Origin of the sequence: Pseudomonas sp. B20 (assembly GCF_020515755.1) — a bacterium.
Classification (GTDB): Bacteria; Pseudomonadota; Gammaproteobacteria; order Pseudomonadales; family Pseudomonadaceae; genus Aquipseudomonas; species Aquipseudomonas syringae.
This window is the reverse complement of record NZ_JAHPJG010000016.1, coordinates 1-115,343: the sequence shown is the minus strand read 5'-3', so window position 1 is coordinate 115,343 and position 115,343 is coordinate 1. Positions and strand designations below refer to the sequence as shown.

The window sequence follows — 115,343 nt, the reverse complement described above, 5'->3', positions numbered from 1 at the left end:
GATTTCGGATAAAAGTGTTACAGCCTTACCGTGTTGGCCCGTCTTTGCCATCAGGATTGTGTAACTTGGCGTTAACGGGGCCTTTATAGCGGCCTCGACGCCACGTCGGATGGAACAAACGCCAGTGCGCATCCTGAGCAGCGGCGAGCAATTCGTGGTCACCCCGGGTGTCGCCCCAGGCGCGAACCCGGAACTGGGTCAATGGCCCGTAGACGCTCTCAAGGCGTGCAACTTTCGAGTCGCAACGGCAGTTGCTGCCTTCGATCAAGCCGGTCAACTTGCCGTCGATCACTTCCAGGTTGGTACCGATCAGCTCTACTTTCAGGCGATCAGCGAACGGTTGCAGGACCATAGCAGGCGATGCTGAACAAAGCGTGACAATGGCGCCCTTCTCGATTTCAGCAGCGATGGACTCCAGCGCAGCAGGACGCATCAGGCGATTCCAGTGCGAATGGCAGAACGCTTCAGCCTTCTGCTGCAGCCATTGCACTTCGACGCCACTGAGGAAGGCCTTGATCAGGCGGCCCTTGAGTTCATCGCGGGTCAAGCGTTTGGCCAGGTAGCCGATGCTGGGCAGCACCAGCCGCGCCATGCGCACCGAAAAGGCACGTTGCCCGAAGGCGAATTTGAGAAACGGGACAAAACTGTCGTGGCGGGTAATGGTCCCGTCGAAATCGAAAACCGCCAGCAGGCGCTGTTCCACTTCGATTTCAAGGTCGGGCCCTACAGGCTCAAGATCAGGTCCTGCGGTTTCAAGGTCAGGTTCTATCATCTAGCTAACTGCCTCAGCGAGTCGAATGCTGGCATCCATGATCGAAGCGGGTGCGGATAACACTCCATGCCATTTGGCGCGCTCCATGATGTGGGTTGCCCATTTGTAGTGGGTAGCCGGTTCACACATCGCGTCGTTGTACTTGAACACTGCGGGGGCCACAGAGTTCAAAATCATCCGGGCGGAGTTCATGTCCTCCAGACTGACGCGTAGCGCATTCTGAATGATATTGACCTGCGAGGGGTGAATTGCCGTTTTACCGACCAACCCATTGGTAATATCCAGCGCCAGTTCATGCTGCAGAATGTCCGGAGTGGCCAGTTGCTCGAACACCGGTGCGGTGAGCGCAAAGCCCTGCGAGCCCATGACACCCGCCAGCATGGGGATGACGTACCCCATCGGCGTCGAATACAGGGTCATGGCCGGATTGCGGCGCAGCCCCAGGCAGCCCATCAGGTCATTACCCCCAATGCGTAGCGCAATGATCCGCTCGTACAGACTGGCCTTCAAGGCTTCCCCCAACTCGACCATCGCGGTCGGATTGAACACCTCGGGGGTTTCCAGTGTAGGCATCAACGCCAGCGCCGGATTGGTGACGGCCTGCTCCCAGCTGGTCAGACTTTTCAGCGAGAGCTTGGGCACAACGAAACCGTCGACGTGCGCCATCAGCGGCCAGTCGTTGAGAATGCGCGCCATCGCTGCGTCCCTAGGACGCACGAACAGCAGCGGACCGTTGGCCGGACGGCCGCCACGATCGCGGATTCGGGTGAGTACCTGACGAAGATTGATCAGCGCCGTGTCGACATCGGTCAGCGCCACCGCGTCTTCCAGACAGACAACCAGCGAACGCAGCTCGGGAATCTTTTCACCGAACACCACATCGACGATGTCGTCCCGGGTCGCGGGCATATACAGCGTTGCCCCCAGCGCATAAGGCGAGAATAAGGCCATTAGCTCAGACTCCGAATGATGGTCACGGCCCGATAGGGCCCCAGGAGATCGCCCACTTCTTCGACGGGAATCCCCGCTTTTTCGGTCAGGTGCAACAGCAATTGCACGTCGCTGTCAGCCAGGCTGCGCACCAGTACATGATCCGGCACGCGGCGCATGACCGCTCTGGTGGCTTCGGCAATGCCCGGCTTGATGCGATTGAAGTTATTGATCCTGAAGCGCTCGGCCAGACGGTCGACCACCTGTGATGCGGCGGCCTTGAGTTCGGTTCGCTGAGACAGCGTCCAGGGTGTCAGTGTGAGCGTAGAACTGTTTTGACGACGCTGGCTGTCGATCTGTTCAATAAAAGACTGCGTGACGTCGTGCTCCAGCAACTGCTCGTACACCACGCAACCGTGCAGCCCGCCGTCCGTCGGCCAGATAGAGCGCGACACCAGACCGGACACCGTGGCACCGAGAATGCCGGACGGAATCACCCAGTCCTCTGCCGACGCTGCCAGCCAGGCGCTGCCGCACGGATCGGCCAGCACCACCAGCCGTGGCTGATCCGGAAAGCGTTTATCGCCCGCCAGACTGCGACGGATCTCCCCCGAAATCGCGCCCTTGCCGGTCCAGCCGTCGACGAACACGATGTTCTGCGCGCCGTGGGCCTCGATGATGGCTTCAAGCGCCACCGTATCAATGCCGCGATCACGGACGATACTGATGCCGTAGTGGTGCGCTTCGCGCCCCAGATCGATCAGCGCCCGACGCAACAACACGCCCAGCGGCAGACCGGCGCGCACGAACGACACCAGAATGATTTCAGCACCTGCGCACTCGCGGGCGAGCGTCTGGGCCAACGCCTGTACATCTTCGGCCATGCGCGCGCCGTTCTGCTCGAGCGCACGCACATAGAGCGCCTTGTGGGCAGCGCTGGGGGCCGATTCTTCGCTGATCATTTCCGAATAGTGCTTCTGTCGCGTCTGAATCAGGCGCTCCTTCTCCTCGACGCTGGTGGTCTGCATCGCCACGCCGCGCAGCAGAAAGTGCACGTCGTCATGCAGGTAACTGCCGCTGCCGACCGTATCGAGCCCGTGAACGGGATCACTCATGCGCTGCTCCGACAAACATTTTCGCCAACTGACTGCGGGCAGGTGTCGCCCACCAGTGGCACTCGTCCATGAAACCCAGATCGGTAATGCTGTCGCCAAAACCGAGCACCGGGCGCTCGCCATTGATCGCCTTGTCGCGCCGCAGCCACTCCTGGACCGCGTAACGCTTGGCCAGCCCTTCGGGCAGGAAAGCCAGATTGTTGCCGTTGCCATGGATATGCATGCCGTCGAGCAAGCCCCGCGCCTGCACTTCGGCCAGTACTTTGCCGAGGATGCTGTCATCGCTCTCGTTGTGCTTGGTCACCACGTAATGGAACAGCTGCGCCTCTTCGACCACCCAGCCGCGCAGTGAAAACCCCAGCTCCTGACCGATCGCCAGTGTCGTCGCCGACAGCTCATGCAGGCGCGACTGGTAGCTGGCCAGGGTCTGTTTCATCTGCTCGTTCCAGTCATGATCCAGTCGCCCCATGACATCGAGCATCACCCCACCATGGGAACAGATCGCGCCTGCGGTGAACGGCAGTTTGACCCGGCTGTAGGCCTCGACACTGCGCGCCGTCACCGGCACCACGTCGGAATGCGCCAGCAACCAGTGCGCGAACGACTTCTGCACGTTGGTCATGTAACCGTTGGCATTACCCGCGATGTCCAGGGTTGCGACGTGCTTTCCAATGTCAGCCGGCGTTTTGCGGGCTGTCTGGAACAGCGTGTCGTCCAGATCGACGAAGATCAGCGGGCGGTCGTTACTCATCGCAGATGACCTCGGCGTTCAGTGCTTCGATCAACTCGGCAGGCACGGCCTGCCTTGGGGTTTCGGTACAGATCAGCACCCGGTCGAACTGCCCCGGCCGCACGTTGTAGAGGAAGTTGGGGATGCCCAGTCCATAGTTGTCGGAGAACGACAGCGCATGGTCAATGGCATGACCGAGTGCAATCGGTGAACGGCTGGTGGAACTGAAATGCACGTCGGCTCCGGCCTTCTCCAGACGCTCGGCAAGCAGGAACGGGCGCCAGACGAATTCGCTGGTGCCAACCACCAGAATGCGTTCGCCCTTTTTGACGGTAATACCCGGTGCCAGCGTATCGGCCACCGACAGCACACCCATGCGCCCCCAATCATTGGCAGTGACCAGCGGCCAGTCCCCCATGGCAACGGTGCCGACTTCCGGCATCTCAGGCAGCGGCGCGCTTAAGTCTTCATCGAAGGAGTAAGAGCCTTGCAGCAGCGAAACCTGCTCTGCCACTGCGCCCATCGAGGTACTGACCGCGCCCGCCGACCAGTCGGTGAGCACGCAGGTCACCACCCGCTCGATCTTGCTCAAGCCGGCATCAACCAACGCCTGATGCAGGTTGATGAAGGTCTTGCCCGTCGACGCCTCGTCATCGACCAGCACCAGCGAACGTGCGCCGAGCATCATCTCGCGTAACGCCGGATCAACGGGCAGGTGGATCAGATGAGCGCTGGCGTGGCTGTGCTCTTCTTCAAAGCGGGCGAACAGCGCGCTGCCGGTCGGATGGCGCGTACTGACCATGTACAGGGCATCCGGGCGCGTTGCGCTGTAGGCACGATGTACGCCGGCGCCGAGTCCGACAGCCGTTTCGGCCATGCCGATGACCAGCACCGGGCCGGGCAGGTCTGCGGGGATCTTGTGCGCCAGGTCCTGAAAGCTTTTCAGCATCACGCTCGGGCGCGCAGGGATGTGGCGTCCCAACACTCGGGACACGAAGAGAAACGCGCGCTTGGGGTTACGCCGCTCGGCAAAGCCGAACAGTGAGTCCGGAGCGATGGTCGACGAATCGACGCTGACATTGAGACGACCACGAAGCAGATCAGCACGAAGCTTTGTAGGGTTGGAAAAAGCTGCGCTGCTGTCCATCGATATATTCCTGATTAGCGGGGCCGCAGCCCCTGACGCCTGCGGATCAGCCAGGCAACACCGACTTCATTGGCGAGAGGCTTCAACGAGCCATAACGACGACTGAGCGGTGCGTGAGATTTCTGTGGTGGTGTAGGACCTTTCCGGGCGGGCATGCGCAGCGTCGATGCGGCACGCCTGCAGAAAGGCCAGCAACAGTGCGGACTTCACGGCGAAGTTCATGTTTTGCCCGTCCGGTACGGTTGAGGTCACCATGCCAATCACCGCGCCCCCGTTGTCGAATAACGGGCTGCCACTGGACCCCGGCTGTATCGGTGCCGTGAACTGAAACAGGCTGGCATCGTTGTGCAGGCCGAACAGACCGGAGATCCCGCCCTGAGTCACCTGCAACCCGCCACCTGAAATGGACGCCAGTGGATAGCCCAAAACCGCTACGGTATCACCCGGCTCACAGCCCTGCCCGTCCCGGAATGTAACCGGAGACAACAGCGGTGCGCCCTGCACGCGCAGCAGCGCGATGTCGTTGCGACGGTCGATGACCACTGGCTCGGCCTTGTAACGGCCCTCCAGTGAAGTGATGTAGAACACGCCCATGTCTTCGATGACATGCGCACAGGTCATGACGTGCGCCGGGCCGACCACGAACGCTGTGCCGGTCGCCGACTCATGCCGTGGCCCGCCACCCGAACCCGCAGACGGGCGGCGCGGATGACGGTCGTCCACGTCCAGACCGATCTTGCGCCCGAACGCCGACAGTCCATACGCCGAGCCTTCGCTCAGCGCGCGGAATTTCCATTGCTCATTGCGCTGGTAGAACTCGCCGATGATGATCGCCGCTTCGCCGTTATCGCGCAGGTCCAGGCGGTGCTCGATATCACCATCCACTTTGAGGTGCAGGCTGGCAATATCGCGGATCGGCCCCATGGCTGCGTAGACGTAGACCATCAGCAGCACGCGATCACTGCCCGTCGGGAGCCTGTCCAGCCTTAACGTGCAGCCAACATCCTGAGGGCCGCCGCTCCACTCCATCCAGCCTTGTTCCTGTTGCAGCAGCGCTGGATCGCCCATCGGCTGGCGCTTGTCGTTGACCGCCAGCAAGGCGACCGCAGCGTACTCACCAAAAACCGAAGACTTACCGCTCTCCAGGTTCCAGGTGCAGTGGGCGTTAGCTAAAGCAGTGTTTGCACCTGGCGCAAGAAGCTTCATGCCCGATCCTCCCTGATAAGAGCGATTATTGATAGCAAAAATCTATTATCACGATCAAACCGAGGCCCGTACAGCGACCGTGATGGCCTTGACGCGGATATCTTCCAGCCAATGTGTTTCCGGTTCTTTCAAGCCGAGACGCCGTGCCGCGAAAATACCCGGCAGGTTGACGCCGGTTTCACGGGTGTAGCCAATGCCGCCTGAATAACGCGGGTTGATCTCCAGCAAGCGCGGCTTGCCATCCGCGTCGTCGCGGGTCTGCACATTGATCAGCCCGTCGCAGGCAAAATGCTCCGCCGCGCGGACTGCCAGTTTTACCGCTTCGCTGTGACGCTCGAAGGTCTGATTGAGCCCAACCTTGCGCCGCCCGACGAAAGCAACCGCCTTGCCGTGCTCGCAGACCATGTCTACCGAACACTCACTGCCCGGCATGTACGGCATGAGCAGCATGGCGGGAACATCATCGGCCTGACGATAAGCATTAAGGTACGCCTGAAAGGTCGTCTCACGCGCGTCGGGGTTGGCGAAACAACGAAAATCGTCAACGTCGGTCTTGAAGCGCCAGAAGCCGCGCCCGTAAATCCCGACCACCGGCTTGATACACACCTCACCAGACACCGCCAACGCATCGTAAGCCGCCTGCAACTCCTCGGCATTGCTGACGGCAATCCCCGGAATACACGCCAGCCCCGCCGCCTCGGCCGTCGCCGTGAAACGACTCTTGTCATCGACATCCATGAAGGTCTGCAGTGACGTTCCGCCGGTAACGAGGTCCAACCCTTCAGCGACAAAACGTGCACGCTGCGCTTCGTAAAAGCTGCCTATCCGCCCGGCGACAATAATCTTGACGCCCAGCGAGCGAGCGGTGTGCAGCACCCAGTCGATACGCTCGTCGTTATCGACCGGCTCTTGCAGCGCCACATCGGCCTGCCCGGTGATTTCGGAACGCTGCTGGCGATGCGAAGCGATGATCTGCACCGACGCAGGCAGCGCATCGCGCGCGCCCATGATCACTTCACGCTGGCTGGATTGCCCTTCAAGGAACCAAATCATGTCAATCTCCGGGAGACAACGCCGTCAGCAACGGCCTTGTCGAATTTTGTAATAACTGTTTTGCTTCGAAATGTTCGGATTAGGGCAAAGTCACGCAATTTTAAACAGAGGACGCTGGTATGAAGTGGCTGAGAAGGTCGATTTGGCTTGTGGTATTCGTTGCACTGGGGATCGGCGCATTAAGCCTCTACTACGTCCTGCCGCGCCATGATGTCGTGATGATCACCGGCGTGGAAGTCAAAAGAATGGACGCCGACGGCGTCATCAACGCCGAAAACCCGGCAGACGGCCCGACCCGCGACGTGTACTTCATCAACACCGAGGATCCGGACAGCAAGAAAGTCGTGGTCTACCGCAACGAAGACACCGGCTGGAGCTTCCCGTGGTACTTCAAATTCGACTCCGCCGACATCCAGGCCAAAGCCCAGGGCTACTCGCGCGATTCCCAGCAACTGGCACTGATTCGTTATTACGGCTGGCGCATAACGATCCTGTCGATGTTCCCCAACGTGACAGAGGTTGAGGCGGTGACGAGTCGTGATCAGCCGTTTCCGATTTTTAATACGATCTTTTTTGTGGTGGTGGGGTTGCTGGTGGTGATGGTTGTGGTTGGGGTGAGGAGGAGGTTTAAGGGGCGGGCTCGGGTTGATGGGGTGGTTAGGTAAAAGCCAATCCCTGACCTAAGCAGTCAACTACTGCATGGCCACGTATCTTAAGCTGCGTGGCTACGCTCATAGTTAACGGCTGCTTTCACTGCGACAGGCGCAATCTCATAGAGTAAAGCCACACGCTTCGCGTTCTGGCCTTCAGCTAGATAAGAATGATAGATCGTTGCTGGTCGATTCCCGTTGTTGCCAACACCGGTTTGCCAAAATTCCTTGCCGGGTCCAAAACAACTGCCTTGCTTCGCTTTACCGGATACCAGCGCTTTGCCGACTCTTCACCTGCGTAATCAATGCCCTCGTACAGAGAGGGCGTAATGACCTGCTTGAACGCGTATTGCCGCTTCACCAGATCCAGCAGAGCCTCATCACCCGTTTCATCCAGGACGGTCGCGAAAATATCCCGACCGTCGGTTTGAAAGCGTCTGCACGTAAACGGGTAGAGCTGACCGAACATTTCTCTGGCTTGTAACGAGGCGCTGCGGATCGCTTGCAAGCTGACGCAGTGCTGGCGAAATGCATGAACAAAACGAATTTCCAGCAGGTCGTGGAAGCCGAGCAGCTTGTCGTTCAGAAATGCGACCTCTGGCGTCCAGAGGCCGGGGTGATCGACGCCTGCCGCGCTATAGCCAAACATCCATCTGCGAATGTCCTTTGCTGGAATGCCAGTGTATGAGGACGCTTCTGCTGGTGTGTATAGGCCCACACCGAGGAGGCGACTGGTAATGCGGTGGTGTTCATAGCCCCTCTCTTCTTATGTGTGGAGTAATCAGGTGGGAAATTCTGGGCTTGATTCGGATATCAATCGACGAACGTTTTGGTAACCGAAGTGGATCAGGAAGTGACCTAATGCAAAAGCTGAAATGTCCTACGATGGCACGCAATAAAACCGCGTACTAAAAACAAAATTTCCCGGCGGATCAATTTGCCAAGGCGTTTTCGTTTGAACAAATCTTTTGTGGAGTGTGAGTGGCGGCCCTAGGCGATTTGGCAAGCTTCGCGTCGACATTCCGGGCATTTCGGCAAATATTCTGTCGTGCGGCCTAATGAGATGGAGGAGAAAGGTGTTGTTGTTCGGGATGTGCTGGCTAAGTCGCTGCCTTGGGTTGCGTACGGTCTTTCGCCATTGGGGTTGGAATTGTTGCAAGCGAGTGAGCGAAACTAAAAGGTCTGAGTTGCGAGGCGAGTGCCACGATATGGCTACCTAAGGTATCAGCACAGATCCGAGGCTGCGATAGATAGCGACTTGGTAATCAATTTAAACAAATGAGGCCCGGTCAAAAAGTTCCGGGCCTCATCGTTTAGAGGAACAAAAGTAGCAATCACACCCGTTTCCAGCGCTTTAGGAGCGTCGAAATCTTAAAGACTTTAACGGTCCAAAAAATCAGCATGGTGCTGGCAAATTTCAAGCGTCATTACCTTTAATTACCTGCAGTTAGCAGGAAGGTGCTTGGCAAGGCCGGCAGTTCTTGTACAAGTCCAAGTGATCTGATCGTTCAATGAAGCTTGTGCCGGGGTGAGCTGAAACGCTGGCTGATCTGTTGCACCGGTAGCTTTGGTCACAACATTGATGACGCCGCCAGCACCGACCACAACGGATGCCACATATGAGTTATTAGTAGCCACTTGGTTAAACACGAAGCCGGAGTTAGCTGTTGTTACGTTTGCAATACCGCCAACGTTAGCGGCCGTCTCAGCAACTGCTAGCTTCGCAGAGCTCGCTTGCGCCAAGCCTTCACTGACCTTGCTTCTGATGGTGTAATCCTGATAGGCAGGCAGCGCAACCGCCGCCAAAATACCGATAATCGCTACAACGATCATCAATTCGATCAATGTGAAACCTTTTTGTGCTTTCATCGCGTACTTCTCCGAGGCGTCAATTAGGTAGTGCCTTGGGAGCGGGGAAGCACAGGTCGTGCCAGAACCCATTTTCAACTGCCGTTATCGCCAATACGTTCTACCTGCAGCGATAGACGTTCTGAAATCCGCAGAAACTGACAATTTTCGTCACATCCCTCACTGTCATTTGGCAGCAAAGCCCGACTGCGCTATAACCCATTCATTGTCCGTGTCTGGTGGTTTTATGACTGATGCTGTCCTCACTGGCTTGGCCAAACAATTGGTCCTCGCCGAGCTACTTACTGAATCTGTTGCGCAACAAGCGTATCAACAGGCGCGCCGCGACAAGATTTCGTTGGTGAGCTATCTGGTTCAGAACAAATTAGTCAAAAGCCTGACGCTGGCAGAAATGGCTTCCGAGCAGTTTGGCGTGCCATTCATGGATCTCGCCAGCCTTGACAAGGAAAGCCAGCCTAAAGGATTGGTCAGTGAAAAACTGGTTCGCCAACATCACGCGCTGCCCCTGTGGCGTCGCGGTAATAAGCTATTTATCGGAATTTCAGATCCGACCAATCATCAGGCGGTAACCGATATTCAGTTCAGTACTGGCCTGAACACCGAAGCGATTCTGGTCGAAGATGACAAGCTGACCTCTGCCATAGATCGTTTTTTTGACAGTGATAGCGGTCTAGGTAATCTGGAAGATGTCGATTTGGGTCTGGATATCGAACCGGCCGATGGCAAGGAAACCTCTCTAGCTACACAGAATGAAGCTGACGATGCTCCAGTAGTGAAATTCGTCAACAAGATGCTGATGGACGCTATCCGGCTAGGGTCATCCGACCTGCACTTCGAGCCCTATGAAAAGATTTTTCGTGTGCGATTGCGTACTGACGGCATCCTGCATGAAGTCGCCAGACCTCCCATTCATCTCGCGAATCGTATTGCCGCGCGTTTGAAGGTCATGGCCAGCCTGGATATCTCGGAACGGCGTAAGCCGCAGGACGGACGTGTCAAGTTACGTGTGTCCAAAACCAAAGCCATCGACTTTCGGATGAATACCTTGCCCACGCTGTGGGGCGAAAAGATCGTGATGCGGATTCTCGACCCGACCAGCGCGCAGATGGGTATTGATGCTCTGGGCTACGAGCCAGAACAGAAGGCACTGTATCTGGAGGCGCTGAAACAGCCGCAGGGCATGATTCTCGTAACTGGTCCCACGGGGTCCGGCAAGACCGTTTCGCTGTATACAGGCCTGAATATCCTCAATACCGTAGACATCAACATTTCTACAGCCGAAGACCCGGTGGAGATCAACCTGGAAGGCATCAATCAGGTCAACGTCAACCCGCGCCAGGGGCTGGACTTTTCCCAAGCCTTGCGCGCTTTTTTGCGTCAAGATCCCGACGTGATAATGGTCGGGGAGATACGAGACTTGGAAACGGCAGAAATTGCCATCAAAGCCTCGCAGACCGGCCATATGGTGCTTTCCACACTGCACACCAACAGCGCAGCGGAAACGTTGACCCGCCTGCATCATATGGGCGTTGCAGCATTCAACATTGCTACAGCAATCAACCTGATTATTGCGCAGCGACTGGCACGTAAGCTGTGTAGCCACTGCAAGAAAGAATTGGATATTCCTCGCGAGACGCTTATTCAGGAAGGCTTTCCAGAAGCCAAAATCGGCACTTTCAAGATATACGGTCCGGTGGGCTGCGAGCATTGCAATGGGGGCTACAGAGGCAGGGTCGGTATTTACGAAGTTGTCAAAAAAACACCGGAGCTTGAGCGCATCATCATGGAAGAAGGCAACTCATTGGAAATATCCAGACAGATGCGCAAGGACGGCTTCAATGACCTTCGCACATCGGGGCTTTCGAAAGCCATGCAAGGCATCACCAGCCTTGAAGAAGTCAACCGCGTGACCAAGGATTAAGCATGGCCAGCAAGGCAGTTAAAGTCAATATCTATACTTGGGAAGGCGTAGATAAAAAAGGCGGAAAACTCAGCGGTGAATTGAGCGGCCATAACCCGGCACTCATCAAGGCACAACTGCGTAAACAGGGTGTAAACCCTACCAAGGTGCGTAAAAAATCTGCCTCTATCTTCGGTAAAGGCAAAAAAATAAAACCATTGGACATCGCCTTTTTTTCTCGGCAAATGGCGACAATGATGAAAGCTGGCGTGCCGCTGCTACAGTCGTTCGACATTATTAGCGAGGGGGCAGAAAACCCAAATATGCGAGCATTGGTAAACTCGCTCAAGCAGGAAGTTTCGGCGGGAAATAGTTTTGCAACAGCCTTACGGCAAAAGCCTGAGTACTTTGACGACCTGTTCTGTAATTTAGTAGATGCGGGAGAGCAGGCGGGAGCACTCGAAAGTCTGTTGGATCGAGTCGCGACCTATAAAGAAAAAACAGAAAAACTCAAAGCCAAAATCAAGAAAGCAATGACCTATCCTGCGGCCGTGTTGATCGTTGCGGTGATCGTATCAGGTATTCTGCTCATAAAAGTTGTACCACAATTTCAATCGGTTTTTGCGGGTTTTGGCGCCGAGTTGCCAATGTTCACATTGATGGTTATCGGGCTTTCCGAGGTCATCCAGCAATGGTGGATCGCTATTGTTGTGGCGTTCTTTGCTAGCTTCTTTTTGTTCAAAAAGGCTTATAAAAAATCACAGAATTTTCGAGATAGTATTGATCGAATATTGTTGAAGATCCCGGTTATCGGACCGTTGATTTTTAAGTCATCCGTTGCACGTTACGCACGAACACTGGCAACTACCTTCGCTGCCGGCGTTCCGCTTGTGGAAGCGCTGGACTCGGTCGCAGGTGCAACAGGTAATGTGGTTTTTAAAAATGCGGTAAATAAAGTTAAACAAGACGTGTCCACAGGGATGCAGTTGAATTTTTCAATGCGTGCAACGGGAGTTTTTCCAAGCCTGGCAATCCAGATGACTGCGATCGGTGAAGAGTCCGGTGCTCTGGACAACATGCTGGATAAGGTCGCGACCTACTATGAGGATGAAGTCGATAACATGGTTGATAGCCTGACCAGCCTAATGGAGCCAATGATCATGGCCATACTCGGCGTCGTTGTCGGCGGCTTAGTGATTGCGATGTATTTGCCAATATTCAAACTAGGGGACGTTGCCTGACATGCCCCTCCTCGACCTCCTGGCCAGCTCCCCCCTGGCCTTCGTCACCACCTGCTGCATACTCGGCCTGATCATCGGAAGCTTCCTCAACGTGGTCGTCTATCGCCTGCCAATAATGATGGAGCGCGACTGGAAAGCCCAATCCAGAGAACTGCTCGGCCTGCCCGCCGAACCCGATCAGCCCGTCTTCAATCTGAATCGCCCCCGTTCCAGCTGCCCGCATTGCGCGCACAAAATCCGCCCGTGGGAAAACCTGCCGGTGATCAGCTATCTGCTGCTGCGTGGCAAATGCTCGCAGTGCAAAGCGCCGATCAGCAAACGCTACCCGCTGGTCGAGCTGACCTGCGCAGTGCTATCAGCCTACGTGGCCTGGCATTTCGGCTTTGGTTGGCAGGCGGCGGCGATGCTGGTACTGAGCTGGGGGCTGTTGGCGATGAGTCTGATCGATGCCGATCACCAACTGTTACCTGATTCTCTGGTGCTGCCACTGCTGTGGCTGGGCCTGATCGTCAACGCCTTCGGGCTGTTCACCTCGCTGAACGATGCGCTGTGGGGAGCGGTGGCCGGCTATCTGGCGCTGTGGTCGGTGTTCTGGCTGTTCAAGCTGGTGACCGGCAAGGAAGGCATGGGTTATGGCGACTTCAAGTTGCTGGCCATGCTGGGCGCGTGGGGCGGTTGGCAGATTTTGCCGTTGACCATCCTGTTATCGTCGCTGGTGGGCGCGGTGCTTGGGGTGATCATGATGCGTGTGCGCAGGGTCGAAAGCGGTACGCCGATCCCCTTTGGTCCTTATCTGGCCATTGCGGGGTGGATCGCTTTGCTCTGGGGTGGTCAAATAACCGACTCTTACATGCAGTTTGCCGGTTTCAGATGACTCACCCTGATGAAAAACCCTGGATTCTTGGCCTGACTGGCGGCATCGGTAGCGGTAAAAGTGCAGCGGCGAAGTGCTTTAGCGACCTTGGCGTCGACACTGTGGATGCCGATCATGCCGCCCGCTGGGTAGTCGAGCCCGGGCGCCCGGCGCTGGAGCAGATAGCGGCGCACTTCGGTACAGGCGTGTTGCAGACCAGCGGCGAGCTGGATCGAGGCGCGCTGCGCAAGCTGATCTTCGAAAACCCCGAGCATCGGCGCTGGCTGGAAGCGCTGCTGCATCCGCTGATCAATCAGGAAATCGTCAGCCATCTGGCCAAGGCCAAATCGCCGTATGCCATTCTGGTCTCGCCATTGCTGGTCGAGTCCGGGCAATACCGCATGGTCCAGAGGCTGCTGGTGATCGATGCTCCGCCGCACCTGCAGATAGAACGCACCATGCTGCGCGACAGCTCCAGCCAGGAGCAGGTCGAAGCCATTCTCAAGGTGCAGTTCCAGCGCGAAGACCGCCTGCGTCATGCCAATGATGTGCTAGTCAACGACCGCGATCACGCCTGGCTAACCAGCGAAGTCGAGCGGCTGCACCACTTTTACCTTACTTTGCGTGGAGGCCAATCATGAGCCAACCAATGACTGTTCAATGCCCAACCTGCGACGCCCCGGTGGAATGGAGCGCAGCCAGTCCGAGCCGCCCGTTCTGCTCCGAGCGCTGCAAACTGATCGACCTGGGAGCCTGGGCTTCTGAAGAGCATGCAATTCCGGTGAGCCCGGATGCCGAGGATGAGTTGTTCTCGGGTGATCTGGAGGCTCCGCACAGGGGGCATTGATAACAAGTCGATGTGAAGCAACTCGCCTTATACGCAACTACGAGGGCTGTCTTTCAGCCGCATCTCAGGACGTCTGTGATGGCCCTTTCGCGAGCAAGCTCGCTCCCACGACGCTCATGTCTCTCGATCATTTACGGTCCAACGCAGCCCTCAACGCATCAGCACTGCCAAACTGCTGCTGACTGACCAACTGCCCGTCGCGCAACTGTAACCACAGCACTTTATCGTCATCGCCTGCGTACTGCGGCACGATGCGCGCCTCTCGATCAAGCATCACGCGATAGCTGTAATCCCGCATTTTGGGGATGGCGAACATTTTGGCGATGATGGTTGGCATTTTCTGGATGTCAGCGACAAACACCGTGTGGCGTGATTCCAGAAAGCCTTTTGGCTTGTCCTGAAGGGCAGCGTTGACTAGTTTCGCGGCGTCCATGCTGCGTGCGACCAGCAGGGTTTGTGTCTGGTTGTTCAGGGTGTAGGGCTGGTCGTATTGATCGAGCAGTGTCCAGGAAGACAAGCGCTCGCCGACTTGCAGGGCGTTGGCAGTGAGGGGCAGCAAGGCCAGTAGCAGGATGGGCAGAAGCTTCACAGGTCGATCCTCGATAAAAGCGGCGCCTGCGACATTTATCGCAAGCGATCAAAAAATGAATTGCCAGTCTACACCCCTGCATTCACTCTTCCAGTCATGGCAACTTGAACGCTAAGCTTGGCCCTATGGATGACTCAGACTACCTGCGCCTGTTGACGATCCAGGCCGAACAAGCCAACGCCTTTCTTTCCAATGCGCGGAAGTGGGAGCGTGAGCGCTGGGTTTGTCAGCGCCTGTTGCAGGGGCTGAACATTACGCATCGTAATGAGGACTTCATGCCTGCCAGTCAGGAGCCGCCGGATGTGCTGTTTCGTGACGGGCGCTTCGAGGTGTTTTTCGTGCTGGATGAGGGGCGGCGTCTCAATGACGAGTGGCGCGAGGAGCTGGCGCGACGACGAAGCGCGTTCTCGTTGAGCCAACTGGTACGTCGGGAGGCCAAGCCCAAGCGCATTCCGGCCTCTGAACTGCTGCACCGACTCGCCCCTACCCTGCGCAAGAAGTCCACCAACTATCGCGAACGCGGCATTGATCTGGGCGGTCTGGATATCATTGCCTTCGCCAGCCTCAAGCGCGAGGTGCTGGACCTCAACAGTCACTTTCCACCACCGACCGAGTACCTGCGTCAGGGCTGGCGCTCGTTGTCGCTGGTGGGGCCGACCTTCGCTCGGGTATTGTTCGCGCATCCCGGCGCTCCGGATTTTCTGCGTACCAATCTGGGGCGCAGTGTCGTTTTCGATGTTGGAATCAGTTTATGAGCCCCCTGCAGGAACTGCTGGCCGATGTGCCGCAACAAGGTCGTGTGCGCTGGATAGGCGTACGTCCGCAATCGCGGGTCGAGATGATCGAGCTGGACGCCGTGGAAGCGCGTCGCGAAGCGGGTCTGACCGGCGATCACTCGCGGCCCGGCCCGCGCAATGCGCGGCAGGTGACGTTGATCCAGTGGGAACATCTGGCGGTGGTTGGCTCGTTGCTGAACCGCGCGGCGGATAACCCTATCGTGCCGCAGGATTTGCGGCGCAATCTGGTGATCAGTGGCATCAACCTGTTCAGCCTGAAGAATCGACGTTTCCGGATCGGTCAGGCGATTTTCGAAACCACCGGCTGGTGTCAGCCTTGTGCGCGACTTGAGCAGCGTCTTGGTCACGGGACGTTCCAGGCGGTGCGCGGGCATGGTGGAATTACCGCGCGAGTGTTACAAAGCGGAATCATCCGCCTGGACGATACGCTGCAGGTCGAGCCGCTGGAAATCACCGATCCGTGGCCCCCTGCCCGACAGCACGCCTGAGACAACGGATAAATTGAGCAGACACCTGAACCCGGAACCGCAAAGGTGTGTCGAAGAGTACCTTCAGACACACCGGCATCCAGTCGAGCGCAGGCCGCTCCTGACCCGGACAGTGTCGTGATGAACCCATTACTGAGCCTTCTGACGCTATGAGCTGCCTTGCGCTCGCGAAGATCGAGCTCCCCCCGAATTCCTTAAACCTTCCGAGTAATCCTTATGACGCATCGTATTGTTATCGTTGGCGGAGGCGCTGGCGGTCTGGAGCTGGCTACCAGTCTGGGCAAGACCCTGGGCAAGAAAGGCACGGCCAGTGTCACGCTGGTCGATGCCAACCTGACGCATATCTGGAAACCGCTGTTGCACGAAGTGGCCGCCGGTTCGCTCAACTCGTATGAGGATGAGCTGAACTACGTGGCTCAGGCCAAGTGGAACAACTTTCAGTTTCAGCTCGGGCGCATGACCGGTCTGGACCGCGCCAGCCGCCAGATTCATCTGGCCGAGACGCTGGATGAAAACGGCGCAGAACTGGTTCCGGCACGCAGCCTGGGTTACGACTCGCTGGTCATCGCGGTGGGCAGCACCACCAACGACTTCGGCACCAAGGGCGCGGCAGAGCACTGCCTGTTTCTCGACAGCCGCAAGCAGGCCGAGCGCTTTCACCAGCAACTGCTCAACCACTACCTGCGCGCCCACGCCGGTCAGGCCGACAGCGCGCAGGAAATCACCGTGGCCATCGTGGGTGCCGGTGCAACCGGTGTCGAGCTGGCGGCAGAGCTGCACAACGCGGCGCATGAGCTGGCGGCTTACGGGCTGGGTCAGATCAAGCCGGAAAACCTGCGCATCACGGTGATCGAAGCCGGGCCACGGGTGTTGCCCGCGCTGCCCGAGCGCATCGGCGCGCCGGTGCACAAGACGCTGGAAAAACTCGGTGTGACAGTGCTGACCAATGCGGCAGTCAGTGAGGTGACGGCTGATGGTTTGATCACTGCTACCGGGCAGGTCATTCCGGCGAGCTTGAAGGTCTGGGCGGCAGGTATTCGTGCCCCGGCCTTCCTGCAGGAACTGGATGGCCTGGAAAGCAACCGGATCAATCAGTTGCAAGTGCTGCCGACGCTGCAAACCACCCGTGACGAAAATATCTTCGCCTTCGGTGACTGCGCGGCCTGCCCGCAAAAAGGCACCGACCGCAACGTCCCGCCACGCGCTCAGGCCGCCCATCAGCAGGCGTCGTTGCTGGTTAAGTCGCTGCGCTTGCGGATCGAAGGCAAGACGTTGCCTGAGTACACCTACAAGGACTACGGCTCGCTGATCTCGTTGTCGAGCTTCTCGGCCGTCGGCAATCTGATGGGTAACCTGATGGGCAGCGTGATGCTCGAAGGCTGGCTGGCGCGGATGTTCTACGTGTCGTTGTATCGCATGCACCAGATGGCGCTGTACGGCACTTTCCGTACCCTAATGCTGATGCTGGGCAGCAAGATCGGCAAAGGCACCGAGCCGCGGATGAAGCTGCACTAAGGCACGCCAGACTCATCGTCTACACCGTCCCCACCGACTCTCATGCCAATGCCCTGCATTGGCATGCAGCCTGAGACGCTTCTGCGTCCCTTCTTGAATTGGCCTGTGCAGCACATAACTTGCGACGCAGAGCGTCGTGAAACGCATGCCCACGCTGGAGCGTGAGGAGCGATCACCCCTCTATCGTGCGGCGCTCTGCGTCGTATGCCGTTCCGGACGCTCCGCATCCTCTTGCGACGCAGAGCCTCGTGAAACGCATGCCCACGCTTAAGCGTGAGGAACGATCCCCCCACTATCGTGCGGCGCTCTGCGTCGCATGCCGTTCCGGACGCTCTGCGTCCTCTCCCAAGTGAATTCGGCTGTTCTGCCAACGCGTTTGCTGCGCCGACTTGCGGTGCCCCGAATACCCGCTATTTTTAACAGGATCGGGTTGTGCGCCAAGCAATCGGACGGAAGGCTCTCGTACTGTTATCAAGTTTGTCTGCGGCGCGCAGATAACCATTGAGTCGTGTACAACGCTGCACTGTTCAGGGATCGAACCCATGATGTCGAATCAATACAGTAGTACTCCTGCACAAAATCATCCGCGTTTCATCTGGTTCTCACTCATTCCCGTCATACCCGCCATTGCCTGGATTCTCACGCAGTTCGGCACGGGTACGGCCAATCTGGTGACGTGCGCTGTACTGCTGGCGATCGGTCTCGGCGCGTGTGCCTGGGCTGCCCGTTCACAGCAGAACGACGTGCGCCGCGCCGTGGCTCAGGCGCTGAATCATCACCAGGCGCATAGCGCACAAAGCAGCGCCATGGCGTCCAACGCCCAGTTCAATGAAATCCTTCTCGGTGCCATGCCGATCTGGGCCAAGCAGGTCGAGAGCTCGCGCCAGCAGACCGAAACCGCGATTGTCGAGCTGAGCACGCGCTTCATGGGCATTTCCGAACGCCTGCAGGAAACCGTACAAGCGTCGCAGCACGCTGCCGGTGAACTGGACGGTCAGAACGCCGATGGTGCGCTGAAAGTGTTGTCGCAGAGTGACAGCGAGCTGAGCCAGGTAATCGACTCGCTCAAATCCACTCAGGCCAGCCGCGACCAGACGCTCTCACAGGTCCGCAGCCTCACCGCCTATACCGGCGAATTGCGCACCATGGCCGCCGACGTTGCAGCGATTGCCGCACAGACCAACCTGCTGGCCCTCAACGCGGCCATCGAAGCGGCGCGTGCCGGTGAAGCGGGCCGTGGCTTTGCCGTGGTGGCCGACGCGGTGCGCAGCCTGTCGAGCAAGTCCAGCGAAACCGGTCAGCAGATGTCCGCCAAGGTCGACATCATCAACAACGCGATTACCCAGCTGGTGCAGGCCGCATCGAGCGGCGCCGATCAGGACAGCCATTCGGTGGCCGCTTCCGAACAAAGCATTCAGAACGTACTGGAGCGCTTCCAGAGCATCACCGGTCGCCTGGCCGAGTCCGCCGACCTGCTCAAGCAGGAGAGCTACGGGATTCGCGACGAAATGACCGAGGTTCTGGTGAACCTGCAGTTTCAGGACCGGGTCAGCCAGATTCTCGCCCACGTACGCGACAACATCGACTCGCTGCACGCGCACCTTCTGCAGGCCAGCCAATCCCCTGATGAGGCGGTCGCCATCGACGCCCGGCAATGGCTGGCGCGCATGGAGTCCACCTACGCGACCGACGAGCAACGTCGCACTCACCGAGGTGAATCGGCAGCACAGCAGGATTCGCAGGAAATCACGTTTTTCTAGGAGTAAATCATGGCTAAGAGTGTATTGGTGGTCGACGATTCAAGCAGCGTCCGGCAAGTCGTCGGTATCGCGCTGAAGAGTGCCGGATACGACGTTATCGAAGCCTGTGACGGGAAGGATGCACTGGGCAAGCTCACCGGGCAGAAAGTGCACCTGATCATCAGCGACGTGAACATGCCGAACATGGACGGCATCACTTTCGTCAAGGAAGTGAAGAAGCTGGCCAGCTACAAGTTCACGCCCATCATCATGCTGACCACCGAATCCCAGGAATCGAAAAAGGCTGAAGGTCAGGCCGCAGGCGCCAAGGCGTGGGTCGTCAAACCGTTTCAGCCGGCACAAATGCTCGCAGCGGTTTCCAAGCTCATCCTGCCCTGAGACCCAGGCCCATGGAGGCCAGCATGCCCACGCCAGACGAAAACGCTACCGACACTGCACGCGTGCAGATAGACGGCGAGTTGACGATCTACACCGTGACCGAACTGGCCGCCAGGCTACTGCCGCAGATCGGCGCTGCGGCACGCCTGGAGGTAGACCTTTCACAGATCACCGAGATGGACGGCGCCGGTCTGCAACTGTTGGCTGTGATTCAGCGCGAAGCCGGCAAGACCGGGACTTCGCTGCATTTGACCGGGCAAAGCAAGGCGGTCAGCGAAACCTTCGAGTTATGTAATCCGGGTGTGGTGCTGTAGCGCGTCCATTTGCAGTACTGCCCAGTGATCGATCAAGGAAGTCATCGTGAGTATTAATCTCGATCAGGCACAGCAGACGTTTATCGTTGAAGCGCGTGAGCTTTTGCAGGCCATGGAGGAATCCCTCCTGCAACTCGAAAGCGAGCCCGGCGACCAGGACGCGATCGGCGCGGTGTTCCGCGCAGCGCACACCATCAAAGGCTCGGCCGGACTGTTCGGGCTGACGCCTATCGTCAGTTTTACTCACATCGTCGAAGACGTACTGGATCGTCTGCGTGAAGGCAGTGTTTCGGTGAACGCCGAGCTGATCGCCGTGCTGCTCAAATCCGGCGATCACATGCTTGAGTTGATCGACGTGGTCGCCAGCCGTGGCGAGCAATTGCAGCAGCCTGCCCTGGAACGCGAGGCGGCGCTGCGTCAGGCATTGCAGGTCTTCCAGGCACCGGCCAGCGCCGGGGCCGCTGACAGCGCGAGCGCGTCGGTCGTCAGTGATGATGAACCGTCAGCCGAAGTGCTCTGGCATATCTCGCTACGTTTTGGCGTGGATGTGTTTCGCAACGGCATGGACCCGCTGTCGTTCCTGCGCTACCTCAATACCCTGGGGCAGATGGTCCAGGTCACGACGGTAACCGACAGTATTCCAGCAGTTGAGGCGTGGGACCCGGAATCCTGCCACTTGGGTTTCGAGATCGATTTCCGCTCTGCTGCCGGGCACGCCGCGATCAACGAAGTCTTCGATTTCGTGCGTGAAGACTGCGCCGTGGAGATCACCCCGGTGAACGAGACGCCAGACCACGTCGAGCCCACCGGCACCGAACTGGTCTCGCAGCCCGAGCACAGCCCTATGGTGGCCAGCGGCGAACTGCTGGGCGATCAGCGCGCAGTGCCACGTACGCCCGCAACCGCAACCGCTGTAGAGCGCCCTTCTTCGGGCAGCGAGCAGAAAAACAAGGACGGCCGCTATGTGCGCGTCAACGCCGACAAGCTCGACGAGCTGATCAATCTGGTCGGCGAGCTGGTCATTGCCAGCGCTGGCGCCAGCCTGCTGGCCAAGTCGTGCGACAACGACCCGCTTCAGGAAGCCAGTTCCACCGTATCGGGGCTGGTCGAGCAGATCCTGGATGGCGCGCTGCACCTGCGCATGATCCCCATCGGCGACACCTTCAATCGCTTCCGCCGTGTGGTGCGCGATGTCAGCCAGGAACTGGGCAAGGACATCGACCTGATCATCAATGGTGCGGAGACCGAACTGGACAAGACCGTCGTCGAAAAGATCGGCGACCCGCTCATGCACCTGCTGCGCAACTCCATGGATCACGGCATCGAGAGCGCCGAAGCACGTCGCGCGGCAGGCAAACCGGCCAAAGGTCATTTGAGCCTCAATGCGTACCACGACTCTGGCAGCATCGTCATTGAAATCGCCGACGACGGGGCCGGACTCAACCGCGAGCGCATCCTCGACAAGGCCCAGCAACGCGGGCTGGTGGCGGTCGGCGCAAGCCTCACCGATCAGGAAATCTACAACCTGATTTTCGAACCCGGCTTTTCCACTGCCGAGGCCGTCACCAACCTTTCGGGGCGCGGTGTCGGCATGGACGTGGTCAAGCGCAACATCACCTTGCTACGCGGCACGGTGGATCTGGACAGTCAGCCCGGTCAGGGCACCATCGTGCGCATCCGCCTGCCGCTGACGCTGGCGATCATCAACGGTTTTCTGGTCGGTATCGATCAGTCGACTTACGTGATCCCGCTGGACATGGTGCAGGAATGCATCGAGCTGGACGAACACAACCGGCAGTTGACCCGCGACAGCGGCTACCTGGACCTGCGTGGCGAAGTGCTGCCGCTGGTCTACCTGCGCGACCACTTCAATCATGAAGGCCCGGCCGCCAGGCGCCAGAACGTGGTGGTGGTGCGTTACGCCGAGCACAAGGCCGGGCTGGTGGTCGACGAGCTGCTTGGCGAGTTCCAAACCGTTATCAAACCTCTGGGCAAGCTGTTCGGCGCGCTGCGCGGCATCAGCGGCTCGACGATCCTGGGCAGTGGCGCGGTGGCGTTGATTCTCGACATACCCGCCCTGCTCAACCAGATCGTACACATGGAGGCCCGCTCGACCCAGGCGCCTCAATCCCTGTTGCCCACTTCTCGCTGACGGATTCGCAATTCCCAAGGAGTTACTTCAATGAAATGGTTCTACGATCTGAAGATTTCCACCAAGCTGATTACCTCGTTTCTGGTGGTTCTGGCGTTGACCGCGGCCATGGGAGTCTTTGCCATCCTCCAGCTCGGCCAGGTCAACCAGGCCGCTCAGGACATCAAGGAAAACTGGATGCCGTCGATGCGTGCGGCAGCGGGCATGCGCTTCTTCGCCGCCAACTATCGTTTGAAGGAAAACCGCCACATTGCAGCCGACACCGCCCAGGAAAAGGCGCAGATGGAGCTTGAAGCAGCGGACGCTCGCAAACAGTTCGAAACCCGCCTGGCCACCTATGACAAGCTGGTGGTCAGTGATGAGGATCGCCAGTTGTTCAATAGCGCTACAGCGACATGGTCTGCGTACCTCAAGAGCAGCGGCGAGTTGTTCGACATGTCCCGTCAGGGCCTCGAAGCCCAGGCACGAGCGATGCTGAAGGGCGAGTCCAAAACGCATTTCGACGAATTGACCGGCCAGTTGCAAAAAATGGTCGAGCTCAACGACGCCGGTGCGACTGTCGCGGGTGACAAGGGCACGAAGCTGTACGAAAACGCACGCATCTCGATCGTCGTTGTGTTGGTTGCAGCCTTGCTGATCGGCCTGGGTCTGGCGCTGTTCATCGCCCGGATCATCTCCCGCCCGCTGAAAGAGGCCGCAACGGCCGCCGAGCAGCTGGCAGAGGGCAACCTCAACGCTCACATCGGCCACGGTTCCAAGGACGAGACCGGCATGGTGCTCAATGCCATGCGCAACATGGTCGGCAAGCTGTCGCACATCATCGGCGAAGTGCGTAACGCCGCCGACAACCTGGCCAGCGCCTCGGAAGAAGTCAGTGCCACTGCACAGTCGATGAGCCAGGCCACCAGCGAGCAGGCCGCCAGCGTCGAAGAGACCAGCGCATCGGTCGAGCAGATGAGCGCCAGCATCAACCAGAACACCGAGAACGCCAAAGTCACCGATGGCATGGCCAGCAAGGCCGCCAAAGAAGCCACCGATGGCGGCGAATCGGTGCAGCAGACCGTCGTGGCGATGAAGAAAATCGCCCAGCGCATCAGCATCATCGACGACATCGCTTACCAGACCAACCTGCTCGCTCTCAACGCCGCCATCGAAGCCGCCCGTGCCGGCGAACATGGCAAGGGTTTCGCGGTAGTGGCCGCCGAGGTGCGCAAGCTGGCCGAACGCAGTCAGGTGGCCGCGCAGGAAATCGGCGAGCTGTCGTCGAGCAGCGTGGACATGGCTGAGAAGGCCGGCAAGTTGCTGGACGAGATGGTGCCTTCGATCAACAAGACCTCCGACCTTGTGCAGGAAATCAGTGCCGCGTCGGAAGAGCAGGCAGCCGGTGTGGCGCAGATCAACACCGCCATGACCCAGCTCAACCAGGTCACCCAGCAAAACGCATCGAGCAGCGAAGAACTGGCGGCCACGGCTGAAGAAATGAGCAGCCAGGCCGAACAACTGCAACAGGCCATGAGTTTCTTCACCCTCGACGCATCGCCAAGGGCCGTCGCACAAAGCGCTACTTTCGACAGCCGCAACAGCCCGAACCGTCAGCCTCCGCGCCCACCGCAGCAGGCTCCGCGCAAGGCATTTGCGCAAAGCATGGCGGGCGCCCCGGACGAATCGGAATTTACCCGTTTCTGATTGCCGGCTTCGATAGAGACTCCAGGGGAGAACGACATGGGCTCATTGGTCACGACTCGGCAGACCGCAGCGACGGTCGAAGAAGAGGCGCAGTACCTGACTTTCATGCTCGGTGGCGAGATGTTCGCCATCGGTATTTTAGGCATCAAGGAAATCATCGAGTACGGCAGCCTGACAGTGGTGCCGATGATGCCCGCCTTCGTGCGCGGGGTGATCAACCTGCGCGGCGCGGTGGTGCCCGTGGTCGATCTGTCGGCGCGCTTCGGGCGGCAGAACTCGGCCATCACCCGGCGCTCGTGCGTGATCATCATCGAGGCCAACAGCGAGGACGGCCAGCCGCAGGACATCGGTCTGCTGGTCGACAATGTCTCGGCGGTGCTGGAGATTCCGGCGTCGCAGATCGAGCCGCCGCCGAACTTCGGTGCGCGAATTCGCGCCGACTTCATCAGCGGCATGGCCAAGGTCGACGGCAAGTTCGTGATCGTTCTTGAGGTCGACCGCGTGTTGTCCATCGATGAAATGTCCAGCCTCGCCGAGGCAAGCCAGTCGCTGCCGACCGACGTCGACGCGACGTGAGGCCTGCGCATGCCTGATACAGCGTCGCTCACCGATCGCGAATTCGGCCAGTTCCAGAACTGGCTGTACAACGCTGCGGGCATCAAACTGACGCTGGCCAAGAAAGCGCTGGTCGCCGGCCGCCTGTTCAAGCGTCTCAAGCATTACGAGCTGGACAACTATGGCGAGTATTTCAAGCTGATCATGAACGATCAGCGCAACGGCGAGCTGCAAGTGGCGCTGGACCTGCTGACCACCAACGAAACGTATTTCTTCCGCGAACCCAAGCACTTCGATTTTCTGCGTCAGCAGGTGCTGCCCAAGGTGACACACGGCAAAATGTTCCGCATCTGGAGCGCCGCCAGTTCGTCTGGCGAAGAGCCCTACAGCCTGGCGATGACACTGGCCGAACAACTGGGCACCACGCCTTGGGAAGTGGTCGGTTCGGACATCAGCACGCGCGTGCTGAGCAAGGCGCGCAGCGGTCACTACCCTCTGGAGCGCACCGAAACGTTGCCGCAACCTTTGCTGTTCAAATACTGTCTGAAAGGCATAGGTCGCCAGGAAGGGACCTTTCTGATCGACAAGTCGTTGCGCAGCCGGGTCAGCTTCGTGCAGGTCAATCTCAATGACACCCTGCCGGATCTGGGCGAGTTCGACGTCATTTTCCTGCGTAACGTGATGATCTATTTCGATCAGGAAACCAAAAGCAAAGTGGTCGCGCGGTTGATTCCGCGTCTCAAGCCAGGAGGCTATTTCATCATCAGCCACTCAGAAAGCCTGAACGGTATAAATGACATGTTGAAAATGGTCTCCCCTTCGATTTACCGCAAACCATGAACACGCCTGTGGGTGTCGCCGAAATAGTACTCGGGCCTGGCGAAGTGGTCTTTCAGACCCGGCCGACTCGCCTGCGCACATTGCTGGGTTCATGCGTGGCGATTACCTTCTGGCACCCGTGGCGGCGTATTGGCGGCATGTGCCACTTCATGTTGCCCGGGCGCATACGCCGGCATCAGCCACTGGACGGCAAGTACGCTGACGAAGCGATGGAAATACTCATCCGTCATGCGCTGGCCAATGGCACCCTGCCGGAGGAATATCAGGTCAAGCTGTTCGGTGGCGGCGAAATGTTTCCTGCTCATCGTCATGACCCGCACATGCAGAACGTCGCTGACAGCAACGTTCACGCGGCGCTTGCGCTGGCCGAACAAAACCGCCTGAAACTGATGGCTCAGGACCTGGGCAGCACCGGCCATCGCAGCATCATCTTCGACCTGTGGGACGGAAACGTATGGGTCAGGCACCAACCAATGGAAGCAATGGAAAAAGATGCCAAACAAAAAAATCAGCGTACTGCTGGTCGATGATTCGGCTGTAGTTCGTCAGGTACTGGTGGCCATTCTCAACGACACCCCCGATATTCATGTGATGGGCGCGGCGTCAGACCCGATATTTGCCATGAGCAAGCTCGCTCAGGAATGGCCGGACGTCATTGTGCTGGACGTGGAGATGCCGCGCATGGACGGCATCACCTTCCTCAAGAAGATCATGAGCGAGCGGCCGACACCGGTGGTGATCTGCTCGTCGCTGACCCAGAAAGGCGCGGAAACCTCATTGCAGGCGCTGTCTGCCGGGGCGGTGGAAATCATCACCAAACCCACCACCGGCTTGAAGAACTTCCTCATCGATTCGGCTGCCGAGCTGGTTGCAGCAGTACGCGCAGCAGCCAACTCCAACGTCAGGAACCTCGGCAAGCGCACCGCCGCCCCGGTGCTGACCCCGGCCAGCAAACTGACCGCCGATGCCATTTTGCCGGCTGCCAGCGGCCATGCCATGGCGCAGACCACTGAACGCATCGTCGCCATCGGCACCTCGACAGGCGGTACACAAGCACTCGAAGCAGTGCTGACCGCCCTGCCCCGCGTCTGTCCCGGCATGGTCATCGTCCAGCACATGCCGGAGAAATTCACCGCATCGTTCGCCGAACGCCTGAACAGCCTGAGTCAGATCGAGGTGCGCGAGGCCAGAAACAACGACCGCATCCTGCCCGGCCTCGCACTGATCGCCCCCGGCGGCAAACACATGATGGTCACGCGCAGCGGCGCCTACTACCACGTCCAGGTCATCGACGGCCCGCTGGTCAACCGCCATCGTCCTTCGGTGGACGTGCTGTTCCGTTCGGTGGCCAAATTCGCCGGCAAGAACGCCACCGGCATCATCATGACCGGCATGGGCGACGACGGCGCACGCGGGCTCAAGGAAATGCTCGACGCCGGCAGCGCGACAGTGGCTCAGGACGAAGCCAGCTGCGTGGTGTTCGGCATGCCCAAGGAAGCGATCAAACTGAACGCGGCGCAGCGGATCATTCCGCTGCAGGAGATTCATCAGGCGATCCTGCACCGGTGAACCCGAAGCTGTCGCCGTGCAGCCAGCGTTTCTTTCGACACCCACGTTTCACGACAGAAACCCCGGTCGCACGGCAATGCTCAGAAAAACAGCCTTACCGGGCCCACGGCGGCGGCAGCAAGGCCTGATGGTCAGCGCTGGACCTGGATGACCCTGAAGCCCCGTCAGAGAATGAGACCAACTGGAAAAAAGGCTCGGCCTCCAGGTTCCTGTGCTGATTGGAAGTCCCTGATCTGTTGCTTTTATGCTCATTGCGATAAGACGCATAGCTCCAGTGCCCCGGGGAGACATCGGAGTCCGGGCGATGGCTGCTCTGCCTTACACCGGCGGCGCTCAACTCCTGTTCGATACTGCTGATCATCCCCCTCATTTTGCCCATGTACTCTGGGCTGTAGGTGTTGTCTGCACGGTCGGGCTTGGCGTAGATCGTGAACTGAGCGCCCAGCGCCACGCGCTGCTTTGCCGCCGGCATCTCTGCTTGCAGGCATTTCATGTCAGTCACTTTCCACGAGTCAACCGGGCTGTCGCTCGCCTGCAGTATTTTGCCTATCGCATTGAATGCATCCGGTACATCCTCAGGTGCAACGCTGAGGTGGATCTTGTCTCCGGCAAACTCCCCCTTGCAGTTCGGCTCCAGGCGATCCATATGGATGAAGACCTCAGACCCCGTCATCTTGAAATGATTGGCGGCAGTCCAGCCACCGTGATTTTCACCCAGCGCGCTTTGCGCGACGTCATAAGTGGGGGCACGGTGATTAACGGCAAAACGTGTCTGTGTGTTGGCACGCACTTCGCTCTGATTCAAACGGCGCAATTCCGCACCGGCATCCTTCTTCACAGTCGGCTGGGCAATGGCCGTATTGAGTTTTAAATTGAAGGCGGGTCTGTTGATAGGCATAGCTTTTATACCTGCTACTTATCGGTCATGAAAAAAGGGGGTTGCGCAGACAGCGCAGCATCTGTGCAACCTCTCCAACTCGCCGCTCTGCACTGGTCGTTGACGACCTCACAGATAGCTGCCCGCTGAGTGGTCAACAGGCAAATCAGGTTCCATGAAACAGGATCAGGAAAACTGATCGCCTTTCGAGAAACCGACATCGTGTTTGATCTTGCCGTTCTCGAACTGGTCCATCCATGGCAGCACATCGGCGCCGGCCGCTTTCAGGGCGCCCATGTTGTCTTTCACGGCCTGGTTGGCGCCGTCGCGCTGTTCGAAGTTACCGCCTCCGGTCCAGTTGGCGTTACCGACTTCACCGATTTGCGGCTTGAAGCCCGCGCTCGTAAGCGCCTTGATCTCCGATGACAAACGCGAGGAGGCATCGGCACCGCTGGCGTACTCATGGATGCTGCCGATCAGGCCAGGGTTGTTGCTGCCGTTGGCGGCTTTCAACTGATCAGCGTATTTTACCAGTCCGCTTTCCCCGCCGGCTGTCAGACCACCACCCCAATTGCTGTCCTCCACCACGATGTCGCCTTTGTAACCTGCGTCGCGGGCTGACTTGATCAACGTGCTCTGCATATCGGCCCAACCTTGAGTGGCACTCTTGCCGCCCTCATTGAACGTATCGAGTACAAAACTCGGATGGTTTCCAAGGGCAGAAACCACGTTTTTGACATCGTCGGCGGCTTGTTTGAGCTTGTCGCCGGACAAGACATTGCCACCACCGCCATTGGCGTTGTCACGAAACGTAAACTGAATCCTGACCCCTTGTTTGTCGCCGGCATCGACCATCGCCTTGAGTTTGGCCATTTGCGCCGGGTCATTGATCTGGTCATGGGTCATCTGGATGCGAAGTGTTTCCCCTCCGGCATTTTTCACGTCTTCGACCATTTTTTGCGCTGCCTCAGGAGACGCAATCCGGTCAGGAACCGTATTCGCGCCGCCATGAGAACCCAAGCCAGTGTTATTGAACGGTTGGGCTTGATTTGACTGCTCAGACAGTCCTGAGTCTGGCGTCGAACTGGCAGCACCGCCGGGAGAAGCAGAAGCCCGACCTGGCCCGGACGAAGCAGGGGACGGGTTCTCGGAAGGGTTATTTGCAGAAGAGTTACTTGCGGAAGAATCACCGAGCAAGCGTTTCAGCAGCGCCTGAATCAGCGTCGTCAACGCCTCGATCAAGTCACTTTGATCGCCCCCTCCTGCTTGTCCATTCCCGGTGGTGGCGGTTGTCGGCGCGCCATTCCCCCAACTCACCGTGTTCGGCGAGCGCTGGGTACTTTCCGGAGGAAGAAAGTGCACGGCATTGCTCGACGATTTACCTGAATAGTCCGGACTCGGAGCCTGGTCGCCCGGTGAGACAGGCGACCACCCCGGGCTGTTGTTGCTTACAGAGGTATTCATGCTCATTTCATTACTCCTTTTTTGTGGAGGTAACGCGTTTGGGTGAACGGTTTTTTGTGAAGGGTTTCAGAAATCCTCTTTATCGTCTTTCCGCGTTCAAGCAGATGAAATTCATTTGAAAGAGCCCTTTAGATAAGCCTGTTCTGCGTCTCGCAAGATGGCAATATCCATGGCGTTGGGTAGCAGTCTTTTGGCCTCGGTAATGTTTGCCAGCTTGACGCTTTGAGATTCAAAGCCCATGTCGGACGGTGTGCCATCTATGCGTTTGGCAAGGTAATAACGAGTACGGGATGTTGTTCGGTCGTAGTCACCGATAAAGCCGTGGAATTCCACCAGAAGCCCCGTCTCTTCGTAGACTTCCTTGAGCGCATTGGTCCTCAAGTTCAGACCGGCTTCCTGCTTTCCCTTGGGAAAAGCATGCGTTGCGCCGAACGGGTGATTGGTCGGTTCGGTGATCCATACCCTGCCGTCGGGCTCAAAAATGATCGCTCCACTGGCGGGAGCAAGGTGCGGAGAACGCTTAAATTCCGGCTCTGTGAAGTTGACCGCCCGGGTTGTAAATCGGCGCCAGCCATCCATCGTGTTCGGGGGTGTAAATGATCTGAACGGCAGGTTGTTCATGCTGCCACGCGCAGCGCTGTGAGGTACAAAAACGGCTGTTGCGTATCGATCACGCCACGTATCCGCCGCGCTGGGTGACGTGGGGTTTTTAACAGTGACAACATTGCCGCGCTCGTTCTTTTGGCGATGAATATAAGGAAGCGTCTGCTTCATATCGACCAGCCACTTCTTCCGACTGATCAGTCTTTTACCGAGCTCAATGCGTTCGCTGTGATTGCCAGGGCCGTGTTCTGCGCACAGTGCGGCAATACGCGCGTCCGGTATTTTTTCTATCGCTGCAATACCCTCGCGGATGTCATTACGCTCGATTTTCCGGAAGGCACGACTGGACGAATTGTCTTCACGAGACAGCATCGTGACCAGCTCCATGGGCGTGGTACCGAACTGATTACCCTTGTGCTCCCCTTGGGCGCGGAAGACCAGCGCACCGCCAAGGTCGATGCGCACAGGTTTGTGACGGTGATTGAAGATGACATTGTCCCCCGCCAGACCGATGACATCCCAGTTCGCCAGCCAGGCATCCACCGCGAAGCCGCACTTCAACTGGCTATTTTTTGCCAGCGTATCGAGGTCTTTCGGGTTCCCTACTATCAGTTTTGAAATCAGTGCGGGCTTGCCTTTGCGGGACGCCAGTTCTATGTCAGGAACATCGATTCCTGCGGCACGGTACAGCCTGGAGGCAAGCACCTCGTTTCGAAGCCTATTGGCAGACGGGTTGGTTTTTACATACCACTTAACACCATTGGGCGCTTGAAACAATCCACCTGGATTAGAGCCCTTGGCGCCAGAGAGTTGTTTCCATTTGTCAGTCTCGAGGAGGGCGAATTCACCTCCCCTCTTGGACCGCCCTAAAACAGTCATGTCGACGACAATGAACTCACCGCTCCGGCGAGCCTGCGTAATTTCGTACCGGTTGGTGATATCCAGAATGACTTCATGTTCACTCTTGCTGGCCACCGATAACGGCAACCGGCTCTCACTGAGTGTCACACCCTTTGCACCACTGTGGTTGAGCGCGGGAACGGCAGGCATCGCTTTCAGTACAAAAAGAACCGGTGTTTCTTTTTTCCTGTTCGCGTTCACCAGCGCAAAGCCTTGCGAAACGGCTGACACTGTCGAGGCGCTGGCCACCCCAGTCGCGGTGTAAACGCCTTTGACCACGCGCAGTCCGTGAATAAGACCATGGGCTATTTCGCGACTGCGGTAACCCTTGGAGGTATTCAGCAACAGCGACGCCGCCTCATCATCCAGAGATATCCCACGATAAAGCACTTTAGGATGATCCGACTTGGCCAACTCAATGGAGTAGCGCGGTATGGAGGCCCTCAGGTCCGCAAATTCTTCTTCAGTTGTTTCAGAGGCCGTGTACTTCTGCAGCAGTCGCATGAACTCTTTGCCGTCTATCGAATCCAGTACGCTGTCCTGCCGACCCGCCAAACGACACTCTTCGGCAGTATTGAATTCCTCCACTGGAACTCCCTTGCCTCGCCCTCGCGAAACAAAGTTGGGCACTTTATTACTGGCAGGCCCCAGTGCCGAGGTACTTTGAGCGTTTGAAAACCCAAGGTGACTGAAATTGTGTTTTACGGGATTTATCATTAAGCCTTCCTGAACGTTCGTCTTGCGGCACGCGATGAACATTCGTCCCTGGAGTGACAGGCATCAGGACTGTTATCAGACTCGAACGCCATCAGCCGATACTCACAAGGCAAATAGCCACTTTTCGAGTTGTTCCAATCATGGATAACGCCTGTTGATAATGAAGAGCCCCAAGAAAGCAGCCAGTTGCTATCACCGAGAGAATATTGAAAATAAGCAGCGCTTATAATTGGCTGAATGGCATTCATCGCAAATACTCATCGCCCGCATTTACTGGAAAATTGAGTAACTGAGTGTCGCAGTGTGCTATGCGGTTCCATTAAGCACACAAGAGGGGCTTCTTTATGGAGAACTATCACTGTAAGTGATCACATTCGTGGCGAATGTCTTAAAGCCAATGCAAGGAATACCTGGGCTACTTGCGTGACCGTAGTATGTGAAGTGATCAGACATAAGTCATACGACAACATATAAATAATGAGCCATATTTAGTTCCGTACCAACAGCTCAAGACGGCACACATTCGCTCCAGCAGAGCGTGTCGCAACCGTGCAAAAAGTCAACGGTAGCTGGCCGACCAACGCCCCACATGGGTTTTTTCGACGTCACCCGCAGAGAAAATCGTCGGGCTGTTCGGGCACGCGTGAGAAGATACCGGCACATCACTTCAATGCTTCGTTTTTCAGGCATCAAAGCCGACCGCCATGACCAGACCCGTAACGCTCAAGGATGTTGCCAACCATGCAGGTCTTTCCAAGGCTGCGGTGTCGCGCTATCTGAACCGAAGCATCAGCCTGCCGCCGGAGACCGCGAAGCGTATCGATACGGCGATCAAGGCGCTGGACTATCGGGGTAACAGTCTGGCCCGGCGTTTGAGCAAAGGCGGCAGTGAAACCATCGGCCTGGTACTGCCGGACATCGCCAACCCGTTTTTTGCCGAGCTGGCAGACGCGGCCGAGGAAGAGGCGTCCGCACATGGTTACAACCTGGTGCTGTGTGTCACCCGCAACCTGCTTGAGCGCGAAAGCACGTTTGTGCGCTGGCTGGATTCACGTAACGTCGATGGCTTGCTACTGGTCAGCAACCGCCCGGATGACGGCACGCTGGCCGGCCAGCTGATGAGCTACCGCAATATCATTCTGCTCGACGAAGATGTTCCCGGCACGTCGCAGCCCAAAGTCTTCGCCGACAACCATCAGGGCGGTCGACTGGCGACGGACTATCTGCTCCGCCATGGACATCGACGCATCGCTCATGTGTCCGGGCCGTCGGCCTTGATGAGTGCCCGCGAACGTTATGCAGGCTACCGGGAGGCGCTGGCGCTGGCGGGCATCGCAGAGGTGCCGGAATACCTGTGCTTCGGGGATTACAGCCGTGAGTTCGGGCGTATCGCAACCGCTCAGCTACTCGCCCTGCCCCATCCTCCGGAGGCGATTTTCGCCGCCAGTGACTTCATCGCCCTGGGCGTGCTCGATGTCCTGCGTGAGCGCAATATCAGCGTGCCCGATGCCATGTCGCTGGTGGGTTTCGACGACGCCGTCTACGCCAGCCTGCTGACCCCGCCGCTGTGTACCATCCGCCAATCGTCCAGAGAGCTTGGCCGTCTCGGCGTGGCGCAACTGCTGCAGAGGATGACGGGCGGCGACTGTGCGCAGGACGTCGTGCGCGTACCCGTAGAGCTGGTCTGCCGGGGTACGGTAGCAACGCGCAGTGACTGATTGCGGGGCAACCAGTAACACCCGGCATTAAATCAGTGCACTGCCGTTTGCCTCCTGAAAAGCCGATGATTGCGGAAAACTGTGGCGCATCAAGGATGTATGGTCACTGGAAGGCGTCACGAAAAAAATGGCACACAATCTGCTTTCTCCAGTTCTCAAACCTGAAGACAAAGCTCATTTGTCTTTTTTTTGAGACAACTGGTAAACCGGTTTACCGATCTGATCTGCCACACCGGCAATCAGGCTAGGAGGATGGCAATGCTGCGTTTGAGCAAGCGTTTCACCCTGACCCTCGGCGTTGTTTTGGCCTTGGCGTTGTCACCCATCATTCAGGCCCAGACCGGCAAACGTCTGGCTCTGGTACAGGTCAACCAACAGGCGCTGTATTTCACCCAGATTACCCAAGGCGCACAGGCTGCGGCGAAAGCTGCCGGAGCAGAGCTGGTGGTGTTCAACGCCAACGACAATCCGTCAGCCCAGAACGACGCCATCGAGGCCTATATCCAGGACAAAGTCGACGCCATTCTGGTCTGCGCCATCGACGTCAACGGTATCAAGCCGGCGGTCACCGCAGCCGCGCAGGCGGGAATCCCGGTGGTGGCAATCGACGCTGTGATCAATGGTGACAATGCCGTGCAGGTCGGCGTGGATAACCGCGAGGCAGCCCGACAGATCGGCCAGTACACCGGCGAATACATCAACCGCGAACTGGCGGGCAAGGCCAGCATCGGCGTGGTCGGAGCCCTCGGCTCTTATGTGCAGAATCTGCGTCTGGACGGCTTCCGCGAGGGTCTGGCGAAGACCGCCAGCCAGGCGAAGATCGTCAATACCGTCGACGGTAACAATGTGCAGGACACCGCCCAGGCGGCGGCGGAAAACCTGCTGACCGCCAACCCTGATCTGCAGATCATTTATGCCACTGGCGAACCCGCCCTGATTGGCTCGGTTGCCGCGAGCGTGTCACAAGGTGCCGGCGAGCGGGTCAGGATTTTCGGGTGGGACCTGTCCTCTCAGGCAGTGCAGGGTCTGGATGACGGCTCTGTCGCGGTGGTGGTGCAACAGAATACCCAAGCCATGGGCAAGACGGCGGTGGAGTCGGCACTGGCGCTGTTGTCCGGAAAGACCGTGGCTCGCGAACAGAGTATTCCCGTCACGCTGGTGACCAAGGACAACCTGGCAGCCTATCGCGCCGAATTCAAATAAGGGGCTCAGCATGCAGACGCCTGGCGAAGTGCCTCGGGTAAAGATGAGTGCCATCACTAAACACTACGGCTCGATAGCCTCGTTACGCGGTGTCGATCTGCTGTTGCAGCCCGGTGAAGTGCTGGGGCTGGTGGGCGACAACGGCGCAGGCAAATCCACGCTGACCAAGATCCTGTCAGGCGCGGAGTTACCGACCAGCGGACGAATCGCCATCGATGGCGAGGAAGTCAGTTTCAGCGGTCCGGCAGATGCGCAGCGCTGCCATATCCAGATGGTGTATCAGGACCTGTCGCTGTGTGACACGGTCGATGTGGCCGGAAACCTCTTCATGGGCCGCGAACCGATGCGCCGCGTGCTCGGCGTGCCGTTGCTCGATGAGACGCGCATGCACCACGAAGCTCGGCAGATTCTCGAAGCATTGGGCATCACCATTCCTGATACCCGCGCGCAGGTACGACACCTTTCCGGCGGCCAGCGCCAGGCCGTTGCGATTGCCCGCGCGGCCGCCTTCGGCCCTAAGGTTCTGATCATGGACGAGCCCACCGCGGCCCTCGCGGTGGCCGAAGTCGAAGCGGTTTTGGAGTTGATTCGTACCATCAGCCGCCAGGGCGTCAGCGTGATTCTGATCACCCACAGGTTGCAGGACCTGTTTCTGGTCTGCGACCGCCTCATGGTGATGTATGACGGCGCCAATCTGGCCGAGCGAAGGATCGCCGACACCGACCTCAACGAGGTCGTCGAACTCATCGTCGGGCACAAATTCACTGCCCGCTCCGCTAGCGCCTGAAAGGATATGACGCCATGAAAACGCTCGATCTCACGCGCCAACGCATTCTGCCGCAGTCGCTGTTCAAGCGCCTGCTGCACGATTTTCCCGGCGTGGTCAGCATCGGCCTGTTTTTCGCCCTGTGCTTTGTGCTGTTCGCGCTGGTGACCGATAACTTTTTAAGCGGCGCCAACCTGCTCAACGTTATCCGGCAAAACGCACCGTTACTGATTGTCGCGGTGGCGATGACGCTGGTGGTCACCACCGGCGGCATCGACCTGTCGGTCGGCTCGACCCTGGCACTGGTCGGTGCGCTGGCGGCCATGGCACTTAATGCCTGGCACCTGCCCTGGCCACTGGTTCTGCTCGGCGGGCTCGCTGTGGGCGCGATGATCGGGGCGCTGAACGGCTATTTCATCGCCTACGCGGGCATCCCGGCCTTTATCGTCACCCTGGCCACCCTGACCATTATTCGTGGCCTGGCGATGCTGCTGACGCAAGGCTATTCGATCCCCGTTCCACGCGAGGAAGCAGCGTTTCTGGCCTTGGGTCGCGGCTGGTTTCTCGGCGTGCCACTGACCGCCTGGCTGGCCTTGCTGGTCACACTGGGCGGGGTGCTGGTGCTTGGCAAAATGCGCTTTGGCCGCTACCTCACGGGTATCGGTGCCAACGCTGAAAGCGTGCGCCGCGCCGGGGTGAATCATCGCGGTGTGCTGCTGCGGGTCTACATGCTCAGTGGCATGGCGGCCGCCCTGGCCGGCATGATCGTCACGGCCAGGCTGGGCAGTGGCTCCTCGAATCAGGGCGAAGGTTTCGAACTGGAAGTGATTGCCGCCGTGGTCCTCGGCAGCACCAGCCTGTTCGGTGGCTTCGGCACGATTGTCGGCACAATGCTAGGGGTACTGACCATGGCCGCGATCAAGAACGGGCTGATTCTGGCCCACGTCTCACCGTTTTACACGCAAATCGCCACGGGCCTGATCGTACTGCTGGCGATCTGGCTGAACACGCGCATTCTACGTACCGGCCGCCCACTCGGGAGGGCTGGAGCATGAGCCTGTTTCGTCATCCTTCACCCCTGCCCCTCGGCGTCGACAGCGGCCATGCCATGACGGTGCTGGGGCCAGTGCCGGTCGAGCGTCTTGGCGTCACCCTGATGCACGAACACATTCTGCTCGACGCTTCGGGCAAATGGGTCGCACCCAGTTGCTGCGGCGAGCGACACCTGGCCGAGCGCCCGGTGAGCATCGAACTGCTCGGCGAGCTGCACATGAACCCGCTGGTCAGCCGCGACAATTGTCAGTTGTTCGATGTCGACCTCGCGTGCGAAGAACTGCTGAAGTACCGGGCGCAGGGCGGGGAAACGGTGGTCGATCCGACCAATCTGGGCATCGGCCGCGACCCGCAGGCCTTGCAGCGGATTTCCCGTCTGACCGGCCTGAATATCATCATGGGTGCCGGTTTCTATCTGGAACCCTCGCACCCGCATTACGTGCACGAGCGCTCGGTGGAACAACTGGCGGAGCAGATCATTCATGACGTGGGCGGCGGTGAAGAGAAGCCCGAGGTGATTGCCGGCCTGATCGGTGAGATTGGTGTTTCTGCCGCGTTCACGGCTGACGAAGAGAAATCACTGCGCGCTGCAGCCCGTGCAAGTGCCGCGACCGGCGTGCCGCTCTCGGTGCACCTGCCTGGCTGGGAGCGCCTAGGCCACCGGGTACTGGACATCGTTGAGGCAGAAGGCGCCGACCTGCGCCATACGGTGCTGTGCCACATGAACCCGAGCCACAGCGACCCTGCGTATCAGCATGCGCTGGCGGCACGCGGCGCGTTTCTGGAATACGACATGATCGGCATGGGTTACTACTTCGCCGACGAGCACGCGCAGTCGCCCAGCGATGAAGAAAACGCGCGGGCCATCGTCGCCCTGATCGAGCACGGTTTCGGCGCGCAAGTGCTGTTGTCTCAGGACGTCTTTCTGAAAACCATGCTGACCCGTTACGGCGGTCATGGTTATGGCTACCTGCTGAAACACTTTGTCCCGCGCCTGGGCCGTCATGGCGTTACCGGTGAACAGCTCGAAAACCTTTTGATCGACAACCCGCGCCGGGTCTTCCAGCGCGGCTTCCAGGCTCCTTTTTCATCGCAGAGGAATGCAACGTCATGAAACAGTCCGTATTGCTGGCTGGCGAATCATGGGTCAGCACGTCAACCCACATCAAAGGCTTCGATCAGTTCGACAGCGTCACTGCGCACAATGGCGCACGGCGTTTGCTCGCGGCGATGGCAGACAGCGACTATCAGATCACTCAAATGTGCGCCGATCAGGCCCAGACCGACTTTCCGGCCACGGTTGAAGCACTCAGTCAGTATCAGGCGGTGATCCTCTCCGACATCGGTGCCAATACCCTGCTGCTGCACCCGGACACCTGGCTGCGCGGCCAGCGTACGCCCAACCGGCTCAAAGCCCTTCGCGAGTACGTCTTGCAGGGCGGTGCATTGATGATGGTCGGCGGCTACTTCAGCTTTCAAGGCATCAACGGCGGCGCGCGCTACCGCGGAACGCCTGTCGAGGAAGTCTTGCCCGTGCGCTGCCTGCCTTACGACGATCGTGTCGAAGTGCCGGAAGGCTTTCTGCCGCAAATCAACAGTGGTCACCCGATACTGCAAGGCCTGGGCGGCGAATGGCCTTACCTGCTTGGCTACAACGAAGTTGAATTGCATCCCGAAGCTCAATTGCTGGCCACCGTCGAAGGCTCTCGGCACCCGCTGCTCGCCGCGCGTGAGGTCGGTGCCGGACGCACGCTGGCGTGGACCAGCGACCTTTCCGAACACTGGCTGCCGGAAGCGTTTCTCGACTGGGGAGGCTATCGCCGCTTCTGGATCAACAGCCTCGACTGGCTGACCCGCCGTACCTGACCGGAGGCTCCAATGCTCGATGACCCGATAGCCCTGACCCGAGCCCTGCTGGCGTTCCAGACCCTCAACCCGCCGGGCGATGAAGAAGCGTGTGCAGCTTTTCTTGCCGAGCAGCTGACCCGCCACGGGTTTGTCTGCGAGCTGCAGCGTTTCGGTGAGCGCCGTTTCAATCTGGTCGCCTGGCTTGAGGGCGACGGCCCCGGCAAACCGCTGGGGTTCACCGGCCACCTGGACACCGTACCGCTCGGCAATGCCACCTGGAGTCACTCGCCGTTTACCGGCGAGATCGTTGACGGCCGGCTGTACGGGCGAGGGTCCAGCGACATGAAAGCGGGCATTGCCGCCTTCATCGTGGCCTGCCAGCGCAGCCGTGATTCCATTCGGCGCGGGCCCGGCGTTCGTCTGATACTCACCGGCGGGGAGGAAACCGGCTGTGACGGCGCCAAGGCCCTGTGCAGTGACGCGCCCCATTTGCTCGGTGAGCTGGGCGCACTGCTGATCGGAGAGCCGACGGCCAACTACCCGATACTCGGACACAAAGGCGCGCTATGGCTGCGCTGCGCCAGCCATGGCCTGACAGCCCACGGCGCCATGCCGGAGGAAGGCGTGAACGCTATCTATCTGGCCGCCGAACATATTGGCCGCGCGCAGACCTTTGAAGTAGGCCCTGCGCATCCGCTCATGCGCAAGCCGACGCTGAACGTCGGCACTATCAGCGGCGGTCTGAACATCAACTCGGTGCCGGACTACGCAGCGTTCACCCTGGACCTGCGCACTGCACCGAATCTGGACCACGATGAAATTCGCGGACGGCTGGCGGCCCATCTGGGCAGCCGCGCGGAGCTGAGCACCCTGATTGATCTGCCTGGTATTTGTGCCAGCCCCGACGAGCCGTGGGTGCAACAGGTTTTTGCACGCTGTCAGGCCTTGCATGACGCCCCTCTGGAGGAAAAGGCGGTGCCCTACTTTACCGATGCCGCGGTGCTGCTCCCCGCAATCGGCTATCCGCCCACCCTTATTCTCGGTCCGGGAGAGCCCAGCATGGCGCACAAGGTCGATGAGTATTGTGAAGTCGACAAACTTCAGCAATGCGTCGCGCTGTATGCCGGATTGATCGAAGACTGGACAGTCATGCACGCGCCGATGAACGACTGACGCAATACTCTCACCAGCCCTTCATAGCCCTCCTCGTCGGCATTCGCTCCGCTCACATTCAAACCGGCTGCGCAAGGCGGCCACTCACCCGGAACGGCCATAGCCATGACAAGGATGGAAACCGTTCTGGACAGCGGGCGGGTTGAACGCGTAATAAGGTGCCTACAAAATTTCCCTAATGGACAGCACGTTAATGGCACTACGCGGTGATGAGGCGGACGACCATGAGTTCCGCAGCCGGTCATATCCCGTCCAGGAAGATATGGCGCAGCAGCGTCGAGTCTGGCGCTTTGAGCGCATCGGTTGGGCTGGCCTGATTGTACTGATAGTGCTGACCCTTGCCGGCTTGTTTTCCAAAGGGCCGTTGAGCCAGGTCGAGCCTCAAACGGCAGACGGCAAACTGCAGGTGAGCTACGAGCGTTTCAGCCGCAACGGCAGTCAGGACGATATGATTGTCACGTCCAAAGGCGCCCCCTCCGAAATGCGTTATCTGGTCGTCGGCAGTGGGCTGCTCGAAGGCGTGTCGATCGAGAAACTTAATCCCCAGCCTGCGCCCCTTCACAGCGAAGGCCGTGATCTGGTCATTCCGATGCAGGCTGACAGGGACGGTTTAGCCACTTTGTACCTGACTGTTCGCAGTAACGGGGTGGGACTGTACCGAGGGCAAATGCATATGCTGGGTGGCGAAACGCTGCCGATGCCCAGGTTTATCTACCCGTAGAGAGAAAGCGATTTATGGATGCAGTGCTCAGAGCAGCAGCGATTTATTTTGTCTTGATGGTCTTGTTTCGTGTTGCCGGACGCCGCTCCCTTACCGACCTCACCACCTTCGATTTCGTCCTGTTGCTGATCATTGGCGAGGCCACTCAGCAAGCGCTGCTGGGCGATGACTTTTCGGTGACTAACGCGATACTGATCATCTCCACCCTTATCGCCATAGACGTCGGTTTTTCCCTGGCCAAACGTCGATCGAAGCGGCTGGCCAAATTTCTGGATGGCGGCCCTACTGTGATCGTGGAAGACGGCAAGCCACTGACCAAACGGATGAGAGAGGCGCGCATCAGTGAATCCGATGTGATGGAGGCAGCACGAACCACGCAAGGGATCGTGGAGATGAAGGACATCAGGTACGCGATCATTGAAAGGAACGGCGAGATATCGGTCATACCGTTCAAGTGAGGAATCAGCGCTAAAGCTTACCTGCGCAGAGTTTAATGGCGACATCCTGAACATCTTTACCGATCAAGTCAGGCTGGGTGCCGATCGGGTTGAGCACCTTTCCCGGACGCTCGACAAACGCGGTGCGACACCCGGCCTGGGCAGCTCCGGCGATGTCCCAAGCGTGCGCAGCGACCATGATCATCTGATCCGTGGCGATGCCCAGGCGCTGTGCGACCATTTGGTAGGTTGCCGCGGCTGGCTTGAATTGACTGATTTCGCTGCCTGCCATGATGTGCTCGAAGCAGTCGGTCAATCCTGCAAATTCGAGCTGTTGCTGCAGCGCCTCCAGCGCGCCATTGCTCAGGGCAATGAGCACAAATCCGTTGTCGTTCAATAACTGCAGTGCCTGATGAACGTCCTTGTGCGCAGGAAGAGACTTGATGCCAGCGGCCAGTGCCTGGCACTGATCGTCGCCCACGTCCACCTGGTGCCGTGCGGCAACCATTCTCAAAGCGCCCTGCGCCAGATCACCAAACGCCTGGTACTGGTCGGTTATGGTGTTGGTCATCCAGCACTCTTGCAGCGTCAGGAACCATTCGGTGCGCAAACGGCTGTCACCGAACAGTCCCTCGAAGAACGCGTCGAGCGCGGCCAGATCCAGCAGCGTCTCGTTTACGTCAAAAATGATGTGTTTGAGCATGCTATAGGCCCCTGTTGCCTGCCTGAAGTGCTGACCTCGAAGGAGTCGCCCAGCGGATGCTGACATCAGCCAGCACCGCCAAAGGTCACGATCAGATCACTGGCTTACGCCTGCTCTTCCTGCTCGTCATCATCATGCTTGAGTGCCGGCTTCATGCCTGGCTGAGGCGCGTGCTCGGCATTCGGCGCGATTTCTTCGCCGTGGTTCTTTTTCTCTTGCTGGACTTTTTTGTCGTGGGCAACGTTACGTGGATCGGTCATGGGAATTCCTTGATTGGCAGAGGATTCGAACACCCATCGACGTGATGCATGGGTTTGAGCGCCGGGGCAAGATTTGGAGTCAGGGCGTAGCAAGGCGTTCAGTGCATTTGAACCGGCACGCGAATAGCGGGTTTGGGCCTGAGCCCAGGTGACGGTGTCATGACTCAGCGGACGCCAGCTTGAACGCCGGCGACTGAACCAGCTCCATGATCACTTCGCGCAAGGACTGCGCACACGGAGACAGCTCGCGATACGCCAGCGCCAGCACATAGGCGACAGGTGTACCCGGGCCGGTCAGCTCGCGACAGGCAAGCCGCCCCGGCTGACGTCGGGCATAGCGCTGCGGCATGAGCGCCACGCCCATTCCGCCAGCCACCAGCGCAGCCGTGGTCTGCATCTGGCGAGGCTGTTGCACGACTCGAGGGGTAAAGCCTGCACTCGCGCAGGCCAGCAGAATGTGCGAGTGCATGCCCGGACCATGATGCGGGGCAAACAGAATCCAGGGTTGGTCTGCCAACGCCGCAAGACCGATGGACGCACGCTCGGCCAAGGGATGATCCTGCGGCAGCACCGCAACCATGCGGTCCTCGAACAACGGCTCGATCTGAATATTGCCGGGGTCGATGACCGGCAACACCAGAATGCCGACGTCCAGCCGGTCATTGCGCAGGCCTTCAAGCTGCTCGGGTGGGGTGGCCTCCTGCAGTTGAATATCGACGTTCGGGTTGGCTGCCTGATAGCGACGCAGCAGCGCCGGCAGTAAACCATCGACCACGCTGTCGACAAAGCCAAGGCGAATCGTGCCGATCATGCCTGCCGCTGAGCGACGTGCCATTTCACAGGCCCGTTCGGCCTGCAGCAGCGTCTGCCGAGCCTCGGCCAGAAACACGACGCCCGCAGTGGTCAATTGCGTGGAGCGCGTACTGCGCAGCAACAACTGCACGCCCAGGCATTCTTCCAGACGACGAATCGCAACGCTCAGGGGCGGCTGTGATATGTTCAAGCGCTGCGCGGCCTTGCGAAAATTCAAGGTTTCAGCGACCACCACGTACTGACGCATCAATTTCAAATCAATCATCTGATATTTTTTTAGTATCAATGAGCTATCAAATTAGTATGTTACAAATAAATGAGCGTTGCACATACTTCATGGTTCAACGGCTAGGGGCGAGATCGCTCACAGCCTGGTCTATCGAAGAAGGGGCGCTGATTTGAACACGCGAGCGTACGGTGTCGCCGCACTGGCCGGCTTTGTTGGGGGCAATGTTTCCAGTTTCATCAAATGGGGCACGGAAATACCCTTCCCGCCTCGCACGCCGGACCGCCCGGTTCCGCCCGTGGAGATGCTTGATTCGCTGGGCATCAACGCCCAGCAGCTGACTTATGTGTATTCAGAGCATGTGGTGAATTACGGCAGTGCTCTGGTCCATCATGGCTTTTCCATCTTCTTCGCCATGTTCTATTGCCTGCTTGTACTCAGGTATCCGCGCGCCGCTCTTTGGCAGGGTCTGGGTTTCGGCCTGTTGATGACCCTGGGGTTTCACGGCGTCATCCTGCCGGCGTTCCATTGGGCACCGCCGCTGTGGGAGTTGCCTGCCTCGGAGTTGTTATCTGAAACGTTCGGGCACTTGCTGTGGATGTGGGTGATCGAAGTCATACGGCGGGATTTGCAGCAGCGCTGGCTGCCTCACACCCGACCGGCCTGAGCAGTACGCTGCCTTGCGACAGGCACATGGAATTTCCCTGTAAACGGAGTGACCCGATGAAATCTCTATACACCCTGGCTCTGGCCTGCGCCGCCTGCGCGGGCATGGCGAGTGCCAATGCCGACGTGCAATCGGTGCCGAAAGAGTCTACGCAAATGACTCACAGTAATGGTCAACTGCAACCGCCTGTTTCATATGCCACGCTGTGGGCTGACGAAAAAGGTGCCACGCATGTGGGCCACTGCCGCCTGGAAGGCCTGGAGTTCAAAAGCTATGCCCCGCCAGCCGCGCCGCAATGGGTCGGCGTCTCCCCTGACGATATTGAAAGCATCGCCTACGCGGTGCTGCCGGTGGGATACGTCGGCAACTGGCACCACGCGCCGGGTCCACAATGGGTCGTCACCCTGCAGGGGCAATGGTCAGTAGAAACCACCGATGGCAGTGTGCTGGTGCAAGGGCCGGGAGAGATGCAGTTCAATGCCGACACCCGGTCCCGGCCGCGTCCGGATGACGAGCGTGTAGGCCACCTGACGCGCACCGTGGGTGATCAACCCAATGTTCAACTGATCATCAAACTTAAACCGGGTGCGGCTGACAAACGTACCAACGGCAGCTGTGCCTATTGATCGCCTACGGACCTGAACACATGAAACCGACCCGTAAAAATCGCTTCCTGCGCCCTTCCTCATGGCTATTGGGCAGTGCGCTCCTGGCTGCGGGTTCCGCAGGCGCAACCGACGCCGTCGCCCCTGTGCGGCAAGTCGTTATCGATCCGGCCTTCAGTCAACTGGTTGCCCCCCAGGCCCGCGTCGAGCTGCTCACCGATCAGGCAAAGTGGGCAGAAGGCCCGCTGTGCCTGGCCGATGGCCGTTTGATCTGGAGTGACATCAAGGCCAACAAAGTCAGCAGCTGGCAGGCAAAGGATGGCGTGTCCACCTGGCTGGAAAAGGCCGACTTTCAAAATGGGCATACGCTCGACGGCCAGGGCCGTGTGGTGGCGGCCTCGCATGGCAAGCGCGGCATCGTGCGACAGGAGCCTAATGGTGAGTGGCATACGTTGGTCGACACCTACCAGGGCAAACGGCTGAACAGCCCTAACGATGTCGTGGCGGATAAAAGCGGCGCTCTCTGGTTTTCCGATCCCACCTTCGGGGTGCTGAGCAAAAGCGAGGGCTATGGCGGCAAGCCCGAGCAAGGCGGCGAGTTCATCTATCGCTACGTACCCGACACCGGGCAGATCACCCGTCTCGACACTCCCGAAGTCCACTCGCCCAACGGCCTGGCCTTCTCGCCGGATCAACAGCTGCTTTATGTGGCCGACTCACAAATGGCCCACGACTTCACCAACAAGAAGCTGGCACATCGCATCATGGTCTATCAGGTGCGCGACGGTCGCTTGATCAACGGCAAGGTGTTCGCTGACATCGAGCCCGGCATCCCTGACGGGATCGCAGTCGACGCGCTTGGCAACCTGTGGAGCAGCAGTAAGGAAGGTATTCAGGTGTTTTCCGCAGCAGGCAAGCCACTCGGCAAATTGCTGGTCTCGGCGGCCGATACCAGCAACCTGACGTTCTGCTCCAGCGAGCAGGCAAGCTGGGCGTACATTACCGCTGCCAACAAGGTGCTCAGGGTGCAGGTAATGAAGGGCGTTGCAGGTCAGTAAGACTGCCTCGATGCTCATTTAGTCAGGCTCGCCATTGCTAGACAGATTCAAAGCCCGGCACACGGCTCCGGGCTTTACCTGCAGAGCCTAGAACCAGGTCTCCATCTGAATGCCGAACTGCCATACACCACCGGAGTTGAAATCACTTTTGCCGAAGTTGCCGGTCGTGCTGTAGCGGTCCAGGTCCGAAGACCAGTTCATGAGGCTTGCGAACACTCGCAGTTCGGGACGTGTGAGCAGGTCACCCATGTCCGGCTTGAAGGTCGGCGCAACCGTAAACTTCCAGAAGTTACCGTCAACCGCATTGCGTTGCAGATAGCCTTTGGGGTCGAGGTCCATGGTTTGCCAACTCAGCTCGTAGGCCATCTCGAAGTTGCTGTTGATCTCGTTGGCCAGGCGCATGTTCAGCGTGAGCCAGCGGTAATCGTCGCCTTTGACGTAGCGGTCTTTGCTCTGCTCGGCCAGCAGGCTCGGGCCGATGCGCCATCCCGGCGCGATAAGCGTCTCGCCATACATGGCCAGACGCACCGCGCGGGCGTCGTCGAGCAGTTCGCCATCCGAACCAATATCCTTGACCTGTGCACCCAGGCCCTGCCCATAGAGCAGCGCGGTCTTGAAGAAGCCTTCGCGGCCGAAAAAGTCCTTCTGGTGATTGGCCAACATGGTGTGCAAGCCTGAATCTGCGGGTGCGAAACCGGCTTGATTGGTGCGCGTACCGACGTCGTTTTTCTTTGCGCCAATGGCGTTGAACATCCACTGCCACTGACCATTGTCGAAAAATTGGTTGGAGGTCAGGATGTAGCTTTCCACATCGGCATCGACGCCGCCCTCACTGAAATCGCCGTAGTTACGTCCGATCAGGGAATAGTTCGAGCGCCAGTCCTTGGTCATCTGCACATCGTAGATACCGCCACCGGTCCCGGCCAGAAAGACCACGTCCGAGTCCAGCCAGTGGATATCGAAATTGTCCCTGTCGAAGCGCTTGCCGGCCCACAGCGTGGAGTTCTCGAACACTGAATTACCCTTGAAGGCGGCGATGTGGTCGAGTTCGGTAAATACCTGACGCACGTTCAGGCTGCTTTCGGTAGGTGTCCAGTCGTTATAGCTTTCAACGCCGTCGGCGATGGAGACGGTGAACTTGGAGCGCGTGCCGTTCTGCGCGTAGATCTCTTTCGACAGATCGAAGCGCATGTAGGTGTCGTCTTCGTTACCCAGGCGCCCGACCGCCCCACCGACTGAACCCGCGGGGGTTGTATAAGGCCCGCCGCGACCGCCTCCCAAACCGTCATTGATCAACAGACCGGAGCGAGCATAGCCCTTGAAGCTGAACCCGTCGGTGAGGTGTCCGACACCGCTTGGCTTCTCCATGCTTTGCTGGCGGGCTTCGAGTTTTGCCACGCGATCATCCAGAGCGGGCTGTGGACTGGCTGCCACAGTCGACGCGGAAGTGGGCGCGGCAGGCTGCGCAGCGGGGGTGGCGAGTTTGAGTTGCTGAAGCTCACGGGCGAGCGCCTGGGTTTGCTGTTCGGCTGCGGCTGCACGTTTTTCCGCAGCGCTGGCACGGGCTTCGAATGCGGCCATCCGCTCTTCCAGCGTTGCGGCCTGAGCGACGCTTGTCGAGGTGCCGAGTACCCCTGCGAGTAGCCATCTTGATGCGTTCTGCATATGGACTTCCTGTTTTGTTTTTATTGTTTTCGTGACGTTGGCCGAGCCTTTTCCCTACAGCGAAAAATTGTGCAAACCGACGAAAAAAGGGTGCCACATCGAAAATACGCTGCTACATTGACGATGTTAACGTTAACTTTTATAAAAACAAAAATAAAGAGGGCTCTATGAAACAGCTGAAATCTCTTCTTCCCGCCGCGCTGCTCACCCTGTCTGCCGGGTTTCCTGCGCTGTCGAACGCAGCCGAGCTGACGATTTCGTGCGGGGCCGTCGGCGCTGAATTGCAACTGTGCAAGGAGGCAGTCGATAACTGGTCAAAACAGACCGGCAACAACGTTCAGGTGGTATCCACGCCTAACTCCGCGACCGAGCGCCTGTCGTTCTACCAGCAGATCCTCAGTGCCCAGTCCACCGACATCGACATCATTCAAATCGACATGGTGTGGCCGGGAATGCTCGCCAAACACCTGACGGACCTGCGCGAACTGCTTCCGGCGACTGCGACACAAGGCTATTTCCAGGCCCAGGTGGACAACGCCACCGTCGACGGCCGGCTGGTGTCGATGCCCTGGTTTACCGATTCGGGGCTGCTGTACTACCGCAAGGATCTGCTCGACAAGTATCAACAGCCGGTCCCCCAGACCTGGGAGGACATGACCGCTACCGCCAAAAAAGTGCAAAAAGCCGAGCGCGATGCGGGGAACGCCACTATGTGGGGCTACGTGTTCCAAGGGCGCGCCTATGAAGGCCTGACGTGCAACGCACTGGAATGGATCAGCAGCCAGCCGGACGGCGGACTGGTCAACCCGCGCGGAGACATCGTGGTCAACAGCCAGGCCTCAAGAGTCGCGCTGACCCTGGCCAAAAGCTGGGTCGGCGACATCTCCCCGCCCGGCGTCCTCAATTACACCGAGGAAGAAGGCCGTGGCGTATTCCAGTCGGGCAATGCGCTGTTCATGCGCAACTGGCCTTACGTCTGGGCCTTGGTGCAAAGCAAGGACAGCGCGATAAAAGACAAGGTCGGCGTCGCGCCCCTGCCCAGTGGCGGCGCGAACGGCACCCACGCTTCAACGCTCGGAGGCTGGGGCCTGGCGGTTTCGCGCTACAGCCGCAACCCCAAGCTTGCGGCAGAACTGGTTGCCTACCTGACCAGCGCCCAACAGCAAAAGCAGCGTGCCTTGGCAGGTGCCTACAACCCGGTCATCGAGTCGCTGTATGCCGACCCCGAGTTGCTCGCGGCGATGCCTTACTACCCCCAGTTGCACAGCATCCTCAGCAACGGGGTCATGCGCCCCGCCGCCATCACGGCCAACGGCTACCCACGCGTTTCCAACGCATTCTTCGATCGGGTGCATAGCGTGCTGGCGGGCGATATACCGGTCGATCAGGCACTGGTCGAACTGGAACGCGAACTGACCCGCATCAAACGCCGGAACTGGTAAGCCACACGTAAGGAAATCAACATGCCTGTCTCTTCTACCGACTACCCCGGAGACGACGAACTCGTCACCCGGGAAACGCCTGTACAACGTCGCAGGCTACGCGCCGCCTGGCTGTTTCTGACGCCGATGCTGGTGTGCCTGGTGCTGGTGGCGGCCTGGCCGTTGCTGCGCACATTCTGGTTCAGCCTGACCGACGCCGACCTATCGGATACCGGCAGTGGCTCATTCGTGGGCCTGAGCAATTATCTGCTCTACGACGGCGTTATCTGGTCTGGCGTGCTGGTCGATCCGCAATGGTGGAACGCGGTGCGCAACACCCTGCATTTCACCGTGGTGTCGGTCGGGCTGGAAATGGTTCTGGGACTGGCAGTGGCGTTGCTGTTGAACGTCAAGTTCACCGGGCGCGCGCTGGTGCGTGCGTTGATTCTGATCCCGTGGGCGATTCCGACCATCGTCTCGGCGAAGATCTGGTCGTGGATGCTCAATGACCAGTTCGGCATCATCAACCACATGATGCTGGGCCTGGGCCTGATCGACGCGCCACTGGCCTGGACGGCAGATGCGGACCTGTCGATGTGGGCAGTGATCATCGTAGACGTCTGGAAGACCGTGCCCTTTGTCACCCTGCTGATGCTCGCGGCACTGCAGATGCTGCCAAGCGATTGCTACGAAGCCGCCCGGGTCGACGGCATTCATCCGGTGCGGGTGTTCTGGCGTGTCACCTTGCCGTTGCTGATGCCCGCCTTGTTGGTCGCCGCGATCTTTCGCATCCTCGACTCGTTGCGGGTCTTCGACGTCATCTACGTCCTGACCTCCAACTCTTCGAGCACCATGAGCATGTCGGTCTATGCCCGCCAGCATCTGGTGGAATTCCAGGACGTCGGCTACGGCAGCGCCGCCTCCACCCTGCTGTTTCTGGTCGTGGCCGTGATTGCCATGCTTTACCTGTACCTCGGACGCCGCCAGCTGGAGGTGCGCTCATGAACCTGCGCCAACTGAAGAAAGCGCTGCTGCGTCTGGCCTTCTGGGGCCTGGTCGGGATCGTGCTGCTGTACGCGATCTTCCCTTTCTATTATGCCATCCTGACCTCGCTGAAACCGTCCAGCGCCTTGTTTGAAGTGAGCTACTGGATCACCGAAGCCGACTTCTCCAATTACGCAGCGGTCCTCAGCCAGGCTTCATTCCTTCAGGCCATCGCCAACTCGCTGGTGGTTGCGCTGAGTGTGGTGGTGCTGGCGCTGTTCCTCGGCCTGACGGCGTCCTATGCCTTGGGCAGGGTCAAGTTCCGAGGGCGCGGCACGGTGCTGATGATGGTGCTCGGGGTCTCGATGTTTCCTCAGGTCGCGGTGCTGTCAGGGCTGTTTGAAGTGATCCGCGCACTGGGTCTGTACAACACCTCGTGGGCGCTGATCCTGAGCTACACGATTTTCACCCTGCCCTTCACCGTCTGGGTGCTGACCACCTTCATGGGGCAACTGCCGCATGAACTGGAAGAAGCGGCAATCATGGATGGCGCATCGCCCTGGGTCACGCTGACCCGCGTGCTGTTGCCGTTGCTGTGGCCCGCACTGGTCACGACCGGCCTGCTGGCGTTCATTGCCGCGTGGAACGAGTTCCTGTTTGCCCTGACCTTCACCCTGACAGACGCGCAACGAACGGTCCCGGTCGCCATCGCCCTGATCTCGGGTGGCAGCTCCCACGAATTGCCCTGGGGTCTGTTGATGGCGGCGTCGGTACTGGTGACCGTGCCACTGGTGATTCTGGTGCTGATCTTCCAGCGCCGCATCGTTTCCGGCCTCACTGCCGGCGCGTTGAAAGGTTGATGCACACAACTGACAAGGAACAGCATCGTGATGAAATTGAAGCTAGCCAACATCAACAAGCAATTGGGCGGCACGCGTATTCTGCGCGACGTCAGCCTGGAGATCGCTGCAGGTGAGTTCGTTGTGTTCGTCGGCCCGTCGGGCTGCGGAAAGTCGACGCTGCTGCGCTTGATCGCTGGACTGGATTCGATCTGTGCTGGCGACCTGCTGATCGACGGACGACGGGTCAATGACCTGGAACCGCGCGAGCGTGGTGTCGGTATGGTCTTTCAGTCCTACGCCCTGTACCCGCACATGAGCGTCTACGACAACATCAGTTTTGGCCTCAAGCTGGCCAAGACGGAAAAAAGCAGCCTGCGCGAACGCGTGCTGAAAACCGCGCAGATCCTGCAACTGGATAAACTGCTGCAACGCAAACCCCGGGAACTGTCCGGCGGGCAGCGTCAGCGTGTGGCCATGGGCAGAGCCATGGCGCGGGAACCGGACATCCTGTTGTTCGATGAACCGCTCTCCAACCTGGACGCCTCGTTGCGGGTTCAGATGCGCAACGAAATCGCCCGGCTCCACAAGCGGCTGGGCTCGACGATGATCTACGTCACCCACGATCAGGTCGAGGCGATGACCCTGGCGGACAAGATTGTCGTGCTCAACGGCGGCCAGGTCGAACAGGTCGGCTCGCCGCGCGAACTCTACGAGCGCCCTGCCAGCCTTTTCGTCGCCGGTTTTCTGGGCTCGCCGAGAATGAACTTTCTGCCCGTGAGCTTGCAGGCACCGGGTCGCAGCAGCCTGATCGATATCCCGGCACTGGGCATGAAATCCCTGCCCTTCGACAGCTCGAATCTGACCGAGGATGCGCAACTGACCCTAGGTGTTCGCCCGGAGCACATCACCCTTAATGCTGCGAACAACGGCGTTGGCGTCACGGTATCCGGTGTCGAATACCTGGGCAGCGAGGTCTATGTGCACCTGGCTACCGGGGCGAGCGAGCCCTTGATTTGTCGCTGCGATGCCAAGGCCGGCTGGCAGGTGGGCGATCAGGTCGCGCTGCAATTCGACGACAGCAACCTGCACCTGTTCGACGCCGATGGCCTGGCCCTGAAGCGCCACACAGACGCCAGTCAACACCTGACACCCGGCACCACACCGCACCTCGTACAAGCAGGCACCCTATGAGTTTTTCTGCAAACGCCATGAGCAACCCGATGTCTCCCGCCCTCGAGCGCGCGCACCATGCGCTGGAAGAGGTCCTGTCGCAGCTTGTCCACGATTATCGCCCCGGTTATCACCTGGCCCCGCCGGCAGGCTGGATGAACGACCCCAACGGGGTGGTGTTCTTTCGCGGCGAATATCATGTGTTCTATCAACACCACCCGTTCGACGCGAAATGGGGCCCGATGTACTGGGGCCATGCAAAGAGTGCCGATCTGGTCCATTGGCAACACCTGCCCATTGCCTTGGCACCCGGTGATGACTTCGATCGGGACGGCTGTTTTTCCGGCAGTGCAGTGGTGTGTGGCGACACCCTGGCGCTGATCTACACCGGGCACACATGGCTGGGTGAAGTGGGCGACGAGCGTTTTATCCGTCAGGTGCAGTGCCTGGCCACCAGCACCGACGGCATCAGTTTCAGCAAACACGGCGCCGTCATCGACACCCCGCCGCAAGACGGGATGATTCATTTCCGTGACCCGAAGGTCTGGCGACAGGATGGTCACTGGTACCTGATTGCCGGCGCACGCCTGGGTGAAAAACCGCTGCTGCCGATCTATCGATCCAAGGACCTGCACGCGTGGGAATTCGTCAGCTATGTGTCCACAGGCGACGAAGGCGACGGCTATATGTGGGAATGCCCGGACCTGTTTGGCCTCAATGGACGCGACGTACTGCTTTACTCCCCCCAGGGCATGCCGGCACAGCGCTACGAGCGACTGAACCGGTTCCACACCGGCTATCGAGTGGGCCAGGTCGACAATCAATGGCAGTTCACCGGCGGGCCTTTTATCGAGCTGGACAGCGGCCATGACTTCTACGCGGCGCAGACGCTGGTGGCTGCCGATGGCAGGCGTCTGCTGTGGGCCTGGATCGACATGTGGGAAAGCCCGACCCCAACCGAAGCGCATCACTGGCGCGGCATGCTCGGCCTGCCGCGTGAACTTGAAGTGCGCGCAAATCGCCTTTGCGTACAACCCGCACGCGAACTGATAGCGTTGCGCCAAACACCGTTGCCTGGTACCCCTTGGTGGAGCGAAGCGGGTAGCCAGTGGCTGACCGACATACACGGCGACATGCTGGAGATACACGTGCACCTGGACCTGCTCGACTGCGCCGAAGGTCACCTGGGCGTGGCATTGCGTTGCAGTCCGGATGGCCAGGAGCAGACTCTGCTTTACTACGATGCGTCGCTAAAACGTTTGGTACTGGACCGCGATCAATCGGGTACCCACGTCAGCGGTCAGCGCAGCGTAGCGATAGATCCACAACAGAATCAGCTTGAACTGCGGATCTTCCTTGATCGCTCGTCCATTGAGGTGTTCGAGCAAAACGGCAGTTTCAGCTTCAGCAGTCGCCTTTATCCACAGACCGACAGCCTGGGGGTGAAGCTTACTGCCAACGGAACGGGAGGCCGAGTCTGCATTGCCGACGCTTGGCAACTCTCCTCGGGATACCTGCCGGTAAATCATTGAAGTCGCGAAAAAAATCAGGTCTCTGTAGCATGATAATCATCAGTCAACCCGACAGGCCCCGCCTCGCATGACCTCAGTTAAAGACGTTGCAAAACTGGCCGGTGTGTCTCTGATGACGGTGTCTCGGGCGCTCAATGATCCGGGAAAGCTGAGCCCGGAGACTTATCAGCGAGTGCGCAACGCGATCGATGAGCTTCAATTCGTCCCCAGCCTGTCGGCTCGCCGGATTCGCGGCGACAACCTGCAGACCCGAACCATCGGCGTATTTGCCCTGGACACCGCAACCACGCCGTTTGCGGTCGAGCTGCTGCTGTCGATCGAACAGACCGCGCAGCAGGCAGGCTGGAACGTATTTATCCTCAACCTGCTGAGCAATCCGCCCACCGACCAGAACATTGACCTGATGCTCTCGCACCGCCCCGACGGGTTGATCTTCAGCGCCATGGGCTTACGCAAAGTGAGTATCCCCCAGCGCTTGAAGAGCAAACCGCTGGTGCTCGCCAATTGCGTAGCCGATGACAGCAGCCTGGTCAGTTATGTGCCGGACGACGAAACAGGTCAGTACCGCGCCTTGCACCACGCGTTCAGCAAGGGCTATCGACGCCCGCTGTTCATCAACCTGCCAAAACAGAGCCTGGCCTGGGAAATCCGCCAGGCGGGTATGTTGCGTGCCTGCGAGGCATTCGGCCTGGCTCGCGACGAGCTCTTGCAATACAACCTGTCCGAGCATGACGCCTATTGGGAAACCGCCGCCATCCTTGCCCGGCACATGGTGGATGGCCGTCCGCAGTTCGACATTCTGATCTGCGGCAATGACCGCATTGCCTTTTGTGCCTACCAGCTGCTGCTGGGCCAGGGTCTGAAAATTCCTGGCGATGTCGCCGTATTGGGTTATGACAACATGATCGGCATCGCCGAGCTGTTCATTCCTGCGCTGACCACGGTGCAACTGCCGTATTACGAGATCGGTCGCAACGCCGCCCGGCACTTGATCGAAAGCCTTGAAGTGTCGGGCTCCCAGCCGGTGGATTGCCCGCTGGTGGTCAGAGAATCGCTATGAAGCCTTGCGTGGGATAGCCCACGCATCGAGTCGTCACGCGGGACGATCCTGACAAAAACGACGGCTATTGAGTTCTGATTGACGCCCCTGAAACGCTGACCGTATTGAATGGTTACGATTGAGAGGGGTGAGAGCGGCTGGGCGTATGCCCCCCTAAAAGTTTGGCTTTGTCCTTCTGTTTCAATCGCCTACTGATGAATAGCTGCAACTAAGCAAGCTGCACCACCCTTCGCCTACATAAGTTTCCGCCCCAAAAAAGCGCACTAAAAACTAAAGAAACACAAAAATGTGCACAACTAATACAGCAACTAATTCTCACACCCTAAAGTTATACTATTAGTAGCCGATAGTTCTACAACCGTGAAAAATCAATTCTACAAGGAGGTCAGTGACAATGAGAAACCTGAAAGTATCTGCGCGCGCAGCACTCAGCTTTATGTTTATTGCACTCTTATTGGTCGCCTTGGGGGGGATTTCAGTATGGAAAATGGGAGAAATCCGTGACACGGCCAGAGACCTTGAAAACGACGCCCTGGCCAGTGTGGTGGTCGCAGACCGAATCAATTCCACGATGCTGCGCTTGCGCCTGGAAGTCCGCAGAATGCTGTCCCAGACCAATCCGCAGGACATGGCCACCACGACCGGCATGATCGCTTCGCTGAGCGAAGAATTGAAAAAGCAGATAGCCCTTTACGCCCCTTTTGTCGCCAGCGATAAAGAAGGGCAACTGTTCAAGGCCGTGTCTGAAAACACCGATAAAGCACTGGTTGCATTCGACCAGGTGACTGCACTTATCCGCAAAAACGCAACCACTGAAGCACTGGCCTACCTGAGCGCCAACGTCACCCCTGTTACCCGTCTTCTTGACGACGCCGTGAACGGACTTGTTCAAATGAACATTGACGAGGCCGCCAACTCAGGAAAAGAATCCGAGGATTCGTATCAAAGCGGCTTAACGTTTGTGATCTTCATTATTGCAGCCGCGACGCTGGCGACGATTGTGCTGGCCGTGCTGTTTACCAAAAGCATCGTTGCACCATTGCGCGACATGCTGCGGGTCAACGACACCATCGCCAAGGGTGATCTGCGCAGCGTGATTACCGTCACGGGCAAAGACGAATTCTCCGACCTGATGCGCGCTACCCAGGTGATGCAAAACAACCTGCGCGATACGATCAAGCTGATCGGCGATTCATCCACTCAACTGGCGTCCGCCGCCGAGGAAATGAATGCGGTCACTGAAGAGTCGAGCAGAGGTTTGCTGCGTCAGAATAACGAAATCGATCAGGCAGCCACCGCCGTCAACCAGATGACCGCTGCAGTCGATGAAGTGGCGCGTAATGCTGCCGCGGCATCGGATGCAGCCAAAGCCTCTGATCAGTCAACCCGCACCGGCGCGGCACGGGTGACCAGCACGGTCGACGCCATCGAGAAACTGAGCAAGACCGTGCAGAACACCAGTGCCGATGTTGAGCGTCTGGCCGTGCAGTCCAAGGACATCAGCAAGGTATTGGAAGTCATTCGTACGATTGCGGAGCAAACCAATCTCCTGGCCCTGAACGCGGCAATCGAAGCGGCACGGGCAGGTGAACAGGGACGTGGTTTCGCGGTGGTGGCCGATGAAGTCAGAGCGCTTGCACATCGCACCCAGACCTCGACCCAGGAAATCGAGAAAATGATTGGCGACATCCTCACGGGCACTGCGCAGGCCACCAAGGCCATGAGCGAAAGTTGCGACCAGGCCGATGGCACACTCACCATCGCTCATGAAGCCGGAGCAGCGCTCACGCTGATCGCGAAGGCAATCAATGAAATCAACGAAATGAACCTGATGATTGCGACCGCATCGGAGCAGCAGGCGCAGGTCGCACGTTCGGTCGACGGCAACCTGATGAGTATTCGCGATCTTTCCATCCAGAGCGCAACGGGGGCCAATCAGACAGCGGCGGCCAGTTCCGAGCTCTCAGTGCTTGCTGCAGACATGAACAAGCTGGTGGCCAGGTTTTCGCTCTAAGGGTTTTCTACTGCTTCGGGTCGTGATGCTGTGGATACTGATTCCACAGCATTCAGGGCAAATCAACTGCATGTGCATGACTGGTCAGAGAAGCGAATGGTCGCCCCTCTGGGCCAGGCGTTAAATACGTGTCAGTCAGCGCTGCCGGTCAGCAGTGCTCTTGTCGCCGCAGTAACATCCTCTTTACGCATCAGGCTTTCGCCGACCAGAAAGGTAGTAATGCCGGATTTTTTGAGTCGCAGGCAATCGTCATGGTTGCCGATGCCACTTTCACCGACCAGCAGTTTGCCTGCGGGCACCATGGATGCCAGTCGCTCGCTTGTGCCGAGGTCTACTTCGAAGGTATGCAGGTTGCGATTATTGACGCCGAGCAGCGGAGAAGACAGTTTGAGCGCACGCTCCATTTCATGTTCGTCATGCACTTCCACCAGGACGTCCATCCCCAGCGTCATGGCCGTACTTTCAAGTTCGGCAGCCAGGTCATCACTCAATGAGGCCATGATCAACAATATGCAGTCCGCGCCCCAGGCACGTGCCTCATACACCTGATACGTATCGAACATGAAGTCTTTTCGTAACACAGGAAGGGCGCAAGCATTTCGCGCATCGATGAGAAACTGCGGCGAGCCCTGGAAGCTTGGCGTGTCGGTCAGAACGGATAAACAGGCGGCGCCACCGGTTTCATAAGCCTTCGCCAGCTCGGGCGGGTTGAAGTCTTCGCGAATCAGGCCTTTTGATGGGCTGGCTTTCTTTATTTCTGCAATTAAGCCTATCAGGCCCTGCTGCTCTTTTGCTTTCAGTGCTTTATAAAAACCGCGTGGGCTGGACTGTTCGAGGGCACGCTGCTTGATGCGGCTTAGTGGCAAGTTCGCTTTCGCCGCTTCTATCTCTTGAAGTTTATAATGTTTTATTTTGTTTAGAATATCACTCATGGCAGTCACTCATATTAGCGGGCAGTCTATTGAATTAAACCCTGTAACGTCTCGACGGACACATGCTCATGATCGCCCTCTGGCAATATTTAAATGAGCGTACATTCACTGATCGAGAAATAATAATTAAATTTAATTTATCCACCTTTAGACACACGATCGAATTAATATATCATGATCACTTATGATGTAAACCCAGGGAATACGGTCTCTGTAACATACATCACAACTGAACCCGAACGATTAAGATGGCGAAACAATATCAACTTTCCGGCGCAGCCTTGCGATTTACCCGGGTGAGTCCACGCACTGGCTGTGACCACTGGCAATTCTGCTGATCGGCGTACCGGTAAGCCTGAAGTATCTGCTGGGTCAATCGGCTGATTCGCAGCCCCAGCAAGCGGACCTGCTTTCAGTGGCCGTGTGCCAAAGTCTGCTCGCACGGCTTTTGACGCTCGTGTCAGGCGTCAAGGATTACCTGCTTTATGGGTTGCTGCCGTATTTGACAACTTTTCAGGCCTTGACCTGGTTCATCGAACTCGTCGAACATTAACGATGATTGCCAAGGCCAGCGTGGATCTGCAGGCCACCTGCAATCGCTTCAGTCCTCTCAAACGACAAACCAGCGACAGGGAACGTCATCAATGCCATCCAATTTCAGCAAGGGCGTTATCTTTGCGCTCTCCGCCGCCGCACTGAACGCAACCATTGGTGTGCTCAGCAAGGTACTCATGAGCAATGGCTTCACTTCCAGCAGCGTTGCCGTCATCAAAACGATACTGGGGTGCATCCTGCTCTCGATCGTGCTGCTTTTCCTCAAGCGTCCGACATCAGCCGCCAAATGGAGCCAGGCAGCGATCTGCGCGTTCCTGGGCATTTTCGTGCTGTTCCATTTCGAAACATCCGCCTACCGGCATTACGCTGCGGCGGGTGTCGTCGTCGTACTCATGGCCAGTGCCTCAATCTCGTCGATCATTCTGGGGCGCCTGTTACTGAAGGATGCCATCACTGCAAACGCAACCGTGGGTGCCGCACTTGCCATCTCAGGGATTGCAGTGATCTTCGGCGCTGATTTGCAACAGGGCTTCACTCTGGAAGGTGCAGTGCTGGCCTCGATCGCAGGCTGTGGCTACGGAGCGTTTTCAGTTGCCATGAAAAAAATGGGCGTTTCGGGAGGCCTGCATTTCACTCGTCAACTGCTCTTCTTCGGCAGCCTGTACCTGCTGATGCCTGCCACCGCCGATGGTTTCGTGATTGGCGAGCTGTCATCAATGGCCATTGCAGCACTGCTGGCGCTGGCCGCCCTGCCGACCATCCTCGGCTTTTTCTGCACGACCAAGGCCATTGAGTACCTCAAGCCATCCCAGGTGCAAGCGCTTGAACTCACCGAACCGCTATTTGCGGCACTGCTGGCATTTGTAGCCCTCAATGAAGTACCACGCGAAAGCCTTTATCTGGGAGCGGCCCTGATCATCGCTGGTTTGTGTTTCTCCAACGAACTGATACGCCTGGGTCAAAAAGCGCCGACGCGGGCCAGTCAGTAAGGCAGGCAGCGGCCTTTCAGTTGCGGGCACGTTGATTCCAGTACCCGATGTCATGCGTGAGGCCCCGTACACAAGCATTCGCTCGGTACGGGGCGCTCCGGTTTTACATCGCAGCTTGCTGGTACCAGAGTCGCATCAGGCGGCTGCTCAAAACGGTCTCACCTGAAAATGCACCCAACAAAAAAGGCGTCCCGAAGGACGCCTTTTCTGTTGGACTCAAAACGACTGTTCTTGAGTCCTGATCTTCAACCCTGATACAGCTGGGCGAAAATGGTCGGGGTAAGGGGATTCGAACTCCTGACATCCTGCTCCCAAAGCAGGCGCGCTACCGGACTGCGCTATACCCCGATGATGCTAAAAAACACCTCCGAGGAGGCGTTTTCTATTTGGGTGACGCTTGTGGCGTCACTCCCTAAGATCCAGCCAGATACAAACTGACCAAAAATGGTGGGTCGTGTGGGATTCGAACCTACGACCAATTGGTTAAAAGCCAACTGCTCTACCAACTGAGCTAACGACCCAAATATGGTCGGGGTAAGGGGATTCGAACTCCTGACATCCTGCTCCCAAAGCAGGCGCGCTACCGGACTGCGCTATACCCCGACTGAAACTGCATTGAACCTTGCGAAATCTGGCTCCACGACCTGGACTCGAACCAGGGACCCAGTGATTAACAGTCACTTGCTCTACCAACTGAGCTATCGCGGAACTATCGATTTCAGATTCAACTTTACAACCTGTTGCCTTGAAACCAGCTTGCTGTTAACTCGTTGATTTCAATCTCATCGACCTTTGCGCTTCGTTTGTATCGTTGCGTTCACGTCTCTGAGGCGCGCTATTCTACAATTTTAAAAACACCTGTCAACCCTATAAATTGCTTTTTAAGACAATGATTTGCGATTTTTTTTCAGATCGCCTCTCGGGCCTGATTCTACTGCTGACCACGCCTCAAAAAAAGGCCCTCGGTTCGAGGGCCTTCCATAGAGCGTTGACGAGCGCTATCAGACAAACGTGATCTCGTCGTCGACCACCTTGCCGGTGATGGTCGTGCCGGGCATGAAGCTGCCCGAGAGGATCATCTGCGCCAGCGGGTTCTCGATCCAGCGCTGGATCGCCCGCTTCAACGGCCGTGCGCCATAGACCGGGTCGTAACCAACGGCAATCAGCTTGTCCAGCGCTTCGGGGCTCAGGGTCATCGACAGCTCGCGCTCGGCCAGACGCTTGCGCAGGCGGCCCAGCTGAATGTCGGTGATACCGGCGATCTGGTCACGTGCCAGCGGTTCGAAGATCACCACTTCGTCGATCCGGTTAACGAACTCCGGACGGAAGTGCGTACCGACTGCATCCATCACCGCAGCACGCTGCGCCTCACGATCACCGACCAGTTCCTGGATCTGCGCCGAGCCGAGGTTGGAAGTCATGACGATCACGGTATTACGGAAGTCCACCGTGCGCCCGTGGCTGTCAGTCAGGCGTCCATCTTCAAGCACCTGCAAGAGGATGTTGAACACATCGGAATGCGCCTTCTCGACCTCGTCGAGCAGAATCAGCGAATACGGTTTGCGACGCACGGCTTCGGTCAGGTAGCCGCCCTCTTCGTAACCGACGTAGCCTGGCGGCGCACCGATCAGGCGAGCCACAGAATGTTTCTCCATGAACTCGGACATGTCGATACGCACCATTGCCTCTTCGGTGTCGAACAGGAACTCGGCCAGCGCCTTGCACAGTTCGGTCTTGCCCACGCCGGTCGGGCCGAGGAACATGAACGATCCGCTCGGACGATTAGGGTCGGAAAGCCCGGCACGCGAACGACGCACGGCATTGGAGACCGCGACCACCGCTTCTTCCTGGCCGATCACCCGGTTGTGCAGCAGGGTTTCCATGCGCAACAGCTTCTCGCGCTCGCCTTCGAGCATCTTCGACACCGGGATACCGGTCCACTTCGACACGACCTCGGCAATTTCTTCCTCGGTCACCTTGCTGCGCAGCAACTGGTTTTCCGGCTTGCCGTGCTGGTCGACCATCTGCAGGCTGCGTTCCAGGTCCGGAATGATCCCGTACTGCAACTCGGCCATGCGGTTCAGATCGCCCCGGCGGCGCGCGGCTTCCAGTTCCTGGCGAGACTGTTCGATTTTCTGCTGAATCTGTGCCGAGCCGGTGACCTCGGCTTTTTCCGAAGTCCAGATTTCTTCAAGGTCCGCGTACTCAAGCTCAAGACGCTCGATTTCACCCTGAAGTTTTTCCAGGCGCTTGATCGCCGCCTCGTCCTTTTCCTTCTTGAGGGCCTGAGCTTCTACTTTCAGCTGGATCAGGCGACGTTCAAGGCGGTCGAGCACTTCAGGTTTGGAATCGATCTCCATGCGAATACGGCTGGCCGCTTCGTCGATCAGGTCGATGGCTTTGTCCGGCAACTGGCGGTCGGTGATATAGCGATGGCTCAGCTTGGCCGCCGCGATGATCGCGCCGTCGGTAATGGCCACCTTGTGGTGCACTTCGTAGCGCTCTTTCAGGCCACGCAGGATCGCGATGGTGTCTTCTTCGCTTGGCTCGTCGACCAGGACCTTCTGGAATCGACGCTCAAGCGCCGCATCCTTCTCTATGTATTGGCGGTACTCGTTGAGCGTGGTCGCGCCGACACAATGCAGCTCGCCGCGCGCCAGTGCAGGTTTGAGCATGTTGCCAGCGTCCATCGAGCCTTCGCCCTTGCCGGCGCCGACCATGGTGTGCAGCTCGTCGATGAACAGGATGATCTGGCCTTCCTGCTTGGACAGTTCGTTGAGCAGCGATTTCAGGCGCTCTTCGAACTCGCCACGGTACTTGGCACCGGCAATCAGTGAACCCATGTCCAGCGACAGCAAGCGCTTGCCGCGCAGGCCATCGGGTACTTCGCCATTGATGATGCGCTGCGCCAGGCCCTCGGCAATGGCGGTCTTGCCCACGCCAGGTTCGCCGATCAGCACCGGGTTGTTCTTGGTGCGGCGCTGCAGGACCTGAATGGTGCGACGAATCTCGTCATCACGTCCGATCACAGGGTCGAGCTTGCCCTCTTCCGCACGCTTGGTCAGGTCGACGGTGTACTTGTCCAGCGCCTGACGCGACTCTTCGACGTTCGGGTCATTCACGGCACCTTCGCCGCGCAGGTTATTGATGGCATTTTCCAGGGCCTTCTTGCTGACGCCCTGCCCCAGCAACAACTTGCCGAGCTTGCTGTTCTCGTCCATTGCCGCGAGCAGCACCAGCTCGCTGGAAATGAACTGGTCGCCTTTCTGCTGCGCCAGACGATCGGCCTGGTTGAGCAGGCGCGCCAGATCCTGCGACATGTTGACGTCGCCGGTCGGGTTCTGGATTTTTGGCAGGCGGTCCAGCTCTGCACTCAGTTCCTTGCGCAGGCTGTTGATGTCGAAGCCTACCTGCAACAGCAGAGGCTTGATGGAACCGCCCTGCTGCTCAAGCAGCGCCTGCATCAAGTGCGCAGGTTCGATGGCGGGATGGTCGAGGCCAACGGCCAGCGACTGGGAATCGGATAACGCTAACTGTAATTTACTGGTCAATCTGTCGATACGCATTTGTCACCTTCCTTTAATGCAGGCCGGAGCAATGAACACACCTATAAAGAAAACCTGCTGAATAGCCAGTTAGATGCGGACGATTCTGCGCGTTTCAAGCGGGCCGGGGTTGATACAGATCAGACGAGTGCTCAGGCAAGCCTAGCTGGCTTGTGCAAAACAGCCCGGCAATCAGGCGTGTTCGATCCAGATCAGCGAGGCGAAACGGCCAGTACTCGCGGCGCGGCGGTAGGAAAAGAAGCGCGGATCGGTGAAGGTATCCAGCCCGCCGCCGTAAACGGCGCGAATACCTTGGGCTGCCAGTCGCAACCGGGCGAGCGCGTAGATGTCGGCCATGAAACGATCAGGATTCGAACTGGCGACAAACGCAGCGGCTGTCTGCGGGTGGCTTGCGGTAAAGGCCTCGCGCACCTCGGGACCCACTTCGAACGACGGCTGACCGATAGACGGTCCCAGCCAGACCATGATGTCTTCGGGAGCACTTTGCAGGCTGTTGGCCGTCGCTTCCAGCACCCCGGCCGCCAGTCCACGCCAGCCAGCGTGCGCTGCTGCTACCCGCGAGCCGTCACGACGGCAGAACAGCGCGGGCAGGCAATCGGCGGTCATGATGGTGCAGGCCACGCCAGGCGTGCTCGTCCAGCTGGCATCGGCTTCAACGACGCGGGATGGATCGGCAGGTACGACGTCTACACCGTGCACCTGCTTCAACCAGGCGGGCTGAGCCATGAGACTGGAGGTCAGGCGCTGGCGATTGGTCGCCACGGCCTGCGGGCTGTCATCGACGTGATCGCCCAGATTAAAGCTGTCGAATGGGGCCAGGCTGACCCCACCCGAGCGAGTGGTAACGCAGGACTTGATCTGTGCTGGCGCAGGCCAGTCAGGTATCAGCCAGTCATTCACCCGATGAACGCCTCGCGATCCTGCTTGAGCAAGGACAGCAACCAGACGAAATCGTCCGGCAACGGCGATTCCCAGCTCATGCGCTTACCGGTGGTCGGATGATCCAGCTCCAGGAAGCGGGCATGCAACGCCTGCCGCGGGAAGGTCTTGAGCGAATCGACCATGGTCAGGCTGGCCGCTGGCGGAATACGGAAACGACCGCCATAGGCCGGGTCGCCGACCAACGGATAGTTGATGTGCGCCATGTGCACGCGAATCTGGTGAGTACGCCCTGTTTCCAGCTTGACCCGTACATGGGTATGCGAGCGGAAGCGCTCCAGCACGCGGTAATGACTGACCGCCTGCTTGCCGCCTTCCATTACCGCCATGCGCTGGCGCTGCTGGCCGTGACGGCCGATCGGTGCGTCGATCTTGCCGCCGGCGGTCACCACGCCGATCACGATGCACTCGTAGATACGACTGACGCTGCGACTCTGCAACTGGGTAACCAGCTGTGTCTGCGCCTGAATGGTCTTGGCGACCACCATCAGACCGGTGGTGTCCTTGTCCAGACGGTGCACGATGCCGGCACGCGGAACATTGATGATGTCCGGCACGTGGTGCAGCAAGGCGTTGAGCAGCGTGCCATCGGCATGACCGGCAGCCGGATGCACCACCAGCCCGGCGGGCTTGTTGATGACGAGGATCTGGTCGTCTTCATAGATGATGTCGAGCTCGATGTCCTGAGCGACCCATTCACCCTGGGCCTCCTGCTCGGCAATCAGCTCGAGAACAGCGCCACCGTGCACGATGTCGCGAGGGCGCAGAACGCCTCCGTCCACAGTCAGGCGGCCGTCCTTGATCCAGGCGGAAAGGCGCGAGCGCGAGTGCTCAGCGAATAATTGTGCGGCGACTTGATCGAGGCGTTGACCGCCCAATTCGGACGGCACCTCTGCGCGAAGTTCTATATTTTCGGACATGACCAGACTAGGTGGCGGCTAGCCTTTGGTTTCGGCAGCGCGCTTGTGGTTAAATACGGCGTCTTTTGTCCCGCCGGTATCGCGGGGCGCTCATCATAACAGGACGGCCCCGCCCAAGACAGCAGGCCGTTATAGGGACGCAAGCCGCCATGCAAGTGAAACACCTGCTGCTGATCGCCATCCTCGCATTGACTGCGGCCTGTTCGTCGAAGGAAGTCATCGACGAAAACCTCAGCGAAGTCGAGCTGTACCAGCAGGCGCAGGCCGACCTGGGAAATAACAGCTATAACAGTGCCACTGAGAAGCTCAAGGCGCTGGAATCTCGCTATCCGTTCGGTCGCTACGCCGATCAGGCTCAGCTCGAGTTGATCTACTCGAACTACAAAAATGGTGAACCCGAAGCAGCCAAATCCGCTGCCGAGCGTTTCATCCGCCTGCATCCGCAGCACCCCAACGTCGACTACGCGTACTACATGAAGGGTCTGACCTCCTTCGACCAGGACGTGGGCCTTCTGGCGCGCTTCCTGCCGCTGGACCAGACCAAGCGTGACCCGGGTGCTGCCCGCGACTCGTTCAACGAGTTCGCCCAGCTGACCAGCCGCTTTCCGAACAGTCGCTATGCGCCTGACGCCAAGCAGCGCATGATTTACCTGCGCAACCTGCTGGCGTCCTACGAAATCCACGTAGCCGACTACTACCTGACCCGTCAGGCCTACGTCGCCGCCGCCAACCGCGGCCGCTACGTAGTGGAAAACTTCCAGGAGACGCCTTCGGTCGGCGACGGTCTGGCGGTGATGGTCGAGTCTTATCAGCGTCTGCACCTTGACGACCTGGCTGCCACCAGCCTGGAAGTGCTGAAGACCAACTACCCGAACCACCCGCAACTGGCTGACGGCAAATTCACCCCGCGTGAAGCCGAGGCCGATAACCGCTCATGGCTGTCGAAAGCGACCCTTGGCCTGATCGACGGTAGCGCACCGCTGCCACCGGGCCAGACCCGCGCCGATCAGGACATGAAGAAGCAGTACCAGGACGCCAAGGATTCCATTCCGAAAGAACTGCTGCCGGAGAATCAGGCCGAGCTGGACGAACAGGCGGAAAAAGACGCCGAAGCGAAAGGCACCAAGAGCCGTTCGTGGTTCAGCTACATGACCCTGGGTCTGTTCGACTGATCCTGAGCGCATGAAAAAAGAGGCCTTCGGGCCTCTTTTTTTGTGCATCAATTTTGCCACTGTGCGCCCGCTCGCGGCTTGGCTACACTGCGCCATCGTCAATCACTAAGCTGGTAGTCATGATTCGCTTACTTATGTGGGTCGCGTTGATCGCGGCGGTGGTCTGGTTCGTCAAGCGTCTGATCAATCCCCCCAAGCCCAAATCCCGCGCCGAGCCGCCTGAACTGGCGTCGACACCCATGGTGCGATGCGCGCAATGTGGCGTTCATCTGCCGCAGGATCGTGCGCTGAGCCAGGCACAGCAATGGTATTGCAGCGAGGCACACCGGCTGCAAGGCCCCGCGGCACGTGACCGCTGACTCACCGTCCCTTGTCAGCCCGCAGGCACAGCGGATTCTGCGGCTGTACCACCTCTATCGACTGACCATCGGCGTCGTACTGGTCCTGTTGATTTCCAGCAGCCTGGAAACCGAGCTGCTGCAACTGGCCAACCCGAACCTGTTCCGCTCGGGCTGCTGGCTGTATCTGGTGTTCAACATTCTGGTCGTCGTGCTGCTGGAACGCCCCAGCCGTCAGGCACAGTTTTTCGGCCTGGCGATGACCGACGCGATCATGCTCTCCGCGCTGTTCTACGCAGCCGGCGGGCCTTCCAGCGGTATCGGCAACCTGTTGATTGCCTCGGTAGCGATCAGCAACGTTTTGCTGCGCGGCCGTATCGGCTTGTTGATCGCTGCGGTTTCGGCCATCGGCATCATCTACCTGACGTTCTACATCAGCTTCGGCACACCCTCGGTTTCCAACGACTACGTGCAGGCTGGCTCGCTGGGCGCCTTGTGCTTCGCCGCCGCCCTGCTGGTGCAGGCGCTGACAGCGCGCATGCAGGTCAGCGAGGTACTGGCCGAACAGCGCGCGGCGGATGTCGACAGCCTCGAAGCACTCAACGCACTCATTCTGCAACGCATGCGTACCGGCATTCTGGTGCTGGATGCCAATCACCAGGTGCTGCTGGCCAATCAGGGTGCCTTGCACCTGCTGGGTCAGGAGCAACTGGTCGGCCAGATCATCGACACCTGCTCGCCGCAACTGGTTGAACGCCTGCGCCAGTGGCTCGTCAATCCAATCATGGTGCCGCGCAGCATCACCACCGCCCCCGTCGGGCTGGTGCTGCAACCGAGTTTTGCCACGCTCAACCGTGGCGATCAGCGTCAGACGCTGGTTTTTCTCGAAGACCTGTCGCAGATCGCCCATCAGGCGCAGCAGCTCAAGCTCGCCGCACTGGGACGCCTGACCGCCGGGATTGCCCACGAAATACGCAACCCGCTGGGCGCCGTCAGTCATGCGGCTCAACTGCTTAATGAATCGGAAGAGCTCAGTGCAGCGGATCGACGCCTGGGGCAGATCATTCACGAGCAGTCGGGACGCATTGATCGGGTCATCGAAAATGTCCTGCAATTGTCGCGCAGACGCGAAGCGCAACCCGAACTGCTCGATCTGAAAACCTGGCTGGAACACTTTGTCGCTGAATTTCGCAGTTCTGCAGCGCCCAATCAGTTGATTCATGTCGACATAAGCCCCGGCACGCTGACAACCCGCATGGATTCTGGACAGCTGACGCAAATCATGACCAACCTGTTGCAGAACGGCCTGCGCTACAGCGGCAAAAATCATCCGTCAGCGCAGGTCTGGCTGAAACTGCACAATGAACCGAGAAGCGATTTGCCTACGCTGGAAGTGCTGGACGACGGGCCGGGGGTCAGCGAGCAACACCTGAGCAAGATGTTCGAACCGTTTTTCACCACAGAGAGCAAAGGCACCGGCCTTGGTCTATATCTGTCACGTGAACTGTGCGAAAGCAATCAGGCGCACCTGGAATATGCGCCCCGCCCCACGGGTGGCAGTTGCCTGCGCATTACCTTCGCCCACCCGTTCAAGACGAGCTGAGCATGAGCCAACGGCAAAAAATCCTGATAGTCGATGATGAGCCGGATATTCGCGAACTCCTGGAGATCACGCTGGGGCGCATGAAACTCGACACGCGCAGCGCCCGCAACGTTGCCGAAGCCCACGACTGGCTGGCCCGCGAGCCGTTCGACATGTGCCTGACCGACATGCGTCTGCCTGATGGTAATGGCCTTGAGCTGGTGCAACACATACAGCACGGCTACCCCCACGTGCCGGTGGCGATGATCACTGCCCACGGCAATGTGGATACCGCGATCAACGCGCTGAAGGCCGGGGCTTTCGACTTTGTGACCAAGCCGGTCGACCTCGGCAGGTTGCGCGAGCTGGTCAATAGCGCGCTGAGCCTGCCCGGCGCACCACCCACGCGCAGCATCGACAACCGCCTGCTGGGCGACTCGCTGGCAATGCGTACCTTGCGCAATCAGATCGGCAAGCTGGCCCGCAGCCAGGCGCCGATCTACATCAGCGGCGAGTCAGGCAGCGGCAAGGAGCTTGTAGCGAGGCTGATCCACGAGCAGGGCCCACGCATCGATAAACCTTTCATACCGGTGAATTGCGGTGCCATCCCTTCCGAACTGATGGAGAGCGAATTCTTCGGCCATCGCAAAGGCAGTTTCAGCGGTGCCCACGAAGACAAGCCCGGTCTGTTTCAGGCGGCGCACACCGGGACGCTGTTTCTCGATGAAGTCGCCGACCTGCCGCTGGCCATGCAGGTCAAACTGCTGCGCGCCATCCAGGAAAAATCCATTCGCAGCGTCGGCGGCCAGCAAGAGCAGATCGTCGACGTGCGCATTCTATGCGCCACCCACAAGAACCTGAATGCGGAGGTCGCGGCCGGTCGGTTCCGTCAGGATCTGTATTACCGATTGAACGTGATCGAAGTGCGCGTGCCCCCGTTGCGCGAGCGGCGTGAGGATATCGACCAACTGGCAGCCAGCGTGCTCAAGCGCCTTGCCGGGAACGGCGCACAACCCGTCGCGCGCCTGAACGCTCAGGCGCTGGAAACGCTGAAGAGCTACCGCTTCCCCGGTAACGTGCGCGAACTGGAAAACATGCTGGAGCGCGCTTACACGCTGTGCGAGAACGACGAAATCCACGCCAGCGACCTGCGCCTGACCGAGTCCGCCAGCCCTCAGGAGGGCGATGGCCCGAGCCTGGCCGACATCGACAACCTTGAAGACTACCTGGAAAGCATCGAACGCCAGCTCATCCTGCAGGCACTGGAAGAAACCCGCTGGAACCGCACTGCGGCGGCAGAAAGGCTCAGTTTGTCGTTCAGGTCACTGCGCTATCGCCTGAAGAAGCTGGGCCTGGATTGAATGCGTTGCGCGGCAAAAACCGTGCGACGCATAGCGTCACGAAAGGCATTCCACTAGAGCGTGCGGAACGATAGGTGCGCGCGAGAACATCGTCGCGCCCCACGCTCCGCGTGACCGACAGGATGACTAGCCTGCGAGGCGACCAGTCGGCGCGTAGGGTGCCGGATCGATGATCGGCTCGCGCTCCAGCAGCAGGTCAGTGATCAACTGGCAGGACGCCGGAGCCAGCACCAGGCCGTTGCGGTAATGCCCGCAGTTGAGCCACAGGCCGTCAAAACCGTCCAGCGGTCCGATGAACGGGATGCCCTCAGGCGAGCCAGGGCGCAGGCCTGCCCATTGGGCGACCGGCTCGGCATGGGCCAATGGCGGAAGCAATTCGACGGCCGACGCCTTCAAACTTTCCAATGCGGCCTGCGTGGTGGTTTTGTCGAAACCTTCGTGCTCAAGAGTACTGCCGATCAGGATATGCCCGTCACGACGCGGGATCGCGTAGCGCCCTTTCGCCAGCACCATGCTCGACAGAAAGTCCGATGCACACTTGTAGAGAATCATCTGGCCCTTTACCGGCTCGACCGGCAGCTCCAGACCCAGGGTCTTGAGCAACTCGCCGCTCCACGCACCCGCCGCCAGAATCACCCGATCACCGGTGATATCCCCTGCTGGTGTCTGCACACCCGAAATCCTGCTGCCTTCACGGGTAAAGCCGCTGACTTCACACTGCTCGCGAATCTCGACATTGGGCATTGCGAGCAAGGCCGCCTTGAGCGATTTGACCAGGCGGGGATTACGTACATTGGCCACATCGGCCATGTAGATCGCCCGCGAATAGCCCTCACCCAGCACCGGCACGGCATCATTTACCGCCGAGATATCCACGCGGTTCAACGAGCGTTTTTCACGGACCGCCCATTCAAGCGCAGACTGCTCGTCATCAAGATCGAGCCAGTACAGGCCGGTCTTGTGCACTTCGGGGTCGATACCGGTCTGTGCGAGCAAACGCTCGGCGAGGTGCGGGTAGAAGTCCTGCGACCAATGCGCCAGCGCGGTGACCGCAGTGCTGTAGCGCCACGGGTAAAGCGGCGAGACAATCCCGCCGCCCGCCCAGGAAGACTCCTGGCCAACGCCCGAACGATCCAGCAGCACCACGCTGACCTGCTCGGACGCCAGATTGAAGGCGGTCAACAGACCTATGACGCCACCGCCTACGATGACTACTTTCTGCTTGGACATCTTGGTCTCGTGACAAGGAAACGGTTTAGCGGCCCCAGCAGTCTTTGACAGTGACACCGCTGGTTGCGCCAGTGTTGGTACGCGCCCCGGTGTTAGTGATCACGAAACTGCCACACTTGTCGCCAGCCATCAGCGTGCCTCCGATAGGGTCAGCGGTCAGGGTGAAGTCGGTGGCAGTGAGGGTCGGCGTTATCTTGTAGTACGTATTGCCACCAGATACGCCTTTGTAATCCGAGTAATTTCCCTTCTGCGAATAAAACCGCTCCAGCGCCTGGGTTTGCTCGGACAGCAGGCTGGCAATCGCCGACCGCTGGGTACGCTTCACGTATTCGGTGTAGCTGGGGTACGCGATGGCCGCCAGAATACCGACAATAGCCACGACGATCATGAGTTCGATCAACGTAAAGCCCCTGGATGTCGCTCGCATGTCTAGTTTCCCTATTGGATTTGTCGCCACATGATGCGTTGGAAGACGTTCGCACTGCCGCCCTTCTCATTAAGCTTGGTGGGCGTGCCGCCGCTGGAGTCAATCACGTACTTGTTATCGTTGGCCCCATTGGTACCGGCAACGATAGAAGCCACTACCGGGATACCAGTACCGATACCGAGACCGCCAATGATCAAATCCGAAGAGTTGATATCGCCGTCATTATTGGTGTCCAGTACCTGGTAATTAAGCATGCTGCCAGTCGCGGCGTTCAGCTCGAACAAGCGCCCGGTCCCGGTGCTTTCGCAGGGGTCGGTAGAGTTGACGGCTGCCGTGGTGAAGATGATACGACCGCGAGAGGTTTGTGCCGGATAGATAATCCGCTCGCCGACATAAGGGGCCGTGGTTGCCAACGGCAGGTACCAGCCTTTCTTGGTGCCCCAATCCACATCATTGGAAGTCGTGGTGTAATACGTATTGCCACTTCCGACTACCGTCCCGTTAATGGCCTGAGGCTGCAGATTGGCCTCAACGATGTTGCCTGAACCGTTGTCGCTATCCCAGATGGCATAGAAATCCTGCAACGAGCTGGTCTGCTTGTCCGCGGTTTCGCTGAATTTCCCGGTGCCGAAATACACGATCTTGCCGTTGAGTGGATGGTCCAGCAACAAGGGCTGAACGGTAATCGACTGACTGGCCCCTTGAGGTGCAGTGAACAAGGGTGAGCCATTGAAAGCGACTTTCCAGCTGGATGCTGCGGCCCCGCTCATGTCGAACTTCCATAGGCGGCCCTTGAGATCGCCCGCATAGGCTGCTTGAACGACATTCTGCGAATTGACCCGAAGTTTCACCGAAGACAACCCGTTATCCGTTTCGCTGCCAATGACCGGAGTCGGAATTTCGGCAATGAACTGTCCGGTGTTGGCGTTGAGTACATACAGGGACGCCCTCCCGGTAAAGCTGCCATAACCGTTGCCAACGACAACGATCCCGGTGCCATCGGCCATACGTGCTACATCCGGCTTGGAGTAGGTGTATCCAAGGTTGTTGAACTTGTTGTTGGTGTCTGAAGTGTCGGGAGCCTTGACCTCCCACAATGCCCCGATGCTGTCTGCCGAACCTTCGAAAAGCTTGATCGCAAAAAAAGCCTTGCCGCCAGCGCCCAGCCCGGAATACGCCACCGTGCGCCATACACTCCCTGCTGATGCCTGCGTATCGAAGACTGCAATCTGACCATCCACCGTAAAACGGTGAACGCCGGAACCGTAGGAAGAGGATGAAATGGTCGCCAATGAACTCAGAGACGTAGACGGCATATACGCGTATTTACGCGCACCGGAGCTGGCGTCGATCACGTTGAAGAAGCCATCGTTGGCGTTGGCCAGCAGACTGGAACTCATGTTGCTGGACTTGGCAGAAAGGTACGTCGTGTAAGTGGTGTCGCCGAGCAAATCAGACGCCGTCTTCTCTGTCGGCAGCCCGGCCCCCAATGATGAATTGACGATATCGCCCAAGAGTGTGGCACGAGTACGAAGCTTGGCATTGGCCGTGCCTTTGGCCCAGGCAATAACCTCCGCGCCGGTCACTCCGGTCGGCAGCGTAGCGGTAAAGGCATCACGTTGCGCCTGCGTAAAATTCAGAAAATCCAGGGTGATTTTCGTCGGTGTCGCCGCTGTGCTCCATGACTCGAAAACAGGCGCCTTGGTGCTGCTGGTGATCGTGGTATCAGTGGTCCAGACAGGGGCGCTCAGCGCTCCTGTCGTAGCGTCCAGATTGTAAGCCTTGATCGTGCCATGCCAGTCCGTCGGGTCATAAAGCGTCTGATAGAAGCGGCTGCCCGCCTGAAGGGTGGACGAGTTTGCCACGCCACCACCGCCCGAACCGGCCTTGGCATAGATATCGCTCAATGCGAGGTTCAAGGCGTTGTTCAAACCGGCACTGTCATTGGTCTGGAAATACTTGCCGTGCCCGTGATTATTGTCGGCAGCGTCTATCAGCATCTGGTTGGCGGCGGTGAAACCAATGGTGTAGGTAGTCATGTTCTGTTGAGAGAAGCCGTCGGTGTCCCAACTTTTCTTGGTCAGGTCAGTGGCAGGTGTACTGCTCGCTCTTCGCATGTCGATGTCATAGGCAAACTTGGCGAGGTCGTCCAGATAAAGCGTATCGCCCTCACCATCACCATTAAGATTGGCCCCGTCATTGGCCGCATTCAAGTCCCAATTGGGCAGTGAGCGGGAGGTATTGAGTACATCCTCCGGATCGTTGCTCGGGAACGTCCGATCGTATGTCGGCAAGCCGTCAGTGATCACCACGCCAAAGTTTTTCTGGCACCGGTACTGTATAGGGCTGGTGTAGGTTGTCGGTGCCCCGCTATAACCGTAATACGGGGTCATGCCTCGAAAGTAGCGGGTTATCTCATAGTACGTTTCGGCCAACGGCGTATTGGAGTCGCCTCGCAGTGCATTGATGGCCGCATTGAGGGCAGTGACATTATCGTTTGCATCAGCCTGGCTGACACCGCCGTTGTTGTAAGGGTTACTGGCGACAGGGGACAGGTCTGCAACAGGTCTGGAAATCTTCCCTCCACGCCCGGGATCAGTGTTGGTCGGCGGGTTGAACCCGGCCAGACCGATTCTCAGGGATTTGTTGTTTTCAACCAGCTTCAATGAAACGTTGCGCGCGACGTTGATACGGTAATCGTTGGGAATGATGTTGTTGACGGTGAAGTCTTTGGTAGTAGTGTTGGCGGCCCGCGTCAGGTCAACCAGATAAGAAAGGTAATCTGCAGTGTAGCGAGTGGTGCTCTCGTTACCGGCCGGATCGGGCAACTTCAGGCAGTAACCCACGTTGTCACGCGCAACGTAGGTGTAATCGCTTCTGCACGTGTAGGGCCCGGCAGAGTCCAGCGAAAGCGTATCGTCGGCCTGAATGGAAACGCCTCTGCAGTTAAGAAAACCGCATGACCCTGGCTGCGCATAGATAATCGACGGACGATTGGTCACCGTCGGATCAAAGCCGGCGGCCCAGATGATGTTGTACATACTCCCGGAGTTATCCACCAGCAGCATCAGGTTAGGCGGCACGGCCGACGCACTGAGCAACGGTACTTGTGCTGGCGTAAACGCATACACGGGCGTAAGGGCATAAAAAGCCAAAAGCGCACCGCAGAGATACTGCAGGCTGCGACGGAGTTTCTCAGCAATTGGCATAAATACTCTCCAGCACCGTGCGCGACGTACCTTGAATAGCGACTGATGTCACGCGATAGAGCGTTACTGTTCCGGTACAGATCGGTGGCCGATTCACAGGTGTCGCAGTGGTCCCCAGATTCTGTATACCGTAGAAACCACCACCTGCTGCCAGCCAGCTCACCCCGGACGCACCCACTCCCGCGACGGTCAGCGTGGCTGATTCAGCGGGTGGGGCGCAGTTTGTACACTTGGCCAACGTGTATCCGGCCACCTTGATTGAAGACTCACCCAGCCTTAATGCCGCTTCGGCCTTCTGGAAGGATTGATTGCGCAGGGTGACACTGCCCGCCATCTTTTCCTGCAGCGTGGCGTTCTGCATGGAAGAAATGCCCAGCAGCGTCAGCAGCAGCAGAAATACCAGACTGACCAGCAACACCATGCCGCGCTGTCGCGCTGGGAAGGTCGGTATCGAATTGAATCGCACGATCTTGTTCATGCCTGGCCCGTTCAAAAGCGGTTACGCAGATAAGCAACAACGTTGTACTGCTGAGACTTGACGATGCCGTTCTGTCCATCCTGCAGCGTCAGGCTGATACGCACACTGCGCACAGCGTCAGCGTTGGCCTTGGTAACAGCCGTGGTATAGGACATCGGGTTACCCGTCATGCCGAAAGAAACACTGAAGTCCGCGACGTTCTGCAACAGCGGCTGCGGAGTGCCGTCCGTGCCATATTTTATGGTCAAGTCTGTTCCGCTGAGCGTGTAGACCAACTGCCGCAACGGAAAGGCCGTCTCCCCCGTAGCCGGCGCACGAGTACTGGCGTAAAGCTGCGTCTTGGACTGACAGTCTGAAACGATGGTCCAGGTGGGCGTACTGCCTGTGGTCCCTACGTCGGCAGTCACCAGCGTCAGCGTCCTGCTCGGATTATCCCAGAGAATTGGAGTATCCAGTGCGATCGGCCACGGGATAGCAGGAGATACAGGCGTGTAGTTTTTGAAGCTCAGGCAGCCATACATGCCGGTCATCCTGATTTCCTGAATCAGTTTGCTCAGCAGGAAACGCGCATCCTCCTGCATCCGCGCTGCGGCATTCTGGCTCTGGTAGGTGCCTCTGGCAGCCGTGAATATCTGCACGATACCCAGGCTGACCACCAGCCCCAGGACCAGCGCCACCATGATTTCGACCAGGCCGAAGCCTCTGGAAAGCTTTCTCATGGGTTGACCCCGATCCGCGAGGTCAGCGTAAAACTCCGGTTGGTCGGGCTGCCGGTCGTGTTTCCGGTTGCCTGATTGCTCGATCCCGCAGCCCTTGTGTCGCTCCAGCCGATGTTAATGGTCACCTCCGGAGCCCCGGTGATATCAATGCTGCCGGTACCGCTCGAGCCTGCAAAGTTGATGATGTTGCTTCTGAAATCAGACAGATCCTGCGCTCTGGCATCGTTCGGATTGGCCGCTGGCGCTGCATCCAGATTCGCCAACGCATAAGTCGCCAGCACGTTGGTCGACCCATTGGCACTGGCATTACCATCAACATTGGCGCGGATACGATCCATCATGTCGTAAGCAATGAAGCTGGCCTGACTGCTCATGGTCGCGCTGTCGGTGTACTTGAGCGCGTTGAGCTGAATGGCCGCCGCGCCCAGCAGGCCGATGGCCAGAATCAATACCGAGACCAGCACCTCGATCAGAGTCATACCGATCTGGCGATGTCGGGTTTCACCGGCCATCAGCAGCCTCCACCCAGGGTGATCCGGCCGGTCAGACAGACCTTTATGGTTTTGCTAATGGTGCCTCGGGTGTAGGTCATGGTCACCGCCGCAGCCGGGGCGATGAGCGCGCCCAGGTTGTTGAAATCAATTGCCGTGGCATTGTTATCGGCCACCAGCGTGGCGCCGCTGCTCATGGCCGCTACTTTCCGGAGCGCAGTGGGCGTCGTCTGAGTATCGGAAACCAGATACACCTGCAATTCGTTGGTCCATGCCGTCCCGCTGATCGGCGCTATACGCACCGCCACTCCCCTGTTTATCGCCTCGAGTCGCGCATAGTTGAGCGCCCGCTGCAAATCGCTGAGTTCGGTATCGGCCTTGTTGCTCTGGATGGAGCTGGTGAAATTCGGGATAGCGATAGCCGCCAGGATGCCCACCAGGGACACAGTGACTAACAATTCGATGAGGCTGAATCCCTTGGCTATATGACGCATTGAGTGTCTCCTAGACGTTACGACTATAAGGCAGCAACGCCGCTGGAAAATCCATAGCGGGACGTACGGTTGTTTTGCCACGACGAACGCCCGCAGTGTATTGAAACGGCGGTTTCCAGGGAGGAAAGCATATGAAGCATGCAGGATTCACACTGGTCGAATTATTGATCGTCGTTGCACTGGTGGCCATTTTGGCCAACGTCGCAACCCCGTCTTTCAAGGATCTCATCGATTCCAGCCGTGGCCTTGCAACCGCCCGGGAGCTGGCCAGCGGCATTCGCTCGGCGAGAGCGGCCGCAGTCACGCGCAACCAGATCGTTACGCTTCATGCCATCGAGAACGACTGGAGCAACGGCTGGAGGATCATACTCGACGCAGATGGCAAAGGTCCCGACGAAAACGATCCGGTGCTGATAGAACGCGCCAATAGCGGCACAGCGCGAGTGGTCGATAACCGCAAGCGTGTGGAGGAGATCAGTTTCAATGGTTTGGGGACGTTGCGGCGCAGAACCGCCAGGACGTTGCACGTGTGTGCCGCAGACCAGCCGGTGAGCAACTATCGAGTGATAGTCGCACCGGCCGGGCGCGTGAGGGTCGAGGACACGAAAATCGATGCAGCGCTGTGTGGCTAATAGCCTCAGAGCAGCGACTTGACGCGCAATTCCTTGGGCATCGAGAAGGTGATGTTCTCCTCGCGGCCGGCAAGCTCATCTGCACCGGTCGCGCCCCAGGCCTGCAATTGCTGGATCACGCCGCGCACCAGCACTTCGGGGGCCGAAGCGCCCGCAGTGATGCCGATACGCTCTACACCGTCGAACCAGCCCCGTTGCATGTCTTCGGCGCCGTCGATGAGGTACGCCGGAGTCGCCATGCGCTCGGCCAGCTCGCGCAGGCGATTGGAGTTGGAGCTGTTCGGGCTGCCCACCACCAACACCACATCGCATTCGTCGGCCAGTTGCTTGACCGCGTCCTGACGGTTTTGCGTGGCGTAGCAGATGTCATCCTTGCGCGGCCCGCCAATGGCCGGGAAGCGCGTGCGCAAGGCATCGATCACCCGGCTGGTGTCATCCATGGACAAGGTGGTCTGGGTGACGAAGGCCAGGGCTTCAGGGTTGCGCACCTGCAGGCTGGCAACATCCTCTTCGTCCTCGACCAGATAGATCGCACCGCCGTTGGCGGCGTCGTACTGACCCATGGTGCCTTCGACTTCCGGGTGACCGGCGTGGCCGATCAGGATGCACTCGCGGCCATCACGGCTGTAACGGGCGACCTCGATATGCACCTTGGTAACCAGCGGACAGGTAGCATCGAACACTTTCAGACCACGGCCTGCCGCCTCGGTACGCACAGCCTGGGAAACACCGTGGGCGCTGAAGATAACGATGACGTCATCCGGCACCTGATCCAGCTCTTCGACGAAGATCGCACCGCGAGAGCGCAGGTCTTCGACGACAAATTTGTTGTGAACGACTTCATGGCGCACATAAATCGGCGGACCAAACACTTCCAGAGCGCGATTGACGATTTCGATCGCGCGGTCCACTCCGGCACAAAAGCCGCGGGGGTTGGCGAGTTTGATTTGCATGCGGTGCCTCATGATTGGTACGGGGTAGCCCGGCCTGGGCCGGGCTTTACGGCGAAGGTCAGGAAGCCAGAATCGCCTTCACTTCGAAGATTTCCACTTCAAAGCTCAGAGTCTTGCCTGCCAGCGGGTGATTGAAGTCGATGGTGACCTGCTCGTCATCGAACGCTTTCACCACGCCTGGCAACTCGGTATTGGCGGCGTCATTGAAGATCACCAGCAACCCTTCGGACAGTTCCATGCCCACGAACTGCGAGCGTGGCATGATCTGCACGTTTTGTGGGTTGGGCTGACCAAAGGCGTTTTCCGGCAGAATCTCGACGGTCTTTTTATCGCCCGCCTTGAAACCGAAAATCGCCATTTCGAAGCCAGGCAGCAGGTTGCCGTCACCGACCTTGAACGTGGCCGGAGCCTTTTCGAAGGTGCTGTCGACGGTATCGCCGTTTTCCAGACGCAGGGCGAAGTGCAGAGTGACCTGCGTATTCTGACCGATGCGCAGCTCGTCAGACGAGCCTTGAGTCGAAGATTGCTCAGTCATTGACGGTCTCTCCGGTTTTCTTGCTCTTGAACATGTCCAGCGCCAGCATGATTGCGCCGACGCTGATCGCGCTGTCGGCGACGTTGAAGGCCGGGAAGTACCAGCGGTTCTGCCAGTGAACCAGAATGAAGTCGATCACGTGGCCCAGCACGATACGGTCGTAGAGGTTGCCCAATGCGCCGCCCAATACCAGCGCCAGTGCAACGGCCAGCCACGTGTCATCACGCCCCAGACGCTTGAGCCAGACGACCAGCACAGCGCTGACCACCACTGCGATCAGGGCGAACAACCAGCGCTGCCAGCCGGCACCGTCAGCCAGAAAACTGAAGGCGGCACCGGTGTTGTAGGCCAGGGTCCAGCTGAACAGGTCGGGAATCACGATGATCTGCTGATACAGGCTCAACGCGTTCTCGAAGTAATACTTGCTGGCCTGGTCAATGACCAGAACCAGCACGCTCAACCACAGCCAGGCCAGACGGCCAAACGAGGCGTTAGGCATAGTGACGGACCTCGCCTGCACCGCTGATGTTGTCTACGCAACGGCCGCAGATTTCCGGATGCTCGGGATTCACCCCTACATCCTCGCGGTGATGCCAGCAACGGGCGCACTTGGCATGACTGGACTTGAGCACTTTCAGCTTCAAGCCGGCAACTTCGGTGACCACGGCATCGGCTGGCGCGGATGCGAACGGTGCCACACTGGCTGTCGAGGTGATCAGCACGAAGCGCAGCTCGTTGCTCAGCTTCGACAGGTCAGCCACCAGCGACTCCTCGGCGTACAGGGTCACTTCGGCCTGCAGGTTGCCGCCAATGGCCTTGGCAGCGCGCAGGTTTTCCATTTCCTTGTTGACCGAGGTCTTCACCGCCATGATCCGCTCCCAGTAGGCGCGGTCCATGTCGAAGTCGGCAGGCATTTCGGTCAGGCCTTCGTACCAGGTGTTGAGCATCACCGATTCGTTACGCTCGCCGGGCAGGAACTGCCACAGCTCGTCGGCGGTGAACGCCAGGATTGGCGCGATCCAGCGCACCAGCGCTTCGGAGATGTGGAACAGTGCCGTCTGGCACGAACGACGCGCGGTGCTGTTGGCCGCCGTGGTGTACTGACGATCCTTGATAATGTCGAGGTAGAAACCACCCAGCTCCTGCACGCAGAAGTTGTGGATCTTCGAGTACACGTTCCAGAAACGGTATTCGCCGTAATGCTCTTGCAGCTCGCGCTGCAGCAGCAGGGTGCGGTCCACGGCCCAACGGTCCAGCGCGAGCATTTCCTCGGCGGGCAGGATGTCGGTCGCCGGGTTGAAGCCTGTCAGGTTGGAGAGCAGGAAGCGTGCAGTGTTGCGGATACGACGATAGGCGTCGGCGCTGCGCTGCAGGATCTGGTCGGAAACCGCCATCTCGCCGGAATAATCGGTCGCCGATACCCACAGGCGCATGATGTCGGCACCCAGCGAGTCGTTGACCTTCTGCGGCGCTACCACGTTGTTCAGCGATTTGGACATCTTGCGGCCGTTCTCGTCGACCACGAACCCGTGGGTCAGCAGCTCGCGATACGGTGCGTGATCGTCCAGCATGCAGCCGGTCAGCAGTGAGGAGTGGAACCAGCCGCGATGCTGGTCCGAGCCTTCCAGGTACAGGTCGGCACGCGGACCGCTTTCATGGCCCATCGGGTGCGAACCGCGCAGCACATGCCAGTGCGTGGTGCCCGAGTCGAACCAGACGTCCAGGGTGTCGGAGATCTTGTCGTACTTGCCGGCTTCGTCACCGAGCAACTCGCTGGCGTCGAGCTTGAACCAGGCCTCGATGCCCTCCTTCTCGACACGCTGCGCCACTTCTTCCATCAGTTCGACGGTACGTGGGTGCAGGTCGCCGCTTTCCTTGTGCAGGAAGAACGGAATCGGCACACCCCAGTTGCGCTGACGCGAAATGCACCAGTCAGGACGGTTGGCGATCATCGAGTGCAGGCGCGCCTGCCCCCACGCCGGCACGAACTCGGTGTCTTCGATGGCCTTGACCGCACGCTTGCGCAGGGTCTCGCCGCTCTCAGGCTGCTTGTCCATGCCCACGAACCACTGCGCGGTGGCGCGGTAGATCAAGGGCGACTTGTGGCGCCAGCAATGCATGTAGCTGTGGCTGATGGTTTCGGTGTCCATCAGGCTGCCGACTTCGACCAGCTTGTCGATGATGTTCTGGTTGGCCTTGAAGATGAACTGGCCACCAAAGAACTCCAGCGACTCGACATACACACCGTTGCTCTGCACCGGGCTGATGATGTCGTCGTTGCTCAGGCCATACTGTTTGCAGATAGTGAAGTCGTCTACGCCATAGGCAGGCGAGCAGTGCACGATCCCCGTGCCCGCACCCAGCTCGACGTAGTCAGCCAGATAGACTGGCGACAGGCGGTCGTAGAACGGATGGCGGAAGTTGATCAGCTCAAGCGCCTGACCGGTGGTGGTCGCGATGACGATACCTTCCAGCTTGTAACGGGCCAGGCAGCTTTCGACCAGTTCGGCGGCCAGTACCAACAGTTTGTCGCCAACATCGACCAGTGCGTATTCGAATTCCGGATGGACATTCAGCGCCTGGTTGGCCGGGATCGTCCACGGTGTGGTGGTCCAGATCACGATGGACGCAGGCTTGCCCAGCGACGGCACGCCGAATGCGGCTGCCAGTTTTGCTTCGTCGGCGATCGGGAACGCCACGTCGATGGTCGAGGACTTCTTGTCCTGATACTCGACTTCGGCTTCAGCCAGTGCCGAGCCGCAATCGAAACACCAGTTGACCGGCTTGAGGCCCTTGAAGACGAAACCGCCCTTGACCATCTCGGCCAGCGCGCGGATTTCTCCGGCTTCGTTGGCGAAGTTCATGGTCAGGTACGGGTTGCTCCAGTCGCCGAGCACGCCCAGACGGATGAATTCGGACTTCTGGCCTTCGATCTGCTCGGACGCATAAGCGCGGCACAGCTCACGCGTACGGTCTGCGGAGAGGTTCTTGCCGTGGGTCACTTCGACCTTGTGCTCGATCGGCAGACCATGGCAGTCCCAGCCCGGCACATACGGGGCATCGAAGCCCGCCAGGGTCTTGGAACGCAGGATCATGTCCTTGAGAATCTTGTTGACCGCATGACCGATGTGAATATTGCCGTTGGCGTACGGAGGACCGTCGTGCAGAACGAACTTGGGACGATCCTTGCCAATCTCGCGCAGCTTCTGGTACAGGCCAATGCTGTCCCAGCGCTGCAGAGTTTGCGGCTCGCGCTGGGGCAGGCCGGCCTTCATAGGGAAGGCGGTGTCCGGAAGGTTTAGCGTGGCTTTATAGTCAGTCATTTCAGGCTCTTGTTTAGCGGTTAGCCATGCCAATGGGCACGGGCGGCGGCGACGTCCGCATTGATCGCCGTCTTGAGCGCCTCCAGTGAGGCGAAACGCTGCTCATCACGCAGCTTGTGGTGGAAAGCCACCGTCAAACGCCGGTCATAAAGATCGCCGGCAAAATCCAGAAGATGCACTTCAAGGTGGGCACTGCCATCACCCGTTACCGTCGGGCGTACGCCGATGTTGGCGACCCCCGGCCAGGCTTTGCCATCGATCTCGGTGCTGACCAGATAGACCCCGCTCAGCGGCACACGACGACGCTTGAGTTGCACGTTGGCGGTGGGCGTACCCAACTGACGGGCCAGCTTCTGGCCGTGCAATACCCGCCCGGCTATCTGGAACGGACGACCGAGCATGCGCTCGGCCAGGGCAAAGTCCGACGCAGCCAGAGCCTTGCGCACCTTGGTGCTGCTGACACGGATGCCATCTATTTCAACGGTCTGCGCCGCTTCTACAGTAAAACCATACGTCGTGCCGGCCTGTTGCAGGAAGTCGAAGTCACCGACCCGGTCGAAGCCGAAACGAAAATCGTCGCCCACTTCGAGGTGTTGAACACCCAGGCCGTCGATCAGCACGGTTTCGACGAAACTCGCCGCGCTGAGCTTGCACAGACGCTGATTGAAGGACAGGCAAAGTACCCGGTCAACGCCTTCGGCACTCAGCAGTTCGAGCTTGTCACGCAGACGGGCCAGACGTGCCGGCGCCGTTTCGGGCGCAAAGAACTCACGCGGCTGCGGCTCGAAGATCACCACACAACTGGGCACACCCAATTCGACGGCACGCTCGCGCAGGCGCGCCAGGATAGCCTGGTGGCCGCGATGAACGCCGTCGAAATTGCCAATCGTGGCGACGCAGCCCCGATGTTCGGGGCGCAGGTTGTGAAGGCCTCTAACCAGCTGCATAACGCACTTCTTGCTCATAAAGTGGCCGATTATAACCACACACGGCCGTGGACGACAGGCAACACACCAAGACCGGATGAAGGTTCTCGGCGTGTGGCGACAAAAACCGAAGATCAACCTCTGCGACGCGCCCTACATAATGGCTTTGCGGGCGAAATCCCGGAGGCGGAAGCCTAATAAAAGAAGCATGGCGAAATAGGTCACGACGCCGGCTGCAACCAGAGCACCCAGACGCAGAAAACGCTCCAGCATATGACCTTCGTCCCACGCCGGCATGACATGCATGAGCCCCAGCAGCACCGCCGACATCACCGCGACGGCAATCACCAGCTTGAACAGGAACTTCGTCCAGCCAGGCTGCGGCTGAAACAGATCCTGCTTGCGCAACTGCCAGAACAGCAACCCGGCATTGATGCACGCCCCCACACTGATCGCCAGCGCCAGACCGGCATGCTGCAAGGGCACGATGAAGGCCAGGTTGAGCAATTGAGTCACTATGAGGGTGAAGATCGCGATTTTCACCGGGGTGCGGATATTTTGTTGAGCATAAAAGCCGGGGGCCAGCACCTTGATCAGGATGATCCCCAGCAACCCGACCGAATAGGCGACCAACGCACGCTGGGTCATGGCCGCGTCGAGTGCGTCGAATTTACCATACTGAAACAACGAAACGGTCAACGGTTCGGCGAGCAGCCCCAGCGCCAGGGTGCAAGGCAGCACCAGCACGAAACACAGCCGCAGCCCCCAGTCGAGAATCCGCGAGTATTCCTGGCGATCCCGCTGCGCATAGGTTTTGGACAGTATCGGCAGCAGAATCGTACCCAGCGCCACGCCCAACACGCCGGAAGGCAGCTCCATCAGGCGGTCGGCGTAGTACATCCATGACACCGAGCCGGCGACGAGGAACGAGGCAAAGATCGTGTTGATGATCAGAGAAATCTGACTGACAGAAACGCCAAGGATGGCGGGCAGCATCTGCTTCATTACCCGCCAGACCCCGGTGTCGCGCAGATTAAGGCGCGGCAGCACCAGCATGCCGATCTTTTTCAGGTGCGGCAGCTGGTAAAGCAGTTGCAGCAGACCGCCGACCAGAACCGCCCAGCCCAGCGCCATGACCGGCGGATCGAAATACGGCGTCAGGAACAGCGCGAAGAAAATCATGCTGACGTTGAGCAGCGTGGGCACGAACGCCGGCACCGAGAAGCGGTTCCAGGTATTGAGGATCGCACCGGCCATCGAGGACAGGGAGATCAGCAATATATAAGGAAAGGTCACCCGCAGCAGATCCGAGGTAAGCGCGAATTTCTCCGGGGTGTCGACAAAGCCCGGCGCGGTGGCCCAGATCACCCAGGGCGCAAAGATCACCCCGAGCAGCGTCACCAGCGCCAGCGCCAGGGTCAGCAGCCCGGTGACATAGGAAATGAAGGTACGCGTCGCCTCCTCCCCCTGCTGGCTCTTGTATTCGGCCAGGATCGGCACGAATGCCTGGGAAAAGGCACCCTCGGCAAAAATACGGCGCAGCAGATTGGGCAGTTTGAAGGCAATGAAGAACGCATCCGTGGCCATTCCGGCACCGAAAGTGCGCGCGATGATGGTGTCGCGTACAAAGCCCAAAACCCGGGAAACCATGGTGATAGAGCTGACGGCGGCGAGTGACTTGAGTAGATTCATTGAAAGAGTTGTGCGCCTCGGCAAAGGATGGGCGATAAAGCCAGCCATTTATGCAATACTTCGCGCCGCAAAAACGCCCGAAGCAAAGGCCGCGAGTTTACAGGTCACAGGCCGGAAATAAATCCTCCAGTCAAATGTAGCAACCACTCAGCGGAACACCTTAACTGCCCTTGACAAGACTTCAACTCATCGGCATGATTCGCGGCCTATTTTGTTTGCTATTTCACAAAGTCTTTCGAGGAGCTCGACGGTGGCCAACACACCTTCCGCCAAAAAACGTGCAAAACAGGCTGAGAAGCGTCGCAGCCACAACGCCAGCCTGCGTTCCATGGTTCGTACCTACATCAAGAATGTAGTTAAAGCCATCGACGCAAAAGACGCAGAAAAAGCGCAAGCCGCTTATGTTCTGGCTGTTCCTGTTATCGACCGTATGGCCGATAAAGGCATCATCCACAAGAACAAGGCTGCTCGCCATAAAGGTCGTCTGAACGGTCACATCAAGGCTCTGAGCCTTGCTGCTGCAGCCTAAGCGACCCGCTTGTTAAAAAACCGACCTCAGGGTCGGTTTTTTATTGCCTGCTGGAAAGTAGTGGGAAACGCAGACGCGCGGCGCGGCGCAAACCCGTGACGCAGAGCGTCACGAAAGGTATTCCCACGCCGGAGCGTGAGGAACGATAGCCCTGTAACTATCCTGCTATAGACTCAAGGCGCAGGCGCGGTTGTCCATGGCAGGATCGGAATGGCGGTCACGGCATTCTGCGGGCTGCCTTCGATGACCCGGTCGCTGTAGACCAGGTACACCAGTGCATTGCGCTTCTTGTCGAAGAAACGCACCACCTGCATGGTCTTGAAGACCAGCGAAGTACGCTCCTTGAACACCTCGTCGCCGTCCTTGAGGGTTTCCTTGAAGCGGATAGGCCCAACCTGACGACAGGCGATGGACGCCTCGGCACGGTCCTCGGCCAACCCCAGACCACCCCTCACGCCGCCCGTCTTGGCGCGTGACAGGTAGCACGTCACCCCGTCCACCTTGGGATCATCAAACGCCTCGACCACAATTCGATCGTTGGGCCCGACCATCTTGAACACGGTCGACACCTGACCGATCTCTTCGGCCGAGACCAGCACCGGCATCAGCAACGCAGCGGCCAATAAACCTTTCATGAAACGCATCAAATAGTCCTTTTTTGCAGCCTTGAGTCAGACGAGGATCAGGTTATCCCGATGAATCAGCTCGGGCTCGGCCATATAGCCCAGCTCGCGCACGATGGATTCGGAAGAGTGACCAATGATTTTCTGGGCTTCGATGGCACTGTAGTTACTCAGGCCACGAGCGATCTCGCGACCGTCCGGGGCGACGCATACCACCATCTCGCCACGCCGGAAGCTGCCCTGGACCAGCTTGACACCCACCGGCAGCAGGCTTTTGTGATCCCTGGCCAGCGCCGCAACCGCGCCATCATCCAGCACCAGCGTGCCGCGGGTCTGCAGGTGCCCTGCCAGCCACTGCTTGCGCGCTGCGAGCATGCCACGCTCAGGGGACAGCAGCGTACCCAACCGCTCACCACCCTTGAGCCGCGCCAGAACGCGCTCGATGCGCCCGCCGACGATAACAGTATGCGCACCGGAACGCGCCGCCAGACGCGCTGCACGCAACTTGGTCTGCATGCCGCCACGCCCCAGCGCACCGCCCGTACCACCGGCCACTGCATCCAGCGCCGGATCATCGGCACGCGCTTCGTAAATCAGCTGCGCCTCCGGGTTATTGCGCGGATCGGCGTCGAACATGCCGTCACGGTCGGTCAGGATGACCAGCAGATCAGCCTCGACCAGATTGGCAACCAGCGCCGCCAGCGTGTCGTTATCGCCGAAACGAATTTCGTCGGTAACCACTGTGTCGTTTTCGTTGATGACTGGCACAACCCCAAGCTCGACCAGTGTGCGCAGGGTGCTGCGGGCATTCAGGTAGCGTTTGCGGTCCGACAGGTCGTCGTGGGTCAGAAGGATCTGCGCGGTATGCCGGCCATGCTCGGCAAAGCTCGATTCCCACGCCTGTACCAAGCCCATCTGACCAATCGCCGCAGCAGCCTGAAGCTCGTGCATGGCACTGGGTCGGGCCGTCCAGCCAAGACGGCTCATGCCGGCAGCCACCGCCCCGGAAGACACCAGTACCAGCTCGACACCCGCCTCGTGCAGCGCCACCATCTGCTCCACCCAAACACCCATGGCGTTGCGATCCAGGCCCTTGCCATCAGCCGTCAGCAAGGCACTGCCAATCTTCACAACCCAGCGCTGGGCGCCCGTCACTTTGCTGCGCATCTTCTTCCAACCCTAGCCAGAGATTTTCAAATTCGGGATACAAAAACGCCGCTGACAATCGTAGCGGCGTTCAAGTTTACTTCAAGCGATCAGTCACGGACGTAAATGATTTCCGGACCGTCTTCATCGTCCACGTCTTCTTCATCCCAGTCATCGTCACCGATGTCATGCACGCTCTTCACGCCGCTGCGACGCAGGGCACGCTGATCGTCCAGCGCCTGCAACTGGGCACGGGCCTCATCTTCGATGCGCTGATCGAGCTCGGCCAGCTCTTCGGCGTAACCAGGCTCTTCGGCGATACGCTGGCTGCGCTCTTCGAGGTAACGCATGATGTCGCGAGTCAGCTGCTCGGTGCCTTCTTTGGCAATGGCAGAGATCACGTAAACAGGGCCGGTCCACTCCAGACGATCGACGATTTCCTGCTTGCGCGCCTCCTGCTCCTCTTCGAGAATCTGATCGCACTTGTTCAGCACCAGCCAGCGATCACGCTCGGCCAGCGACGGGCTGAATTTCTCCAGTTCGTTGACGATCACTTCGGCCGCATCCGGAGCGCTGCTTTCATCCAGCGGCGCCATATCGACAAGATGCAGCAACAGACGGGTACGCGCCAGGTGCTTGAGGAAGCGAATCCCCAGGCCCGCGCCGTCGGATGCACCCTCGATCAGACCTGGAATGTCGGCAACCACAAAGCTTTTCCAGCGATCGACACTGACCACGCCCAGGTTTGGCACCAGCGTGGTGAACGGATAGTCGGCAACCTTTGGCTTGGCCGCAGACACCGAACGGATGAAAGTGCTCTTGCCGGCATTCGGCAGACCCAGCAGGCCGACGTCGGCCAACACTTTCAGCTCGAGCTTGAGATCACGTTGATCACCAGGCTTGCCCGGCGTGGTCTGGCGCGGAGCGCGGTTGGTACTGGACTTGAATCGGGTGTTACCCAGACCGTGCCAGCCGCCCTGGGCAACCATCAGGCGCTGACCATCTTTGGTCAGGTCACCGATGATTTCCTGAGTGGTGGCGTCGATGATGGTGGTCCCGACCGGCACACGCAGTACCAGCTCTTCACCCTTGCGACCGGTGCAGTCGGCGCTGCCACCGTTGGAGCCGCGCTCGGCGTCGAAGTGACGGGTGTAACGGTAGTCGACCAGCGTGTTCAGGTTGACGTCGGCGACCATGAAGATCGAGCCGCCATCACCACCATCACCACCGTTGGGACCACCGTTTTCAATGAATTTTTCGCGGCGGAAGCTCATGCAGCCGTTGCCGCCGTCACCGGCTTTTACTCGAATGGATACTTCATCTACAAATTTCATAACGCACGCCTCCCGCCACAGGGACGAGCAGAACCACATAAATTACATAAGACTCTTGCAAAAATGAGCGTTGCGATACCGATCAGAAACCAGCAACCCCATGGGTCAACATCACAACAGCCCGCACAAACAGTTTTGCAAGAGACTCACCTGCCTCTCTACCTCTACAAACAAAAAAGCCCCGTCGCAAGACAGGGCTCTTAAGCTACTGCGTGATTACGCTGCGGAGACTTCAGTCTTCGGAACGATGCTCACGTAGCGGCGACCGAAGGCGCCCTTGACCTGAAACTTGATCACGCCTTCCACTTTCGCGAACAGGGTGTGATCTTTACCCATGCCAACGCCGTAGCCAGCGTGGAATTGGGTGCCGCGCTGACGCACGATGATGTTGCCAGGGATGATAGCCTGGCCGCCATACATCTTCACGCCAAGGCGTTTGGCTTCTGAGTCGCGCCCGTTACGGGTACTACCACCAGCTTTTTTGTGAGCCATGAGTCAATTCTCCAGTTGAGGATTAGGCTGAATTAAGCCTGAATACCTGTAATTTTGATCTCGGTGTACCACTGGCGGTGGCCCATACGCTTCATGTGGTGCTTACGACGACGGAACTTGATGATACGAACCTTATCGTGACGACCTTGCGAAACCACTTCAGCCACAACGGTAGCGCCAGCAACAACGGGAGCACCGATATTGACGTCGTCGCCATTGCCAACCAGCAGAACGCGGTCAAACGTAACGGATTCGCCAGTAGCGATTTCCAGTTTTTCAATTTTCAGGTATTCACCTGGGGCGACTTTGTACTGCTTGCCACCGGTAACAATTACTGCGTACATGGTATTTCTCCGAAAATCCTGCTCACCCAGCTCTTTATAAGAAGAGTATCGGCTGGCATGGCTGCATGGGGCTGGAACGGCCCGTTTGCATTGCGTAAGGCAGGTGCTGCCCAGGAAAGTTAGGGTGCGCGATTGTACGCAAGGCATTCGCGTGTTGCAAGAGGCGGCTCGTCATACCTTGACACGCTCTACCCCGCGACCTAGCATGCGGCGCAACCTATCCGGAGCACCTGTCGCTGATGCAACCCCAAGCCTTCTACCGCGCGGTGGCGGACGACTTTAGTGCCGTTGACCTTATCATCAAAAAGCAACTGACGTCGCGCGTACCGCTGGTCTCGAAAATCGGTGATTACATCACGTCGGCAGGTGGCAAGCGCCTGCGCCCGTTGCTGGTGCTGCTGTGCGGCAAGGCACTGGGCCGCGAAGGCGATGATGTTCGCCTGCTCGCCGCCACTATCGAATTCCTGCACACCGCGACCCTGCTGCATGACGACGTTGTCGACATGTCCGGCATGCGTCGCGGTCGTTCCACCGCCAACGCGCTCTGGGGCAATGCGCCCAGCGTATTGGTGGGCGACTTCCTTTATTCGCGCTCGTTCGAAATGATGGTCGAACTGGGCTCGATGGAGGTCATGAAGATTCTGTCCAAGGCGACTCGCATCATCGCCGAAGGCGAAGTGCTGCAGCTCTCGAAGATTCGTGACGCCAGCACCACCGAAGAGACCTACATGGAAGTGATTCGCGGCAAGACAGCCATGCTGTTCGAAGCCTCGACCCACAGCGCCGCGGCCCTGTGCAACGCTCCTCAGGAACAGAGCGAAGCCCTGCGCACGTTCGGCGACCACCTGGGTGTGGCCTTCCAGTTGGTGGATGACCTGCTGGACTACCGTGGCGATGCCGAGACGCTGGGCAAGAACGTCGGTGACGACCTCGCCGAAGGCAAGCCGACCCTGCCGCTGATCTACACCATGCGTGAAGGCAGCCCGGAACAGGCCGCACTGGTTCGTCAGGCGATCCAGAAAGGTGGTCTGGAAGATCTGGAAAGCATCCGCAACGCAGTAGAAAGCGCCGGTGCCCTCGATTACACCGCACAGCTGGCGCGTGACTACGCGGCCCGCGCCATTGCCTGCCTGGACGCGCTGCCGCCCAGCGAGTACCGCGACGCACTGATCGAACTGAGCGAGTTTGCAGTCGCCCGTACGCACTAATATTCGTAGCAGTCAAAAGCCCGTCCAGCGACGGGCTCGGCAAATGGCAGTCAGCGCGTAATCCGTCATCCTCTCCTGCATGAAATCCGGAAAACACTGAATCCTCAGTGCAAGTCGCGCATGCCCGCGATACAGCGCATGACTCATCAGCCCTTTATCAGCAGATGCAGCCCCAGCAGGCCCATACCGATAAAGAACACACGCTTGAACAGCACCGCGCTGATTCGCTGGCGCAGCCATTGCCCCAACAGCATGCCCAACAGGGCCGGAATCAGCGCCAGCGTGGATGCGCCCAGCTCTGCGCCGCCCAGTGCGCCGTTCCACGACAAACCCGCCGCCAGCGCCAGCGTCGAGACAGTGAACGACAACCCCAGCGCCTGGACCAGTTGGTCGCGCTCAAGCCCCAATGCCTGCAAATAAGGCACCACGGGAATCACGAACACCCCGGTGGCCGACGCGATCACCCCGGTGATCAAACCGCACAGCGGACCCAGCCAGCGCTCGGCAGCGGCGGCAACCCTGAAGGTCGGCAGGAACAACCCGCTCAGTGCGTAGAGAAACAACGCGCCACCCAACGCGCGGGTCATTGAATGACCGCCACTCATGCCCAGCCAGAACGCCCCTGCCAGCGTGCCGATGAAAATCATGCTCAGCATCGGCCATAGCCGCTTCAGCAAAGGCCGCAGATTGCCACCCGTCGCCAGTTGCCAGACGTTGGTGAATGTCGACGGAATAATCAGCAACGCCGCAGCCTGCGCCGGCAGCATGGCCAGCCCCAGCAACCCCATTGCCACCGTGGGCAAGCCCAGGCCGATCACACCCTTGACCGTACCGGCCAGCAGAAAGGTGCCGATTACCAGCGCCGAAAGGCCCCAGCCCAGCGTTTGATAGAAGTCGAGAATCGAGTGCATGGCGTCCCTTGCCAGATGGATAGAGGTCGAGGCTTAACCTTTTACTGAGCGCTCGCGCAGGTAAGCCAGCACTTGCGCTTGATCACCTGCGAATTCGATACGCGCCGCCTTGTGTTCACGCTGGTAAGCGTACATCGGGTCGTAATATTCGCCGAGCAGCCCTTCGATCCAGCCTCGGTGCAGATCAACCGCACCGTTGCGCTGCTGTTCTTCCAGCGCCGCCTGCATAAGGCCCGACAGGCGCTGGTGACGCTCGCCGCCGAGGCGTTTGTGAATGTTGTTCAGGCTTTGCAACAGACGCTCGGCGAACAGCCCGAAGCCCTGCTCTTCGCCCTTGACGGTGATGAACTCTGCGCAGAGGTTGATCACATAGTCCTCGAGAATGCGCTCGACGCGGTTCTCGAAGCTGTCTTCCAGCCAGACCATCGCGCAGCCCTGCATCGCCTGGTGCAGCTCCAGTGGCACGTTGCAACTGCCGACCAGACGGCTTTCATCTTCCACAACGAATTGTTCGATACCGGCTGCGCGCTTCTTGAGCAGGTCGATGGCCAGCCGGTTCTCGAAGTCGATCTGCGCCGGCTGCCCAGTGGCACGCTTGCCGAAGCTGGAGCCGCGATGATTGGCGATGCCTTCCAGGTCCACGCTGTTGGGCAGCTGCGTCAATACTTCGGTCTTGCCCGTGCCGGTCATTCCGCCGAGCACGACGATAGCGCATTCGCTCACCGCCTCGTGCAGGGTATCCAGCAGGAATGTGCGCATCGCCTTGTAGCCGCCAAGAACCCGCGGGTAGTCGACCCCGGCATCCTTCAGCCAGCGCTGTACCGTCTGCGAGCGCAGCCCGCCGCGAAAGCAGTACAGGTAGCCATCCGGATTGGCTTTGGCGAACTCGATCCACGCATTGACGCGTTCATCCTTGACCTGACCACAGACCAATTGATGCCCGAGCTGAATAGCGGCGTCCTGGCCGTGCTGCTTGTAGCAGGTGCCGACCTTTTGCCGCTCGATGTCATTCATCAGCGGCAGGTTGATCACGCCAGGAAAAGCCCCTTTGGAAAACTCCACCGGAGCGCGAGCGTCCATCATCGGCACGTCGTTGAGAAACAGTGCGCGGTAGTCGCTGCTGTTGTCGGCCATCAGAACACCTCGACGGCGTGGGTCTGTCGCTCGTGCAGAGTGCCGATAGGGTTGAGCAGCAGTCCCAGTTCGGCGGCCACGATCAGAAACTCGGCTTCACCTTCAGGGCTGACCGCGACCAGCAGACCGCCGCTGGTCTGTGGATCACACAACAGGTCACGCTGGGCATCGCTCAGTGCGCCGATCCTGTCGCCGTAACTTTCAAAGTTGCGCAATGTGCCGCCCGGCACACAGCCCTCGGCAATGTAATGCTCGACGCCGGGCAGACGCGGTACAGCAGCGTAGTCCAGACGCGCGGTCAGACCTGCGCCGTCCGCCATTTCAACCAGATGCCCGAGCAGACCGAAGCCGGTGACATCGGTCATTGCCTGCACGCCGTCCAGCTTGCCGAAACGGCTGCCCGGCTTGTTCAGGGTGCACATCCAGTCACGCGCCAGACCGATGTCTTCATCGCGCAACTTGGATTTTTTCTCGGCGGTGGTGAGGATGCCAATGCCCAGGGGCTTGGTCAGGTACAAGGTGCTCCCCGCCAGGGCAGTGTCGTTGCGCTTCATGTGCTTTTTCTGCACCACGCCGGTCACCGCCAGACCGAAGATCGGCTCCGGCGCATCGATGGAGTGCCCGCCCGCCAGCGGAATACCGGCAGCGTCGCAGACGGCACGGCCACCGCGAATGACTTCACGCGCCACTTCGGGTGGCAGGATGTTGACCGGCCAGCCGAGAATGGCGATGGCCATCAGCGGGTCACCGCCCATCGCATAGATGTCGCTGATGGCATTGGTCGCGGCGATACGGCCGAAGTCGAACGGGTCATCAACGATGGGCATGAAGAAGTCCGTGGTCGAGACCACGCCGCGCTCGTCATCCAGCGCATAGACCGCCGCGTCATCACGCGAGGCATTGCCAACCCAGAGTCTGGGATCAAGGTTCTGAGCGCCGCTGCCAGCGAGGATCACGTCCAGCACCTTGGGGGAAATCTTGCAGCCACACCCTGCTCCGTGACTGTACTGGGTCAGGCGGATTGGCTCATTCATCGCGACACTCTCGGTTACCGGGAAACAGGCTGTGGAGTCTAGGGGCTGTTCCCTTATCAGCGCAAACCGCGTCGTGCGCCGGTCGTGCATTCGGGCGGTGAATCTGCGAACTGGCCTTTCTCGCCATGCCTCTTATAATCCCCGCGCATCACCACCGAATCCTGTGAAGCGCCGCCTGCTCGTGCAGGCGGGCTTCACGTTATCCTTTTTCCGCTATTGAACCGGAGAACCTCCATGCTCAAGCGTACCCTGGCGCTCGCCGCCGGCCTTGCCCTGTCCTTCTCCGCCCTGACCAGCCACGCTGCCGACACCCTGCGCGTCTCGGCCATTCCCGACGAAGCGCCCACCGAACTGCTGCGCAAGTTCAAGCCGCTGGGAGCTTATCTGGAGCAACGGCTGGGCATGAAGGTCGAGTTCGTCCCGGTCGCGGATTACCCGGCAGTGGTCGAAGCGCTGGCCACTGACCGGCTCGACATGGCCTGGCTGGGCGGTTTCACCTTCGTTCAGGTCAACCTCAAGACCGGTAATGCGGTGCCACTGGTACAGCGTGAGCAGGACGCCAGGTTCACCAGCAAATTCATCACCTCCGATCCGAACGTGAAAACCCTGGCAGACCTCAAGGGCAAGACGTTTGCCTTCGGTTCGGTGTCGTCGACATCCGGCAGCCTGATGCCGCGCTATTTCATGCTCAAGGAAAACATCAAGCCGGAAACGTTCTTCAGCCGCGTCGCCTATTCCGGCGCGCATGACGCAACCGCCGCGTGGGTTCAGGCGGGCAAGGTCGATGCAGGCGTGCTCAACGCCAGCGTGTGGGACAAGCTGGTCGCCAGCGGCAAGGTCGACACCAACAAGGTTCACGTCTTCCAGACCACACCGGCTTACTTCGACTACAACTGGACCGTACGCGGCAGCCTCGACCCGGCACTGGCAGCGAAGATCAAACAGGCCTTCCTCGACCTCGACCCGGCCAACCCGGAGCAGAAGGCGATCCTCGATCTTCAGGCCGCCAGCCGCTTCATCGAGACCAAGCCAGAGAACTACAAAGGCATCGAAGAAGCCGCACGCGCTGCCGACCTGCTGAAATGACCCTGCATCTGTCCGCCATCGAGCTGCGCCATAGCGACGGCACACTGGCGTTGCGCGGCATGGACCTGAGCATCGCTCGTGGCGAACGGGTAGCGATCATCGGGCCGTCCGGTGCGGGCAAGACCACGCTGCTCAACCTGCTGGCCAGCGCTCTGCCACCCAGTGCCGGGCAACTGCAGGTGCTGGGGACTGATCCCTGGCAGCTCTCCAGCACACGACGCCAGCGCCTGCGCAGCCGCATTGCGCTGATTCATCAGGCACCGCCGTTGCCGGCGCGCCAGCGGGTGGTGACTGCGGTGTCGGCGGGCAGGCTTGGTCAGTGGGGGCTGGGCAAAAGCCTGCTGAACCTGCTGCATCCACTCGACATCAGCGGCGCCCGCGAGGTGCTGGCGCGTCTGGACCTGGCGGACAAATTGTTCGAGCGTTGCCAGCAGTTGTCCGGTGGGCAGCTGCAACGTGTCGGCATTGCCCGCGCCCTGTATCAGCAACCCGAACTGCTGCTGGCCGACGAGCCGGTTTCGGCGATGGACCCGCGCCTCGCCGATCACACCCTGGCGCTGCTGTGTCAGCACGCCATCGAGCACAACGTGACGCTGGTCGCCAGCCTGCATGCGGTGGAACTGGCGCTGGAACATTTCCCGCGGGTCATCGGGGTGCGCGACGGGCGAATTCACTTCGACCTCGCCGCCAGCGAGGTAGGCCGGGAGCATCTCGACACGCTGTATGCCAACGAACAACTCAGCCCTCAGGCGGTTTCGGATGCGGCTGAAACACGCTGGACGCCACGATGCTGAGTCGGGATCAGCGCGACCCGGCGGCAACGCCGCGCCTGTTGCTGACATTGCTGGCGGTCGCCCTGCTCTGGCCGGGCATTCGCCTGGCCGAACTGAATCCGCTGGTACTGCTGCAAGCCGATAATGCGCGGACGATGGGCAGCTTTCTCGCCGGGTTCTGGCCGGTGGCGCACTCTGCGGAATTCCTCGGGCTGCTGCTGGATGCGACGCTGCAAACCCTGGCGATCGCCACAGCCGGCATTGCCCTTGCCTTGCTGCTGGCCGTTCCGGCAAGCCTGCTCGCCAGCCAGGCATTGTCGCTGTCGGCCGCCTCACGTGGCGGCCGCCCCGGCTGGCTCGGCCAATGCCTGCGCTGGCCGGCACGCGGGGTATTGATCTTTATGCGCAGCGTGCCGGAAATTGTCTGGGCGCTGTTGTTCGTGCGCGCGGTCGGCCTGGGCCCGACAGCAGGCGTGCTGGCCATCGCCATCACCTACGCAGGCATGCTCGGCAAAGTGTACGCGGAGATTTTCGAATCGGTGGACCAACGCCCGGCCCACGCGCTGCTCCAGGCCGGCAGCGGTCGCCTGGCCGCACTGGCTTACGGCATCCTGCCCAACGCGGCAGCCGAACTGACCTCCTACACCGTGTACCGCTGGGAGTGCGCCGTGCGCGCTTCGGTGGTCATGGGTTTCGTCGGCGCAGGCGGACTGGGTCAGCAGATCGACCTGTCGATGCGCATGTTCGCCGGTGACGAAGTGGCGAGCATGCTGCTGACCTTCCTGCTGCTGGTGCTGCTCGCCGACCAGCTCAGCCGTTTGCTGCGCAGGCAGTTCACATGAAGCGCGCAGGCAATCTGCTGCTGGTGCTGACCATGATTGCGGCCGTGGTCGCATCGTTTGTGTACCTCGGCCTCGACCTGTTCACCCTGGGCAGTCACGACAACCTGACACAGATGGGCCGTTACGCGTTGCGCTTCATGAGCCCGGACCTGAGTGGCCCTCATCTGCAGGCAATCGGCCAGGGCGGCCTGGAAACCCTGGCCATGTCGGCACTCGGCACCTTGCTGGCCGCCATTGCAGGTTTACTCCTGGCACTGCCCGCTGCCGGACGCTTCGGTTGGTTCCTGCGCAGCCTGAGTCGCCTGCTGCTCAATGCGCTGCGCGCCATTCCGGAACTGGTGTGGGCCGTGTTGATGGTGCTGGCTGCCGGGCTCGGCCCCAATGCCGGCACGCTGGCACTGGCACTGCACACCACAGGCGTTCTGGGCCGCCTGTTTGCCGAGGCACTGGAAAACACCGCGCCGCAACCCGCTGCAGCGATTCGTCTGCAGGGCGGCAGCGCCTGGCAGGCGTTCAGCTACGGCACCCTGCCCAACCTCTGGCCACAACTGCTGGCGTATACGCTGTATCGCTGGGAGAACAACATTCGCATGGCCAGCGTGCTGGGCTTCGTCGGCGCGGGCGGTCTGGGGCAGATGCTGTATGTCAGCCTCAGCCTGTTTCAGGAAGCGCAGGCCAGTACCGTGATTCTGGCGATGCTGATACTGGTATTCGCCGTCGACGCTTTGAGCGGCTGGAGCAGGCAGCGCTGGGTGCGTAACTGAGCAGGCGGCAGAAAGCAAAACGCCACGCCCCTGAAGCTCAGGGCCGTGGCGTGATTAGCAGCGTGACTCAGTAGCCGAGCGACAAGCCGGTGTTGCGACGCGGATCGTTGGCGCCGTAGAAGCGGTTGTTACCGACCGGTTTGCCACCCAGCGAAGGCGCGCCCACCAGAATCGCCGCCACATGATTGAGCGGCTGCGGACCTGCGAACTTTTGACCCCAGCTCTGGAGAATCTTCAGCGTGTCAGGGCTGACCGCGAAGGTATCGATGTTGGTTTCTTCAGGCTGCCATTGCTGGTGGAAACGCGGCGCGTCCACCGCTTCCTGAATGTTCATGCCGTAGTCGATGACGTTGAGCATGGTCAGCAGCGTGGCGGTAATGATGCGGCTGCCGCCCGGCGTGCCGACGACCATCACAGCCTTGCCGTCCTTGGTGACAATGGTCGGGCTCATCGACGACAGCGGCGTCTTGCCCGGCGCGATCGCGTTGGCTTCGCCCTGCACCAGTCCGTACATGTTGGGCACGCCGACCTTGACGGTGAAGTCATCCATTTCGTCGTTGAGGATCACGCCGGTCTTGCTGGCCATGACGCCCGCGCCGAACCAGTTGTTCAAGGTGTAGGTCACCGAAACCGCATTGCCCCATTTATCGACAATCGAATAGTGAGTGGTGTTGCTGCCTTCATGGGGCGCGACGCCGGGTTTGATCTTGTTCGAGTCACCGGCCTTTTGCGGATCGATGGCAGCGCGCAGCTTGGCGGCATACTTGACGTCCAGCAGGTGCTCGACCGGATTCTTGACGAAGTCCGGGTCGCCCAGGTAGCTGTTGCGGTCCGCGTAGGCGTGACGCATGGCCTCGATCTGATAATGCATGCCCTGCGCCGAGCGGAAGCCCAGCTCTTTCATCGGGTAGCCTTCGAGGATGTTCAGAATCTGGCAGATGACCACACCGCCGGAGCTCGGAGGCGGTGCCGAGACCACGTGGTAGCCACGGTAATCACATTCGATAGGCGCCAGCTCGCGGGTCTTGTAATGGTCCAGGTCCGCCTGGGTGATGATGCCCTTGCCAGCCTGACTGGAGTCGACCAGCGCCTTGGCAACCCAGCCCTTGTAGAAACCGTCGCTGCCCTTCTCGGACACTTCCTTGAGGGTCTTGGCCAGGTCTTTCTGCACCAGCTTCTGACCGACCTGCATCGGCTCGCCCTTGTTCAGGAAGATCGAGCCGGAATCGGCCATGTCCGCCTTGAACACATCGGTGGCGCTCGACAGCATGTCGACATCGCCCTGCCCCAGCACAAAACCTTCCTCGGCGAGCTTGATCGCCGGCGCGATGACTTCTTCACGCTTGCGGGTGCCGTACTTGCTCAGGGCCATTTCCATACCGGACACGGTGCCCGGCACGCCGACAGCCAGATGGCCCTTGGCACTCAGGTCAGGGATGACCTTGCCGTCCTTGTCCAGGTACATATCGGCGGTGGCCGCCAATGGTGCCTTTTCACGGAAGTCGAGGAAGGTCTTGCGCCCGTCGGCCAGTTGAATGGTCATGAAACCACCACCGCCGAGGTTGCCCGCAGCGGGATAGACCACCGCCAGCGCGTAGCCGACCGCTACGGCCGCATCGACCGCATTGCCGCCAGCCTTGAGTACATCGACACCCACGTGAGTAGCCAAGTGCTGAGCCGTTACGACCATGCCGTTTTCGGCAGCGACCGGGGCTTGTGACGCGGCGAATGTGGGGGAATACGCGACAATCAGTGCCGTCGCGATCAACGATCTGGCGAGGGGTTCGAACTTCATGGTCGATCTCTTCTTTTTCTGGGTCAGGGACGTTTGATGAGTGAAGCGCCAGCCTCCAGGCGAGGATGCGGCACTTCTCATCGAAGCGTACCGAGCATCCCTGCGCTGATCTGACGGGATCCAAAGTAGCCGGTTCTGCCGCGTTTTCCTAATGTAAAAACCGGATACACAGCAACGCCCCACTGATTCCCGACACGGGTGACGCCTAGGCTTTCGGGCGATACCCCTCAATGATCGCCGAGAAATCCTTGCCGCCATCGCCACGCAGGCTCATGGCCTGGTACAGCTGTTGCGCCACTGCGCCGAGGATGACCGGTTGATGCGCAGCGCGCGCGGCCTCGGTTGCCAGGCCCAGGTCCTTGAGCATCAGCTCGGCGCCAAAGCCGCCGCTGTAACCGCGTGACGCGGGAGCGGTTTCGACGATGCCGGGCCACGGGTTGTAGGCCTCCGAACTCCAGCAACGACCGGTCGAAGTATTGATAATGCCGGCCAGCACTTCGGTGTCGATACCCAGTGCATTGCCCAGCGCCATGGACTCGGCCACGCCGATCATTGAAATCGCCAGCAGCATGTTGTTGCAGATCTTGGCGATCTGGCCGGTGCCCACGTCACCACAATGCACGATGTTGCGGCCCATCTGTTCCAGCACCGGTTTGAGCACGGCGAAATGCCCGGCAGAACCTCCGACCATGAAGGTCAGGGTTCCGGCCTGCGCACCACCGGTGCCGCCCGACACCGGCGCATCGCCCAACACCACGCCTTGCCGCGCAGCAACAGCGGCAATGTCGCGGATGGTCTGCGGGTCGATGGTGCTGCAATCAACTGCCGGGACACCGGCTGAGATGCCTTTCAGCACGCCGTCGTCGTTGAGGTACACGCTGCGCACATGCGCCGCTGCGGGCAGCATGGTGATGACCAGTTCAGTGCCCTGGGCCGCCTGCGCGGGTGAGTCGCTGACCTGTGCGCCCAGCTCGGCGAACTCAGCCAGTACGCTCTTGTTCAGGTCGAACACCTGCAAGGCGTGACCGGCTTTGATCAGGTTGCGGGCCATGGGCGCGCCCATATTGCCCAGACCGATAAATGCGATGTTCATGGTTGTTCTCCCGAACGAATTGACCGCCAGCGCTCAGCGCAGATTGATCGTGGTGTTCACGCCATCGTTGACGCTGTCGTCATCGAACCAGCGGCTGGTGACGGTCTTGGTCTGAGTGTAGAACTGCACCACCTGTTTGCCGTACGGGCCCAGATCGCCCAGCTTGGAACCCCGCGAGCCAGTGAAACTGAAAAACGGCACCGGCACGGGAATCGGAATATTGATCCCGACCTGCCCGACATCGATCTCACTTTGAAACTTGCGTGCCGCCGCACCGCTCTGGGTGAACAGCCCTGTGCCGTTGCCGAACGGGTTGGCGTTGACCAGCGCGATAGCCTCATCGAGGGTATCGACTTCCAGCACCACCAGCACCGGCCCGAAAATTTCCTGGGCGTAGATCTGCATGTCGGTGGTGACGCCCGAGAACAAGGTCGGCCCCACGAAGTTGCCGCCCTCGTAATCCGGAACCGAAACCTCACGACCATCCAGTTCCAGCGTCGCGCCTTCACGCACGCCACTCTCGATCAGATCCAGAATGCGTTGTTTGGCCCTTCGTGAAATCACCGGTCCGATATCAGTGCCCGGCTCCTTGCCGGCATTGACCTTGAGTTTCTGCGCCCGGGCCTTGAGGTCGGGCAGCCACTGTCTAGACGCGCCGACCAGCACCACCACAGAGGTAGCCATGCACCGCTGACCCGCCGCACCGAAACCTGCGCCCACCAGCGCGTTCAGGGTTTGCTCGCGATTGGCGTCGGGTAGCACCACGGCATGATTCTTCGCCCCCATCATTGCCTGCACCCGCTTGCCATGCCGACCGGCCAGATCGTAGACGTGCGTGCCAACCGCCGTCGAACCGACGAAGGAAACAGCCTTGATGTCCTTGTGCGTGCAGATCGCGTCCACCACCTCCTTGCCACCATGCACCACGTTGAGCACACCAGGAGGCACCCCCGCCTCGATCGCCAGCTCGACCAGCAACAGGGTCGACAGCGGATCCTGCTCGGAAGGCTTGAGCACGAATGTATTGCCGCAGGCGATCGCCATCGGAAACATCCACAGCGGAATCATCGCCGGGAAGTTGAACGGCGTGATCCCGGCGCACACGCCGATCGGCTGGCGCAGGGTATAGGTGTCAACGCCACTGGCGACGTTCTCGGCAAACTCGCCCATTTGCAGCGTGCCGATCGAACAGGCGTGCTCGACCACTTCCAGCCCCCGAAAGATATCGCCCTCGGCATCGGCCAGCGTCTTGCCCTGCTCGGCACTGAGTACCGCCGCGATACGCTTGGAGTGCTCGCGAATCAGCGCCTGCAGCTTGAGCATGATGCGCATACGCACACCGATGGGGGTTTCACGCCAGGTTCGATAGGCCGCGTGAGCGGCTGCGACGGCGGCGTCCACTTCACTGGCCGTGGCGAATGGCACCTGGGCGAGGATTTCCTGAGTGGCCGGGTTGACGATGTCTTGCCATTCGCTGCTTTGCGAGTCGGTCCACTCGCCGTTGATCAGCAGTTTCACGCGAGCAATCGAGGTCGTCGTGTGGTTCAGTGAGGCATTCATTTCAGCGATTCTCCCTTCAGCAAACCACGCATCCACAGCCTGTGCAGAAGGATGATCGTGGCCTCCCGGCAGTCTTGTTTTTGAATTGGTCAGGGGGCGTGCTTTGGAGTATAGATGTGCAAACTTCTAACAAGAATGCAGATAAAAGCAGGGTCAACATGCAAAAAAACATCACCTCCCTAGGGTTGTTGAACTGGGATGACCTGAAGTTTTTCCTCGAGGTGGCACGCACTCGAAAAGTCAGCAGCGCGGCCCGCCGCCTGGGCGTCGACTACACCACCGTGTCGCGGCGCATCAACTCGCTGGAAACCTCGCTGGGCACACTGCTGTTCGAGAAATCGCGCAACAACGGCTTCATCATGACCGCAGAAGGTCAGCGCCTGCTGGGTTATGCCGAGTCCATCGAAAGCACACTGCACATGGCCTGCGAACAGGTTTCCGGGTCCAGCGTCGCGTTGTCCGGGCATGTGCGCATGGGCTGCACCGAAGGCTTCGGCAGCTTCTTCATCACCCCGCAACTGAGCCACTTTCTCGACAGCTACCCGAGCATTTCGCTGGACATCCTGCCGCTGCCGCACTTCATCAGCCTGTCGAAACGCGAGGCGGATATCGTCATCGCCCTGGAGCGCCCCGAACACGGCCCCTACGTGTGTTGCAAGCTCTGCGATTACAGCCTGGGTCTGTACGCGACCCAGGCCTACCTCGACAACCACCCGCCCATCGAACACAAGGCGGACCTGAGCGAGCACGTCTTCATCAGCTATGTCGACGACCTGGCGTTCAGCTCCGAGCTGCTATACATGAGCAACCTGCTGCCCAACGCCCAGGCACAGCTGCGCAGCACCAGCGTCATCGCCCAATACACCGCCGCCCTGCAAGGCCGCGCACTGGCCATCCTGCCGTGCTTCCTCGCCGCTCAAGACCCACGACTGCTGCCGGTGCTGAGGGAGGAAGTGAACATCACTCGTCAATTCTGGATGTACTGCCGGGAGGACCTGCGCAAGCTCAAGCGGATCACGTTGCTGTGGGATTACATACGGGAGGTGACGGAGTTGAATAAGGGGTTTTTGTTGGGGGAAAACTGCGCTATTCGCTTCCTGTAACCACAGATTTTCAAGGGATCAGGTAATCGTATCGTAGCGGGGTAGACAGAAGTTAGCCGACAGTTTTTGACAGTTGTTGGTACAGGACTTGTGAAAGGAAATGGTTAACAACTCTCGCTTGAAACCCAGTTCCCTCACGCTCCATGTCTCACGCAACCTCTCTGCACACATCCTCTTTCATTATATTTCCAGCCAGAAAACAAAGCCCCCGATAAAGGAGGCTATTATTTTTGGCGGCGAGATGTGAACATCTCTAAAGACGTACCCGCATGAATACCTCAAAAGCTATAAGGTTGAAGTTCTGCAAGCTGGGAAAGCAGCATTAAATGCTCGACTGCTTTTAATTTTTCTAAATGATCAAGTGATGACGGCCCACCAAGCATTAATGCTGGAACAAAACCATACATCTCATCGCCACGCAAGGTACCAAGTTTTCTCTTGGCAGGCTGAAATAGATCATCAAAATCGTCATCATCTATATTTCGGGTCAATAAGAAGTTCTGTAACTGCTTGTCCATAAACTCAGGCCCGAGCGTTGAGTTGAACACTACGTACTTAGACAAAATACTGGTTATATTAAGAGAGGCACCAGTTTTCTCACCCCAAAAATATAAATCGCCAAAAGCGCTGCGTGCAACCAGGTGGTAAGTGTCCAATTTCCCAAGTTCCGTTCCCTCAAGCCACGAAGCTACTACCCCTTCATATTCTTGTGGATTCACGATCCAGAACATCCCATCACCATACCCGCACCACCCGTGCTCTGCCCAGTACTCCAAAAGTAAGCTTGGCAGTTTACCCTTATAGCGCTCGATACTTGATGCTGGAACTTCTTGGTGATCAATTGGGTCGCCAACCTTTTCCAAGAACCTAGCGAATACTCTGTCCATTAATGCAGCCTCATCAATTAGCACTTGTGTAGCTTTACGTTGAGAAAAGTGGATTTTTGCATGGATTTAGGGACTTTCTCAGCAGCTGCTTTTAGGTCTTTAATTTTTGGCCTCCACTGGGGCCCAATGCTAGAGTTGACCTGTCGATCACCGAACTTATCAATGACATCCTTTCCACCGGCACTCAAATCAGGGTTGTGCAGACCTGCAAGGCTCGACATTGCTTCTTTCGCTTTTTTAATAGCAGCCTCCTCAGCGTCAAGAACATCCATAGTTTTTGAAAATTCATCTTGAAATCTTTGTTGGAGGTCGGTTTGTAACTTTTTTCTAGCCGTTTGGGCAACGGCTCGACTACGCTTCACCGGATTAGCGATGTTCTCTAAATACTCATCGACCGTCAACCGATTCAATCCGTCCTCTTGCCCCTTTAGTTGCTTAACGAATTCGCCGATTTTGGACTCTGGCATGTTGTCCGCGTTGAAGCACTCAACGTGATGTAGTGGCATGGTATTCGGCTTGCCCTTTGGGCGTTCTTTGTCTCTTCCTGATGGTCTGTTCGGTGGTGGTTCCTGCGGCCCAAGTGCTCCTTTAGGATGTTCTGGCGCTTTCAAATCGGGATGCTGTTTCAGGTCTTCTTCATGCTTGAGCATCCACTGGCCAAGCTTTGCACCTCGCTGGCTGCCTCGCATTTCGGAAGCGAGCATCCTTGCTTTTCCACGGCCTCGCGTCAGATAAGCAACGATCGCGCTTAGCAGGAGAATCACCACGGCCTCATGGGAGCGTGCAATATCCCACGCACCTTGTTGTGCTGCCATGCTGTCGTCGGAAAAGGAGCTTAACGGATTACCGGTTCGCTCCCTAGGGCCGTTCCAAGCGGTAGAAACTCCACGAATATAGCCAGTAGCTATCGGCTTAAGGCCTTCCGTAAAGAATTCAGCAATCGAGGCCAGCCCCAGTACTCCAAGAATCCACGTTCCCGCTTGCACTCCAATCAGTGCTCCGGCCGTTGCGCCTGGGAAGGCGCCGACGCCCCCTGCAAGTAATCCGACTCCTCCACCTATTGTGGCGCCGGTTAAAGCGCTGCCGATAATGATCATTGCCATGTCGACCACTGTGCTGATCATTTCGTCGATGATGCTTCGAATATCAAGGTCAGAAAAGCGTTTGAGGATGCTGTTGGTGGCCTCTTTTTCGCCTAAATCACATGCTTGACGGACACACCTGACTCGGCGATAGATCAGATCGATACTAGGTACATTTATGGAGCTTGGTGGGCTGAGAGGATTGATGCCCCTTTCGCGTCCCCCGAGGTCGCCTTTACGAAATAGGCGTTCGGCATAAGCCTCGATATCGAGCCAACTGGGTATCCTTGTCCATAAAGACATTCATCGCTCCTGCGTTTGGGGAAGAATCGAGAAAGCTAAACATTGAGCCATGCTATGTCAAAAGTGATTTCAAGCTGAGCACGGAGCTTATGCTAGCTCGCTCTCATTGAGGTCACCCCGACTTTTCGATCAGATTCTCAAGTTCCTTCGCAAAACCAAGATTTCCCCTACATACCGCTTTTTGCGCTTCCGGTAGCCTCCCACGCGTCAACTAAACGCTGGTTGTCTACGGATCAAAACGCAGGGACGGCATGCAATGATTTCTTCAGCCCGATTGGGCGACAAGCACGCCTGCCCATTACCGGGGCACGGTACAACGCCTATCGCTTCTGCATCCGGTGACGTCAACATCAACGGCATGGGCGCGGCACGTGTGGGGGATACCTGTGGGTGTGGCGCGGTCATCACTACAGGCTTTCCTTCCATTCTGGTGAATGGCCGTCCCATGGCCCACTTGGGAAGCCCCACCAGTCACGGCGGGACAATCATCACCGGCTCAGGCAATGTTGGTGGCGGCTTCGTCATGGGCGACGCTGGTGGCGCGACCATTATCAACTTCATGGCGCTGGGGGCCTTCCGGCCAGACGGTTCCGTGGACGACGAGAAGATGGCGACCTTGCTGGCTGACCCGAAGCTCACGGAGAAAGCCTTGGCGGCGAACGCTTCGGTAGGCCCTGAGGCAGCCGGTAAGGCGTCAGAGGCGAAGCCTGAGCCAAGGGCGGAATCTGTTGTTTGCAAACACCCTGACAGGATGGAAGAGCTGGCGACTTATATTGCTGGAGAGATGAACACCAACATCAATAGTCCAGAAGTGCTACAGATACAAGAACTGAACAGCTTTGATCCTGATGAGGAAACACGTAAATACGCTGCACTGCCATTTTACCTGCGACTCGGCCAAGGGCCGGATTTTTAAACTATGGCACTGGTGAAAAAGACCAAAGCGTTTGCCATTTGGACTGAGCGTGTCGGCCAAGACAGGCCATGGGACCACAAGCCAATATTGGCGAAACTCTTCGGTGGGATATGGCAAAAGCAAGGAGAGTACGAATATTTCTATGATATCTGGTCAAACGTTCATTACGGTTACGTTGGCGTGGCAGGTAGGTTTTCTGAAAGTGTCTTACTGGACGGTGCGGGTATTGAGCAGATTGGGTCAGACACGTGGCGTCTCATAAAAGACCCTAAGAGATTTGATGGCCCGCGAAGGACTGAGGGCGTTGAGGGTATGCGTGCATGGGATGACACACCCGATAGGGTTTCGATCATGATAGGGATGAATCTGTACAAGGAATATCCAAACGGCGGCCTTACCGGAAAGATCGTTATGGACAACGTGTTGGCCGTACCTATAAGCGACTGGGCGACTGGGGTCCAACCGCATGTTTGCAAGTGAGAAAAATTTCTACCTAGCGCGATGGATTATAGGCTTTGCTTGCCTCCTGATCGCTGGATGGTATTTAGCACTGCCAAGGGTCGTCATTTATTACTCAGCCGATGGCTCAAAAGGATTTCATTACGTACTCAATACGCAGCATTCAATCTTACGACGGGACTTGCTGCCCGGCGAGACAACCGGTGACACCGGTCATATTTTGCCCGACGAGGATTTCTTTATGATGTTCGATTGGTGGGCTGATAAGACCCCGCCACGGTGCATCGACATCACACCAAAACGGTGGAGCACGTTGGATATTTATCTTGATGGGAGCGGTAAGATTGACATCGCCAAGACAGCCCCTGACGTCACTGCTCGTCTGAAACAGTGTCCGGGCCGACCAGACCCCTTCCGGCCCTGAGGCGTGCTACCACCGCCAGGTCAAACTCGGCACAGCCAATGAGTAAACACAGAAGATACTCCCATGGCTGCCTTGGTAGGCCGAGCCGATAGCTGACTCCTCCATTAACTCTCGCACAGCAGCCGCGCAACCCACCCGGGCAGATGGTTATCATGCCGGTGATAGTGCTTTACCAGTCAACGTCCCCCCCCCCCCACAGGCCCCCCTTTGTGCAGGAAATACGAAATGAGCATTGATTGGATCAACTTCACACCCTGGACGTCATTGTGCGGAGGAGCATTGATAGGGCTGGCCGTCAGCTTGTTCGTTCTCGCGAATGGTCGTATTGCCGGCATCAGCGGCGTGTTGGGGGGCGTTTTGCAATTGGGCAGTGAAGGTTGGGGCGAGAAGGCGCTGTTCCTGCTTGGCCTGTTGATTTCGCCATTATTGTGGGCGGCGTTCACAGCGTTGCCGGAGATAGAGATTAATTCAGAATGGCCCGCCCTGGTCATCGCGGGCCTGCTCGTTGGCGTGGGTACCCGTTACGGTTCGGGCTGTACGAGTGGTCATGGCGTGTGCGGGATATCCCGCTTTTCTCCTCGCTCCATCGTGGCGACACTATGCTTTATGGCTACCGGATTTGCGACGGTATACGTCAGTCGCCATGTACTGGGGGTCTGAAGATGCTCAAGGTGACCGCATTTTTTGCAGGCTTGATATTTGGCTTCGGTCTGCTTTTGGCTGGCATGGCAAACCCTGCCAAGGTATTGGCTTTTCTTGATGTAAGCGGAACGTGGGATCCATCGCTTGCTCTGGTAATGGCAGGTGCCATCTCGGTGGCGGTCGTCCCCCTGAACTGGGCGCGCAGGAACAGGCAATCCTTGCTGGGTGCCCGTATGCAGCTCCCGGTGAAAACCCAGCTGGACGCCCGCTTGATCGTTGGCAGCCTGGTGTTCGGGATTGGCTGGGGCATTGCGGGAATCTGCCCTGGGCCAGCGGTCGCCACTCTGCTGACAGGACACTGGAAAATCCTCATATTCCTATCAGCCTTACTGGCCGGTATGTACCTGTTTTCCGCTCTCGAGAAACGACGCACGTAACTCTCAGGTTGTTGCGGCCGGGGCTGCGCCCACAGGACTGACAGCCCTCGTAAAGCATCACCGACAGCATGCCAACGCGGAGCATCGGCACGAGAGTCGACTGCTGATCAAAGCCCCAACATCAGCCCACTCAGGCGTTTGACCTTGCGCCGCAGGGCTTCTTCGAAGATGCCTTGGCGCGGTTCGATGAGGCTGAACCAGTGCTTGGCGCGAGTGATGCCGGTGTAGATGAGCTCCTTGGTCAGTACCGGGTTGAGCGCTTCGGGCAGGATCAGGGCGGTGTGGGCGAATTCCGAGCCCTGGGATTTGTGTACGGTCATGGCGTACACGGTTTCGACCTCGTTGAGGCGGCTGGGCAGGACGAAGCGTACGCCATCGCTGCCGTCGTTGCGGGGGAAGGCGACGCGCAATACCTGTTTGCCTTCGCCGTCGCGCTCGGGCAGGCGCAGGGTGATGCCGATGTCGCCGTTCATCAGGCCGAGGCCATAGTCGTTGTGGGTCATCAGCACCGGGCGACCTTCGTACCATTGCTGTTCGCTTTCGATCAGCTTCGCGCTGAACAGCGCGTGCGTGATGCGCAGGTTCAAGCCCTCCACGCCCCACGGGCCTTTGCGTACGGCACACAGCAGTTGAAAAGCGTCGAAGGCGCTGAGTACCGAGCGCGCCCAACGGGTCCAGCACGCGTCGTCCAGTGCCGAATCGTCGGCGGGACGCTCGGCGGCGAGTACGTTCAGGTAATGCCGGTAACCCTGCGGGCCTTGCTCGCCCCTGCCAAGACCGTCGAGCACCAGGCGTTCGAACTTGAGGTCCTGCTCGCCTTTGAGTGCCAGGGCGAACAGGTCGTCGTGACTGCCCGCCGACAGCAGAGCGCGGGCCTGTTGGTCCTGTTGCTGGTTGACCAGCCGGGCCAGCTGGCCGATGCCGCTGCCTTGGCCGAAACGACGCGAGTGGCGCAGCATCACCACTTGCTGGGCCAACGGATGCTGCTGCGCATCGCCCTGGCGCAAACCGCCCTTGCCGAGGTCTTCGCCGCTGACGGCTTCCAGCCAGGCCTGGGTGTCGGGACTGTAGAAACCTTCTTCGGCGTCACGGCACAAATCCCCGAGTACCGCCCCTGCCTCAACGGACGCCAACTGGTCCTTGTCGCCCAACAGAACCATGCGTGCATGCACAGGCAGTGCGTCGAGCAGATTGGCCATCATTTCCAGGTCGATCATGGAGGCTTCATCAACCACCAGCACGTCGAGCGGCAGTAAATTGCCCGCATGGTGGCGGAAGTGCCGGGTACCGGGGCGACTGCCCAGCAGGCGGTGGACGGTGGTCACCTCGCTGGGGATTTTCTGTCGTACGTCGTCACTGACATCCAGGCTCTGCACCTGTTGGCTGATGGACTCGGTCAAACGGGCCGCCGCCTTGCCGGTGGGCGCCGCGAGACGGATACGCAGCGGCTGGCCATTCTGTACCGCCGGGGCTTGCAACAAGGCCAGCAGGCGCACCACCGTGGTGGTTTTGCCGGTGCCGGGGCCGCCGGTGATGATGCTGAAACCCTTGCGGGTCGCCAGCGCGCAGGCAAGTTTCTGCCAGTCGATGACGGCTTGTGGCGAGGGATCGGCCGGGCCGAACAACGCGTCGAGCTGCTGCGGCAGACCCTCCGGCGGCGTTTCACGCTGGGCCAGGCGCTGACGCAAGGCTGCTGCGATACGCCGCTCGTAAGTCCAGTAGCGACGCAGGTACAAACGTCGCTCGGCCAGCACCAGTGGTTTTTGTCGCGCTTCGGCACTTGAATCGCCCACCTCGGCGACCAGCATGCTGCCTGCCAGCGCCTGGCACCAGGCGGCGCCATCCAGCGCTGCCAGCAGTTGTGATGGCAGCAGCATCGGCGCGCTCTGCTGATCGCCTTCGGGCGGCAGTGACAGGGCGAAGTCCGGTTCTTTGAGGGTCTCGTACAGATCGAGGCAGACGTGACCGTGGCCGAGCTGATGGCTGGTAAGCGCCGCTGCCACCAGCACCAACGGATCGGCCTGCGAATCGAGGTCACTGAGGAACGCGACGAACGCCTTGTCCAGAGCACGCAACCAGCCGCGCTCGACCCAGCGCTCGAGCAGGATCAGCAGATCGCTGACACGCGTCAGCGGGCTCAACTCAGCGAGGCTGATATCGTCCAGCGCGGTAGGCAACAGATCATCGAACGAGCGGCTCATGCCAATGCTCCCGGCAGGTCATGCGCTATCGGTTTGCCCTGAAACAGCAGGTCCAGACTCTCGATCAGCTCACGTGGCGGGCGGGTGAAATACGCTCCCTGAGAGGCCGAGCGACTGCCCCGCAGAAACAGGTACAGCGCGCCGCCCATGTGCTGGTCGTAGTCGTAGTCGGCCATCCGCGTCTTGAGCTGACGGTGCAGGGCCAGCAGGTAGAGGACGTATTGCAGGTCGTAGCGGTTGTCGAGAATGGCGGTTTCCATCGCCAGTTGGGTGTACGCACTGTCGTCACTGCCCAGCCAGTTGGACTTGTAGTCGGCCACGTAATACCGGCCCTCATGTTCGAACGTCAGGTCGATAAAGCCCTTGAACATGCCGTTGAGCGAGACCGTCTCGGTCGCAGCACGCGGCGCGTTGTCGTGGGTGAAGCGGCGCACGAGGGCGTCCATTTGCGCGACGTTGACGTTATTGCTGGCGAACCAGAATTCCATTTCCACACGGTACTGATTGGGCTGATCCAGTTCGCCCAAGGCCACCGGCGCGGCATCAGGCGACAAGCGCAGCGGCATGTTCAGCATGTGTTGCAGCCAATCGCTCAGGGTATTGATCCAGCCTGCCCAACCGCGACGATTACAGCGCCGGGCGACGGCGTCCTGCAGTTTCTCCGGCGCGTGCGCGGTCATCGCAAACCCTTCGTTGCCAGCCCACTCGAGCAGCCCGTGCAGAAAGGTGCCGGGATTGGGGCCACGCGGAAAACGATGGATATCGCCGCCGCTGGTCAGGATGTCGCGCGGGGCTTCGGGGTCCAGACGCTCGTCGTCAAACAGTTTCTGTGCCTGCGGGCTGTCAGGCGATTCATCGGCACCGGCCGTTACCGTGTCGCCGATACGCAGGGCACTGTAGGACGCAATCCACCAGTTCTCGGCAGCGCGGCGTTTGGGCACCAGCAGCTTGACCAGCGCCGCTTCGTTGCGCGGCGCACTGAAGCGCTCGTCGGTGGGCTCCGGAACAGGCTGCAAGGCAATCGCCTCACACCCCTGGGCCAGATCACGCAGCCAGACCTTCAACTCTGCAGACTCGCTCAGCGCTGCGCCACCGCCCAGCAGGTAACCCAGTGCGGAACGGTGCAGCATGGAGGTGTTGGCATTGCCACGCTTGAGGTCGGCGACGCCCAGCCAGCAGGCATGTTCCGATCGGGTGAGGGCGACGTAGAGCAAACGCAGGTCCTCGGCCAGACGCTCATCATCGGCTTGCTGAATCAGCGCCTCGGTAGGCTGCAGGCTGATCTGTGACTTGCCGTCGGCGTCATGAAACTGAAGAGGCAAGCGACTGCCGTCAACCGGTTTCGAGGAGCAAATGAACGGCAGGAATACCAACGGGTACTGCAAGCCCTTGGACTTGTGGATGGTGACCACCTTGACCAGTTGCTCGTCGCTTTCCAGACGCAGGATCTGCTCTTCCCCGGCCTGACCGGAGAGTGCCAGGTGGTCGCCCAGATGACGGATCAGCGCCTGCTCGCCATCCAGTTCGGCGGCGGCCTGCTGCAGCAGTTCAGACAGGTGCAGCAGGTTGGTGAGTACTCGCTCGCCGTCGTTGCGGGTCATCAAGGTCTGTGGCAGAGCAAAGTCATGCAGCAGACGGCGCAGCATCGGCAGCACGCCCTGGCTGCGCCATATGGCGCGATAGCCACGAAACTGCATGACGCGCCGCTCCCATGCCAACTCGTCCTGATTCAGGCGTTCCAGCTCGGCCAGCGGCAGGTCCAGCGTGATACACGCCAGCGAGGCACGCAGCGTGCGTTCGGAGTCCGGCTCGGCACAGGCCTTGAGCCAGGACAGCAGATCGTGGGCTTCCTGAGCGGCGAACACCGAATCCTTGTCGGACAGGTACACGCTGCGCACGCCGCGCGCGGTCAGTTGCTGACGCACCGCCTGCGCTTCCTTGCCGTCGCGGACCAGAATCGCAATGTCGGCCGGACGCAGCCCGCGCAGAGTATTGTCGGGCGTGACGAAACCGGCACTACCCTGCTGACCGGCATTGAGCAGACGCACGATCTCGCTCGCGCAACTGGCTGCCAACTGTTGACGATAAACCACGCCGGACACCGGCTGGTCACTTTGCAGGTGCCAGACCGTCAGCGCCGTCAGGGGTGTACCGTCGACGTGCAGCGTCTCTTTGCGGCCTTGGGCCAGCGCATCGGAGAACGGCACCTGATTGCCGTGCTCATCACGAAACAGGAACGCACCGCGACCTTGCTCACGTTGCTCTGCGCGCGCGAAGACATGGTTGACCGACTCGACCATCGCATGACTGGAGCGGTAGTTGGTGTCCAGCGTATGCCAACGGCCATCGGTCGCCTGGCGGGCACGCAGGTAGGTGTAGATATCGGCGCCGCGAAACGCATAGATCGCCTGTTTCGGGTCGCCAATCAGGAACAGCCCGGTCTGCTCATCGTTGGCCTCGAGACGATAGATGCTGTCGAAAATCCGGTACTGCACCGGATCGGTGTCCTGGAATTCGTCGATCAACGCCACCGGAAACTGCTCGCGAATCAGGGTGGCCAGACGCTCGCCGCCAGCGCCATGCAAGGCAGCGTCGAGCCTGAGCAGCATGTCATCAAAGCCCATCTCGGCGCGGCGACGCTTCTCTTCTTCAAAGCGCGCGCTGACCCACTGCGCCGCATGCTGCAACACGGCAGCATCCGGTTTGGGCAAACCATCGAGCGCCGCCTTCAACTGCGCCATGGCCTCGAAGGCCGGGTGCGCAGGTGGCTCGCTCTTCCAGGCTTCGGCAATGCCGTCGGGGGTCAGGCGAGTGAAACCGGTGCCCAGATCCAGCGCTTCCTGTGTGTCGTCAGCGGCCCAGGCGGCAAGCTTTTCGAACCAGGGTTTGAAATAGCGCTCCTGCATCTTGCGGCCGTCGACTGCCTTGCGGGCGACCGCGTCCTGACACAGCGCATACAACTCGTCGGCCCACACGGCCCACGGTGCTTTCAGCGCGGCAAGCGCTGCCCGGCGCTCTTGCAATGACGCCGCGATCAGTTCGGCCGGTTCCTGGGTGAGTGTGCTGCGCTCGCGTCCGAACAGACCTCGCACACGCGGCAGCAACGCCGCCGGACCGCTTAGGTTTTCCCGCACCCAGAGCAATGCGTCGCCGCTCATGGGGTAGCAGAAGCGGCGCCAGTAATCACGCAGGACTTCGCCGAGCAAATCGCTGTGGTCGGTTTCCAGCGTCTGGGTGAATAGACTGCCGCTGTCGAATGCATGCTCGCGCAACATGCGCTGGCACCAACTGTGGATGGTCGAGACCGCGGCCTCGTCCATCCACTGAGCGGCGATGTCCAGACGGCTGGCGCAGGCTGGCCATAGCGACGCTTCGAACTGTTCACGCAGCTCGGCAATCAGGCCATCGGGGGCGGCGATCTCGTCACGGAAGAAGCGTGCAGCCTCCGCCAGGCGGGTACGAATTCTGTCACGCAACTCTTTGGTCGCGGCGTCGGTGAAGGTCACCACAAGGATCTGCGGCGGCAGCAGTTCGCGACCAAAGCCGGACTGCTCAGTGCCGTGGCCAAGCACCAGACGCAAGTACAGGGCGGAGATGGTGAAGGTCTTGCCGGTGCCGGCGCTGGCCTCGATCAACTGACTGCCGCGCAGTGGGAAGCGCAGCGCGAGAGGAAGGGATTGCTCGCTCATGCGCCGCCCTCCCCGCCGGACAACGACTGCCAGGGCGCGTCGTAAATCGGTTTGTAGAGCGTCTCGCACCAGCCTGCGAATTCTTCACTGCCCATCAGTGCGTCAAAGTCCGGAAACTGCCGAGCCAGTGCCGTGCTTTCGCGACGCTCGCCATCGGTGGTCTGTCCGTCACCTTCGTAGGCTTTGCGGGCAGCCGCTTCGGCTTTGTCGGCAGGCTGGCCCAACCAGGCGAAGGCGGTTTTGACCGCGACCGGAAGGGGTTCCTGCATGCCGTGCAGCCAGGCAGTCAGCAAGTGGTTGAGCGTGGTGACGGCACTCGCCTTGTCCAGCGGCTCCAGCATCAGGGTTTCATCACTGGCGACCAGTGCCGTGCTCAACGGCAGATCGCAGGCGCACGCCACCAGATGATTGACCCACGGCCGAATCAGCCGGTGCCACTTGCGGGTCTTTTTCGAGCCGATGCTGTTGGGAATGGCGGTGACCAGCAACAGCTCGCCACGGGCATTACGGTGCAACCCGCCCAGCCAGCCATCGATGCTGACACCCGCATGGCTGAAGCTGATCGGTAAAGCGCTGCTCAGGGTCTCGGGCCAGAGGGTCAACAGATCGTGGTAGCGCCTGAGTACGTCCGGCAGCGGTTCGATCAGTTCGCTCTGCATCAAGGTGCCGAAACCTGCGAGCGGCAACAGACCACTGGCTTGCAGTTTCAGCGCTTGGGTCTGCAGAGCAGCATCCATGTTGTCCGGCGAGGACATGCCAGCGCCAAGCAGGCTTTCGCTCAGGCCATAGCGCTCAAGGGCATCGAGCACGAACGGCTCTTCATCGGCGAGCGGCGCTTCAGCGACTTCGAAATAGATCTTCAGGCGCTGGCTGAAAAAGTGCTTTACCGGGTTTCTCAGGAAATCCTGTAGCTGCGCAATGGACAGCGGCTCTTCCTGTTCATGAGCGGGCAGCGCTTGAGGCACAGGTAGCTGAAGGTCGGTCTCATGCAGCAGACGCCATTCGCGGGCGAAGCTGAAATACCCCGTGCCGGCGTGAAAGTAATTGGCGCTGAAGGGTTGCAACGGGTGATTCACAGTCAAGGCCTTCAGCAAGCGCTCATCATCCTGTTTAACGTCCGGGTCGGTCTCGCCGGCCAGCTTCCAGCCGCTGGCGAGGTGATCGCGCAACTGTCCGATGAGTACCGAAGCAGGACGCTCACTGTTGTCACGAATGCTGTGGCCAACCCAACTGACATACAACTGGTCTCTGGCCGAGAGCACGGCTTCCAGCAACAGGTAACGATCGTCTTCACGCCGGGAACGGTCGCCGGGGCGGTAATCGCTGCCCATCAGGTCGAAATCCAGCGGCGGTTGCGCGCGCGGGTAATCGCCGTCGTTCATGCCCAACAGGCAGACCACTTTGAACGGAATGGCGCGCATGGGCATCAGCGTGCAGAAGTTGACCGAGCCCGCGAGAAAACGCTGGGACAGGCGTCCTTGATCGAGCCCGGCCAGCCAGGCCTCACGCACAACGGTCAGCGGCAGCTCATCGGTCAGCCTTACCGTTGCACAGGTTTCCAGCCAGTTCTCGCGCAGTGTTTCCAGCTGGGCAAGCAGGTAGTCGTCATGCTCGCTGTCGGCGAGAAAGAACAACTGCAGCAGCGATTGCAGACGGGCACCCCACGTTTCCGGAGTAGTGGGTGTCGACAGCTCGGTGTGCGCGACCTGAAGAGCGTCAATCAACGCGACCAGCGGACCGATCAACGCCGCATCAAGCCCGCCGATCTCATCGTAAGGTTCGATGCCGTCGTAAGCCGCGCCAGCGCCCACGGCGTAGCCCAGCAACATGCGACGCAGGCCGAAATGCCAGCTGTTCTGCTCAAGGGCATCCGGCAGCCCCAGACCAGCACGCTGTTGAGCATTAAGACCCCAACGAATGCCCGCACCTTCTATCCAGCGATGCAGCGTTGGCAGGTCACGCTCCTGAATCCTGAAGCGTGCGCGCAAGGCTGGAACGTCCAGCAGGTCAAGAATCTCGCTGACCGGGAAACGGCTGTCCGGGAGTTTGAGCAGGTGCTCGACGGCAATCAGCAACGGCTCGCGGCCGCGCTGGCCCTGATCAGCCAGCGTAAAGGGGATGAAGCGACGATCTTCGCGCTCGATCTGCCCGAATACCGCGCGTATGTGTGGGGCATAGCTGTCGATATCCGGGACCATGACAATCACGTCACGCGGGCGCAGGCCAGGGTCTTTGCTGAATCTCGCCAATAGCTGGTCATGCAGCACTTCCACTTCGCGCTGCGCGCTGTGAGCCACATGGAAGCGGATCGAGCGGTCCTCGAGGGGATTGACTGCCGGCCAGAGCTCACGTGTTTCATCCAGCGGACGCAGTTCGAGAATATCGTCCTGCAACTGGTTAAGGAGAGTGGTGGGCTGCGCTTCACTGAACAGATCAATGCGCTCGTCCTTGAACGAGGAACGGTAGCTGCGTGGGTCGTCATGGCTGTCCAGCAGGTTGATGTAATCACGTCCCTGCTTGCCCCAGGCCGCGAGCAATGGGTGAGCGTGCTGATGCAGCGCTTGCGGGTCGAGGACCATCGGCATTCCGCTCTTGCGCGCCTGGCGTTTGTACTGGTGACGCAGCAGGTCCTTGTCGGCGACGATATCGGTCCAGTGGTGACGGCACGGATTGTGGACACAGAGCAGAACCTGACTGAACCTGGCCAGCCCTGCCAACGCCTCGAGCGCTTGTGCCGGCAGTGACGAAATGCCGAAAACGATGACCCGTGCCGGTAAGCCCGGTGGCGCTTCGGTCATGTTGCCGATGCGCTCGATAAAACGCTGATGCACCCCCGCGCGGCTCTGCGACATCCCTTCAGCCCCGACGTCGTCGAGCAGCGCGCGCCACAGTTCGGCTTGCCAGCAATTGGCAGCTGACAATGGTCTGGACTGACCGCGTACGTCGCGCAATTGATGACGGCCAGCGGCCCAGTCTTCCAGCCAGTCAGCGCGGTAGACCTGATATTGGTCGAACAGATCGGACAGGCGTTCGGACAATTGATAGCGCTTGCGCAGATCAGTGTCGTCGGTCAGGAAGCGCTGCAGCGGTTCGAAGTGTGGCTGATTGATCAGCGACGGCAGCAAGCGCATCAAGCGCCAGGTCAAAGGGGTCTTGTCGAGCAAGGACGTCTGGGGGATCTCGTCCGCACCCAGCACCATGCGATACAGCGTCCACATGAAACTGCCGGGCAACTGGACGTCTATGGCGGCAGCGATACCACAGCCACCGTTATCTTCATCCTGAGCATCTTCGGCCAAGGCCAGCTTCAGCCATTGCGCAATGCCGTTGCTCTGCACCAGAGCAATCTCGTTTTCCAGGGGCGCCAATGGATATCGCCGCATCCAGGACACAACCAGACTGCGCAGTTCATCCGGGCGGTTGCCTTGAACCACCATGAAGCCTGCACTCAGAGAGGTTGTAACGGACATGCTTGCTTCCTTGACGGGTGCGTGGAACCTGATGCCGAACCATAAGGGCAAGCGCGCCGGATTGCCATAAGCACGTGGGTCTGGATGACTGCCGGAGAGGTGGAGTTATGAGTTCAGGAGAATGCAGAGGTTTCTGGAACCCC

102 protein-coding genes, 4 tRNA genes and 3 pseudogenes are annotated in these 115,343 nt (G+C 59.1%); 55 read left to right on the top strand and 54 right to left on the bottom strand.

What is annotated here, in order from left to right; translation table 11 throughout:
- Positions 1-25 precede the first annotated feature (25 nt).
- The 7 genes from LIX91_RS16745 to LIX91_RS16715 all read right to left on the bottom strand — a co-directional run bounded on the left by LIX91_RS16745 (position 26) and on the right by LIX91_RS16715 (position 6,953).
- Positions 26-772 (bottom strand): HAD-IB family hydrolase, encoded by a 747-nt coding sequence (locus tag LIX91_RS16745; protein WP_226488815.1) that lies wholly within the window; start codon positions 770-772, stop codon positions 26-28.
- Complete coding sequence (locus LIX91_RS16740) at positions 773-1,723, bottom strand: HpcH/HpaI aldolase/citrate lyase family protein (protein WP_103690055.1); 951 nt, start codon at positions 1,721-1,723, stop codon at positions 773-775.
- Positions 1,723-2,817: a cysteine protease StiP family protein gene (locus LIX91_RS16735; RefSeq protein ID WP_226488814.1), complete on the bottom strand. Its 1,095-nt coding sequence runs from the start codon at positions 2,815-2,817 to the stop codon at positions 1,723-1,725. The genes LIX91_RS16740 and LIX91_RS16735 overlap by 1 nt, the downstream gene beginning before the upstream one ends.
- Entirely contained in the window at positions 2,810-3,568 is a 759-nt protein-coding gene (locus LIX91_RS16730; protein ID WP_226488813.1) for a trehalose phosphatase, read from the bottom strand. Before LIX91_RS16730 ends, LIX91_RS16735 begins: the two co-directional genes overlap by 8 nt.
- The gene (locus LIX91_RS16725; RefSeq protein WP_226488812.1) at positions 3,561-4,694 is read right to left on the bottom strand and encodes a phosphoribosyltransferase domain-containing protein; all 1,134 of its coding nucleotides are present in this window, start codon (positions 4,692-4,694) and stop codon (positions 3,561-3,563) included. The genes LIX91_RS16730 and LIX91_RS16725 overlap by 8 nt, the downstream gene beginning before the upstream one ends.
- 66 nt (positions 4,695-4,760) lie before the next feature.
- Positions 4,761-5,900, bottom strand: coding sequence for a trypsin-like peptidase domain-containing protein (locus LIX91_RS16720; RefSeq protein WP_226488811.1), 1,140 nt, complete (start codon positions 5,898-5,900; stop codon positions 4,761-4,763).
- Positions 5,901-5,954: 54 nt separating this feature from the next.
- On the bottom strand, positions 5,955-6,953 hold the full coding sequence (locus LIX91_RS16715) for an ATP-grasp domain-containing protein (protein WP_003414834.1): 999 nt from the start codon (positions 6,951-6,953) through the stop codon (positions 5,955-5,957).
- 119 nt (positions 6,954-7,072) lie between these two features.
- On the opposite strand from LIX91_RS16715, the gene LIX91_RS16710 reads away from it, so the two are divergent.
- Complete coding sequence (locus tag LIX91_RS16710) at positions 7,073-7,618, top strand: DUF1523 family protein (RefSeq protein ID WP_003317774.1); 546 nt, start codon at positions 7,073-7,075, stop codon at positions 7,616-7,618.
- 47 nt (positions 7,619-7,665) lie between these two features.
- Here the strand turns inward: LIX91_RS16710 and LIX91_RS16705 are convergent.
- A pseudogene (locus LIX91_RS16705) lies at positions 7,666-8,252 on the bottom strand (DUF433 domain-containing protein).
- Positions 8,253-8,565: 313 nt separating this feature from the next.
- Here LIX91_RS16705 and LIX91_RS25645 point away from each other — a divergent pair.
- Positions 8,566-8,780: pseudogene (locus tag LIX91_RS25645) on the top strand (winged helix-turn-helix transcriptional regulator); the annotation flags it as partial.
- A gap of 260 nt (positions 8,781-9,040) precedes the next feature.
- On the opposite strand, the gene LIX91_RS16700 reads toward LIX91_RS25645, so the two are convergent.
- Positions 9,041-9,472 (bottom strand): pilin, encoded by a 432-nt coding sequence (locus LIX91_RS16700; RefSeq protein WP_074997871.1) that lies wholly within the window; start codon positions 9,470-9,472, stop codon positions 9,041-9,043.
- Positions 9,473-9,698: 226 nt separating this feature from the next.
- Between LIX91_RS16700 and pilB the strand changes: the two genes are divergently transcribed.
- The 5 genes from pilB to yacG are packed head-to-tail and all read left to right on the top strand — an operon-like array spanning position 9,699 to position 14,313.
- Complete coding sequence (pilB, locus tag LIX91_RS16695) at positions 9,699-11,393, top strand: type IV-A pilus assembly ATPase PilB (protein ID WP_074997854.1); 1,695 nt, start codon at positions 9,699-9,701, stop codon at positions 11,391-11,393.
- Positions 11,394-11,395: 2 nt separating this feature from the next.
- On the top strand, positions 11,396-12,613 hold the full coding sequence (locus tag LIX91_RS16690) for a type II secretion system F family protein (protein WP_100073388.1): 1,218 nt from the start codon (positions 11,396-11,398) through the stop codon (positions 12,611-12,613).
- A 1-nt stretch (position 12,614) separates the two neighbouring features.
- Positions 12,615-13,487 (top strand): prepilin peptidase, encoded by an 873-nt coding sequence (locus LIX91_RS16685; RefSeq protein ID WP_003414823.1) that lies wholly within the window; start codon positions 12,615-12,617, stop codon positions 13,485-13,487.
- On the top strand, positions 13,484-14,107 hold the full coding sequence (gene coaE, locus LIX91_RS16680) for a dephospho-CoA kinase (RefSeq protein ID WP_226488810.1): 624 nt from the start codon (positions 13,484-13,486) through the stop codon (positions 14,105-14,107). Before LIX91_RS16685 ends, coaE begins: the two co-directional genes overlap by 4 nt.
- Positions 14,104-14,313, top strand: coding sequence for a DNA gyrase inhibitor YacG (gene yacG / locus LIX91_RS16675; protein ID WP_002552020.1), 210 nt, complete (start codon positions 14,104-14,106; stop codon positions 14,311-14,313). Before coaE ends, yacG begins: the two co-directional genes overlap by 4 nt.
- 127 nt (positions 14,314-14,440) lie before the next feature.
- Here yacG and LIX91_RS16670 read toward each other — a convergent pair whose 3' ends face one another.
- Positions 14,441-14,902, bottom strand: a complete 462-nt coding sequence (locus tag LIX91_RS16670; protein ID WP_024652509.1) for a hypothetical protein — start codon at positions 14,900-14,902, stop codon at positions 14,441-14,443.
- 125 nt (positions 14,903-15,027) lie between these two features.
- Between LIX91_RS16670 and LIX91_RS16665 the strand changes: the two genes are divergently transcribed.
- The 12 genes from LIX91_RS16665 (at position 15,028) to LIX91_RS16610 (ending at position 26,956) form a co-directional block, all read left to right on the top strand.
- Positions 15,028-15,657 (top strand): DUF1780 domain-containing protein, encoded by a 630-nt coding sequence (locus tag LIX91_RS16665; RefSeq protein ID WP_003392710.1) that lies wholly within the window; start codon positions 15,028-15,030, stop codon positions 15,655-15,657.
- A complete protein-coding gene (locus LIX91_RS16660; protein WP_003317783.1) occupies positions 15,654-16,187 on the top strand; it encodes an MOSC domain-containing protein in 534 nt (177 codons plus the stop codon). Before LIX91_RS16665 ends, LIX91_RS16660 begins: the two co-directional genes overlap by 4 nt.
- A gap of 216 nt (positions 16,188-16,403) precedes the next feature.
- Positions 16,404-17,702, top strand: a complete 1,299-nt coding sequence (locus tag LIX91_RS16655) for an NAD(P)/FAD-dependent oxidoreductase (protein WP_003430739.1) — start codon at positions 16,404-16,406, stop codon at positions 17,700-17,702.
- Between the two features lie 542 nt (positions 17,703-18,244).
- The gene (locus tag LIX91_RS16650; RefSeq protein ID WP_410524756.1) at positions 18,245-19,462 is read left to right on the top strand and encodes a methyl-accepting chemotaxis protein; all 1,218 of its coding nucleotides are present in this window, start codon (positions 18,245-18,247) and stop codon (positions 19,460-19,462) included.
- Positions 19,463-19,471: 9 nt separating this feature from the next.
- On the top strand, positions 19,472-19,840 hold the full coding sequence (locus tag LIX91_RS16645; protein ID WP_002553206.1) for a response regulator: 369 nt from the start codon (positions 19,472-19,474) through the stop codon (positions 19,838-19,840).
- 23 nt (positions 19,841-19,863) lie between these two features.
- Positions 19,864-20,154: a lipid asymmetry maintenance protein MlaB gene (locus LIX91_RS16640; protein ID WP_226488809.1), complete on the top strand. Its 291-nt coding sequence runs from the start codon at positions 19,864-19,866 to the stop codon at positions 20,152-20,154.
- A gap of 46 nt (positions 20,155-20,200) precedes the next feature.
- Positions 20,201-22,306 carry a chemotaxis protein CheA gene (locus LIX91_RS16635; protein WP_226488808.1) on the top strand — a complete coding sequence of 702 codons (2,106 nt, stop codon included), beginning with the start codon at positions 20,201-20,203 and terminating at the stop codon, positions 22,304-22,306.
- Between the two features lie 30 nt (positions 22,307-22,336).
- Positions 22,337-23,992: a methyl-accepting chemotaxis protein gene (locus LIX91_RS16630; RefSeq protein WP_226488807.1), complete on the top strand. Its 1,656-nt coding sequence runs from the start codon at positions 22,337-22,339 to the stop codon at positions 23,990-23,992.
- A 36-nt stretch (positions 23,993-24,028) separates the two neighbouring features.
- Positions 24,029-24,568, top strand: coding sequence for a chemotaxis protein CheW (locus LIX91_RS16625; RefSeq protein WP_003347066.1), 540 nt, complete (start codon positions 24,029-24,031; stop codon positions 24,566-24,568).
- A 9-nt stretch (positions 24,569-24,577) separates the two neighbouring features.
- Positions 24,578-25,387 (top strand): CheR family methyltransferase, encoded by an 810-nt coding sequence (locus LIX91_RS16620; protein ID WP_003414795.1) that lies wholly within the window; start codon positions 24,578-24,580, stop codon positions 25,385-25,387.
- Positions 25,384-25,917: a chemoreceptor glutamine deamidase CheD gene (cheD, locus tag LIX91_RS16615; RefSeq protein ID WP_046235466.1), complete on the top strand. Its 534-nt coding sequence runs from the start codon at positions 25,384-25,386 to the stop codon at positions 25,915-25,917. The genes LIX91_RS16620 and cheD overlap by 4 nt, the downstream gene beginning before the upstream one ends.
- Positions 25,880-26,956 carry a chemotaxis response regulator protein-glutamate methylesterase gene (locus LIX91_RS16610; protein WP_003423093.1) on the top strand — a complete coding sequence of 359 codons (1,077 nt, stop codon included), beginning with the start codon at positions 25,880-25,882 and terminating at the stop codon, positions 26,954-26,956. Before cheD ends, LIX91_RS16610 begins: the two co-directional genes overlap by 38 nt.
- 94 nt (positions 26,957-27,050) lie before the next feature.
- On the opposite strand, the gene LIX91_RS16605 is transcribed toward LIX91_RS16610, so the two are convergent.
- The 3 genes from LIX91_RS16605 to LIX91_RS16595 all read right to left on the bottom strand — a co-directional run bounded on the left by LIX91_RS16605 (position 27,051) and on the right by LIX91_RS16595 (position 31,517).
- Positions 27,051-27,854 (bottom strand): type III effector, encoded by an 804-nt coding sequence (locus LIX91_RS16605; protein ID WP_103696408.1) that lies wholly within the window; start codon positions 27,852-27,854, stop codon positions 27,051-27,053.
- A 165-nt stretch (positions 27,855-28,019) separates the two neighbouring features.
- On the bottom strand, positions 28,020-29,297 hold the full coding sequence (locus LIX91_RS25870; protein ID WP_323178353.1) for a cellulase family glycosylhydrolase: 1,278 nt from the start codon (positions 29,295-29,297) through the stop codon (positions 28,020-28,022).
- 111 nt (positions 29,298-29,408) lie between these two features.
- Entirely contained in the window at positions 29,409-31,517 is a 2,109-nt protein-coding gene (locus LIX91_RS16595) for an NUDIX domain-containing protein (protein ID WP_226488806.1), read from the bottom strand.
- Between the two features lie 704 nt (positions 31,518-32,221).
- On the opposite strand from LIX91_RS16595, the gene LIX91_RS16590 reads away from it, so the two are divergent.
- From LIX91_RS16590 to LIX91_RS16550, 9 genes are all read left to right on the top strand, one after another.
- A complete protein-coding gene (locus tag LIX91_RS16590) occupies positions 32,222-33,235 on the top strand; it encodes a LacI family DNA-binding transcriptional regulator (RefSeq protein WP_100073396.1) in 1,014 nt (337 codons plus the stop codon).
- 258 nt (positions 33,236-33,493) lie between these two features.
- Entirely contained in the window at positions 33,494-34,438 is a 945-nt protein-coding gene (locus LIX91_RS16585; RefSeq protein ID WP_044313519.1) for a substrate-binding domain-containing protein, read from the top strand.
- Positions 34,439-34,448: 10 nt separating this feature from the next.
- On the top strand, positions 34,449-35,225 hold the full coding sequence (locus tag LIX91_RS16580; protein ID WP_226488805.1) for an ATP-binding cassette domain-containing protein: 777 nt from the start codon (positions 34,449-34,451) through the stop codon (positions 35,223-35,225).
- A 14-nt stretch (positions 35,226-35,239) separates the two neighbouring features.
- The gene (locus tag LIX91_RS16575; protein ID WP_226488804.1) at positions 35,240-36,259 is read left to right on the top strand and encodes an ABC transporter permease; all 1,020 of its coding nucleotides are present in this window, start codon (positions 35,240-35,242) and stop codon (positions 36,257-36,259) included.
- Positions 36,256-37,371, top strand: a complete 1,116-nt coding sequence (locus LIX91_RS16570) for a phosphotriesterase (protein WP_226488803.1) — start codon at positions 36,256-36,258, stop codon at positions 37,369-37,371. The genes LIX91_RS16575 and LIX91_RS16570 overlap by 4 nt, the downstream gene beginning before the upstream one ends.
- A complete protein-coding gene (locus LIX91_RS16565) occupies positions 37,368-38,123 on the top strand; it encodes a glutamine amidotransferase (protein WP_226488802.1) in 756 nt (251 codons plus the stop codon). The genes LIX91_RS16570 and LIX91_RS16565 overlap by 4 nt, the downstream gene beginning before the upstream one ends.
- A gap of 12 nt (positions 38,124-38,135) precedes the next feature.
- Complete coding sequence (locus tag LIX91_RS16560) at positions 38,136-39,278, top strand: M20 family metallopeptidase (RefSeq protein ID WP_226488801.1); 1,143 nt, start codon at positions 38,136-38,138, stop codon at positions 39,276-39,278.
- 193 nt (positions 39,279-39,471) lie between these two features.
- Positions 39,472-39,999 carry a hypothetical protein gene (locus LIX91_RS16555; protein ID WP_024663915.1) on the top strand — a complete coding sequence of 176 codons (528 nt, stop codon included), beginning with the start codon at positions 39,472-39,474 and terminating at the stop codon, positions 39,997-39,999.
- A 14-nt stretch (positions 40,000-40,013) separates the two neighbouring features.
- On the top strand, positions 40,014-40,457 hold the full coding sequence (locus LIX91_RS16550) for a DUF421 domain-containing protein (RefSeq protein WP_003317797.1): 444 nt from the start codon (positions 40,014-40,016) through the stop codon (positions 40,455-40,457).
- Between the two features lie 10 nt (positions 40,458-40,467).
- On the opposite strand, the gene LIX91_RS16545 is transcribed toward LIX91_RS16550, so the two are convergent.
- From LIX91_RS16545 to LIX91_RS16535, 3 genes are all read right to left on the bottom strand, one after another.
- Entirely contained in the window at positions 40,468-41,139 is a 672-nt protein-coding gene (locus LIX91_RS16545; protein ID WP_226488800.1) for a haloacid dehalogenase type II, read from the bottom strand.
- A 104-nt stretch (positions 41,140-41,243) separates the two neighbouring features.
- Positions 41,244-41,399 carry a hypothetical protein gene (locus LIX91_RS16540; RefSeq protein ID WP_003317799.1) on the bottom strand — a complete coding sequence of 52 codons (156 nt, stop codon included), beginning with the start codon at positions 41,397-41,399 and terminating at the stop codon, positions 41,244-41,246.
- Between the two features lie 157 nt (positions 41,400-41,556).
- On the bottom strand, positions 41,557-42,477 hold the full coding sequence (locus LIX91_RS16535; RefSeq protein WP_226488799.1) for a LysR family transcriptional regulator: 921 nt from the start codon (positions 42,475-42,477) through the stop codon (positions 41,557-41,559).
- Positions 42,478-42,610: 133 nt separating this feature from the next.
- Between LIX91_RS16535 and LIX91_RS16530 the strand changes: the two genes are divergently transcribed.
- Genes LIX91_RS16530 through LIX91_RS16520 form a run of 3 tightly spaced genes read left to right on the top strand, consistent with a single transcriptional unit; the run spans position 42,611 to position 44,768 of the window.
- The gene (locus tag LIX91_RS16530; RefSeq protein WP_032697878.1) at positions 42,611-43,105 is read left to right on the top strand and encodes a YagU family protein; all 495 of its coding nucleotides are present in this window, start codon (positions 42,611-42,613) and stop codon (positions 43,103-43,105) included.
- A gap of 56 nt (positions 43,106-43,161) precedes the next feature.
- Positions 43,162-43,731 carry a hypothetical protein gene (locus LIX91_RS16525; RefSeq protein ID WP_003414782.1) on the top strand — a complete coding sequence of 190 codons (570 nt, stop codon included), beginning with the start codon at positions 43,162-43,164 and terminating at the stop codon, positions 43,729-43,731.
- Positions 43,732-43,751: 20 nt separating this feature from the next.
- Positions 43,752-44,768 (top strand): SMP-30/gluconolactonase/LRE family protein, encoded by a 1,017-nt coding sequence (locus LIX91_RS16520; protein WP_226488798.1) that lies wholly within the window; start codon positions 43,752-43,754, stop codon positions 44,766-44,768.
- A gap of 87 nt (positions 44,769-44,855) precedes the next feature.
- On the opposite strand, the gene LIX91_RS16515 is transcribed toward LIX91_RS16520, so the two are convergent.
- Positions 44,856-46,433, bottom strand: coding sequence for a carbohydrate porin (locus tag LIX91_RS16515; protein ID WP_103696413.1), 1,578 nt, complete (start codon positions 46,431-46,433; stop codon positions 44,856-44,858).
- Positions 46,434-46,600: 167 nt separating this feature from the next.
- Between LIX91_RS16515 and LIX91_RS16510 the strand changes: the two genes are divergently transcribed.
- The 7 genes from LIX91_RS16510 to LIX91_RS16480 all read left to right on the top strand — a co-directional run bounded on the left by LIX91_RS16510 (position 46,601) and on the right by LIX91_RS16480 (position 55,456).
- Entirely contained in the window at positions 46,601-47,875 is a 1,275-nt protein-coding gene (locus tag LIX91_RS16510) for an ABC transporter substrate-binding protein (protein ID WP_226488797.1), read from the top strand.
- A gap of 21 nt (positions 47,876-47,896) precedes the next feature.
- Positions 47,897-48,859, top strand: a complete 963-nt coding sequence (locus tag LIX91_RS16505) for a carbohydrate ABC transporter permease (protein ID WP_003414775.1) — start codon at positions 47,897-47,899, stop codon at positions 48,857-48,859.
- Positions 48,856-49,698, top strand: a complete 843-nt coding sequence (locus tag LIX91_RS16500; protein WP_226488796.1) for a carbohydrate ABC transporter permease — start codon at positions 48,856-48,858, stop codon at positions 49,696-49,698. The genes LIX91_RS16505 and LIX91_RS16500 overlap by 4 nt, the downstream gene beginning before the upstream one ends.
- A gap of 27 nt (positions 49,699-49,725) precedes the next feature.
- Positions 49,726-50,871 (top strand): ABC transporter ATP-binding protein, encoded by a 1,146-nt coding sequence (locus tag LIX91_RS16495; protein ID WP_024638566.1) that lies wholly within the window; start codon positions 49,726-49,728, stop codon positions 50,869-50,871.
- Positions 50,868-52,382 (top strand): glycoside hydrolase family 32 protein, encoded by a 1,515-nt coding sequence (locus LIX91_RS16490; RefSeq protein WP_226488795.1) that lies wholly within the window; start codon positions 50,868-50,870, stop codon positions 52,380-52,382. Before LIX91_RS16495 ends, LIX91_RS16490 begins: the two co-directional genes overlap by 4 nt.
- Before the next feature lie 67 nt (positions 52,383-52,449).
- A complete protein-coding gene (locus LIX91_RS16485) occupies positions 52,450-53,442 on the top strand; it encodes a LacI family DNA-binding transcriptional regulator (protein ID WP_003414768.1) in 993 nt (330 codons plus the stop codon).
- 394 nt (positions 53,443-53,836) lie between these two features.
- Complete coding sequence (locus LIX91_RS16480) at positions 53,837-55,456, top strand: methyl-accepting chemotaxis protein (protein WP_226488794.1); 1,620 nt, start codon at positions 53,837-53,839, stop codon at positions 55,454-55,456.
- Positions 55,457-55,587: 131 nt separating this feature from the next.
- Here LIX91_RS16480 and trpC read toward each other — a convergent pair whose 3' ends face one another.
- Positions 55,588-56,388 carry an indole-3-glycerol phosphate synthase TrpC gene (trpC, locus tag LIX91_RS16475; protein WP_226488793.1) on the bottom strand — a complete coding sequence of 267 codons (801 nt, stop codon included), beginning with the start codon at positions 56,386-56,388 and terminating at the stop codon, positions 55,588-55,590.
- A gap of 644 nt (positions 56,389-57,032) precedes the next feature.
- Between trpC and LIX91_RS16470 the strand changes: the two genes are divergently transcribed.
- Entirely contained in the window at positions 57,033-57,932 is a 900-nt protein-coding gene (locus LIX91_RS16470; RefSeq protein ID WP_226488792.1) for a DMT family transporter, read from the top strand.
- A 271-nt stretch (positions 57,933-58,203) separates the two neighbouring features.
- On the opposite strand, the gene LIX91_RS16465 is transcribed toward LIX91_RS16470, so the two are convergent.
- The 7 genes from LIX91_RS16465 to rluD all read right to left on the bottom strand — a co-directional run bounded on the left by LIX91_RS16465 (position 58,204) and on the right by rluD (position 63,357).
- Positions 58,204-58,280: transfer RNA gene (locus LIX91_RS16465), tRNA-Pro, on the bottom strand.
- A 97-nt stretch (positions 58,281-58,377) separates the two neighbouring features.
- Positions 58,378-58,453: transfer RNA gene (locus LIX91_RS16460), tRNA-Lys, on the bottom strand.
- Positions 58,454-58,458: 5 nt separating this feature from the next.
- Positions 58,459-58,535: transfer RNA gene (locus LIX91_RS16455), tRNA-Pro, on the bottom strand.
- A 29-nt stretch (positions 58,536-58,564) separates the two neighbouring features.
- Positions 58,565-58,640, bottom strand: a tRNA-Asn gene (locus tag LIX91_RS16450).
- Between the two features lie 293 nt (positions 58,641-58,933).
- A complete protein-coding gene (gene clpB / locus LIX91_RS16445; RefSeq protein WP_054992674.1) occupies positions 58,934-61,498 on the bottom strand; it encodes an ATP-dependent chaperone ClpB in 2,565 nt (854 codons plus the stop codon).
- Between the two features lie 171 nt (positions 61,499-61,669).
- A complete protein-coding gene (pgeF, locus tag LIX91_RS16440; RefSeq protein ID WP_226488791.1) occupies positions 61,670-62,398 on the bottom strand; it encodes a peptidoglycan editing factor PgeF in 729 nt (242 codons plus the stop codon).
- Positions 62,395-63,357, bottom strand: coding sequence for a 23S rRNA pseudouridine(1911/1915/1917) synthase RluD (gene rluD, locus LIX91_RS16435; protein ID WP_002551999.1), 963 nt, complete (start codon positions 63,355-63,357; stop codon positions 62,395-62,397). The genes pgeF and rluD overlap by 4 nt, the downstream gene beginning before the upstream one ends.
- A gap of 149 nt (positions 63,358-63,506) precedes the next feature.
- Between rluD and LIX91_RS16430 the strand changes: the two genes are divergently transcribed.
- The 4 genes from LIX91_RS16430 to LIX91_RS16415 all read left to right on the top strand — a co-directional run bounded on the left by LIX91_RS16430 (position 63,507) and on the right by LIX91_RS16415 (position 67,810).
- Positions 63,507-64,529 carry an outer membrane protein assembly factor BamD gene (locus LIX91_RS16430; RefSeq protein ID WP_003371138.1) on the top strand — a complete coding sequence of 341 codons (1,023 nt, stop codon included), beginning with the start codon at positions 63,507-63,509 and terminating at the stop codon, positions 64,527-64,529.
- A gap of 119 nt (positions 64,530-64,648) precedes the next feature.
- Entirely contained in the window at positions 64,649-64,888 is a 240-nt protein-coding gene (locus LIX91_RS16425) for a PP0621 family protein (RefSeq protein ID WP_032607804.1), read from the top strand.
- Positions 64,878-66,470: a sensor histidine kinase gene (locus LIX91_RS16420; protein WP_226488790.1), complete on the top strand. Its 1,593-nt coding sequence runs from the start codon at positions 64,878-64,880 to the stop codon at positions 66,468-66,470. Before LIX91_RS16425 ends, LIX91_RS16420 begins: the two co-directional genes overlap by 11 nt.
- A gap of 2 nt (positions 66,471-66,472) precedes the next feature.
- Entirely contained in the window at positions 66,473-67,810 is a 1,338-nt protein-coding gene (locus tag LIX91_RS16415) for a sigma-54-dependent transcriptional regulator (protein WP_226488789.1), read from the top strand.
- A 126-nt stretch (positions 67,811-67,936) separates the two neighbouring features.
- Here the strand turns inward: LIX91_RS16415 and thiO are convergent, their stop codons facing one another.
- Genes thiO through LIX91_RS16380 form a run of 7 tightly spaced genes read right to left on the bottom strand, consistent with a single transcriptional unit; the run spans position 67,937 to position 74,858 of the window.
- Positions 67,937-69,040 carry a glycine oxidase ThiO gene (gene thiO, locus LIX91_RS16410; RefSeq protein ID WP_100073415.1) on the bottom strand — a complete coding sequence of 368 codons (1,104 nt, stop codon included), beginning with the start codon at positions 69,038-69,040 and terminating at the stop codon, positions 67,937-67,939.
- Between the two features lie 25 nt (positions 69,041-69,065).
- Complete coding sequence (locus tag LIX91_RS16405) at positions 69,066-69,467, bottom strand: type IV pilin protein (RefSeq protein ID WP_011266587.1); 402 nt, start codon at positions 69,465-69,467, stop codon at positions 69,066-69,068.
- A gap of 11 nt (positions 69,468-69,478) precedes the next feature.
- The gene (locus LIX91_RS16400; protein WP_226488788.1) at positions 69,479-72,676 is read right to left on the bottom strand and encodes a pilus assembly protein; all 3,198 of its coding nucleotides are present in this window, start codon (positions 72,674-72,676) and stop codon (positions 69,479-69,481) included.
- Positions 72,663-73,154, bottom strand: coding sequence for a PilX N-terminal domain-containing pilus assembly protein (locus tag LIX91_RS16395; protein WP_003414733.1), 492 nt, complete (start codon positions 73,152-73,154; stop codon positions 72,663-72,665). Before LIX91_RS16395 ends, LIX91_RS16400 begins: the two co-directional genes overlap by 14 nt.
- Before the next feature lie 11 nt (positions 73,155-73,165).
- Complete coding sequence (locus tag LIX91_RS16390; protein ID WP_046235438.1) at positions 73,166-73,873, bottom strand: PilW family protein; 708 nt, start codon at positions 73,871-73,873, stop codon at positions 73,166-73,168.
- Positions 73,870-74,385 (bottom strand): type IV pilus modification protein PilV, encoded by a 516-nt coding sequence (gene pilV / locus LIX91_RS16385; protein ID WP_103697192.1) that lies wholly within the window; start codon positions 74,383-74,385, stop codon positions 73,870-73,872. Before pilV ends, LIX91_RS16390 begins: the two co-directional genes overlap by 4 nt.
- Positions 74,385-74,858 (bottom strand): GspH/FimT family pseudopilin, encoded by a 474-nt coding sequence (locus tag LIX91_RS16380; protein ID WP_226488787.1) that lies wholly within the window; start codon positions 74,856-74,858, stop codon positions 74,385-74,387. Before LIX91_RS16380 ends, pilV begins: the two co-directional genes overlap by 1 nt.
- A gap of 131 nt (positions 74,859-74,989) precedes the next feature.
- Here LIX91_RS16380 and LIX91_RS16375 point away from each other — a divergent pair, with 131 nt between their 5' ends.
- Positions 74,990-75,490 (top strand): GspH/FimT family pseudopilin, encoded by a 501-nt coding sequence (locus LIX91_RS16375; protein ID WP_226488786.1) that lies wholly within the window; start codon positions 74,990-74,992, stop codon positions 75,488-75,490.
- 5 nt (positions 75,491-75,495) lie between these two features.
- On the opposite strand, the gene ispH is transcribed toward LIX91_RS16375, so the two are convergent.
- The 6 genes from ispH to murJ all read right to left on the bottom strand — a co-directional run bounded on the left by ispH (position 75,496) and on the right by murJ (position 82,919).
- Positions 75,496-76,443: a 4-hydroxy-3-methylbut-2-enyl diphosphate reductase gene (gene ispH / locus LIX91_RS16370; protein ID WP_003408433.1), complete on the bottom strand. Its 948-nt coding sequence runs from the start codon at positions 76,441-76,443 to the stop codon at positions 75,496-75,498.
- 58 nt (positions 76,444-76,501) lie between these two features.
- Entirely contained in the window at positions 76,502-76,978 is a 477-nt protein-coding gene (locus tag LIX91_RS16365) for a peptidylprolyl isomerase (RefSeq protein WP_003318786.1), read from the bottom strand.
- Positions 76,971-77,477: a signal peptidase II gene (gene lspA, locus LIX91_RS16360; RefSeq protein ID WP_003403535.1), complete on the bottom strand. Its 507-nt coding sequence runs from the start codon at positions 77,475-77,477 to the stop codon at positions 76,971-76,973. Before lspA ends, LIX91_RS16365 begins: the two co-directional genes overlap by 8 nt.
- The gene (gene ileS, locus LIX91_RS16355; RefSeq protein ID WP_226488785.1) at positions 77,470-80,301 is read right to left on the bottom strand and encodes an isoleucine--tRNA ligase; all 2,832 of its coding nucleotides are present in this window, start codon (positions 80,299-80,301) and stop codon (positions 77,470-77,472) included. The genes lspA and ileS overlap by 8 nt, the downstream gene beginning before the upstream one ends.
- A gap of 20 nt (positions 80,302-80,321) precedes the next feature.
- Positions 80,322-81,248, bottom strand: coding sequence for a bifunctional riboflavin kinase/FAD synthetase (ribF, locus tag LIX91_RS16350; protein WP_003371105.1), 927 nt, complete (start codon positions 81,246-81,248; stop codon positions 80,322-80,324).
- Between the two features lie 132 nt (positions 81,249-81,380).
- On the bottom strand, positions 81,381-82,919 hold the full coding sequence (gene murJ / locus LIX91_RS16345; RefSeq protein WP_003403539.1) for a murein biosynthesis integral membrane protein MurJ: 1,539 nt from the start codon (positions 82,917-82,919) through the stop codon (positions 81,381-81,383).
- Positions 82,920-83,169: 250 nt separating this feature from the next.
- Between murJ and rpsT the strand changes: the two genes are divergently transcribed.
- Entirely contained in the window at positions 83,170-83,448 is a 279-nt protein-coding gene (gene rpsT, locus LIX91_RS16340; RefSeq protein ID WP_003344603.1) for a 30S ribosomal protein S20, read from the top strand.
- A 173-nt stretch (positions 83,449-83,621) separates the two neighbouring features.
- Here rpsT and LIX91_RS16335 read toward each other — a convergent pair whose 3' ends face one another.
- From LIX91_RS16335 to rplU, 5 genes are all read right to left on the bottom strand, one after another.
- Entirely contained in the window at positions 83,622-84,092 is a 471-nt protein-coding gene (locus tag LIX91_RS16335) for a CreA family protein (RefSeq protein ID WP_003318791.1), read from the bottom strand.
- A gap of 27 nt (positions 84,093-84,119) precedes the next feature.
- Entirely contained in the window at positions 84,120-85,238 is a 1,119-nt protein-coding gene (proB, locus tag LIX91_RS16330) for a glutamate 5-kinase (protein ID WP_003414708.1), read from the bottom strand.
- 89 nt (positions 85,239-85,327) lie between these two features.
- The gene (gene cgtA, locus LIX91_RS16325) at positions 85,328-86,551 is read right to left on the bottom strand and encodes an Obg family GTPase CgtA (RefSeq protein WP_002551973.1); all 1,224 of its coding nucleotides are present in this window, start codon (positions 86,549-86,551) and stop codon (positions 85,328-85,330) included.
- Between the two features lie 216 nt (positions 86,552-86,767).
- Positions 86,768-87,043 (bottom strand): 50S ribosomal protein L27, encoded by a 276-nt coding sequence (gene rpmA, locus LIX91_RS16320; RefSeq protein ID WP_002551972.1) that lies wholly within the window; start codon positions 87,041-87,043, stop codon positions 86,768-86,770.
- Between the two features lie 32 nt (positions 87,044-87,075).
- A complete protein-coding gene (rplU, locus tag LIX91_RS16315) occupies positions 87,076-87,387 on the bottom strand; it encodes a 50S ribosomal protein L21 (RefSeq protein ID WP_002551971.1) in 312 nt (103 codons plus the stop codon).
- Between the two features lie 239 nt (positions 87,388-87,626).
- Between rplU and LIX91_RS16310 the strand changes: the two genes are divergently transcribed.
- Positions 87,627-88,595, top strand: coding sequence for a polyprenyl synthetase family protein (locus LIX91_RS16310; protein WP_003427833.1), 969 nt, complete (start codon positions 87,627-87,629; stop codon positions 88,593-88,595).
- A 146-nt stretch (positions 88,596-88,741) separates the two neighbouring features.
- On the opposite strand, the gene LIX91_RS16305 is transcribed toward LIX91_RS16310, so the two are convergent.
- From LIX91_RS16305 to selD, 3 genes are read right to left on the bottom strand one after another with little or no spacing between them, the layout of a single operon-like run.
- Positions 88,742-89,506, bottom strand: a complete 765-nt coding sequence (locus LIX91_RS16305) for a sulfite exporter TauE/SafE family protein (RefSeq protein ID WP_065348977.1) — start codon at positions 89,504-89,506, stop codon at positions 88,742-88,744.
- Between the two features lie 33 nt (positions 89,507-89,539).
- Positions 89,540-90,640, bottom strand: coding sequence for a tRNA 2-selenouridine(34) synthase MnmH (mnmH, locus tag LIX91_RS16300; protein WP_044313494.1), 1,101 nt, complete (start codon positions 90,638-90,640; stop codon positions 89,540-89,542).
- A complete protein-coding gene (gene selD, locus LIX91_RS16295) occupies positions 90,640-91,674 on the bottom strand; it encodes a selenide, water dikinase SelD (RefSeq protein ID WP_003408410.1) in 1,035 nt (344 codons plus the stop codon). The genes mnmH and selD overlap by 1 nt, the downstream gene beginning before the upstream one ends.
- A gap of 234 nt (positions 91,675-91,908) precedes the next feature.
- On the opposite strand from selD, the gene LIX91_RS16290 reads away from it, so the two are divergent.
- The 4 genes from LIX91_RS16290 to phnE are packed head-to-tail and all read left to right on the top strand — an operon-like array spanning position 91,909 to position 95,139.
- Positions 91,909-92,760 carry a putative selenate ABC transporter substrate-binding protein gene (locus LIX91_RS16290; RefSeq protein ID WP_003403547.1) on the top strand — a complete coding sequence of 284 codons (852 nt, stop codon included), beginning with the start codon at positions 91,909-91,911 and terminating at the stop codon, positions 92,758-92,760.
- Entirely contained in the window at positions 92,757-93,554 is a 798-nt protein-coding gene (locus LIX91_RS16285) for a phosphonate ABC transporter ATP-binding protein (protein WP_226488784.1), read from the top strand. The genes LIX91_RS16290 and LIX91_RS16285 overlap by 4 nt, the downstream gene beginning before the upstream one ends.
- On the top strand, positions 93,548-94,375 hold the full coding sequence (locus LIX91_RS16280) for a PhnE/PtxC family ABC transporter permease (protein WP_226488783.1): 828 nt from the start codon (positions 93,548-93,550) through the stop codon (positions 94,373-94,375). Before LIX91_RS16285 ends, LIX91_RS16280 begins: the two co-directional genes overlap by 7 nt.
- Entirely contained in the window at positions 94,372-95,139 is a 768-nt protein-coding gene (gene phnE, locus LIX91_RS16275; protein ID WP_226488782.1) for a phosphonate ABC transporter, permease protein PhnE, read from the top strand. The genes LIX91_RS16280 and phnE overlap by 4 nt, the downstream gene beginning before the upstream one ends.
- A 67-nt stretch (positions 95,140-95,206) precedes the next feature.
- On the opposite strand, the gene ggt is transcribed toward phnE, so the two are convergent.
- From ggt to LIX91_RS16260, 3 genes are all read right to left on the bottom strand, one after another.
- A complete protein-coding gene (gene ggt / locus LIX91_RS16270; protein ID WP_003408400.1) occupies positions 95,207-96,934 on the bottom strand; it encodes a gamma-glutamyltransferase in 1,728 nt (575 codons plus the stop codon).
- A gap of 205 nt (positions 96,935-97,139) precedes the next feature.
- Entirely contained in the window at positions 97,140-98,027 is an 888-nt protein-coding gene (gene mmsB / locus LIX91_RS16265) for a 3-hydroxyisobutyrate dehydrogenase (RefSeq protein ID WP_226488781.1), read from the bottom strand.
- Between the two features lie 33 nt (positions 98,028-98,060).
- A complete protein-coding gene (locus LIX91_RS16260) occupies positions 98,061-99,587 on the bottom strand; it encodes a CoA-acylating methylmalonate-semialdehyde dehydrogenase (protein ID WP_226488780.1) in 1,527 nt (508 codons plus the stop codon).
- 158 nt (positions 99,588-99,745) lie between these two features.
- Here LIX91_RS16260 and LIX91_RS16255 point away from each other — a divergent pair, with 158 nt between their 5' ends.
- A complete protein-coding gene (locus tag LIX91_RS16255) occupies positions 99,746-100,690 on the top strand; it encodes a LysR family transcriptional regulator (protein ID WP_103697185.1) in 945 nt (314 codons plus the stop codon).
- A gap of 278 nt (positions 100,691-100,968) precedes the next feature.
- Here LIX91_RS16255 and LIX91_RS16250 read toward each other — a convergent pair whose 3' ends face one another.
- Positions 100,969-101,577: a GAD-like domain-containing protein gene (locus tag LIX91_RS16250; RefSeq protein WP_100073426.1), complete on the bottom strand. Its 609-nt coding sequence runs from the start codon at positions 101,575-101,577 to the stop codon at positions 100,969-100,971.
- Between the two features lie 17 nt (positions 101,578-101,594).
- Positions 101,595-102,962 (bottom strand): DUF6861 domain-containing protein, encoded by a 1,368-nt coding sequence (locus LIX91_RS16245; protein ID WP_226488779.1) that lies wholly within the window; start codon positions 102,960-102,962, stop codon positions 101,595-101,597.
- A gap of 256 nt (positions 102,963-103,218) precedes the next feature.
- On the opposite strand from LIX91_RS16245, the pseudogene LIX91_RS16240 reads away from it, so the two are divergent.
- From LIX91_RS16240 to LIX91_RS16225, 4 genes and pseudogenes are all read left to right on the top strand, one after another.
- A pseudogene (locus tag LIX91_RS16240) lies at positions 103,219-104,358 on the top strand (polymorphic toxin type 44 domain-containing protein).
- The gene (locus LIX91_RS16235; protein WP_226488778.1) at positions 104,345-104,761 is read left to right on the top strand and encodes a hypothetical protein; all 417 of its coding nucleotides are present in this window, start codon (positions 104,345-104,347) and stop codon (positions 104,759-104,761) included. Before LIX91_RS16240 ends, LIX91_RS16235 begins: the two are co-directional and overlap by 14 nt.
- A 225-nt stretch (positions 104,762-104,986) precedes the next feature.
- Positions 104,987-105,421: a YeeE/YedE family protein gene (locus tag LIX91_RS16230; protein ID WP_226488777.1), complete on the top strand. Its 435-nt coding sequence runs from the start codon at positions 104,987-104,989 to the stop codon at positions 105,419-105,421.
- Positions 105,422-105,423: 2 nt separating this feature from the next.
- Positions 105,424-105,840 carry a DUF6691 family protein gene (locus LIX91_RS16225; RefSeq protein WP_032697805.1) on the top strand — a complete coding sequence of 139 codons (417 nt, stop codon included), beginning with the start codon at positions 105,424-105,426 and terminating at the stop codon, positions 105,838-105,840.
- 107 nt (positions 105,841-105,947) lie between these two features.
- On the opposite strand, the gene recD is transcribed toward LIX91_RS16225, so the two are convergent.
- From recD to recC, 3 genes are read right to left on the bottom strand one after another with little or no spacing between them, the layout of a single operon-like run.
- Positions 105,948-108,041 (bottom strand): exodeoxyribonuclease V subunit alpha, encoded by a 2,094-nt coding sequence (gene recD / locus LIX91_RS16220; protein WP_226488776.1) that lies wholly within the window; start codon positions 108,039-108,041, stop codon positions 105,948-105,950.
- The gene (gene recB / locus LIX91_RS16215) at positions 108,038-111,730 is read right to left on the bottom strand and encodes an exodeoxyribonuclease V subunit beta (protein WP_226488775.1); all 3,693 of its coding nucleotides are present in this window, start codon (positions 111,728-111,730) and stop codon (positions 108,038-108,040) included. Before recB ends, recD begins: the two co-directional genes overlap by 4 nt.
- A complete protein-coding gene (gene recC / locus LIX91_RS16210; protein WP_226488774.1) occupies positions 111,727-115,200 on the bottom strand; it encodes an exodeoxyribonuclease V subunit gamma in 3,474 nt (1,157 codons plus the stop codon). The genes recB and recC overlap by 4 nt, the downstream gene beginning before the upstream one ends.
- Positions 115,201-115,343 lie beyond the last annotated feature (143 nt).

Bases quoted from the DNA above. Each gene is read 5' to 3' on its own strand.
- clpB (WP_054992674.1), bottom strand. From the start codon at position 61,498: ATGCGTATCGACAGATTGACCAGTAAATTACAGTTAGCGTTATCCGAT.
- LIX91_RS16310 (WP_003427833.1), top strand. From the start codon at position 87,627: ATGCAACCCCAAGCCTTCTACCGCGCGGTGGCGGACGACTTTAGTGCC.
- LIX91_RS16255 (WP_103697185.1), top strand. From the start codon at position 99,746: ATGCAAAAAAACATCACCTCCCTAGGGTTGTTGAACTGGGATGACCTG.
- LIX91_RS16570 (WP_226488803.1), top strand. From the start codon at position 36,256: ATGAGCCTGTTTCGTCATCCTTCACCCCTGCCCCTCGGCGTCGACAGC.
- LIX91_RS16715 (WP_003414834.1), bottom strand. From the start codon at position 6,953: ATGATTTGGTTCCTTGAAGGGCAATCCAGCCAGCGTGAAGTGATCATG.
- phnE (WP_226488782.1), top strand. From the start codon at position 94,372: ATGAAGCGCGCAGGCAATCTGCTGCTGGTGCTGACCATGATTGCGGCC.
- LIX91_RS16505 (WP_003414775.1), top strand. From the start codon at position 47,897: ATGCCTGTCTCTTCTACCGACTACCCCGGAGACGACGAACTCGTCACC.
- LIX91_RS16625 (WP_003347066.1), top strand. From the start codon at position 24,029: ATGGGCTCATTGGTCACGACTCGGCAGACCGCAGCGACGGTCGAAGAA.
- LIX91_RS16260 (WP_226488780.1), bottom strand. From the start codon at position 99,587: ATGAATGCCTCACTGAACCACACGACGACCTCGATTGCTCGCGTGAAA.
- LIX91_RS16650 (WP_410524756.1), top strand. From the start codon at position 18,245: ATGATGTCGAATCAATACAGTAGTACTCCTGCACAAAATCATCCGCGT.
- recD (WP_226488776.1), bottom strand. From the start codon at position 108,041: ATGAGCCGCTCGTTCGATGATCTGTTGCCTACCGCGCTGGACGATATC.
- cgtA (WP_002551973.1), bottom strand. From the start codon at position 86,551: ATGAAATTTGTAGATGAAGTATCCATTCGAGTAAAAGCCGGTGACGGC.
- LIX91_RS16595 (WP_226488806.1), bottom strand. From the start codon at position 31,517: ATGATAAATCCCGTAAAACACAATTTCAGTCACCTTGGGTTTTCAAAC.
- LIX91_RS16725 (WP_226488812.1), bottom strand. From the start codon at position 4,694: ATGGACAGCAGCGCAGCTTTTTCCAACCCTACAAAGCTTCGTGCTGAT.
- LIX91_RS16525 (WP_003414782.1), top strand. From the start codon at position 43,162: ATGAAATCTCTATACACCCTGGCTCTGGCCTGCGCCGCCTGCGCGGGC.
- LIX91_RS16400 (WP_226488788.1), bottom strand. From the start codon at position 72,676: ATGCCAATTGCTGAGAAACTCCGTCGCAGCCTGCAGTATCTCTGCGGT.
- LIX91_RS16235 (WP_226488778.1), top strand. From the start codon at position 104,345: ATGTTTGCAAGTGAGAAAAATTTCTACCTAGCGCGATGGATTATAGGC.
- LIX91_RS16740 (WP_103690055.1), bottom strand. From the start codon at position 1,723: ATGGCCTTATTCTCGCCTTATGCGCTGGGGGCAACGCTGTATATGCCC.
- LIX91_RS16545 (WP_226488800.1), bottom strand. From the start codon at position 41,139: ATGCTCAAACACATCATTTTTGACGTAAACGAGACGCTGCTGGATCTG.
- selD (WP_003408410.1), bottom strand. From the start codon at position 91,674: ATGAATGAGCCAATCCGCCTGACCCAGTACAGTCACGGAGCAGGGTGT.
- cheD (WP_046235466.1), top strand. From the start codon at position 25,384: ATGAACACGCCTGTGGGTGTCGCCGAAATAGTACTCGGGCCTGGCGAA.
- LIX91_RS16730 (WP_226488813.1), bottom strand. From the start codon at position 3,568: ATGAGTAACGACCGCCCGCTGATCTTCGTCGATCTGGACGACACGCTG.
- LIX91_RS16520 (WP_226488798.1), top strand. From the start codon at position 43,752: ATGAAACCGACCCGTAAAAATCGCTTCCTGCGCCCTTCCTCATGGCTA.
- LIX91_RS16365 (WP_003318786.1), bottom strand. From the start codon at position 76,978: ATGACTGAGCAATCTTCGACTCAAGGCTCGTCTGACGAGCTGCGCATC.
- recB (WP_226488775.1), bottom strand. From the start codon at position 111,730: ATGAGCGAGCAATCCCTTCCTCTCGCGCTGCGCTTCCCACTGCGCGGC.
- recC (WP_226488774.1), bottom strand. From the start codon at position 115,200: ATGTCCGTTACAACCTCTCTGAGTGCAGGCTTCATGGTGGTTCAAGGC.
- LIX91_RS25870 (WP_323178353.1), bottom strand. From the start codon at position 29,297: ATGAATACCTCTGTAAGCAACAACAGCCCGGGGTGGTCGCCTGTCTCA.
- ileS (WP_226488785.1), bottom strand. From the start codon at position 80,301: ATGACTGACTATAAAGCCACGCTAAACCTTCCGGACACCGCCTTCCCT.
- ribF (WP_003371105.1), bottom strand. From the start codon at position 81,248: ATGCAGCTGGTTAGAGGCCTTCACAACCTGCGCCCCGAACATCGGGGC.
- LIX91_RS16480 (WP_226488794.1), top strand. From the start codon at position 53,837: ATGAGAAACCTGAAAGTATCTGCGCGCGCAGCACTCAGCTTTATGTTT.
- LIX91_RS16415 (WP_226488789.1), top strand. From the start codon at position 66,473: ATGAGCCAACGGCAAAAAATCCTGATAGTCGATGATGAGCCGGATATT.
- LIX91_RS16630 (WP_226488807.1), top strand. From the start codon at position 22,337: ATGAAATGGTTCTACGATCTGAAGATTTCCACCAAGCTGATTACCTCG.
- LIX91_RS16720 (WP_226488811.1), bottom strand. From the start codon at position 5,900: ATGAAGCTTCTTGCGCCAGGTGCAAACACTGCTTTAGCTAACGCCCAC.
- LIX91_RS16285 (WP_226488784.1), top strand. From the start codon at position 92,757: ATGACCCTGCATCTGTCCGCCATCGAGCTGCGCCATAGCGACGGCACA.
- ispH (WP_003408433.1), bottom strand. From the start codon at position 76,443: ATGCAAATCAAACTCGCCAACCCCCGCGGCTTTTGTGCCGGAGTGGAC.
- LIX91_RS16565 (WP_226488802.1), top strand. From the start codon at position 37,368: ATGAAACAGTCCGTATTGCTGGCTGGCGAATCATGGGTCAGCACGTCA.
- LIX91_RS16660 (WP_003317783.1), top strand. From the start codon at position 15,654: ATGAGCCCCCTGCAGGAACTGCTGGCCGATGTGCCGCAACAAGGTCGT.
- LIX91_RS16250 (WP_100073426.1), bottom strand. From the start codon at position 101,577: ATGGACAGAGTATTCGCTAGGTTCTTGGAAAAGGTTGGCGACCCAATT.
- LIX91_RS16390 (WP_046235438.1), bottom strand. From the start codon at position 73,873: ATGAGAAAGCTTTCCAGAGGCTTCGGCCTGGTCGAAATCATGGTGGCG.
- trpC (WP_226488793.1), bottom strand. From the start codon at position 56,388: ATGAGTGATATTCTAAACAAAATAAAACATTATAAACTTCAAGAGATA.
- LIX91_RS16375 (WP_226488786.1), top strand. From the start codon at position 74,990: ATGAAGCATGCAGGATTCACACTGGTCGAATTATTGATCGTCGTTGCA.
- LIX91_RS16655 (WP_003430739.1), top strand. From the start codon at position 16,404: ATGACGCATCGTATTGTTATCGTTGGCGGAGGCGCTGGCGGTCTGGAG.
- LIX91_RS16710 (WP_003317774.1), top strand. From the start codon at position 7,073: ATGAAGTGGCTGAGAAGGTCGATTTGGCTTGTGGTATTCGTTGCACTG.
- pilB (WP_074997854.1), top strand. From the start codon at position 9,699: ATGACTGATGCTGTCCTCACTGGCTTGGCCAAACAATTGGTCCTCGCC.
- LIX91_RS16745 (WP_226488815.1), bottom strand. From the start codon at position 772: ATGATAGAACCTGACCTTGAAACCGCAGGACCTGATCTTGAGCCTGTA.
- rluD (WP_002551999.1), bottom strand. From the start codon at position 63,357: ATGTCCGAAAATATAGAACTTCGCGCAGAGGTGCCGTCCGAATTGGGC.
- LIX91_RS16580 (WP_226488805.1), top strand. From the start codon at position 34,449: ATGCAGACGCCTGGCGAAGTGCCTCGGGTAAAGATGAGTGCCATCACT.
- LIX91_RS16700 (WP_074997871.1), bottom strand. From the start codon at position 9,472: ATGAAAGCACAAAAAGGTTTCACATTGATCGAATTGATGATCGTTGTA.
- LIX91_RS16560 (WP_226488801.1), top strand. From the start codon at position 38,136: ATGCTCGATGACCCGATAGCCCTGACCCGAGCCCTGCTGGCGTTCCAG.
- LIX91_RS16665 (WP_003392710.1), top strand. From the start codon at position 15,028: ATGGATGACTCAGACTACCTGCGCCTGTTGACGATCCAGGCCGAACAA.
- LIX91_RS16510 (WP_226488797.1), top strand. From the start codon at position 46,601: ATGAAACAGCTGAAATCTCTTCTTCCCGCCGCGCTGCTCACCCTGTCT.
- thiO (WP_100073415.1), bottom strand. From the start codon at position 69,040: ATGTCCAAGCAGAAAGTAGTCATCGTAGGCGGTGGCGTCATAGGTCTG.
- LIX91_RS16230 (WP_226488777.1), top strand. From the start codon at position 104,987: ATGAGCATTGATTGGATCAACTTCACACCCTGGACGTCATTGTGCGGA.
- LIX91_RS16380 (WP_226488787.1), bottom strand. From the start codon at position 74,858: ATGCGTCATATAGCCAAGGGATTCAGCCTCATCGAATTGTTAGTCACT.
- ggt (WP_003408400.1), bottom strand. From the start codon at position 96,934: ATGAAGTTCGAACCCCTCGCCAGATCGTTGATCGCGACGGCACTGATT.
- LIX91_RS16540 (WP_003317799.1), bottom strand. From the start codon at position 41,399: ATGACCGATCCACGTAACGTTGCCCACGACAAAAAAGTCCAGCAAGAG.
- lspA (WP_003403535.1), bottom strand. From the start codon at position 77,477: ATGCCTAACGCCTCGTTTGGCCGTCTGGCCTGGCTGTGGTTGAGCGTG.
- LIX91_RS16515 (WP_103696413.1), bottom strand. From the start codon at position 46,433: ATGCAGAACGCATCAAGATGGCTACTCGCAGGGGTACTCGGCACCTCG.
- pilV (WP_103697192.1), bottom strand. From the start codon at position 74,385: ATGGCCGGTGAAACCCGACATCGCCAGATCGGTATGACTCTGATCGAG.
- LIX91_RS16485 (WP_003414768.1), top strand. From the start codon at position 52,450: ATGACCTCAGTTAAAGACGTTGCAAAACTGGCCGGTGTGTCTCTGATG.
- LIX91_RS16430 (WP_003371138.1), top strand. From the start codon at position 63,507: ATGCAAGTGAAACACCTGCTGCTGATCGCCATCCTCGCATTGACTGCG.
- LIX91_RS16735 (WP_226488814.1), bottom strand. From the start codon at position 2,817: ATGAGTGATCCCGTTCACGGGCTCGATACGGTCGGCAGCGGCAGTTAC.
- LIX91_RS16640 (WP_226488809.1), top strand. From the start codon at position 19,864: ATGCCCACGCCAGACGAAAACGCTACCGACACTGCACGCGTGCAGATA.
- LIX91_RS16245 (WP_226488779.1), bottom strand. From the start codon at position 102,962: ATGTCTTTATGGACAAGGATACCCAGTTGGCTCGATATCGAGGCTTAT.
- LIX91_RS16225 (WP_032697805.1), top strand. From the start codon at position 105,424: ATGCTCAAGGTGACCGCATTTTTTGCAGGCTTGATATTTGGCTTCGGT.
- LIX91_RS16690 (WP_100073388.1), top strand. From the start codon at position 11,396: ATGGCCAGCAAGGCAGTTAAAGTCAATATCTATACTTGGGAAGGCGTA.
- mmsB (WP_226488781.1), bottom strand. From the start codon at position 98,027: ATGAACATCGCATTTATCGGTCTGGGCAATATGGGCGCGCCCATGGCC.
- murJ (WP_003403539.1), bottom strand. From the start codon at position 82,919: ATGAATCTACTCAAGTCACTCGCCGCCGTCAGCTCTATCACCATGGTT.
- coaE (WP_226488810.1), top strand. From the start codon at position 13,484: ATGACTCACCCTGATGAAAAACCCTGGATTCTTGGCCTGACTGGCGGC.
- LIX91_RS16575 (WP_226488804.1), top strand. From the start codon at position 35,240: ATGAAAACGCTCGATCTCACGCGCCAACGCATTCTGCCGCAGTCGCTG.
- LIX91_RS16645 (WP_002553206.1), top strand. From the start codon at position 19,472: ATGGCTAAGAGTGTATTGGTGGTCGACGATTCAAGCAGCGTCCGGCAA.
- LIX91_RS16585 (WP_044313519.1), top strand. From the start codon at position 33,494: ATGCTGCGTTTGAGCAAGCGTTTCACCCTGACCCTCGGCGTTGTTTTG.
- LIX91_RS16395 (WP_003414733.1), bottom strand. From the start codon at position 73,154: ATGAACAAGATCGTGCGATTCAATTCGATACCGACCTTCCCAGCGCGA.
- LIX91_RS16305 (WP_065348977.1), bottom strand. From the start codon at position 89,506: ATGCACTCGATTCTCGACTTCTATCAAACGCTGGGCTGGGGCCTTTCG.
- LIX91_RS16605 (WP_103696408.1), bottom strand. From the start codon at position 27,854: ATGCCTATCAACAGACCCGCCTTCAATTTAAAACTCAATACGGCCATT.
- proB (WP_003414708.1), bottom strand. From the start codon at position 85,238: ATGCGCAGCAAAGTGACGGGCGCCCAGCGCTGGGTTGTGAAGATTGGC.
- mnmH (WP_044313494.1), bottom strand. From the start codon at position 90,640: ATGGCCGACAACAGCAGCGACTACCGCGCACTGTTTCTCAACGACGTG.
- LIX91_RS16335 (WP_003318791.1), bottom strand. From the start codon at position 84,092: ATGCGTTTCATGAAAGGTTTATTGGCCGCTGCGTTGCTGATGCCGGTG.
- rplU (WP_002551971.1), bottom strand. From the start codon at position 87,387: ATGTACGCAGTAATTGTTACCGGTGGCAAGCAGTACAAAGTCGCCCCA.
- LIX91_RS16685 (WP_003414823.1), top strand. From the start codon at position 12,615: ATGCCCCTCCTCGACCTCCTGGCCAGCTCCCCCCTGGCCTTCGTCACC.
- LIX91_RS16290 (WP_003403547.1), top strand. From the start codon at position 91,909: ATGCTCAAGCGTACCCTGGCGCTCGCCGCCGGCCTTGCCCTGTCCTTC.
- LIX91_RS16425 (WP_032607804.1), top strand. From the start codon at position 64,649: ATGATTCGCTTACTTATGTGGGTCGCGTTGATCGCGGCGGTGGTCTGG.
- rpmA (WP_002551972.1), bottom strand. From the start codon at position 87,043: ATGGCTCACAAAAAAGCTGGTGGTAGTACCCGTAACGGGCGCGACTCA.
- LIX91_RS16535 (WP_226488799.1), bottom strand. From the start codon at position 42,477: ATGATTGATTTGAAATTGATGCGTCAGTACGTGGTGGTCGCTGAAACC.
- LIX91_RS16280 (WP_226488783.1), top strand. From the start codon at position 93,548: ATGCTGAGTCGGGATCAGCGCGACCCGGCGGCAACGCCGCGCCTGTTG.
- yacG (WP_002552020.1), top strand. From the start codon at position 14,104: ATGAGCCAACCAATGACTGTTCAATGCCCAACCTGCGACGCCCCGGTG.
- LIX91_RS16550 (WP_003317797.1), top strand. From the start codon at position 40,014: ATGGATGCAGTGCTCAGAGCAGCAGCGATTTATTTTGTCTTGATGGTC.
- LIX91_RS16470 (WP_226488792.1), top strand. From the start codon at position 57,033: ATGCCATCCAATTTCAGCAAGGGCGTTATCTTTGCGCTCTCCGCCGCC.
- LIX91_RS16405 (WP_011266587.1), bottom strand. From the start codon at position 69,467: ATGCGAGCGACATCCAGGGGCTTTACGTTGATCGAACTCATGATCGTC.
- LIX91_RS16610 (WP_003423093.1), top strand. From the start codon at position 25,880: ATGCCAAACAAAAAAATCAGCGTACTGCTGGTCGATGATTCGGCTGTA.
- LIX91_RS16490 (WP_226488795.1), top strand. From the start codon at position 50,868: ATGAGTTTTTCTGCAAACGCCATGAGCAACCCGATGTCTCCCGCCCTC.
- LIX91_RS16555 (WP_024663915.1), top strand. From the start codon at position 39,472: ATGGCACTACGCGGTGATGAGGCGGACGACCATGAGTTCCGCAGCCGG.
- LIX91_RS16500 (WP_226488796.1), top strand. From the start codon at position 48,856: ATGAACCTGCGCCAACTGAAGAAAGCGCTGCTGCGTCTGGCCTTCTGG.
- LIX91_RS16590 (WP_100073396.1), top strand. From the start codon at position 32,222: ATGACCAGACCCGTAACGCTCAAGGATGTTGCCAACCATGCAGGTCTT.
- LIX91_RS16620 (WP_003414795.1), top strand. From the start codon at position 24,578: ATGCCTGATACAGCGTCGCTCACCGATCGCGAATTCGGCCAGTTCCAG.